Source organism: Paenibacillus athensensis (genome assembly GCF_004514475.2).
GTDB classification, from domain to species: Bacteria; Bacillota; Bacilli; order Paenibacillales; family NBRC-103111; genus Paenibacillus_AL; species Paenibacillus_AL athensensis.
In genome coordinates this window covers 57672-173014 of record NZ_MYFO02000011.1, presented here as the reverse complement: position 1 = coordinate 173014, position 115343 = coordinate 57672, and the positions used below count along the sequence as shown (strand labels likewise).

The 115343-nt window shown below is 52.7% G+C and carries 112 protein-coding genes, 2 tRNA genes and 2 riboswitches (2 of these 116 cut by a window edge); of the genes, 108 read left to right on the top strand and 6 right to left on the bottom strand.

Annotated elements, in window-relative coordinates:
- The 7 genes from serS to B5M42_RS19110 all read left to right on the top strand — a co-directional run.
- Nucleotides 1–767, top strand: the 3' portion of a protein-coding gene (serS, locus tag B5M42_RS19140; RefSeq protein WP_134751565.1) for a serine--tRNA ligase. Its footprint begins 514 nt before the window's first position; 767 of the gene's 1281 nt are visible here — the last part of the coding sequence; the start codon falls outside the window, past its left edge; it ends in the stop codon at nt 765–767.
- A gap of 81 nt (nt 768–848) precedes the next feature.
- Nucleotides 849–938 (top strand) — tRNA-Ser (locus B5M42_RS19135).
- Between the two features lie 122 nt (nt 939–1060).
- Entirely contained in the window at nt 1061–2557 is a 1497-nt protein-coding gene (locus B5M42_RS19130) for a WD40 repeat domain-containing protein (protein WP_134751567.1), read from the top strand.
- A 109-nt stretch (nt 2558–2666) separates the two neighbouring features.
- Nucleotides 2667–3461 (top strand): putative protein N(5)-glutamine methyltransferase, encoded by a 795-nt coding sequence (locus tag B5M42_RS19125; RefSeq protein WP_134751569.1) that lies wholly within the window; start codon nt 2667–2669, stop codon nt 3459–3461.
- 115 nt (nt 3462–3576) lie between these two features.
- On the top strand, nt 3577–3924 hold the full coding sequence (locus B5M42_RS19120; protein WP_134751571.1) for a hypothetical protein: 348 nt from the start codon (nt 3577–3579) through the stop codon (nt 3922–3924).
- A gap of 16 nt (nt 3925–3940) precedes the next feature.
- The gene (locus B5M42_RS19115; protein ID WP_167689762.1) at nt 3941–4090 is read left to right on the top strand and encodes a hypothetical protein; all 150 of its coding nucleotides are present in this window, start codon (nt 3941–3943) and stop codon (nt 4088–4090) included.
- Between the two features lie 12 nt (nt 4091–4102).
- Entirely contained in the window at nt 4103–4261 is a 159-nt protein-coding gene (locus B5M42_RS19110; protein ID WP_134751573.1) for a small acid-soluble spore protein P, read from the top strand.
- Nucleotides 4262–4544: 283 nt separating this feature from the next.
- Here B5M42_RS19110 and B5M42_RS19105 read toward each other — a convergent pair whose 3' ends face one another.
- The 5 genes from B5M42_RS19105 to B5M42_RS19085 all read right to left on the bottom strand — a co-directional run bounded on the left by B5M42_RS19105 (nt 4545) and on the right by B5M42_RS19085 (nt 8136).
- Nucleotides 4545–5648 (bottom strand): hypothetical protein, encoded by a 1104-nt coding sequence (locus B5M42_RS19105; RefSeq protein WP_134751575.1) that lies wholly within the window; start codon nt 5646–5648, stop codon nt 4545–4547.
- Complete coding sequence (locus B5M42_RS19100) at nt 5645–6094, bottom strand: anti-sigma factor family protein (RefSeq protein WP_167689764.1); 450 nt, start codon at nt 6092–6094, stop codon at nt 5645–5647. The genes B5M42_RS19105 and B5M42_RS19100 overlap by 4 nt, the downstream gene beginning before the upstream one ends.
- The gene (locus B5M42_RS19095; protein ID WP_230633020.1) at nt 6091–6540 is read right to left on the bottom strand and encodes a sigma-70 family RNA polymerase sigma factor; all 450 of its coding nucleotides are present in this window, start codon (nt 6538–6540) and stop codon (nt 6091–6093) included. Before B5M42_RS19095 ends, B5M42_RS19100 begins: the two co-directional genes overlap by 4 nt.
- Before the next feature lie 191 nt (nt 6541–6731).
- The gene (locus B5M42_RS19090; protein ID WP_134751581.1) at nt 6732–7946 is read right to left on the bottom strand and encodes an MFS transporter; all 1215 of its coding nucleotides are present in this window, start codon (nt 7944–7946) and stop codon (nt 6732–6734) included.
- 116 nt (nt 7947–8062) lie between these two features.
- Nucleotides 8063–8136: transfer RNA gene (locus B5M42_RS19085), tRNA-Arg, on the bottom strand.
- 160 nt (nt 8137–8296) lie between these two features.
- Between B5M42_RS19085 and B5M42_RS19080 the strand changes: the two genes are divergently transcribed.
- Entirely contained in the window at nt 8297–8500 is a 204-nt protein-coding gene (locus tag B5M42_RS19080; protein WP_134751583.1) for a hypothetical protein, read from the top strand.
- Between the two features lie 35 nt (nt 8501–8535).
- Here B5M42_RS19080 and tadA read toward each other — a convergent pair whose 3' ends face one another.
- Nucleotides 8536–8994, bottom strand: coding sequence for a tRNA adenosine(34) deaminase TadA (tadA, locus tag B5M42_RS19075; protein WP_407946132.1), 459 nt, complete (start codon nt 8992–8994; stop codon nt 8536–8538).
- A 300-nt stretch (nt 8995–9294) separates the two neighbouring features.
- Nucleotides 9295–9382: riboswitch (cyclic di-GMP riboswitch) on the top strand.
- A 113-nt stretch (nt 9383–9495) separates the two neighbouring features.
- On the opposite strand from tadA, the gene B5M42_RS19070 reads away from it, so the two are divergent.
- From B5M42_RS19070 to argF, 100 genes are all read left to right on the top strand, one after another.
- A complete protein-coding gene (locus B5M42_RS19070) occupies nt 9496–10230 on the top strand; it encodes a flagellar brake protein (protein WP_230633011.1) in 735 nt (244 codons plus the stop codon).
- A gap of 127 nt (nt 10231–10357) precedes the next feature.
- The gene (gene ychF / locus B5M42_RS19065; protein ID WP_134751588.1) at nt 10358–11458 is read left to right on the top strand and encodes a redox-regulated ATPase YchF; all 1101 of its coding nucleotides are present in this window, start codon (nt 10358–10360) and stop codon (nt 11456–11458) included.
- 162 nt (nt 11459–11620) lie between these two features.
- The gene (prfA, locus tag B5M42_RS19060) at nt 11621–12700 is read left to right on the top strand and encodes a peptide chain release factor 1 (protein WP_134751590.1); all 1080 of its coding nucleotides are present in this window, start codon (nt 11621–11623) and stop codon (nt 12698–12700) included.
- A complete protein-coding gene (gene prmC, locus B5M42_RS19055; protein WP_134751592.1) occupies nt 12697–13584 on the top strand; it encodes a peptide chain release factor N(5)-glutamine methyltransferase in 888 nt (295 codons plus the stop codon). Before prfA ends, prmC begins: the two co-directional genes overlap by 4 nt.
- Nucleotides 13585–14297: 713 nt before the next feature.
- Nucleotides 14298–15056 carry a stage II sporulation protein R gene (gene spoIIR, locus B5M42_RS19050; protein WP_134751594.1) on the top strand — a complete coding sequence of 253 codons (759 nt, stop codon included), beginning with the start codon at nt 14298–14300 and terminating at the stop codon, nt 15054–15056.
- Nucleotides 15057–15084: 28 nt separating this feature from the next.
- Complete coding sequence (locus B5M42_RS19045; protein WP_134751596.1) at nt 15085–16158, top strand: L-threonylcarbamoyladenylate synthase; 1074 nt, start codon at nt 15085–15087, stop codon at nt 16156–16158.
- Between the two features lie 467 nt (nt 16159–16625).
- Entirely contained in the window at nt 16626–17186 is a 561-nt protein-coding gene (locus B5M42_RS19040; RefSeq protein ID WP_134751598.1) for a manganese efflux pump MntP, read from the top strand.
- Nucleotides 17187–17252: 66 nt separating this feature from the next.
- Nucleotides 17253–17831 (top strand): low molecular weight protein arginine phosphatase, encoded by a 579-nt coding sequence (locus B5M42_RS19035; protein ID WP_134751600.1) that lies wholly within the window; start codon nt 17253–17255, stop codon nt 17829–17831.
- A gap of 176 nt (nt 17832–18007) precedes the next feature.
- Nucleotides 18008–18088, top strand: a riboswitch (ZMP/ZTP riboswitch).
- A 96-nt stretch (nt 18089–18184) separates the two neighbouring features.
- A complete protein-coding gene (rpiB, locus tag B5M42_RS19030; RefSeq protein ID WP_134751603.1) occupies nt 18185–18643 on the top strand; it encodes a ribose 5-phosphate isomerase B in 459 nt (152 codons plus the stop codon).
- 18 nt (nt 18644–18661) lie between these two features.
- Nucleotides 18662–19273, top strand: a complete 612-nt coding sequence (locus B5M42_RS19025) for a TIGR01440 family protein (RefSeq protein ID WP_134751605.1) — start codon at nt 18662–18664, stop codon at nt 19271–19273.
- Between the two features lie 52 nt (nt 19274–19325).
- On the top strand, nt 19326–20576 hold the full coding sequence (locus B5M42_RS19020) for a serine hydroxymethyltransferase (protein ID WP_134751608.1): 1251 nt from the start codon (nt 19326–19328) through the stop codon (nt 20574–20576).
- A 203-nt stretch (nt 20577–20779) separates the two neighbouring features.
- Complete coding sequence (upp, locus tag B5M42_RS19015; RefSeq protein WP_134751874.1) at nt 20780–21409, top strand: uracil phosphoribosyltransferase; 630 nt, start codon at nt 20780–20782, stop codon at nt 21407–21409.
- Between the two features lie 18 nt (nt 21410–21427).
- Nucleotides 21428–22570, top strand: coding sequence for a non-hydrolyzing UDP-N-acetylglucosamine 2-epimerase (gene wecB / locus B5M42_RS19010; RefSeq protein ID WP_134751610.1), 1143 nt, complete (start codon nt 21428–21430; stop codon nt 22568–22570).
- Between the two features lie 174 nt (nt 22571–22744).
- Nucleotides 22745–22966: an AtpZ/AtpI family protein gene (locus B5M42_RS19005; RefSeq protein ID WP_134751612.1), complete on the top strand. Its 222-nt coding sequence runs from the start codon at nt 22745–22747 to the stop codon at nt 22964–22966.
- Nucleotides 22966–23346 (top strand): ATP synthase subunit I, encoded by a 381-nt coding sequence (locus B5M42_RS19000; protein ID WP_134751615.1) that lies wholly within the window; start codon nt 22966–22968, stop codon nt 23344–23346. The genes B5M42_RS19005 and B5M42_RS19000 overlap by 1 nt, the downstream gene beginning before the upstream one ends.
- Before the next feature lie 33 nt (nt 23347–23379).
- On the top strand, nt 23380–24078 hold the full coding sequence (gene atpB, locus B5M42_RS18995; protein WP_134751617.1) for a F0F1 ATP synthase subunit A: 699 nt from the start codon (nt 23380–23382) through the stop codon (nt 24076–24078).
- A gap of 73 nt (nt 24079–24151) precedes the next feature.
- Nucleotides 24152–24376, top strand: coding sequence for a F0F1 ATP synthase subunit C (gene atpE, locus B5M42_RS18990; protein WP_134751620.1), 225 nt, complete (start codon nt 24152–24154; stop codon nt 24374–24376).
- A gap of 76 nt (nt 24377–24452) precedes the next feature.
- Nucleotides 24453–24938 carry a F0F1 ATP synthase subunit B gene (gene atpF, locus B5M42_RS18985; RefSeq protein WP_134751622.1) on the top strand — a complete coding sequence of 162 codons (486 nt, stop codon included), beginning with the start codon at nt 24453–24455 and terminating at the stop codon, nt 24936–24938.
- The gene (locus B5M42_RS18980; protein ID WP_134751625.1) at nt 24935–25483 is read left to right on the top strand and encodes a F0F1 ATP synthase subunit delta; all 549 of its coding nucleotides are present in this window, start codon (nt 24935–24937) and stop codon (nt 25481–25483) included. Before atpF ends, B5M42_RS18980 begins: the two co-directional genes overlap by 4 nt.
- 18 nt (nt 25484–25501) lie before the next feature.
- Nucleotides 25502–27016, top strand: a complete 1515-nt coding sequence (gene atpA, locus B5M42_RS18975; RefSeq protein WP_134751627.1) for a F0F1 ATP synthase subunit alpha — start codon at nt 25502–25504, stop codon at nt 27014–27016.
- A gap of 181 nt (nt 27017–27197) precedes the next feature.
- Nucleotides 27198–28058, top strand: coding sequence for an ATP synthase F1 subunit gamma (atpG, locus tag B5M42_RS18970; RefSeq protein ID WP_134751629.1), 861 nt, complete (start codon nt 27198–27200; stop codon nt 28056–28058).
- Between the two features lie 39 nt (nt 28059–28097).
- Entirely contained in the window at nt 28098–29504 is a 1407-nt protein-coding gene (gene atpD, locus B5M42_RS18965) for a F0F1 ATP synthase subunit beta (protein WP_134751632.1), read from the top strand.
- A 51-nt stretch (nt 29505–29555) separates the two neighbouring features.
- A complete protein-coding gene (locus B5M42_RS18960) occupies nt 29556–29960 on the top strand; it encodes a F0F1 ATP synthase subunit epsilon (protein ID WP_134751635.1) in 405 nt (134 codons plus the stop codon).
- Nucleotides 29961–30208: 248 nt separating this feature from the next.
- Nucleotides 30209–30574, top strand: coding sequence for an NADH-quinone oxidoreductase subunit A (locus B5M42_RS18955; protein WP_134751876.1), 366 nt, complete (start codon nt 30209–30211; stop codon nt 30572–30574).
- A complete protein-coding gene (locus tag B5M42_RS18950) occupies nt 30559–31077 on the top strand; it encodes a NuoB/complex I 20 kDa subunit family protein (protein ID WP_134751638.1) in 519 nt (172 codons plus the stop codon). The genes B5M42_RS18955 and B5M42_RS18950 overlap by 16 nt, the downstream gene beginning before the upstream one ends.
- A complete protein-coding gene (locus B5M42_RS18945) occupies nt 31074–32324 on the top strand; it encodes an NADH-quinone oxidoreductase subunit C (protein ID WP_230633009.1) in 1251 nt (416 codons plus the stop codon). Before B5M42_RS18950 ends, B5M42_RS18945 begins: the two co-directional genes overlap by 4 nt.
- Before the next feature lie 4 nt (nt 32325–32328).
- Entirely contained in the window at nt 32329–33426 is a 1098-nt protein-coding gene (locus tag B5M42_RS18940) for an NADH-quinone oxidoreductase subunit D (protein WP_134751643.1), read from the top strand.
- Nucleotides 33427–34434 carry an NADH-quinone oxidoreductase subunit NuoH gene (gene nuoH, locus B5M42_RS18935; RefSeq protein WP_134751645.1) on the top strand — a complete coding sequence of 336 codons (1008 nt, stop codon included), beginning with the start codon at nt 33427–33429 and terminating at the stop codon, nt 34432–34434.
- A gap of 21 nt (nt 34435–34455) precedes the next feature.
- Entirely contained in the window at nt 34456–34899 is a 444-nt protein-coding gene (gene nuoI / locus B5M42_RS18930) for an NADH-quinone oxidoreductase subunit NuoI (RefSeq protein ID WP_134751648.1), read from the top strand.
- A gap of 1 nt (nt 34900) precedes the next feature.
- Entirely contained in the window at nt 34901–35431 is a 531-nt protein-coding gene (locus B5M42_RS18925) for an NADH-quinone oxidoreductase subunit J (protein ID WP_134751651.1), read from the top strand.
- Nucleotides 35432–35433: 2 nt separating this feature from the next.
- Nucleotides 35434–35745, top strand: a complete 312-nt coding sequence (nuoK, locus tag B5M42_RS18920) for an NADH-quinone oxidoreductase subunit NuoK (protein ID WP_134751654.1) — start codon at nt 35434–35436, stop codon at nt 35743–35745.
- Nucleotides 35746–35759: 14 nt separating this feature from the next.
- Entirely contained in the window at nt 35760–37637 is a 1878-nt protein-coding gene (nuoL, locus tag B5M42_RS18915; RefSeq protein ID WP_134751657.1) for an NADH-quinone oxidoreductase subunit L, read from the top strand.
- Complete coding sequence (locus tag B5M42_RS18910; protein WP_134751659.1) at nt 37627–39255, top strand: complex I subunit 4 family protein; 1629 nt, start codon at nt 37627–37629, stop codon at nt 39253–39255. Before nuoL ends, B5M42_RS18910 begins: the two co-directional genes overlap by 11 nt.
- A gap of 4 nt (nt 39256–39259) precedes the next feature.
- Nucleotides 39260–40771, top strand: coding sequence for an NADH-quinone oxidoreductase subunit N (locus B5M42_RS18905; protein WP_134751662.1), 1512 nt, complete (start codon nt 39260–39262; stop codon nt 40769–40771).
- Between the two features lie 170 nt (nt 40772–40941).
- Nucleotides 40942–43458: a S8 family peptidase gene (locus B5M42_RS18900; protein WP_167689767.1), complete on the top strand. Its 2517-nt coding sequence runs from the start codon at nt 40942–40944 to the stop codon at nt 43456–43458.
- Nucleotides 43459–43480: 22 nt separating this feature from the next.
- Complete coding sequence (locus B5M42_RS18895) at nt 43481–43732, top strand: DUF1146 family protein (RefSeq protein ID WP_134751664.1); 252 nt, start codon at nt 43481–43483, stop codon at nt 43730–43732.
- 234 nt (nt 43733–43966) lie between these two features.
- Nucleotides 43967–45286 (top strand): UDP-N-acetylglucosamine 1-carboxyvinyltransferase, encoded by a 1320-nt coding sequence (gene murA / locus B5M42_RS18890; RefSeq protein WP_134751880.1) that lies wholly within the window; start codon nt 43967–43969, stop codon nt 45284–45286.
- Nucleotides 45287–45414: 128 nt separating this feature from the next.
- On the top strand, nt 45415–46464 hold the full coding sequence (gene spoIID, locus B5M42_RS18885) for a stage II sporulation protein D (protein ID WP_134751666.1): 1050 nt from the start codon (nt 45415–45417) through the stop codon (nt 46462–46464).
- 83 nt (nt 46465–46547) lie between these two features.
- Nucleotides 46548–47291, top strand: coding sequence for a M23 family metallopeptidase (locus B5M42_RS18880; protein ID WP_134751668.1), 744 nt, complete (start codon nt 46548–46550; stop codon nt 47289–47291).
- A 159-nt stretch (nt 47292–47450) separates the two neighbouring features.
- Nucleotides 47451–47741, top strand: a complete 291-nt coding sequence (gene spoIIID, locus B5M42_RS18875) for a sporulation transcriptional regulator SpoIIID (RefSeq protein ID WP_134751669.1) — start codon at nt 47451–47453, stop codon at nt 47739–47741.
- Between the two features lie 165 nt (nt 47742–47906).
- On the top strand, nt 47907–48908 hold the full coding sequence (gene mreB, locus B5M42_RS18870) for a rod shape-determining protein (protein WP_134751670.1): 1002 nt from the start codon (nt 47907–47909) through the stop codon (nt 48906–48908).
- Between the two features lie 13 nt (nt 48909–48921).
- The gene (locus B5M42_RS18865; RefSeq protein WP_134751671.1) at nt 48922–49821 is read left to right on the top strand and encodes a flagellar hook-basal body protein; all 900 of its coding nucleotides are present in this window, start codon (nt 48922–48924) and stop codon (nt 49819–49821) included.
- Nucleotides 49822–49832: 11 nt separating this feature from the next.
- Entirely contained in the window at nt 49833–50693 is an 861-nt protein-coding gene (locus tag B5M42_RS18860) for a flagellar hook-basal body protein (protein WP_134751672.1), read from the top strand.
- A gap of 27 nt (nt 50694–50720) precedes the next feature.
- The gene (locus tag B5M42_RS25765; RefSeq protein ID WP_134751674.1) at nt 50721–50963 is read left to right on the top strand and encodes a DNA-directed RNA polymerase subunit beta; all 243 of its coding nucleotides are present in this window, start codon (nt 50721–50723) and stop codon (nt 50961–50963) included.
- Nucleotides 50964–51063: 100 nt separating this feature from the next.
- A complete protein-coding gene (locus tag B5M42_RS18855) occupies nt 51064–51573 on the top strand; it encodes a CDP-alcohol phosphatidyltransferase family protein (RefSeq protein WP_230633008.1) in 510 nt (169 codons plus the stop codon).
- Nucleotides 51574–51747: 174 nt separating this feature from the next.
- Nucleotides 51748–52176 (top strand): 3-hydroxyacyl-ACP dehydratase FabZ, encoded by a 429-nt coding sequence (gene fabZ, locus B5M42_RS18850; RefSeq protein WP_134751676.1) that lies wholly within the window; start codon nt 51748–51750, stop codon nt 52174–52176.
- 29 nt (nt 52177–52205) lie between these two features.
- Complete coding sequence (locus B5M42_RS18845; protein WP_134751678.1) at nt 52206–53900, top strand: phospho-sugar mutase; 1695 nt, start codon at nt 52206–52208, stop codon at nt 53898–53900.
- A gap of 155 nt (nt 53901–54055) precedes the next feature.
- Nucleotides 54056–56107 carry a DUF5693 family protein gene (locus B5M42_RS18840; RefSeq protein WP_167689771.1) on the top strand — a complete coding sequence of 684 codons (2052 nt, stop codon included), beginning with the start codon at nt 54056–54058 and terminating at the stop codon, nt 56105–56107.
- The gene (locus B5M42_RS18835) at nt 56083–57414 is read left to right on the top strand and encodes a polysaccharide pyruvyl transferase family protein (RefSeq protein ID WP_134751680.1); all 1332 of its coding nucleotides are present in this window, start codon (nt 56083–56085) and stop codon (nt 57412–57414) included. Before B5M42_RS18840 ends, B5M42_RS18835 begins: the two co-directional genes overlap by 25 nt.
- A 49-nt stretch (nt 57415–57463) precedes the next feature.
- A complete protein-coding gene (locus tag B5M42_RS18830; RefSeq protein ID WP_134751681.1) occupies nt 57464–58216 on the top strand; it encodes a WecB/TagA/CpsF family glycosyltransferase in 753 nt (250 codons plus the stop codon).
- A gap of 146 nt (nt 58217–58362) precedes the next feature.
- Nucleotides 58363–59475 (top strand): glycosyltransferase family 4 protein, encoded by a 1113-nt coding sequence (locus B5M42_RS18825; RefSeq protein WP_134751683.1) that lies wholly within the window; start codon nt 58363–58365, stop codon nt 59473–59475.
- 161 nt (nt 59476–59636) lie between these two features.
- Nucleotides 59637–63566 carry an S-layer homology domain-containing protein gene (locus tag B5M42_RS18820; protein ID WP_167689773.1) on the top strand — a complete coding sequence of 1310 codons (3930 nt, stop codon included), beginning with the start codon at nt 59637–59639 and terminating at the stop codon, nt 63564–63566.
- Between the two features lie 463 nt (nt 63567–64029).
- A complete protein-coding gene (locus tag B5M42_RS18815) occupies nt 64030–67185 on the top strand; it encodes an S-layer homology domain-containing protein (RefSeq protein ID WP_134751687.1) in 3156 nt (1051 codons plus the stop codon).
- 139 nt (nt 67186–67324) lie between these two features.
- Nucleotides 67325–67876 (top strand): hypothetical protein, encoded by a 552-nt coding sequence (locus B5M42_RS18810; RefSeq protein ID WP_134751689.1) that lies wholly within the window; start codon nt 67325–67327, stop codon nt 67874–67876.
- A gap of 87 nt (nt 67877–67963) precedes the next feature.
- The gene (locus tag B5M42_RS18805) at nt 67964–68239 is read left to right on the top strand and encodes an alpha/beta-type small acid-soluble spore protein (protein WP_134751691.1); all 276 of its coding nucleotides are present in this window, start codon (nt 67964–67966) and stop codon (nt 68237–68239) included.
- A gap of 175 nt (nt 68240–68414) precedes the next feature.
- Nucleotides 68415–69620, top strand: a complete 1206-nt coding sequence (gene metK, locus B5M42_RS18800) for a methionine adenosyltransferase (protein WP_134751693.1) — start codon at nt 68415–68417, stop codon at nt 69618–69620.
- 195 nt (nt 69621–69815) lie between these two features.
- Nucleotides 69816–72431, top strand: a complete 2616-nt coding sequence (locus B5M42_RS18795) for a stalk domain-containing protein (protein WP_134751695.1) — start codon at nt 69816–69818, stop codon at nt 72429–72431.
- An 88-nt stretch (nt 72432–72519) separates the two neighbouring features.
- Entirely contained in the window at nt 72520–73680 is a 1161-nt protein-coding gene (locus B5M42_RS18790; RefSeq protein WP_134751697.1) for a sensor histidine kinase, read from the top strand.
- Nucleotides 73681–74406 carry a response regulator gene (locus B5M42_RS18785; protein ID WP_134751699.1) on the top strand — a complete coding sequence of 242 codons (726 nt, stop codon included), beginning with the start codon at nt 73681–73683 and terminating at the stop codon, nt 74404–74406.
- Between the two features lie 50 nt (nt 74407–74456).
- Nucleotides 74457–74858 (top strand): glycosyltransferase family protein, encoded by a 402-nt coding sequence (locus tag B5M42_RS18780; protein WP_134751701.1) that lies wholly within the window; start codon nt 74457–74459, stop codon nt 74856–74858.
- A 24-nt stretch (nt 74859–74882) separates the two neighbouring features.
- On the top strand, nt 74883–76757 hold the full coding sequence (locus tag B5M42_RS18775) for a DEAD/DEAH box helicase (protein WP_134751703.1): 1875 nt from the start codon (nt 74883–74885) through the stop codon (nt 76755–76757).
- A gap of 245 nt (nt 76758–77002) precedes the next feature.
- Nucleotides 77003–77524 (top strand): ComF family protein, encoded by a 522-nt coding sequence (locus B5M42_RS18770; RefSeq protein ID WP_167689775.1) that lies wholly within the window; start codon nt 77003–77005, stop codon nt 77522–77524.
- 117 nt (nt 77525–77641) lie between these two features.
- Nucleotides 77642–78058 (top strand): TIGR03826 family flagellar region protein, encoded by a 417-nt coding sequence (locus tag B5M42_RS18765; protein ID WP_134751886.1) that lies wholly within the window; start codon nt 77642–77644, stop codon nt 78056–78058.
- A 107-nt stretch (nt 78059–78165) separates the two neighbouring features.
- On the top strand, nt 78166–78438 hold the full coding sequence (gene flgM / locus B5M42_RS18760; RefSeq protein WP_134751708.1) for a flagellar biosynthesis anti-sigma factor FlgM: 273 nt from the start codon (nt 78166–78168) through the stop codon (nt 78436–78438).
- A gap of 39 nt (nt 78439–78477) precedes the next feature.
- Nucleotides 78478–78978, top strand: coding sequence for a flagellar protein FlgN (locus tag B5M42_RS18755; protein ID WP_134751710.1), 501 nt, complete (start codon nt 78478–78480; stop codon nt 78976–78978).
- Between the two features lie 46 nt (nt 78979–79024).
- Complete coding sequence (gene flgK / locus B5M42_RS18750; protein WP_134751712.1) at nt 79025–80473, top strand: flagellar hook-associated protein FlgK; 1449 nt, start codon at nt 79025–79027, stop codon at nt 80471–80473.
- Nucleotides 80474–80512: 39 nt separating this feature from the next.
- Complete coding sequence (flgL, locus tag B5M42_RS18745; RefSeq protein ID WP_134751714.1) at nt 80513–81412, top strand: flagellar hook-associated protein FlgL; 900 nt, start codon at nt 80513–80515, stop codon at nt 81410–81412.
- An 18-nt stretch (nt 81413–81430) separates the two neighbouring features.
- On the top strand, nt 81431–82003 hold the full coding sequence (locus B5M42_RS18740; RefSeq protein ID WP_134751716.1) for a DUF6470 family protein: 573 nt from the start codon (nt 81431–81433) through the stop codon (nt 82001–82003).
- Nucleotides 82004–82081: 78 nt separating this feature from the next.
- Nucleotides 82082–82540: a flagellar assembly protein FliW gene (fliW, locus tag B5M42_RS18735; protein ID WP_134751718.1), complete on the top strand. Its 459-nt coding sequence runs from the start codon at nt 82082–82084 to the stop codon at nt 82538–82540.
- Between the two features lie 4 nt (nt 82541–82544).
- The gene (csrA, locus tag B5M42_RS18730) at nt 82545–82772 is read left to right on the top strand and encodes a carbon storage regulator CsrA (protein ID WP_134751720.1); all 228 of its coding nucleotides are present in this window, start codon (nt 82545–82547) and stop codon (nt 82770–82772) included.
- A 188-nt stretch (nt 82773–82960) separates the two neighbouring features.
- Nucleotides 82961–84571, top strand: coding sequence for a flagellin N-terminal helical domain-containing protein (locus B5M42_RS25615; RefSeq protein WP_134751722.1), 1611 nt, complete (start codon nt 82961–82963; stop codon nt 84569–84571).
- A gap of 270 nt (nt 84572–84841) precedes the next feature.
- Complete coding sequence (locus B5M42_RS18715; RefSeq protein WP_134751724.1) at nt 84842–85450, top strand: hypothetical protein; 609 nt, start codon at nt 84842–84844, stop codon at nt 85448–85450.
- A complete protein-coding gene (locus B5M42_RS18710) occupies nt 85437–87350 on the top strand; it encodes a motility associated factor glycosyltransferase family protein (RefSeq protein WP_134751726.1) in 1914 nt (637 codons plus the stop codon). Before B5M42_RS18715 ends, B5M42_RS18710 begins: the two co-directional genes overlap by 14 nt.
- Nucleotides 87331–87966, top strand: a complete 636-nt coding sequence (locus B5M42_RS18705; RefSeq protein WP_134751729.1) for a pseudaminic acid biosynthesis-associated methylase — start codon at nt 87331–87333, stop codon at nt 87964–87966. The genes B5M42_RS18710 and B5M42_RS18705 overlap by 20 nt, the downstream gene beginning before the upstream one ends.
- A 32-nt stretch (nt 87967–87998) precedes the next feature.
- Nucleotides 87999–89003: a Gfo/Idh/MocA family protein gene (locus B5M42_RS18700; RefSeq protein ID WP_167689777.1), complete on the top strand. Its 1005-nt coding sequence runs from the start codon at nt 87999–88001 to the stop codon at nt 89001–89003.
- Nucleotides 89004–89026: 23 nt separating this feature from the next.
- Complete coding sequence (locus B5M42_RS18695) at nt 89027–89602, top strand: GNAT family N-acetyltransferase (RefSeq protein WP_134751733.1); 576 nt, start codon at nt 89027–89029, stop codon at nt 89600–89602.
- On the top strand, nt 89599–90897 hold the full coding sequence (locus B5M42_RS18690; protein ID WP_134751735.1) for a DegT/DnrJ/EryC1/StrS family aminotransferase: 1299 nt from the start codon (nt 89599–89601) through the stop codon (nt 90895–90897). The genes B5M42_RS18695 and B5M42_RS18690 overlap by 4 nt, the downstream gene beginning before the upstream one ends.
- Nucleotides 90863–91870 (top strand): hypothetical protein, encoded by a 1008-nt coding sequence (locus B5M42_RS18685; RefSeq protein WP_134751737.1) that lies wholly within the window; start codon nt 90863–90865, stop codon nt 91868–91870. Before B5M42_RS18690 ends, B5M42_RS18685 begins: the two co-directional genes overlap by 35 nt.
- Nucleotides 91867–92607 carry a cytidylyltransferase domain-containing protein gene (locus tag B5M42_RS18680; RefSeq protein WP_134751739.1) on the top strand — a complete coding sequence of 247 codons (741 nt, stop codon included), beginning with the start codon at nt 91867–91869 and terminating at the stop codon, nt 92605–92607. Before B5M42_RS18685 ends, B5M42_RS18680 begins: the two co-directional genes overlap by 4 nt.
- A 16-nt stretch (nt 92608–92623) precedes the next feature.
- Nucleotides 92624–93634 carry an SDR family NAD(P)-dependent oxidoreductase gene (locus B5M42_RS18675; RefSeq protein WP_134751741.1) on the top strand — a complete coding sequence of 337 codons (1011 nt, stop codon included), beginning with the start codon at nt 92624–92626 and terminating at the stop codon, nt 93632–93634.
- A 28-nt stretch (nt 93635–93662) separates the two neighbouring features.
- On the top strand, nt 93663–94400 hold the full coding sequence (locus B5M42_RS18670) for a cytidylyltransferase domain-containing protein (protein ID WP_134751743.1): 738 nt from the start codon (nt 93663–93665) through the stop codon (nt 94398–94400).
- A 9-nt stretch (nt 94401–94409) separates the two neighbouring features.
- Nucleotides 94410–95414 (top strand): UDP-2,4-diacetamido-2,4,6-trideoxy-beta-L-altropyranose hydrolase, encoded by a 1005-nt coding sequence (pseG, locus tag B5M42_RS18665; protein WP_134751745.1) that lies wholly within the window; start codon nt 94410–94412, stop codon nt 95412–95414.
- A gap of 6 nt (nt 95415–95420) precedes the next feature.
- Nucleotides 95421–96020 (top strand): formyltransferase family protein, encoded by a 600-nt coding sequence (locus B5M42_RS18660; protein WP_134751747.1) that lies wholly within the window; start codon nt 95421–95423, stop codon nt 96018–96020.
- Complete coding sequence (pseI, locus tag B5M42_RS18655; RefSeq protein ID WP_134751749.1) at nt 96017–97069, top strand: pseudaminic acid synthase; 1053 nt, start codon at nt 96017–96019, stop codon at nt 97067–97069. Before B5M42_RS18660 ends, pseI begins: the two co-directional genes overlap by 4 nt.
- 27 nt (nt 97070–97096) lie before the next feature.
- Nucleotides 97097–98047 carry a dTDP-glucose 4,6-dehydratase gene (locus B5M42_RS18650; protein WP_134751751.1) on the top strand — a complete coding sequence of 317 codons (951 nt, stop codon included), beginning with the start codon at nt 97097–97099 and terminating at the stop codon, nt 98045–98047.
- 31 nt (nt 98048–98078) lie between these two features.
- On the top strand, nt 98079–99290 hold the full coding sequence (gene pseC, locus B5M42_RS18645; RefSeq protein WP_134751753.1) for a UDP-4-amino-4,6-dideoxy-N-acetyl-beta-L-altrosamine transaminase: 1212 nt from the start codon (nt 98079–98081) through the stop codon (nt 99288–99290).
- 142 nt (nt 99291–99432) lie between these two features.
- The gene (locus B5M42_RS18640) at nt 99433–99846 is read left to right on the top strand and encodes a flagellar protein FlaG (RefSeq protein ID WP_230633006.1); all 414 of its coding nucleotides are present in this window, start codon (nt 99433–99435) and stop codon (nt 99844–99846) included.
- 36 nt (nt 99847–99882) lie between these two features.
- Nucleotides 99883–101814, top strand: coding sequence for a flagellar filament capping protein FliD (gene fliD, locus B5M42_RS18635; RefSeq protein ID WP_134751755.1), 1932 nt, complete (start codon nt 99883–99885; stop codon nt 101812–101814).
- 32 nt (nt 101815–101846) lie between these two features.
- On the top strand, nt 101847–102251 hold the full coding sequence (gene fliS, locus B5M42_RS18630) for a flagellar export chaperone FliS (protein ID WP_134751757.1): 405 nt from the start codon (nt 101847–101849) through the stop codon (nt 102249–102251).
- Nucleotides 102244–102579 (top strand): flagellar protein FliT, encoded by a 336-nt coding sequence (gene fliT / locus B5M42_RS18625; protein WP_134751759.1) that lies wholly within the window; start codon nt 102244–102246, stop codon nt 102577–102579. The genes fliS and fliT overlap by 8 nt, the downstream gene beginning before the upstream one ends.
- Before the next feature lie 331 nt (nt 102580–102910).
- Complete coding sequence (locus B5M42_RS18620) at nt 102911–103114, top strand: cold shock domain-containing protein (RefSeq protein WP_134751761.1); 204 nt, start codon at nt 102911–102913, stop codon at nt 103112–103114.
- A gap of 149 nt (nt 103115–103263) precedes the next feature.
- On the top strand, nt 103264–103818 hold the full coding sequence (gene hpf / locus B5M42_RS18615) for a ribosome hibernation-promoting factor, HPF/YfiA family (RefSeq protein WP_134751763.1): 555 nt from the start codon (nt 103264–103266) through the stop codon (nt 103816–103818).
- Between the two features lie 264 nt (nt 103819–104082).
- Nucleotides 104083–106593, top strand: a complete 2511-nt coding sequence (secA, locus tag B5M42_RS18610; RefSeq protein ID WP_134751765.1) for a preprotein translocase subunit SecA — start codon at nt 104083–104085, stop codon at nt 106591–106593.
- A 230-nt stretch (nt 106594–106823) separates the two neighbouring features.
- A protein-coding gene (gene prfB, locus B5M42_RS18605; RefSeq protein ID WP_134751767.1) for a peptide chain release factor 2 occupies nt 106824–107937 on the top strand; the annotation gives its coding sequence in 2 pieces (ribosomal slippage) (nt 106824–106895 and nt 106897–107937; 1113 coding nt in all).
- 397 nt (nt 107938–108334) lie between these two features.
- The gene (locus B5M42_RS18600; RefSeq protein ID WP_134751769.1) at nt 108335–109204 is read left to right on the top strand and encodes a YitT family protein; all 870 of its coding nucleotides are present in this window, start codon (nt 108335–108337) and stop codon (nt 109202–109204) included.
- Between the two features lie 437 nt (nt 109205–109641).
- The gene (gene argC / locus B5M42_RS18595) at nt 109642–110691 is read left to right on the top strand and encodes an N-acetyl-gamma-glutamyl-phosphate reductase (RefSeq protein ID WP_134751771.1); all 1050 of its coding nucleotides are present in this window, start codon (nt 109642–109644) and stop codon (nt 110689–110691) included.
- Between the two features lie 119 nt (nt 110692–110810).
- Entirely contained in the window at nt 110811–112037 is a 1227-nt protein-coding gene (gene argJ, locus B5M42_RS18590) for a bifunctional glutamate N-acetyltransferase/amino-acid acetyltransferase ArgJ (RefSeq protein ID WP_134751773.1), read from the top strand.
- Nucleotides 112038–112457: 420 nt separating this feature from the next.
- Nucleotides 112458–113228: an acetylglutamate kinase gene (gene argB, locus B5M42_RS18585; RefSeq protein WP_134751890.1), complete on the top strand. Its 771-nt coding sequence runs from the start codon at nt 112458–112460 to the stop codon at nt 113226–113228.
- Between the two features lie 55 nt (nt 113229–113283).
- Nucleotides 113284–114477 (top strand): acetylornithine transaminase, encoded by a 1194-nt coding sequence (locus B5M42_RS18580; protein WP_134751775.1) that lies wholly within the window; start codon nt 113284–113286, stop codon nt 114475–114477.
- Nucleotides 114478–114721: 244 nt separating this feature from the next.
- Nucleotides 114722–115343, top strand: the 5' portion of a protein-coding gene (argF, locus tag B5M42_RS18575) for an ornithine carbamoyltransferase (RefSeq protein ID WP_134751777.1). Its footprint extends 335 nt past the window's final position; 622 of the gene's 957 nt are visible here — the first part of the coding sequence; it begins with the start codon at nt 114722–114724; its stop codon lies off the right edge, out of view.

The following is a 115343-nucleotide window of genomic DNA, read 5'->3' as shown; positions in this document are numbered from 1 at the left end:
GTCTGGAGCGGGCTTTGATGAATTTCATGATGGATCTGCACAGCGAAGAGCATGGTTATCAGGAAATGCTGCCTCCTTACATTGTGAACCGGGATAGCTTGACCGGAACGGGCCAGCTGCCAAAGTTCGAAGAGGATGTCTTCAAGCTGGAGAATGCCGATTATTTCCTGATCCCGACAGCAGAGGTGCCGGTGACGAACTATCATCGGGAGGATATTCTGGCATTGGAGCAGCTGCCGGCTAATTTTGTGGCGTTCAGCGCATGCTTCCGTTCTGAAGCAGGTTCGGCGGGCCGGGATACGCGCGGCTTGATTCGCCAGCATCAGTTCAACAAGATCGAGCTGGTGAAGCTGGTGAAGCCCGAGGATTCGTATGACGAGCTGGAGAAGCTGACGTCGCATGCGGAGCGCGTGCTTCAGCTCTTGAAGCTTCCTTACCGCGTTCTGGCGCTCTGTACGGGAGATCTGGGCTTCACCTCGGCCAAGACGTATGATCTTGAAGTATGGCTGCCTAGCGGCGGTACATATCGCGAGATTTCGTCGTGCAGCAACTTCGAGGACTTCCAGGCGCGTCGGGCGAATATTCGCTTCCGCCGCGAGCCTAAGGCGAAGCCGGAATTTGTACATACGCTCAACGGCTCGGGTTTGGCTATCGGCCGAACGGTAGCGGCGATTCTGGAGAACTACCAGCAGCCTGACGGCTCCGTCGTTATTCCGGAAGTACTGGTTCCTTATATGAGAAACGTCAAGACGATCAGCAAAAATTAGCGCTTGCTTCGCTGGAGACAAGTATGCTACAATGCTTTCTGTCACTGCATAGGTCGTTTCCTGTCAAGGAACGACTAGCGTGGAGAGGTGGTCGAGTGGTTTAAGGCAGCGGTCTTGAAAACCGCCGTAGTCGTGAGGCTACCGTGGGTTCGAATCCCACCCTCTCTGCCATACATAAATAATTGCACCCTGGCGGGTGTTTATAGGTGAAAACGCACGAACTGTGAAAACGCGGTCCAGTGCGTTTTTTTGTTTTACGGTACAGTAGGCCGATGATCAGGAAGGTGTTTTTTATGAAAAAGCAAACGTCGCTACTCGTTATTCTCTTGAGCACGCTCCTGATAGCGGGCTGCGAAAGCGCTCAAACCGGAACGGATGCTCAGACTACGCCACAGCAGTCAGTCCAGCCTTCACCGTCCAGCGAAGTCAAGGCTTCTCCGGTTGTTACAGCGCCAATAACTACAGTCAAACCTGCTGTCACTGCTGCGGCAGGGAAGGTGGAGGCTTCGCCTGAGCTGGTGGAAGGAACAGCAAACAAGTACTCGCTGGATGAAATTGAGCGTATTTTGCATGAAGACAAGACGGTATTTGATATTGTGGAATCCCCGAATCGGCGAGCGATTGCTTATATGGTAAGTCCAACACGCTCGGAATACGATGAAATGACGCTCTATATCTGGAATGTTGGAGAAGAAAAGCCCCGATCATCGCAAGCAGGGCCAGATTCGACTGTAGGGGAAGTATTTTGGTCGCCGAATAGCGATTATGTGTTTGTTGACGTAGGCACGTTTGTGACTCGCGGCGGCGGTTTGTATTCGGCCAAGACGCTTGAGGTCGTACAAGCATTTGGATATCTGAACCGGGTTTATTTCTCACCGGACGGTAAGCACATCGTTTACTCCGGTAGCTCTGATCGTTCTATCGACACATTGAAGGGCAATTATCTCGATCCGGGTGAAGCCTTTGACCTGGTTGTCTACGATATAGACAAGCATCAAGAATCGATACTGCTCAAAGGAACGAAAACGGAGGATTTTATCGCCAACGGTTGGCTAGATTCCAACACGATTAGTTATCATACTACCACTTATCATGTTGTAGATGATCAAATTCACGATGTAGATACTAAGTATACGTATGAGCTGGATTCGCAGGCGTCCAAGGCTGATCCGACACAAAAGAGGCCGACTACGGATGCCGATTGGGACAGGGTGAGGTCGTTGCTAAAGAAATCATTCAGCGAAACTTGGTCACCGGATCGGCAGACGTTAGCCTTTGTTCAAGGCATTGAAAAAGAAAGCTACGGTAGCGTTTGGTTTTGGAGACTCAATGAGGATCAGCCGGTTCAGGTCTCGGAGGATCAAATGCTGGGTCAGATCGTATGGTCGAATAATAGTCGTTATTTCATGTTCAACAGCGGGATGTCCTCGGAGGACGAAGTACATGTGGTCGATATAGGGACGGGAAAAGCGATCTCTATAGGATGTTTTTGCATGAATAATCAAGGGCGGCATACAGAACTGCCCTATTTTTCGGCGGACTCTCGTTATGTGCTGTTCAGCGGAATTGAAGACATTCGTTCCACCTACAAAAGCAACACGGAAACAGGAAATTCCCACAATGTTTCTTTGCTCAATCTGACTACAGGGGAAGTAAAGGTTGTGTTCCCGGCGGACGAGAAGCGGGACTATATTCCGCTCGGCTGGTCAGGGGAGAAGAAAATGATATACAGAATAGTCGATTACGCGGCAAATACGCGTGAGTTGGCTGAATATGAGTTGAGTGAGTAGTTGAAGCGGGCGTAGGATATTTTGAATATAAATGTTCTTTATATATCCGTCGGCACTAAGGGCAGTTAAACTGAAATCGGACTTATTCCGAAGCAAGGCAGGATCATTAATGGAAAAATATCCAATCGGGAATCCCATGTGGACAAAGATCGTGCAGACGCTCCGCATGGCAGGCTGCGTGTTTGCCGAGGAGGAAGCGCAGGTGTTGATCGCATCTGCCGCAAATGTGGCGGAGCTGGAGCAGTGGGTGGCTCGGCGGGTGGAAGGGTATCCGCTTGAGCATATTGTGGGCTGGGTGGCGTTCGGCGGGCTGAAGATTGTGCTGGACCCTGGTGTGTTCGTGCCGCGGCAGCGCACGGAGTTTCTTGCGGAGCAAGCTGTGGCGCTCGTTCGAGCAGACGAGATGGTTGTTGACCTGTGCTGCGGTTCAGGAGCATTGGGAGCCGTAGTGCGCGCGAACAGGCCGGGCATTCGACTCTACGCTGTAGATATAGACCCGGCCGCGGTACAATGCGCGCGTCGTAATATTCGCCCTGACGAGGGCACCGTATTCGAAGGGGATCTTTTTGAAGCGTTACCGGCCGAGCTGCGGCACGAAGTGAACGTGATCATTGCCAATGCGCCATATGTTCCCAGCGATGCACTGGCTTTTATGCCCACGGAAGCACGGGTGCATGAAGCGTCATGTGCACTGGATGGAGGCGCGGACGGGCTGGATGTACACCGCAGGATTGTGAAGGAAGCTGCGTTATGGCTGGCCCCGGGAGGGGTGTTGATCGTAGAGACAAGCGAGAGGCAGGCGCCGCGTATGGCGGAATTAATGACGCTGCACGGTTTGCTGCCCCGAACGGCTCACGACGAGGAGCGGGACGCTCATGTCGTTATAGGCCAATATGTCGGTTAAGGCCAAGGAGAGGGAAGTCAGGCGATCCAAGCGATGGCGTGGCTTTTTTTGTTACCAGGGCCAGTCGTATAAAAGGTTGGGGGCTTTCGCATTTTAAACAGTGGAGGTGTTTCCATTGAGCAAAATCGATAAGCTAAATCTCGACCAAGCCCGATTGGTGGAGGCGTGGAAGACAGCTTTGCCACAAGCGCTGGAGCAGGGCGACGAAGGCCGGGTATGGGCCGATGCGGCTGACCCTGCGTCATTGCGCGTGCATATTATCACGCAGGGGCGGAGCGGGTACTCGTTTGATTTTAAGGTGACGTATGTGGATTCGCGGGAAATTCACGTCGAGCTGGCGGACGTCCAGCAGGGGACGCAGCATATCGACGAGCGTACAGACATCGTGCAAACGCTGATTGACGATTATATTCGTCATATTCACGAATGCGCGCAAATTTTGCAGCAGGTTACGCACGCGTAGCGGAGGGGGCACGACGATGACCAAGAGCAAAAATGGAGATAAAAACCTGCAAAATGTGGTCAAGGATCTGGAACAAACTGTGATTACCAGCCAACAGGCGCAGCAGGTTCAACAGCAAACCAATGACCGTCGGCATCAGGACGCGTTGAATCACGACGAAGAATAAGGAGGAATCCATATGTCCAAGCCTAGAAATATGCCGGTAGACGGCGGGGAAACGAACAACCCGACTTCGTCCAATACGCAAGACTCGCAGGGCGGGCCTGAGGCGCTGTCAGGCTCCAAGAAGGTGAAAAACCGCAGTCATACGCGGCAAAGCCAGGCTGAAGGCTCCTGAGGCGAGCGCTGCAAAATTTTTTTTCACAAGGGCTAATAATTATCGGAGAAGCGGACATACTATGATTGTCGGTGAACGAGAGGTGTGGTTCCGTTGGAGCAATCCGCGAAACAACTGACCCGAGGACTTTCATACCGGTTATAAGCAGGCTGGAGGGGATGTGCCAAAGACACTTATCGTGTTGTATACGCAGATTACCAAAGGTTTACCCAGTAACAGGGCTATTGAAAGACACTAACACCGACAAAAAAGAACCCTTCGGGGTTCTTTTTGCGTTAACGATTTATTGATCGGGATGATCAAAAGGCGCGGGAGCGGACCGGGCTTTATTTTTTTGCACACGCATCAGGTAAATGCCGCTGCCGATCAAGATGAAGGTGACGATGGCCGTCTGTACGTAATCGGTCAGCCAGAAGGCCAGCTTCCAATCGGGATAAAAGTAGGAAAGCTCGCGCATCCCCGTCCGGAACAGGTAATAGCCGCCCAACAGGATCATCATAAAGCCGATTCCTTTGTAATACGGCATCCAGGCGTCCAAGATCGGCTTGTCGACCAGCGTGCCGTTCTCGTAGCGGGAGATGCTTTGCAGAGCGTCAAACAGGCTGAAGAACCAGATAATCGGAATCAGGAAAAAGAACACCGATAGCCGCAGCAGGTCCAGCACATAGATGGAAAACAGGAAGAGCGCCATCAATTGAAGCCCACGCTTGGGTAACGCCAGATACAGATGCGCCGCGCCGGGGAAGACGGCAATGATGGTGGCTAACGTTTTGTTTTTGCGGCCGCCGCTTTGAAAATCCTCGAACAAGCTGTGATCGTATAGCTCCAGCCCGGCAAGCTTGCGTTCGGCCTGTTTGATGGCATCAAACATGGTATAGAACCAAATAATCGGCAGCACGAGCAGGAAGGTCAAGAAAGCTTCATTTCTTGAGATTACGGTCACGAAAATGATCAGGACGGCGGAGCCGAAAAACGCGATCATCGCGGTTAATCCCCGCTGCATCAAGCCCAGCCGGTAATGTCCGAGGCCGGGAACAACGGAAAGCAAAGCGGTCCGCAGCTTCTCTTGAGCGGCACGTTCAGCTGGGTACGGATAGGCGGCGTGCGGCTGGAACGGATCCGGGGGGTAAGGCACCGGATCGGGCTTGATCAAAGTGATGACCATATCGATCATGTTGATGAACCAGATAAAAGCGGCAAAGACCAGAAGCAGCAGCGCTTCTTCCCCGTGATACCCATTGATCATGACCATAAAAAACAGCAGGAGCGGGCCGAAAAAACCGCCGCCATACACCAAGGCCCGGAAAAAGCGGTGCAGGTACAAATGGCCCAAGCCCGGTATAAACGAAAGCAGGAACGCTGCAATCAGATTTCTGTTGGGTGTCATGGGAAGAAACCTCCGTTATCGTCTTCTTTTTTGATTTTATCGAGCCAGGATAAGGTATGGTTCATCAATTGATCACTGATCGACGTTTGGTCCGGCTGGCGGGGGGAGTTCAGCATCTTGGCATTAACCTCCTGCGTCAATCCCTGAAACACGCCGCTAACCACAAGAATGAGCGTAGCCGCGGCAGCAATACCGTAGTGCAGCAGCGACGAACGGAACAACGAACGGCGGGTACGCATCGTGCGCCGGATCAGTTGGTCGGCAAATTCCGCTTCGCCGGTTTCCATCATCGGCAGGTCATCCATCGACGCTTCCACTTGGCTCATGTAATGTTCCAGACACGCTTCGCAGTGCTGCAGATGCCACTCCATCTCATCCCGCTGCGCAGCCGATAGCTCCTCATTCCGCACATAGCGCTGCCAATGCTCCGAATCGAAATGCTTCATTTGAACTCCTCCTCCTTCCAATGCTTGCGAAGCCATTGCTTGGCCCGATACAGCTTGGACTCCACGGTTTTCAGCGTAACGCCTTGCTTGTCGGCAATATCCTGATAGGATTGCTGCTCTAAATAATAAGCCCGCAGCACATCCTGATAATTATCGGGCAGCTGTTGCAGCTTGGAGCGAACCAGCTCCACAGTTTCTTTATGAGTGACGGCATGCTCCAGATTGCCGCTTGCTCCCCAGTCGGGCTTGTCGGCGAGCTCGGCTGTGACCTCTTCTTTCTTACGGGCTGCCGAACGCTTGAAGTCGATGGCCCGATTGACGGCGATGCGGGATATCCAGGTTTTGAAGCCCTTCATCTGATACTGAGGGAGGGAGAAATAAATCCGGGTCCACACTTCCTGGGACAGATCCTCAGCATCGCCGGCATGGCGTACTACTGCATAGATAACTTGATAAATATAAGTCCGGTAAGCCGTTACCAGCTCGCGAAAAGCGGCTTCATCCCCGGCGAGAATGCGTTGTACGAGCGCTTCCTCCTGAATATCTCTCCCCTCCTCTCTCCAGTCTAATAGACGAAAGGCTGGCAGCTCTCCCCTGCAGGCGGCAAAAGAAAAAACGGACAGCAGGCTGTTCCGTTCTAGGCCCGGGAAGCGGGCGGTTGCGTCTTGTTAGCCGATCTCTTGCCCCGTGCGGCGGCAGGAATCACGAGCTGTGAGAGCAGCGCAGTGGCCCCGCCCAGCAGCCCGAGAATCACAAAGCCTTGGTTCAAATGGAACCAATCGCCGATCAAGCCCATAAATACAGGGCCGGCAAACATTCCCAATCCGTATATCGCTTGAAAAAAGCCCATCGCTGTCGCGCGCTTCTCCGCGGGCATATGCTTGATGCTCAGTCCCATCAGTACGGTGAACGAAAGTCCGCGGCCGAAGCCCGCGATTGCTTGCGTCAGCATCAACAGCCACAGCTGCTTGCAGGCCGGGATAAATAAGGTTGCGGCGCCCATCAGCACAAAACCCCAGACGACAACGCGTTTCTCTCCCCAACGATCGGCCCAGCGGCGCCCGCCCAGCAGCGAAGCAAAAGCCGCGGGCAAGTTCGAAAAGAAGGTCAGCATGGCCAGCTGCCATTTGCTTGCACCAAGCGCCGCCGCATATACCGGCGTGAAACCGAAGACGGTAGCAAACGTCAGCACCTGGGATAAGATCGCCAGCAGCGAGACGTATAGCAGGATGCGGTCGCTGGCTACGCCGGCGATGCCTCGCATCGTGATGGCCTGGGCATCGGGCTCGACATGCTCAACCAGAAACAGCGAGCCTAGCAAGCCGACGCCGCCGATGACAGCGCCGAGGAGAAAGGCAGCTCCCCAGCCGTACATGTCGGCAACCGAGCCGGCTGCCAGAATGCCGAGCATTTGTCCGAGCGAGTTGTAGAAGCTGATCGTCCCGATCGCTTTGGTCGACTCTTCATGTTTGTAATAGCTCGTGAACAGAACGGTAAAGTCAACCCAGGTTGCCGCTGCCGCACCCGCCAAGGCGCGAAGCAGCAAAATCCACGTGAAATCGTGCGTCACCCAGAGTCCGAGCCCGCTCAGAGCAGTAAACAGCAGTCCGAAGGTAATGAATAGCTTCCGTTTGTGATAACGGTCAGACATGACCCCCACCGGGATGCGCAGCAGCATTTGCGAAATGCCGTACATGCCGACTATCCATCCGGCCAACTGGTGCGAGCCGCCCAAATATTCCACATAAGCGGCCATAATCGGCACGCTCGTATACATCGACATCCAGAACAACAGCGTAACGGTGCAAAATAAAGGAATGCGATACGACGGACGCATCGTGGCAGCAGGCATGAAAGAAGTCCCCTCTCGTAAATCGCGCTTTATTTATTGTAATACGAGCGGATAAAAAAAACAGCCCTCCGGCATGAAGAAGCATGCGGAGGGTTGTAAGGACATGATAACAAAAGCGCGCCCGATACGATTCGAACGTACGACCTGCAGTTTAGGAAACTGTCGCTCTATCCTGCTGAGCTACGGGCGCATGGAAACAACAAAAAATATTATAACAAAACCGCTCCCCGATGAAAAGGGACGCCATCCTAGGTGTCAAATGTTACATATGTTTCCATTTCAGGAGGGGGATATCATTCGGCGACTGTTCTGCTGATCAGCATCTATGTGATCGAGAAGACGCAGGAGAAGTGAGGCTCCATGACCAGCTGCGCGTGATGTCGATCAAGTACAATAATGAAGCAAGCATGCTGCGCCATCTGATCGAAGCGACGCGGGTAACGGTCACGGCCGTGGACCGGAATAGGATCATCACAACAATGAACGACGCATCGCTGTATTTTGTACCGCCGGAATTAGAGGCTGAAATCATCTGGGCTCATTATTCGAACTGACGGACCTGTATCACGTTATCCTTTCGCAAAGAGAGCTAACCTTTGGTTCGCAGTTTTCGGAAAAAATCAGTCAGGAGCGCTGCGCACTCCGCTTGCAGTACACCGCTCACCACCTCGGTACGATGATTGAAGCGTTCTTCCTGCAGCAGATTCATCAGCGTGCCGGCGCATCCGGCTTTCGGATCGGTCGTTCCGTATATCACTTGCGGGATCCGCGACTGCACAATGGCGCCCGCGCACATCGGGCAGGGCTCCAGCGTTACGTACAAGCGGCAATCGAGCAGCCGCCAGGCCTGCAGCGCTTCGCTGGCCTCACGAATGGCAATCATCTCGGCGTGAGCGGTCGGATCAAGCGTGGTTTCCCGCAGATTGTAGCCGCGGCCGATAATACGTCCGTCGCGGACGATGACAGCGCCGATCGGCACCTCGCGGACCGCTTCGGCTTTGCGAGCTTCGGCTATTGCTGCTTGCATCCAAAAATGATGTTCATCCACAGGGGACACCTCGCAAGAATATTTTTATCCACATGTGCATAAAGATAGAACAAGCATTCGTTGTTAACAACCTGTGGATAAGCATGTTGATAACTCGGATTGTTGTGGATACTTTGTTCATTTTAGGGACTGGAACTGGGGAAAGCAATATTTTTAGGAAAAAAATTCTGCAAAAGAGTCAAAAATATACGAAAAGTGCGAAATAACTCATTGAAATCATGCTCATCTGTAGGTATACTAAGGAGTACAATAGGTCTTTTTTACCAGCGGTTGGCGATAAAACTCACAACTTCATACTAGGTTCGACAATGGCAAACTTGCTGAAAGGCAAGGACGCAAAGCTGAGGGTCTAACGTTCCGCTGGAACTATGACAGCCTGGTTACCGAAAATCTACTCGATGTGTAGGTAATGGGCTGCTCTCGTTATGAGGGGTGGTCTATTTTTTTTTCGTTAACGGTGTGTGAAGTCTTGTAACCATATGACAAAAGGAAGTGGGATTCATGTTAATCAGAAAAATGTACGAAAGTGAGCCCTCTCAATTTTATGGAAGCAAGGAAGGCAGCGATGCCGCTGTATTAATTGACAGCAAAACCGTTTTGGAGAAAAAGGATTTCGTAGCTACCGGTATTCTGACGTATGCCCTTGGCGATATTATTGAGGTCGAGCTGCCGCAATATAATGTGTTCCATCTGGGCGACAAAGTGAAGCTGACCGTCTATACGAAATCGGGTCTTTTTGTATTTGAGTCGACCATCGTCGCCAAAGATAACGGTGCGCTGATCGTGATCAATCCGCCAGAGAATCGCAAGAAATTCACCGAAAAGCGGGATTTCCCCCGCATCGATATTACCCAGGGCGGGGTGCTTCACACCTTGCACGATACCATTCGCAGCCGCCGCCAGCGGCTGGAGAAGCCAATGGGCATTTCGATCAAGAATATCAGCATGAGCGGGATCGGTTTTACACTGGACAGCAATCTGCTGATTGAAAATCAGACGCGATTGGAAGTCGAGTTGAATCTCGGATTCAGCATGCCGTGCATTGCCGAGGTGGTACGCAAAGAAACGCTCGATTCAGGCCTGTATTACGGCGCCAAATACATTGAGGTACCGCGGGAGAAAACGAACGCGCTGCGGGCGTTTATCTTGAAGTCGCAGGTTGAAACGTATTTTGTGAGAAAACGCGAAGAGAGCCATATGAAAGCCGTCAGCAAGAAACCTGTCGCTAGCGAGTAGCGGCAGGTTTTTTTGTGAAAATAAAAGCGGGGCCGCGCCGTTGGATAAGTGACAATGGGTGCTGACTAATATATAATGTTCTAAGTGAAATTTGACAAAATTCAGAATCAAGGAGTTGTAAACATAAATGGGTCTGTCTTGCGGGATCGTCGGTTTGCCGAACGTAGGGAAATCGACACTGTTTAATGCGATTACACAAGCGGGGGCCGAATCGGCGAACTACCCGTTTTGCACCATCGATCCGAACGTAGGCGTCGTGGAGGTACCGGACGAAAGAATGCAGCGGCTGGCGGAGATCGTGGTGCCGAACCGGATCGTACCGACGGCTTTCGAATTTGTTGATATTGCGGGTCTGGTGAAGGGCGCGAGCAAGGGCGAGGGCTTGGGCAATAAATTCCTGGCTCACATTCGCGAGGTTGACGCCATTGTGCACGTGGTGCGCTGCTTTGAGGACGAGAACATCACTCACGTATCCGGCAAGGTTGATCCGATCGGCGATATTGAAACGATCAATCTGGAGTTGATTCTCGCCGATATCGATTCGGTAGAGAAACGGATCGACCGCTCGCGCAAAAATATGAAGGGCGGCGACAAGAAGTACGCGGCCGAGGTAGAGTGCCTGGAGCGCATCAAAGAGGCGCTGTACAACGACCAGCCGGCGCGCAGCGTGGAGCTGAGCGAGGACGAGCGCGCGCTCATTCGCGAGCTGCATTTGCTGACCATCAAGCCGATCCTGTATGCAGCCAACGTCCGCGAGGATGAGGTAGCCTCTGCCGAGGATAATCCGAACGTTAAAAAAGTGCGGGAATACGCGGCCAAGGAGGGCGCCGAGGTCGTGCCGATCAGCGCCAAGGTCGAAGCGGAAATCGCCGAGCTGGATGAGGAAGAAAAAGTGCTGTTCCTGGAGGAGCTGGGCTTGCAGGAATCCGGCTTGAACCGTCTGATCAAAGCGGCTTACCGGCTGCTCGGCTTGTACACGTATTTCACGGCCGGGGTGCAGGAAGTGCGGGCCTGGACGATCCGCAAAGGAACGAAGGCGCCGCAAGCAGCGGGCGTCATTCACTCCGATTTCGAACGCGGCTTCATTCGCGCCGAGGTGGTTTCGTACGGTGATCTGAATCAGGCGGGTTCGATGAATGCGGCCAAGGAGAAAGGCCAGCTGCGGCTGGAGGGTAAGGAATATGTGGTGCAGGACGGAGACGTCATGCATTTCCGTTTCAACGTTTAGATAGAATCGGGCTACAACGCGGGAAGCAGGAGCCGCTACGGGGGGACGGGCAGTGAACCTCTTGGGCGCAGGCACTGCTTTTTGCCGCGGTTGGCGATGCTGTTTGTATATAAAGGTAGTCTGGTGTGGAACCACTATAAAAAAGCAAGGGAGTGATCCGAAATGTTAGATCGACTTCAAGCGCTGGCGGATCGCTATGAGAAATTGAGCGAGCTGCTGTGCGATCCGGATGTAACGAGCGATACGAAAAAGCTGCGGGAGTATTCCAAGGAGCAGTCGGACCTGCAGGAAGCCTACGACGCTTATACGGAATACAAAAGCGTGTCAGAGCAGCTGGAAGCGGCCAAGCTGATGCAAAACGAAAAGCTGGACGAGGAAATGCGCGAGCTGGTCAAAATGGAGATTGAGGAGCTTGGCGAACGCTCGACGGAGCTGGAAGAAAAGCTGAAGGTGCTGATGATGCCCAAGGACCCGAATGACGACAAAAACGTCATCGTGGAAATTCGCGGCGCGGCGGGCGGCGATGAAGCGGCTTTGTTTGCCGCCGATCTGTACCGTATGTACACGCGTTATGCGGATGTTCAAGGCTGGAAAACGGAAGTGCTGGACGCCAACCTGAACGATCTGGGCGGCTTCAAGGAGATTATTTTCATGATTTCCGGCAAGGGCGCATTCAGCAAGCTGAAATTCGAGAGCGGCGCGCACCGCGTGCAGCGTATCCCGGTTACAGAGTCCGGCGGCCGTATTCATACGTCGACGTCGACGGTTGTCGTGATGCCGGAAGCAGAGGACATTGAAATTGAAATCAATGACGCCGATATTCGCGTAGATACGTTCTGTTCCAGCGGCGCGGGCGGCCAGTCGGTCAACACGACGAAATCGGCGGTGCGGGTGACGCACATTCCGACGGGGATTGTGGCGACGTGTCAGGACGGCAAATCGCAGAACTCGAACAAAGAGAAGGCGCTGCAGGTGCTGCGCGCGCGGATTTTTGACAAGATGCGCGAGGAAGAGGAAGCGAAGTACGCCGGCGAACGGAAAAGCAAGGTCGGCACGGGCGACCGCAGCGAGCGGATTCGTACGTACAACTTCCCGCAGAGCCGCATCACCGATCATCGGATCGGGCTGACGCTGCATCGGCTCGATACGGTGCTCAACGGCGACATGGACGAAATCGTGTCGGCGCTGACGCTGGCTGCGCAATCGGAGCTGCTGGAAAAAGGGGAGCAAGCGATCGGATGACGCAGGCCGGTTCGATTAGAGAAGCCTATGTGGAGGCTTCTTCTTTTTTGGCGGCGCGGGGCGTGGCGGATAGCGCGTCCTGCGCCGAGCTGCTGCTCCAGCATCTGCTGGGCTGGAGCCGGACGGAGCTCCTGTTGCGCTGGCAGGAGCCGCTAGACCCGGCGCTGGCGGACGCCTGGCGCCGCATGGTGGAACGAAAGGCCGCAGGCGAGCCGGTGCAATATATCATCGGCGAGCAGGAGTTTTACGGCCTTTCGTTCCAGGTGAACGGCGCGGTGCTGATTCCGCGCCCGGAGACCGAGCTCCTCGTGGAAGCGATGCTTCACGAGGGCTCGCGGCTGTTCCCGCAAGGCGCGCCGCTGCTTGCGGATATCGGCACCGGGAGCGGTGCGATCCCGGTGACGGCGGCGCACGCGCGCCCAAGCTGGCGCGTGTGCGCAAGCGACATCTCCGCCGCCGCGCTGGAGATGGCGAAGCTGAACGCGCAGCGCCACGGCGTGGCTGCGCGGATCGATTGGCTGGAGGGGGACCTGCTCCAGCCGTACCTGCAGCGCCGTCTCGCTCCGGATATACTGGTGTCGAATCCACCGTATATCCCGGAGAGCGACGTTCCGGCGCTGCAGCCCGAGGTGCGGCTGTATGAGCCGCACACAGCCTTGGCCGGCGGCCCGGACGGACTCGTCCTCTACCGCCGGCTGATCGCCGCGCTGCCGCTGCTGCCGAAGCTCCCGACACTGGTCGGGCTGGAGGTCGGCATCGGGCAAGCGGAAGCGGTGGCGGCGATGCTGCGCACCGCCGCCGAGTGGAGCGAGATCCGCTTCGTGCGGGATCTCGCCGGCATTGACCGGCACGTGATCGCTGTGCGCGAGCCGGAGTTGCGCTGACGGAGTCGCAGGAGCGCATCAAAGAGGCGCTGTACAACGACCAGCCGGCGCGCAGCGTGGCAGCCGCTAGCGCGGCAAGCGCTGTTCGGCGGCGAGTGGGACATGCGGTCCGTGCCGGGCGGCAGGCGGCCGGACAGTCTGCGGAGGACCCGTTGCGCCGTGGGATTGCAGGGGTATTCGTGCGCTGAGGTAGTGTAAGGCTCTCAACGGCGTTGGTAATTGGATTTCGCGTCGCGTCCGATTCGTCGGTGCAAGGTTGTAGCCGTTGCATTGTGGAGTTGCAGGGTATTCGCGCGCTGAGGCAGTGTAAGGCTCCAACTGCGCTGGTAATTGGATTGCGCGTCGCACCCGGTGCGTCGGTGCAAGGCTATCTGGCAAGCAGCTTCACCTGTGAGGGAGGCACAAAGGTTTGTTTGCCGTGGAAGTCCGCGCGTGGTCCTTCAGGCTGCTGGCGTCAGGCTCCACACAGCGCGGCTGGTCGCAGAGCCAAGCGGTCGGCTGCGGTGCGCATATCAGCGCCGGCACGGAGTGCGACTCCCGGAGCGCGGTGACGTCTGTACGGCGGCTGTCAGACCCGTGCGGTTTTTTTTGCCGCAACGACCTGGCGTACCCGGCCTATTCTATTTTTTTGAAATATTCATAGATTGCTAGGTTTATCCTCATCTCTTTCTGGTCATACTGATAGATACCAGAGTACGAGAGGGGCTATTCCAATGGTCAAACGTGAGCGTCGTCCATCTTTCCGTCATTTCTTTTTTGTAGCTTTTGCACTTATGGTGATGATGGCGTGTTGGGATGCCAACCGAACGAATGCGGCGGTCGTGACGCCGACGATTCCCAAAGAGTCGATCCGGCTGCGGATTCTCGCCAATTCGGACGCTCCGCAGGATCAGGCGCTCAAACGCGAAATTCGCGATGCGATTGTGGCGCGCATGCAGGATTGGGTGACCGGCCCGCATACGATAGAAGAGGCGCGGGCTGTGGTGCAGGCGCATTTGCCGGAGTTTGACGAGCTGGTGGGCCGCATGATCGCGGAGCGCGGCTACCGCTATTCGCATACGGTGGAGCTGGGCGTAGTTCCGTTCCCGACCAAAATGTACGGCGACGAGGTGTATCCGGCCGGCGACTACGAGGCGCTGCGGGTGATCATTGGTGAGGGCCAGGGTCAAAATTGGTGGTGCGTGCTGTTCCCGCCGCTGTGCTTCGTGGATTCGGTGTCCGGCGAAGCGGTTGCGGCCGAGCCGGCGGCTTCGAAGGCAGAGGGCCAAGGCAAAAGCCAAAGCGCTTCGGCAAAAGCTTCCGGCACGGACAAGGCAGCCCACGCTGACGGGGGCAAAGCCGGTGCTGCAGGCAAAGCGAAAGCCGATCAGGCCGATGCTTCGGGCGACGGCGCTGCGAGCGGAAACGACAAGCCGGAAGTACGATTTTTCTTATGGGATATGCTGCAAAAAGTAATCGGCTGGTTCAGCTAAAAGGTTCGAACCGTCCGATCGGATGAGGATGGATCGCAACGTGACAATCTATTGGGATATGACTACTGCCGTCTCGGATCAGGAGCTGACCGAGGCGGCTTCGCTGCTCCAAAGCGGCGAGACGGTTGCTTTTCCGACCGAAACGGTATACGGGCTGGGCGCGGATGCGGGCAGCGATCAGGCGGTGCGGGGGATTTTTGCCGCCAAAGGGCGGCCCTCGGACAATCCGCTGATTGTCCATATTGCCGATCTCGCGCAGCTGGAGGCGCTGGTTGCGCCGGGCGCGATGAGCGAGGGGCATCGGCAGCTGATGGCCGCGTTCTGGCCGGGGCCGTTGACGCTGGTGCTGCCGGTGCGTGAGGGCAGCGTGTCGCCGCTCGTGACGGCCGGCCTTCCGACGGTGGGCGTGCGCATGCCCGATCACCCGCTGGCGCTGCGGCTGCTGCGTGCGGCCGGTTGCCCGGTTGCTGCGCCTAGCGCCAACCGCTCGGGGCGGCCGAGTCCGACGACGGCCGCGCATGTGCGTGCCGATCTCGACGGCCGCATCGGGGGGCTGCTCGACGGCGGCGCGACCGGCGTCGGCGTGGAATCCACGGTGGTGGAGCGGGTCGGGGACGACTGGTTCGTCCTCCGCCCCGGCGGGGTCACCGTGGATGCGCTGCGCCGCGCGTTGCCGGGCGCGGCGGTGCATGAGCCGGCGCGCGGCAGCGACGCCGAGCCGGTCGAGGCGCCGCGCGCGCCCGGCATGAAGTACGCGCACTATGCGCCGCAAGGCCGCATGCGACTCGTTCAGGGCGATGTCCCTGAACAGGTAGCGGCCTGGATCCAGCGCGAGCTGGATGTCGCCGCCGCTCGCGGCGAAACGGTCGGCGTGCTCACCTATGCGGAGCACGCCGACCTGTACCGCGCAGACTGCGTGCAAGTCTGCGGCAGCCTTGCTGAGCCCGCGAGCATTGCGCGCGGGCTGTATGTGGCGCTGCGCCGCTTTGATGAAGCGGGCATCGCCCAAATCTGGGCCGAGGCCTGCCCGGAAACGGGCCTCGGCCTCGCCATCATGAACCGCCTGCGCAAAGCGGCGGCTCATGATGTCGTCCGGTTGTAGGCAGCACGGCCAACCGGACAACCGCCGCACGCTGCGCCTTGCCGCACATGCGCCATCCCTGGCTGCCAGAGATACGGCCGCTCAATCTATAGCACACATGTGTCATTCTCTGGCTGTGTGGGGACATCCACCATCGCTGCGCCTTGCCGCACATGCGCCATCCCTGGCCGCCAGAGCAGGCCGCGCAATACCCATATGCTGTCACTCTCCGGCTGTCTGGGCCAACCGCCGCCGCTGCGCCCCGGACACTGGCCTGTCGCCAAGTGGTCCCGGCGCATGTCCCTCTCGTTTACAGACGGTTTTTTTTGCTCGCTGCCATTCGCTTTTTTTGCAGGATCGACTTTGCCTCGCCCCCACCGCCGAACCCGTCGTCTTGTCGAGCCTTTGTCCCACCCGCTAGCATGTTTGTCCGGTTGTCCGCATATCTTGGGTACAAGAAAACGTGGACAAAGGGGCTGACGGCGGAAATGTGGCATTCGTCTTTGGAGTGGGGGCAGCTGTTGACCATTCTGATTATGGCGGTGGCGTTGGGCTTGGACGCTTTCTCGCTGGGCATCGGCATGGGCATGAAGGGCATCCGTCTGCTTGATATTCTCAAGATCAGCGTCGTCATTGCGCTTTTTCATATCGTGATGCCCTTGATCGGCATGTTTACGGGCCATTATGTCGGCTCCTTGCTGGGCAATGTCGCTTCGGGGGCGGGCGGTTGCCTGTTGATTTTGCTCGGCGCGCATATGGTCTACAGCTCGTTAAAAGGGGAGGAAGCCGCTTCCTTCGATCACCGCACCATCTGGGGGCTGCTGGTGTTTGCGCTGAGCGTCAGCGTAGATTCGTTTTCGGTTGGCGTATCGCTGGGCATGTTCGCTTCGGATATCGCCCTGACCGTGCTGGCGTTCGGCGCCGTGGGCGGGCTGATGTCGGTAGCCGGATTGCTGGTCGGCCGGCGTGTCGGCAGTTGGGTCGGCGAATACGGCGAAGCGTTCGGCGGGTTGATTTTGCTGGCGTTTGGGATAAAATTTCTGCTGTGATACAATAAGACGGAAGAATATAACCAAGTTTCATGGCTGGCGTAACGCCGGACAAGGAGGGATTTCATGCTGCGCATTCTTTTTGTCTGCACGGGCAACACGTGCCGCAGTCCTTTGGCGGAAGGTCTTTTGCGCATTAAGCTGCAACAAGAGGGGCTGGCGGCTGAGGTTCGCTCGGCCGGAGTATCCGCCGCCCACGGCGGACCGATTTCGCGGAACAGCGAGACGCTGCTGCGCGAGGCCGGATTCTCGGAGAGACTGACTTCCAGAGGTATTGGCGAGGAAGATGTGCGTTGGGCGGACGTGATTCTGACGATGACGTTCGGACACAAGCGGGCGCTGGTGCAGCGGTTCCCGGGGGCAGTTGAAAAAAGCTATACGTTAAAAGAGTACGTAGAGGACGATCCGCAGGTGCTCGAAGCCATCGCCGAGCGCGAGCGGCTGACCAGTGAGCTGCATGTGAAGCGGGCGCTCGCCCAGTCGGTGACGGCTGAGGAGCAAAGCCGTATTTTGCTGCTGGAAGGGCGTATTCCCGACTACGACATTTCCGATCCGTTCGGCGGTTCCCTGGAGACGTACCGGGAGACGAAGGCCGAGATCGAACAAAGTCTCGACAAGCTGGTTCGCAAGCTGCGCATGCTGTAAGAGGGTGAGGAAGAGGCCGGCAAGCGTTTGCGGTAGGCGGTTGCTATCTGGCACCGGCGTTATGTCTGGCGCAAGAATGCGCTCGCGCAGGCGGAACGCCGGAGCCTTCCTCTCTTTTCATCTGCGGAAGTCTCTTTACAGTCTGCAGGGAATGCGATAAAATAGAGCTAATGAACAAGACTCGGTGTAACTGGCGACGAGTGGGCGCAACCACAATGGAGCATCGGGGCATACGGCCGGTCGCCTGGGCAAAAGAGCAACGCGCTGCGAGCGCGATCTGCTCTTTTTTTCGTTGCTCGGTGGCTTTGGGGTATACTAGGGTCGATAACCAACTGGTAAAGGAGCGTTGCACGATGAAAATTGCTATGGGCGCAGATCACGCCGGCTACCGCTTGAAGGATGTCATTATTCCATTTATTGAGTCGTTGGGCCATCAGGTCGAGGATTTGGGCTGCCATTGCGGGGATTCGGTCGATTATCCCGACTATGCGCTGGCGGTTTGCGAGAAGGTGACGGCTGGCGAAGCGGACAAGGGGATTTTGATTTGCGGCACGGGCATCGGCATGACGATTGCCGCCAACAAGGTTCCGGGTATCCGCTGCGCCTTGGTGCACGACCTGTTCTCTGCCAAAGCCACCCGCGAGCACAATGACTCGAACGTACTGGCGATGGGCGAACGTGTGATCGGTCCCGGCGTTGCGCAGGAGATCGTGAGCATTTGGCTGGGGACGGAATTCAGCGAAGGCCCGCGCCACCAGAACCGGGTCGGCAAAATCAAGGAACTCGAAGACCGCTTCACGCTTCATCCGTAACGAGCGGAGGCGCCGGCTATGAGCAAAGCGCTGGAACAGACGGTAGAGGAGATTGGCGAAGCGGTAGAAATCAACTTGCGCGAGCTGGTGCGGGCCGGTAATTTGCGGTCGGGCCAGCTGTTGGTGATCGGAACGAGCACAAGCGAGATCATCGGGGAGCGGATCGGTACGTCCGGCACGCTGGATGCGGCAGCGCCGATCTTCGCGGCAGCGCGGAAGGTCGCCGGTGAGCACGGGCTGCATCTGGCGTTCCAATGCTGCGAGCATTTGAACCGCGCGCTGGTTGTGGAGGAAGAGACGCTGCAGCTGTTCGGGCTGGAGCCGGTATCGGTCATCCCGGTACCCAAAGCGGGCGGCGCGATGGCGGCTTATGCGTATCGGCATTTTGCGCAGCCGGCGGTAGTCGAAGCCGTGCAAGCGCAGGCGGGAATGGATATCGGCAGCACGCTGATCGGCATGCATCTGAAGCGGGTAGCCGTCCCTGTACGCCCGCCGGTGCGGGACATCGGCCATGCGCGTGTCACGATGGCGTTTGCCCGGCCCAAGCTGGTCGGCGGCGCGAGAGCGGTGTATACAGAGGAAGAGGCGGCCCGAAAGTACGGAACGGCTTCGGAGAACGCCGATTGTTGAATCAAAGACCTTGCAGCATAACTATAATGGATCAATTGGGGAGGAACCAACGATGACACAGTTTTTGAGCAAGCAGGACCCGAAAATTGTAGAAGCCATGAACCTGGAGCTCGGCCGTCAACGCGACAAAATCGAGCTGATCGCTTCCGAGAACATTGTCAGCCAAGCCGTGCTGGAAGCTATGGGTACTGTGCTGACCAACAAATATGCAGAAGGCTATCCGGGCAAAAGATATTACGGCGGCTGCGAATATGTCGATATCGTGGAAGATATCGCTCGCGACCGCGCGAAGGAGCTATTCGGCGCTGAGCACGCCAACGTGCAGCCGCATTCCGGCGCGCAAGCGAACATGGCCGTCTATCTGGCGGCGTTGAATCCTGGCGATACGGTGCTGGGCATGAACCTGGCGCACGGCGGTCACTTGACGCACGGCAGCCCGGTGAACGCTTCCGGCCTTCTTTACAACTTCGTTGCTTACGGCGTAAGCGAAAAAGATTTCCGCATCGATTACGAAGAAGTGCGCAAGCTCGCTTTTAAACATAAGCCTCGTATGCTCGTCGCCGGTGCCAGTGCGTACCCGCGCACGATCGATTTTGAAGCTCTCGCTTCCATTGCTAACGATGTAGGCGCGCTGTTCATGGTTGATATGGCGCATATCGCCGGTCTGGTGGCTGCCGGTCTGCATCCGAATCCGGTTCCGCATGCTCATTTCGTGACGACGACGACGCACAAAACGCTTCGCGGTCCGCGCGGCGGCATGATTTTGACTCGCAAAGCTTGGGCGGCAGCGATTGATAAAGCCGTATTCCCTGGCTCCCAAGGCGGTCCTTTGATGCACACGATCGCGGCTAAAGCCGTTTCCTTCGGCGAAGCGCTGCAGCCTGAATTCAAGTCCTACGCGCAAAACGTGGTAAACAACGCGCAAGTTCTGGCGTCCGCTCTGCAAGCCGAAGGCATCAACCTGGTGTCCGGCGGTACGGACAATCACCTGATGCTGGTGGATCTGCGCAGCCTGAACATCACCGGCAAGGATGCCGAGCACGTGTTGGACGAAGTGGGCATTACCGCGAACAAAAACGCGATTCCTTTCGACCCGACCAGTCCTTTTATCACGAGCGGTGTTCGTCTGGGTACGCCTGCGGTGACTTCCCGCGGCATGGGTGAAGAAGCGATGAAGACGATTGCGCAAGTGATCGCACTGACGCTCAAAAATCCGAAGGACGAAGCGGCGCTGGAGCGCGCTCGCGGCATGGTGAAGGATCTGACGGCGCAATACCCGCTGTATCCGGGCCTGTCTTACTAGGTGTAAGTGATCGGCTGATTTGACATAGCTCTTTATACAAGCAAGGGATTGATCAGGACTTCTGTTCAATCCCTTTTTTGCGAGGTTTATCGACTTTTTCTTCGTTTTACAGGGAAGTCAACTTGGATAACATATGATATAATGGACAAGGCTTGTTTCGGTAAGGCAGGTTGATTTTGCCAAGTCCATGAGGGGGAATCATGATGGGGAAAGTATTTATCTGCGATCATCCGTTAATCCAGCATAAGTTGACTTACATCCGGGATGAGCATACGAAAACGAAGGATTTCCGGGAGCTTGTCGATGAAGTGGCGACGCTTATGGCGTATGAGATTACCCGGGATATTCCTCTTACGCATACAACGGTGAAGACGCCGGTCACAACTGCCGATTGCCGCATTATTTCCGGCCGGATGCTCGGCTTGATTCCGATTCTGCGTGCCGGTCTGGGCATGGTTGACGGTGTGTTGAAGCTGATTCCTGCGGCTAAGGTCGGCCATATCGGGCTGTATCGCGACCCGGAGACGCTGCAGCCGGTGGAATATTATGTGAAGCTGCCGACGGATGTGCAGGAGCGGGAGCTGATTGTGATTGATCCGATGCTGGCTACTGGCGGCTCGGCCAATGCCGCGATTGATGTGCTCAAGCGCCGGGGCTGTCAGCAAATCAAGCTGATGTGTCTGATCGCTGCGCCCGAGGGCATCAAGGCGGTGCAGGAAGCGCATCCGAATGTCGATATTTATGTGGCGGCTGTTGACGATTATTTGAATGATCACGGCTATATTGTGCCTGGGCTCGGCGATGCCGGCGACCGGCTGTTCGGTACGAAATAAAGAGAGGGCAGGAACTCCATGAAACGCTTGAAGGTAATTACGATTTTTGGCACAAGACCCGAAGCTATTAAGATGGCTCCGCTGATTCTGGAGCTGCAGAAGCATCCCGAGCAGATTGAATCGCTCGTATGCGTAACGGCGCAGCACCGGCAGATGCTGGACCAGGTGCTCGATATTTTTCAAATCAAACCCGACTTTGATCTGAATGTCATGAAGGACCGTCAGACGTTAAATGAAATTACGATCCGCGTGCTGCAGGGTCTGGAGCCGGTGTTCCGCGAAGCCCAGCCCGATTTGATTCTGGTGCATGGCGATACGCTGACTACGTTTGTCGCCAGCTATGCGGCATTCCTGCAGCAGATTCAGGTCGGCCATGTCGAAGCGGGCCTGCGCACCTGGAACAAGCTGTCGCCCTATCCGGAGGAAATGAACCGTCAGCTCACGGGCGTGTTGTCCGATCTGCATTTTGCGCCGACGGACTGGTCGGCTGCCAATCTGCGCAAGGAGAACAAGTCGGAGCCGCAGATTTACGTTACGGGCAATACAGTAACGGACGTGTTTCAATATACGATTCGCGAGGATTTCAATCATCCGCTGCTCGATTGGGCGGCAGGACGCCGCCTGATTCTGATGACGGCGCACCGACGCGAGGCGCAGGGCGAGCCGCATCGTCAGATTTTCCGCGCTGTGCGCCGCATCGCCGACGAATTCGAAGACATCGCGATTGTGTATCCGGTGCATTTGAGTCCGGCGGTTCGCGAGCCGGCTTATGAAATTCTCGGCGATCACCCGCGCATCAAGCTGGTCGATCCACTGGACGTATTCGAGCTGCACAACTTCTATCCGCATGCGCACATGATTCTGACCGACTCCGGCGGTTTGCAGGAGGAAGCGCCTTCGTTTGGCGTGCCGGTGCTCGTGCTGCGCGACACGACGGAGCGGCCTGAAGGCATCGAAGCGGGAACACTGGAGCTGGTCGGCACGGACGAGGAAGCGGTGTATACAAGAACGCGCGCGCTGCTGTCGGACGAGCAGTTGTATGCCCGGATGAGCCAATCGGCGAACCCTTACGGCGACGGTCAAGCCTCGCAACGGATCGTGCAGGCGATTCTCCATCACTTTGGTCGCTCCCCGGAACGCCCGGTGCCGTTTCATCCGTGACAAAATCATGACAAACGCTACAGCGTACAGTTCTACTGTTCGGTTTGCGAATCGGGAAACCCTTGAGCCGTAAGGGTTTAAGGCGTTCCCGGCGAGCGAACGTTTCATGCGACTTCAATTGACAAACCTTGCATCGCTTCGATACAATAAATGAGGATTCTTAGGAGGGTACCGATGAAAGAGCCAAATCCCAAGGATAATCCGTGGCGTGCCGCAGCTTTGACCAGTGCGATCGGCGTCGATCTTGTTGTGTGCTTGCTGGCTGGCTATTATTTTGGCGACTGGCTGAGTCACACGCTGGGCGGGACGTTTTGGGTGCTGGGCGGGTTCCTGCTCGGGCTTGCAGCCTCGATCGTCAGTATCTACTTCATGATTAAGCAGTACGGAGGGCTATAATGGATGATTTTTCAGCCCATCTGAAAACGGTTCAAAATGTGTTTCTCTTCTTCTTGTCTTTTTGTTTGGTAGCGTGGGCTTTGCTGGTTGATTACAGACCTTACTCGGCCGGATTGATGTTGGGTTCCATCGTCAGCATGATCAATGCAAGGTTTCTGGCCTGGAAAGTGACCCGGTTTGCCGATGCCGTCATCGAAAAGACTCCCCGTAAAGGCAGTTTGGGCTTTCTCACCAGAGCGGCAATCGCGGCCCTGGCAGCCATCGTTGCGGTCCGGTATCCGCAGCATATTGCGCTTTCCACCACAATTGCCGGATACTTTTTCGCTCAATTGGCAACAATCGTATTGGGTATTCTTTCTATTAGAAAGTCCAAGAAGTAATTCCATCTGTTGAAAGGGGTGAAAATGGAAAACATGGAACATCATGCACCAGGGTATGAATTGTTCGGGATTCATCTGGACCTGGCTGCGCTGCTGATGATCGGCATTACCAGCATCATCGTGCTGATTCTTGCGATTTCGGGAGCCAGAAAGATTTCAGTTGCAACTCCGTCCAAGCTGCAGAACTTCATGGAATGGACTGTTGAGTTCGTTGAAGGCATTATCGGCAGCACAATCGGCTCCAAGCACGGCAAAGGATTCATCGCATTGGGCCTTACGCTCATCATGTACATTTTTGTCGGCAATATGCTTGGGCTTCCTTTCTCCGTTGTGACGGAAGACCACGTGGCTTGGTGGAAATCGCCAACGGCCGATATCGCTGTAACCGGAGCGCTGACGGTCATCGTCATTTTCCTCAGCCATTACTTGGGGATTACGCGCAACACGAAGCATTATTTCGCACATTACTTTGAGTATAAAGGCGCAATGCTGATCCTTCATTTGATTGAAGTGGTCTCGAAGCCGCTGACACTCGCTTTCCGTCTATACGGTAACATTTACGCCGGTGAAATTATGATTTCTGTCATTTTGGGAGCAGGCTGGTATGGATTTGCGCCACTCGCTGTTTGGCAGGGCTTCAGTGTGTTCGTAGGCGCGATTCAGGCCTTCGTCTTCACGATGCTGACAATGGTTTATATCTCGCAAACCCTCGTTCACGAGGAAGAGCACTAAGCAGCAAGACTTACCTCGGGTAGTCTCGAGTCAATTCCAATAAAACTCATTTAATTTAAGGAGGATTTTCTCAATGGGAGTAATGGCATTAGTAGCAGCAGCAATCGTATTTGGTCTAGGGGCACTTGGTGCAGGTATCGGTAACGGTCTGATCGTAGGCCGCGCTCTCGAAGGTATTTCCCGTCAGCCTGAGCTGCGCGGTACGCTGCAAACAACAATGTTTATCGGTGTTGGTCTCGTAGAAGCAATGCCAGTCGTTGCACTGGTACTCGCGTTCATTTTCTACGGCCAGGCTTAATAAATCGTCCGGCGCGGAGGACTTATAGCCTCCACGCCTTCGTTTTGCCTACGTTAACAGAAGGGAGTGACGTTACTTGCATATCGAATGGTCCACGTTTTTTATACAGATCGTATCGTTTTTGATTCTGTACGCATTGCTGCAAAAGTTTGCGTTCGGCCCGCTGTTCGGCATTATGGAAAAACGCAGACAGCTGGTGAAGGATCAAATCAACAATGCGGAAGCAAGCCGCAAGCAAGCCGAACAACTGTTAGAGGAGCAGAAGCAAGCTCTTCAACAAGCTCGTAAGGAAGCTTACGACATTATCGAGCAAGCGAAACAAACGAGCTCCAAACAGGCGGAAGAAATCATTCAGGCTGCTCGTGCAGAAGCCGGCCGTCAAAAAGAAGAAGCGCTCAAAGATATCGAGAGCGAGAAAAACAAAGCTGTCGCTGCGCTGCGCAGCCAGGTTGGCGCGATGTCCGTCCTGATTGCTTCGAAAATTATCGAGAAACAAATCGATGAGAAGTCGCAGGAAGAGCTCGTTCAGCACTACCTCAAAGAGGTAGGAGGCAACGTATGAGTGACATCGTCGTAGCGAAGCGTTATGCCCGCGCTCTTTTTGAAGTGGCCCAGGAGCGGAACATCGTTTCCCAGGTCGAAGAAGAGCTGAAATCTGTCGTAAGTGCGATTAGGGACAATGCGGATTTGCAGAAGTTCCTGAATCATCCGAGCATCGGCGCATCCGTCAAAACGGATCTGCTGAAGCAGATTTTTGAAGGCAAAGTAGCCGAGCCGGTGTGGAACACGCTGCGGATTCTGATCGATAGAGGACGGGAAGCCATCATTCAAGCGTTGGTTACCGATTACGAAAAAATTGCGAACGAAGCTTTGGGCCAAGCCACAGCTACGGTGTACACACCAACTGCGCTGTCGGACGCCCAACTAGCGGATATCGCCGCGCATTTCAGCAAAATTACCGGAAAGACGATTCGCACGAGTGTTGTCATTGAGCCGAGCCTTTTGGGCGGCATTCAAGTGCGCATCGGCGACCGTTTGTACGACGGAAGCTTGGCAGGCCGTTTGAACCGTCTCGCCAAATCGTTAAATCAAGCTCAAGCATTGTAAGAATAGGGGTGAGGTTCGTTGAGTATCAGACCTGAAGAAATCAGCACGCTGATTAAACAGCAAATTGAGAACTATAAATCCGATATGCAAGTCGTGGACGTAGGTACGGTTATCCAGGTTGGTGACGGTATCGCACGCGCGCACGGTTTGGAGAACGTTATGTCCGGCGAGCTGTTGGAATTCTCCAACGGCGTTGTAGGCATGGCGCTTAACCTCGAAGAAAACAACGTCGGTATCGTTATTTTGGGACCTTACACGGACATCGTGGAAGGCGACCAAGTGAAACGTACGGGCCGCATCATGGAAGTGCCTGTAGGCGAAGAGCTGCTCGGCCGCGTCGTGAACTCGCTCGGTCAGCCGCTTGACGGCAAGGGTCCAATCAACACAACGAAGTTCCGTCCTGTGGAATCTCCAGCTCCGGGCGTTATGGCCCGTAAATCCGTTCATGAGCCGATGCAAACAGGCATCAAAGCGATTGACGCGATGATTCCGGTTGGCCGCGGACAACGGGAATTGATCATTGGCGACCGTCAAACCGGTAAAACGGCCATTGCGATCGACACGATCATCAACCAAAAAGGCAATGGCGTGAAATGTATCTACGTCGCTATCGGCCAAAAACAATCCACCGTTGCACTCGTAACGGAAACGCTCCGCCGCAACGGCGCGCTGGACTACACGATCATCGTGACGGCCAGTGCTTCTGAGCCGGCTCCGCTCCTGTTCCTGGCTCCATACGCAGGCTGCGCAATGGGCGAATACTTCATGTACAAAGGCGAGCATGTGCTCGTGATCTATGATGACCTTTCCAAACAAGCGGCTGCATACCGCGAGCTGTCGCTCTTGCTCCGCCGTCCTCCAGGTCGGGAAGCTTATCCGGGCGACGTCTTCTACCTGCATTCCCGTTTGCTGGAACGCGCAGCGAAACTGAACGATTCGCTGGGCGGCGGCTCCCTGACGGCTCTGCCTTTCATCGAGACGCAAGCGAGCGACGTGTCGGCTTACATTCCGACGAACGTTATCTCCATTACCGACGGACAGATCTTCCTGGAGTCCGACTTGTTCAACTCCGGTCAACGTCCTGCCGTTAACGTCGGTATCTCCGTATCCCGCGTAGGCGGTGCGGCGCAAATTAAAGCGATGAAAAAGGTTGCCGGTACGCTCCGTCTGGATCTGGCCCAATACCGTGAGCTCGCAGCGTTTGCCCAGTTCGGCTCCGATCTGGACAAATCGACGCAAGCCCGTCTGAACCGCGGTCGTCGTACCCTGGAAATCCTGAAGCAAGGCGTAAACGAGCCACTGCCTGTTGAAAAACAAGTCGTGAGCATTTACACCGCTGTTAAAGGTCACCTGGACGACGTTGCTGTGGAAGACATCACGCGCTTTGAGAAAGAATTCCTGAGCTTCGTGGACACGAACAGCCCGGAAATCTACGCAAGCATCCGTGATACAAAGGACCTGACAGCCGACAACGAAAAAGCACTGACTGAAGCCGTCAACAAGTTTAAAAAAGGCTTTGCCGCATCGGTGTAACCTTGACTGATTTCCGCATATGCGGCGGCGGGAGCTTCGAGCTGGTCTTGCGCTCCTGCCGTTGCGGCGGATTTTTCATAAGAAACGTGTATGCTTTCTAAGAAAGCTTTTCTCACGAAAAGCTCGGCTTATGCTTACGAAGAAAGCTTTGCTAACGCAAAGCTCTGAGGTGGTGAAACAGTTGGCCAAAGGAATGCGCGAAATTAAGCGCCAAATCAAGAGTACGCAAAACACGAAGCAGATCACGAAAGCGTTCGAGATGATCGCCGCGTCGAATCTGCGGAAGGCACAGGAGAAAGCGGAAGCTTCCCGTCCCTACGCAGACAAGATGAAAGAAGTGATTGCCAGCATCGCGGCAGGCAGCAAGAACATCAAACACCCGATGCTGCAATCCCGCGAGATCAAAAGAACGGCGTACCTCGTGATCACGTCCGACCGCGGTCTGGCCGGGGGCTACAACTCCAACCTGCTGCGGAAGGTGCTCGGTACGATCAATGCGAAGCATAAATCGACCGCCGAGTACGGAATTTTCGTCATCGGCCGTAAAGGCAGAGATTTCTTCCGCAAACGGAATCTTCCGATTGTCGAGGAAGTGACGAATATCGGCGACGCTCCAAGTTTTGCAGATATCAAAAGTATCGCTGCGTCGGCCGTCAAAAACTTTGAGAACGGCACGTACGACGAGCTGTATCTGGTATACAACCAGTTCAACAACGCCATTTCGCAAACGCCGGTGGAAAAACGCCTGCTTCCGCTCGAAGAGGTAACAGCCACGGCGCAAACGACCAGCTATGAATATGAGCCGTCGGCGGAAGGGGTGCTTGAGGTTCTGCTTCCTAAGTACGCGGAGACGCTGATTTACAGCGCCTTGCTTGAAGGCAAGGCCAGCGAGTTCGGCGCCCGTATGACCGCAATGGGCAGCGCAACGAAAAATGCCACGAAGATGATCAATGCTTATACCTTGGCATACAACCGCGCGCGTCAAGCATCCATTACGCAAGAAATTTCCGAGATCGTTGCCGGCGCGAACGCACAAGGCTAAACGACTGGCGCAGCAAGCTTTTTAATAGGAGGGACAAACATGAGCAAAGGACGCGTTGTGTCCGTTACAGGACCGGTTGTCGACATCGAGTTCGACCGTGGACAACTGCCTGATATTTTGAATGCGATCAAAATTGAAAAGAAAGCCGAGTCCCCAACCGAACGCGACATCAACCTGACGGTTGAAGCTGCCGTTCACTTGGGTGACAACCTCGTGCGCTGCGTAGCAATGTCGACGACGGACGGTCTGGTTCGCGGCGTTGAAGCCGTTGATACCGGAGCTCCGATCAGCGTACCTGTAGGCGCGCCTACACTGGGCCGCGTATTTAACGTATTGGGCGAGCCCATCGACGGCGACAGCAATGTGGACCGCACGGTACTCAACCCGATTCACCGCACGGCACCTACCTTCGACGAGTTGACGACGCAAGCCGAGATTCTGGAAACCGGCATCAAGGTTATCGACCTGCTGGCTCCTTACGCCAAAGGCGGTAAAATCGGTCTGTTCGGCGGCGCGGGCGTAGGTAAAACCGTTACCATTCAAGAGCTGATCAACAACATCGCGCAAGAGCACGGCGGTATCTCCGTATTCGCGGGTGTAGGCGAGAGAACGCGTGAAGGTAACGACTTGTACCACGAGATGAAAGACTCCGGCGTTATCAACAAAACGGCGATGGTATTCGGACAAATGAACGAGCCGCCAGGCGCGCGTCTTCGCGTAGCTTTGACAGGTCTGACAATGGCCGAGTATTTCCGTGACGAAGAAGGCAGAGACGTTCTGCTGTTCATCGACAACATCTTCCGCTTTACCCAAGCCGGTTCCGAAGTATCCGCCCTCCTCGGCCGGATGCCTTCCGCGGTAGGTTACCAGCCGACGCTGGCCACCGAAATGGGTCAATTGCAAGAACGGATTACATCGACGAAAAAAGGCTCCGTTACGTCCATTCAGGCGATCTACGTGCCTGCGGATGACTACACGGACCCGGCGCCGGCAACAGCGTTTGCCCACTTGGACGCAACAACCAACTTGGAGCGTAAAATCGCCGAAAAAGGGATTTTCCCTGCGGTGGACCCGCTGGCTTCCAGCTCGCGGATTCTGACGCCTGCGGTTGTCGGCCAAGAGCATTACGACGTAGCTCAAGGCGTAAAAAGAATTCTTCAGCGCTATAAAGAGCTTCAAGATATCATTGCGATTCTCGGTATGGATGAGCTGTCCGATGACGACAAACTGACGGTACAACGCGCGAGAAAGATTGAGGTTTTCTTGTCCCAGCCTTTCCACGTTGCCGAGCAGTTTACGAGCATCAAAGGCAAATACGTGCCGATCAAAGAAACCGTGCGCAGCTTCAAGGAAATTCTGGAAGGCAAGCATGATAACCTGCCGGAGTCCGCGTTCCGTTATGTTGGAGCGATCGAAGAAGCGGTCGAGCAAGCGAAAAACCTGTAAGACGATCGGCAAGCCAAGCTTGTCTGAGCGAACGCATAGGGGGAATGGAACGTGAGCACTTTCCTTTTGGAAATTGTAACTCCGGAACGCAAAGTGTACGCCCAGAACGTTCGTATGATTATCGCTAAGGGTACTGAAGGGGAACTGGGTATTCTCCCCAATCACATCCCGCTCGTAACGCCTTTGCGGATTGCGCCTCTGACGATCAAGCTGGAGAACGGCCAAACGGAAGTTGTGGCTGTCAACGGCGGATTCATGGAAGTGCGCAAGGACAAAGTGGTTATTTTGGCGGAAAGTGCCGAATTACCCGGAGATATCGATATTGAGCGGGCCCGGTCTGCGAAGGAACGCGCTGAAAAGCGTTTGTCCGCGAGCGGTCTGGATCTGGATCAACTTCGCGCTGAACACGCCCTGCAAAGAGCGCTCAGCCGGATTGAAGTATACGGTAGAAAATAGCAGCAGTGGAGAAGAACCGCCCAAGGGGATGCCTTTGGCCGGTTCTTTTTGCTTAAAGGCGCATAAATGCCGGGAAATATGGAAAAAGTACACGTCAGGAACATGCGTGATACAGGCGACTGGAGGGGGCCAGAATTAGTCATCGACGCCAAAACCCCTTTTTGCTATAATTGTATAGGTGATTATTACCAAATTTGAAGAATCGCAAATGAAAACTAGGAGAGCATGGAGGCGGTTACATTCAGATGATGTACACGAACAATTATGTTATCGTTGCGATTTTCCTGGGGTTGGGCATTTTTCTGCCCATTGCGGCGCTTACGATCGGTAAGTTTCTGCGTCCCAGCAAGCCGGTCGAAGAGAAATACACGACGTACGAGAGCGGCAATGAACCCGTCGGGGAAGGACAAATTCGTTTCAACATCCGGTATTACCTCTTTGCGCTGATGTTTGTCATTTTCGATGTAGAGACCGTCTTTTTGTACCCGTGGGCGGTTGCGTACAAACAGCTGGGCCTGTTTGCGCTTGTGGAAATGTGTATTTTTGTAGCCTTGCTTGCCATAGGATTACTATACGCTTGGAAAAAGAAGGTGCTGCAATGGACTTCAATCTAAATTCAATTTCACCCGAAGAACGAGAAGAGCTGAACCGCAATGTGTTTATGACAACGCTGGAGCAGATCAAAGCCTGGGCGCGAAGCAATTCGCTTTGGCCGTTGACCTTTGGTTTGGCCTGCTGTGCCATCGAGATGATGGGCACGGGCGGTTCTCACTATGATCTTGACCGTTTTGGAGTCATCTTCCGGACGTCGCCGCGGCAATCGGATGTCATGATTGTAGCCGGAACCGTTACGAAAAAGATGGCTCCTTTGCTGCGCCGTCTGTACGAGCAAATGCCGGAGCCCAAATGGGTAATTGCAATGGGCTCGTGCGCTACGGCCGGTGGCCCGTACGTCAAATCGTATTCCGTTGTGAAGGGCGTCGATCAGGTTGTGCCTGTGGACGTCTATATTCCCGGCTGCCCGCCGAATCCGGCGGCGCTAATCTACGGCATCAACAAGCTTCAGGAGAAGATTCGCTATGAGGCGAAGACCGGGAAGCGGGTGACGAACGTATGAGCGACGAGCAAAAGAAGGACGGCCAGCCGGATGACGTGAAGGCGGACGTAGGGGCGACGAAGCCGCTGGAGGAAGCGGCAGCGGAGGTTGGCCATGTGACGCCGGAGGCGCAGGTGAGCGAGACGCCGCTGAGCGAGAAGACGCAGGCGGCGGTCGATCAGGCCGCAGCGAATCAAGCGGCGAGCCCGGACGCGCAGACGACGAGCGAGCCGAGCGACGCCCCGGCGGCGGAGATCGCCGATGGCGCAGCGGCGCAAGGCGGCGAGAGCGCGCCGGAAGCGGCAGCGCCGGCATCGAGCGGCGACGCGGACGAGGCGGCGAAAGCGCGCGCCGAGGCCCGCGCAGCGAGAGCGGCGGCCCGCGCGGCGGCGCAAGGCGGCGGCGAGAGCGCGCCGGAGGCGGCAACGCCGGCAGCGAGCGGCGACGCGGACGAGGCGGCGAAGGCGCGCGCCGAGGCCCGCGCAGCGAGAGCGGCGGCCCGCGCGGCGGCGCAAGGCGGCGGCGAGAGCGCGCCGGAGGCGGCAACGCCGGCAGCGAGCGGCGACGCGGACGAGGCGGCGAAAGCGCGCGCCGAGGCCCGCGCAGCGAGAGCGGCAGCCCGCGCGGCGGCGCAAGGCGGCGGCGAGAGCGCGCCGGAGGCGGCAACGCCGGCAGCGAGCGGCGACGCGGACGAGGCGGCGAAGGCGCGCGCCGAGGCCCGCGCAGCGAGAGCGGCAGCCCGCGCAGGCGCGAAGGCGGCCGACGAGGACGCAGCGCCGAAGGAGCCGTCGCCGAACCAGCCGCTGCTGGACCGGCTGGTGGCGCTCGTCAAAGAGAGCGCCGGCGAAGCGGCCATCACGGAAGCCTATATCAACGAGCGCGACGGGCATTTGCCGTATATCGTCGTGCATTCCGACTATTGGCTCCAGACCGCGGAATTGCTGCGGGATCACGAGGAGCTGCAATGTACATATTTGCGCAACCTGTCCGGCGTCGACCAAGAGACGCATCTGGAGGTTGCTTACCACTTGCTGTCCATGACGCACAACCGCAATTACTGCGTGAAGGTCAAGACCGACCGCGAGCAGCCGTCCATCCCATCGGTGACGCCGATCTGGGACACGGCCAACTGGAATGAGCGCGAGGTGTATGACCTGCTTGGCATTGATTTTCCGGGCCATCCGGATTTACGAAGAATTATGATGCCTGACGATTGGGTTGGTCATCCGCTGCGCAAAGACTACGAACCGCTTGACCCGGAGGTGTAGCTAGTTGTTACGGACCGAAGAATTGCTGTTGAACGTTGGGCCCCAGCATCCGAGTACGCACGGCGTGTTCCGTGTCATCGTCAAGCTGGACGGCGAAGTCATTAGAGAAGCGATCCCGGTGATGGGCTACCTGCATCGGGGGACAGAAAAGCTGGCGGAAGACCTCAGCTACACGCAAATCATCCCCTATACCGATCGACTTGATTATGTATCGGCGATGACGAACAATTACGTGCTGGTGAACGCCGTCGAGAAGCTGATGCAGCTGGAAATCCCCGAGCGCGCCGAGTTTCTGCGCCTGATCGTGATGGAATTGCAACGCATCGCCAGCCACATGGTCTGGTGGGGCACTTATTTGCTCGATATCGGGGCTATGAGCCCATTCCTGTATGCGTTCCGCGACCGTGAAATCATTATCAACCTGTTTAATGAGCTTTGCGGAGCCCGGCTGACCTACAACTACATGCGCGTAGGCGGCGTGAAATGGGACGCGCCGGAGGGCTGGATCGACAAGGTGCGGGAATTCGTACCTTATATGAGAGGCAAGCTCAAGGAGTATGACGATCTTGTCAGCGGTAATGAAATTTTCCTAGCCCGGATCAAGGGCGTTGGCAAATACGATGCAGCTACAGCGATGTCATACGGTCTGAGCGGCGCTAACCTGCGCTGTACAGGCGTGAAATGGGATTTGCGCAAAAACGAGCCGTACAGCATCTACAATCGTTTCGACTTTGACGTACCGACCCGCGAGGGTGGCGACTGCTATGACCGCTATTTGCTGCGTCTGGAGGAAATCACTCAATCGCTGCGCATTCTGGAGCAGGCGGTGGAGCAATTCCCGGCCGGCGACATTATGGGCAAAGTACCGCGCGTCATTCGGCCGCCGGAAGGCGAGGTTTATGCAGCGATCGAATCGCCGCGCGGCGAAATTGGCTGCCATATCATCTCCCGCGGCAAGCAGGAGCCGTATCGGTTGAAATTCCGTCGACCTTCCTTTGTTAATCTGCAAATTTTGCCCAAGCTGCTTGTCGGGGAAACGATGACCAACCTCATCACCATCCTGGGCGGTATCGATATTGTTGTCGGGGAGGTTGATGCTTAAATGATGCATTTACTCGAAGAGAGCCTGACCTGGACGAATTTCTTCATTTTCCTGTTCTGGGGCGTCGTGATGCTGCTGCTCATTCTGGGCTTCGTTACCTATGCGATTTATTTCGAGCGTAAGGTCATCGGCTGGATGCAGCTGCGGATCGGTCCGAACCGCGTAGGTCCGCTTGGCCTCTTGCAAAGCGTCGCCGACGTGACCAAGCTGCTGATCAAGGAGGATACGATTCCGCGCAAAGCGGAGCGCGAGCTGTTTATTTTGGCTCCCGTCATCACGTTTATTCCTTCATTTGCGATCATTGCCACCATCCCGTTTTCGGATAAGCTGTTCAACGCCAACCTGAATGTAGGGCTGCTCTATTACGTGGCGCTGTCCGGTATTTCCACCATCGGCATCATTCTCGGCGGCTGGGCGTCGAACAACAAATATGCCTTGCTCGGCGGCATGCGTTCCGCGGCGCAGATGATCAGCTACGAGGTACCGCTGGTTGTATCCGTCATCGGCGTCATCATGCTGACCGGCAGCCTCAACCTGCATACGATCGTTGACCAGCAAGCCGGCGGCTTCTGGCATTGGTACTTCCTGCCGCAAATTATCGGCTTCATCATCTTCGTCATCGCCGGCGTCTCCGAGCTGAACCGGACCCCGTTCGACTTGCCGGAGGCGGAATCTGAGCTTGTAGCCGGTTATCACGTCGAGTACAGCGGCTTTCGCTTCGCTTTTTTCATGCTCGCCGAGTACGTTTATGTATTCGCCGTAGCTTCTCTGATTACACTGCTCTTCTTGGGCGGCTGGCATGCGCCGTTCGGCTTCCTGGATTTCATCCCGGGCCTCGTCTGGTTCTTGCTGAAGTTTTCGTTTATCGTGTTCTTCCTGTTCTGGCTGCGGGCCACCATGCCGCGGGTACGCGTCGACCAGCTGATGGGCTTTGGCTGGAAGGTGCTGCTGCCGCTTGCGCTGCTGAATATTTTCGTCACGGCGATCTATATGAGCATCATATCCTAACACGCGATGGGGTGAAGTAAAGTGAAGGGCTTAATCAAAGGCTTGGGGGTAACCCTCAAAAGCATGACTCAGAAAAAAGTGACCTATGCCTACCCAGACGTGCCGATCGAGATGCCGGATCGCTTTCGTGGCATTCAACATTTTGACCCGGAGAAATGCATCGTCTGCAACCAGTGCGCGCGGATCTGCCCGACCGAATGCATCACGCTGACCGGCAAGGCCAATCCGGACCCGGAGAAAAAAGGCAAGGTCATCGACACCTACGACATCAACTTCGAGATTTGCATCTTGTGCGATTTGTGCACGGAGGTTTGTCCGACGGAAGCGATTGTCATGACGAACAATTTTGAGCTCAGCGCTTACAGCCGGGACGATTTGTTCAAAAACCTGCAATGGCTGAACGACAATAATCAGCATATCCGCAAGGAAAACAACTCCGCCATGCCGAAAGGGGGAGCCAAGTAACATGTTCAGCGGAATCGGCAATTTTTTGTCCAGCGGCACGAATTGGGCGTTTTTCGTCTTCGCCCTGCTCGCCATCGGCGGAGCGATCTTTATGATCAGCTTCACGAAGGTCATTCATATGGTCGTGTCCGTAGCGCTGACGTTTATCAGCCTCGCCGGCCTGTATGTCATTCTGAACGCCGAGTTCGTCGCTTTCGTGCAGGTGCTGATCTATGCCGGAGCCATCTCGATTCTGATGATTTTCGGCATTATGATGACCAAGCATCGCCAAGGCGAGGAAGCGGAGCCCAAGCGCCCCTGGCATAACGGGCTGGCGATTGTCGGCGCGCTTGGCCTGTTCGGCGTGTTATTTTACGCGATTCAACAAAGCACGTTCACGGCAACCGGCACGCTGGATACGAGCAAGGACAATACGATGGAAATCGGCAAGCTGCTCTACAACGAGCACGTCATTCCTTTTGAAATCATGTCCGTGCTGTTGACTGTGGCGTTTATCGGCGCAATTGTGATCGCCAAGAGAGAGGAGGAGTAGCGGTGGGAACAGTTATCACTCCTTATTTGACACTGGCGGCGATTTTGTTTTGCATCGGCCTGTACGGTGCATTGACCAAGAAAAACGGGGTTATCGTGCTGCTCTCGATCGAGCTGATGCTCAATGCCGTTAACCTCAATCTGATTGCTTTCTCCAAGCTGGGCGACCATCCGGCGCTGACCGGACAGATTTTCTCGCTCTTCAATATTACGGTGGCTGCGGCCGAAGCGGCTGTAGGCATTGCGATTCTCATCACGCTGTACCGCAACAAAGGCACGACCGACGTCAATGATATGGATTCCATGAAGCGCTAGGAGGTTGAGAAGCAATGGTATCGGATTACTCGCAATACGCATGGCTCATTCCGCTGTTTCCGCTGCTCGCTTTTCTGGCGCTTACGGCAATGGGACGTCAATTAAAGGACCTGGGCATCTACATCAGTATCGTCGCTATGCTGGCTTCGTTTGTCGTGGCGCTGCTGATTTTTGTAGAACGGCTCGGGGGCGGTGTAGAGGATTACACCTGGGATAAGCTCGACTGGCTGAAAATCGGCGATTGGACGCTCAACATGGGCTTCGAGGTTAACAACCTTAACGCGCTCATGCTGGTCATCGTCACGCTGGTCAGCTTGCTCGTCAATATTTACTCCAAAGGCTACATGAAGGACGATGAGCGCATTCACGTATTTTTCAGCTACATCGCGTTGTTCTCGTTCTCCATGCTCGGTCTGGTCATTTCGGAAAACATGCTGGAGCTGTACATCTTCTGGGAGCTCGTCGGCGTCTGCTCGTTCCTGCTCGTCGGCTTTTGGTACTTCAAACCCGAGGCGAGAGCGGCAGCGAAAAAAGCGTTCATCGTCACCCGGATCGGCGACGTCGGCCTGTTCCTCGGCATTCTGCTGCTGTTCTGGTACATGCCCGGCCATTCACTGGATTTCAGCTCGATTCACAACGCGTTTACCTCGGGCCAAATCGATCCGACTATCGTGACCTGGATCGCGATCCTGATCTTCATCGGCGCGATGGGCAAATCCGGCCAGTTCCCGCTGCATACGTGGCTGCCTGACGCAATGGAAGGCCCGACGCCAATCAGCGCCCTGATTCACGCGGCGACAATGGTGGCGGCCGGCGTGTACCTCGTCGCGCGCACCTTTGATATTTTCCAAGCTTCGTCGGACGCGTTGCTCGTCGTTGCTTACGTCGGGGGCTTTACCGCCATCTTCGCCGCCACCATCGGCGTGGCGCAGAACGACATCAAACGGATTCTCGCGTATTCGACCGTCAGTCAGCTCGGCTACATGATGATGGCGCTGGGCCTCGGCGTATCGTATGCGTCGGGCATGTTCCATCTGTTCACGCATGCGTTCTTCAAAGCGCTGCTCTTCCTGGGCGCCGGTAGCGTGATCCATGCCGTACATACACAAGATATCAACGAAATGGGCGGTCTGGCCCGTAAAATGAAAATCACCACCTGGACCTTTGCCATCGGCGCGCTGGCCCTGTCCGGCATTCCGCCGTTCTCCGGCTTCTGGTCCAAGGATCTGATTCTCGCCGAGGCGTACGACAAGCAGCCGTTCCTGTTCTGGATCGGCGTCATCGCGGCGTTTTTCACCGCTTTTTACATGTCGCGCCTGTTCTTCCTTACGTTCCTCGGTCAAAAACGTTCCAAACACGAGCCGCACGAATCCCCGGCTTCCATGACCGTGCCGCTGATCATTCTTGCTGTGTTTGCTGTCGGTGCCGGCTTCCTGAACACGCCGATGAACGCCTGGTTCGGACATTGGCTGACCGGCGAGCAGCATGAAGAGAGCGTGAACTGGGCCGTTATGGGCTTGTCCACGCTGGTTGGCGTATTGGGCATCGGTCTGGGCTATCTGATGTACGTTAAGCAATCGATCGCACGCGATTTCATTTCTGGCAAAGCGCCGTGGCTCTACACGCTGCTCAACCGCAAATATTGGGTCGACGAGATTTACAACGGTATCCTCGTCAAGCCGCTGAAGGGACTGGGGCTGCTGCTGGAGCTGTTCGACATTTATGTCGTGGACGGCCTGGTTCGTCTTTTCACGTATGCCGTAGTCGGTTTGGGCCGCATCGGCTCCCGTCTGCAAAACGGTCAGCTGCAATCCTACGGATTGGTCACGCTGCTCGGCTTGCTGATTCTGGCTCTGGCCATCGCGGGAAGGAGGTTCATCCATGTTGGATAATTTGCCGATTCTAAGCTTGATCGCCTTCTCCCCGCTTCTGGGCGTGCTGGCGCTGCTGTTCGTCCGCAAGGACAAAGGCAGCTTGATCAAAACCATCGCCATCGTCACCACGCTGATTCCGCTGCTGCTTGCCGGCTGGCTGTATGCCAGCTATCAGTATCAGGCGGACCCGCTGCAATTCAAGGAGCAGCTCAGCTGGATTAAAGTGCCGTTGAACAAAGAAAGCGTCCAACAGCTAACGTCCTACTTTTTTGAATTCAAGTATTCGCTGGCCGTAGACGGCTTGTCGCTGCCGCTCGTTTTCCTGACGGCGCTGATCTGCACGATGGCCGCACTCGCTTCCGTGTATATCAAAAAACGCTGGAAAACCTTCTACATCCTGTTCCTGCTGCTCGAAACCGGCATCTTCGGTGTATTCATGGCGCAGGACCTGTTCCTGTTCTTCGTATTCTTCGAGATGACGCTCGTTCCGATGTTCTTCCTGATCGGCATCTGGGGTTATCTGAATCGCGAAAAAGCGGCCAACCGCTTCCTGATCTACAACGGTCTCGGTTCGGCGATCATGCTGATCGCTTTCCTGATTCTCGTCAGCACGGCGGGCTTTAATCAGGTGCCGTCGCAGACGGAGTTTACGATCTACTACAGCGGCGACATTCAGACGATTGCGCACAATCTCCTGCAGGACCCGCAATCCTACGCGAATCAAGCCAATCCGCAAAATCCGTTCTACCTGACCAGCACGCTGAAATGGTCGGTATTCATCATGCTGCTCGTGGCGTTCGGCATCAAGCTGCCGATCTTCCCGTTCCATACGTGGATGCTCAAGGTGCATACGGAAGCGCCGCCTTCCGTAGTCATGATTCACTCCGGCATTTTGCTGAAAATGGGCGCTTACGGCCTGATCCGCTTCGGCATCCTGTTCTTCCCGGCGGAGGCCAAGGAATGGGCGTGGGTGTTGGCTCTGCTGGGCGTCATTAACATTTTGTACGGAGCCATACTCGCTTTTGTGCAAAAAGATTTCAAACTGGTGCTGGCCTACTCCAGTATCAGTCATATGGGCATCGTCTTGCTGGGCCTCGCTGCCTTTAATGTCACCGGCATGGAAGGCGCCGTGTTCCAACTTGTCTCGCACGGTCTGATTTCCGCGCTGATGTTCCTGCTCGTCGGCAGCTTCTACGAGCGAACCGAAACGACCGAGCTCAGCAGGCTGGGCGGTCTGGCCTCCTCGCTGCCGTTCATGAGCGGCATTCTGCTGATTGCCGGCATGGCCTCGCTCGGCTTGCCGGGCCTATCGGGCTTCATCAGCGAATTCATGGCCTTCCTCGGCCTGTTCGAAACGCACCGCATCTACACCGCGGTCGGCACGCTCGGCATCATCTTGACCGCCGTGTACGTGCTGCGCGGGGTGATGGGCATCACCTTCGGTCCGATGCCGGAGCGCTTGCAGGGGCAGCCGCTGCGCGATGCCCGGCTCGTTGAAGCCGTGCCGATGATCGCGCTCGTCGCGTTTATTCTGCTGCTGGGCGTATTCCCGAGCGTGCTCAGCCAACCGTTGCAGCAAACCATAGGCGGCTTTGATCAGCTGATTCAAAGCGTCGCCGGGAAGATAGGGGGTTAGTCTGGTGGAACAGCTTCGACTTCATGTTGCCGATTTATCGCATCTGCTTCCTGAGCTTACGCTCGTTGCCGCCGCCATCATCCTGTCGCTCCTGGATTTGAGTTTGCCCAAGTCCGTCAGTCGCAAAGTGATCGGCTGGCTGGCGCTGGTCGGCGTCATCGTTTCCGGCGTGTTCGTCGTGCTGCAGTTGAACCCGGCCGAGCCGATTCAGTTGATGAATCAGAGCTACCGGGTGGACGATTTCGGCAATATCCTGAAACTGATTTTGCTGACAGGAACGGGCTTCGTCATTTTCATGAGCTTGGGCTCCGTGAAAGAAGACGATATCCCGCATATCGGTGAATACTACTATTTCCTGCTTCCGGCCGTGCTGGGCGGCATGGTCATGGCGTCTTCGGGCGACCTGATTACGCTGTTCGTCGGCTTGGAGCTGCTGAGCATCACTTCTTACCTGCTGGTAGCCATGAAAAAGCATCATCATCAGTCCAACGAAGGCGCGTTCAAATACATCGTGATGGGCGGTATTTCCTCAGCCCTCATCTTGTACGGCATGTCGTTCCTGTACGGCATCTCCGGCTCGACGAACCTGATGCAAATTGCCGGTTCGTTGTCCGGCACGATCGGCTCGTATCAGCCGCTGGTGTACATGGCGTTCTTCCTGTTGATCGCCGGCTTTGGCTTCAAGATTGCCGCGGCGCCGTTCCACAGCTGGGCCCCTGACGTGTATCAGGGAGCGCCGACGCCGGTCTCCGCATTTCTGGCCGTTGTATCCAAGGCAGCGGGCTTTGCGATCCTGTTCCGCGTCTTCTATGTGCTGTTTGCTTTCAGCGCCTTTGAGAACAGCTCGATCCAGAAGGACGTGTTCCTGACGCTTGAGGTCATGGCGGCCATTGCCATGATCGCCGGTAATGCCATTGCGTTGAAGCAGACGAACATGAAGCGGCTGTTGGCCTACTCGGGTATCGCCAACGCCGGTTACCTGATCGTGCCGCTTTCGACGTATTTCGGCCTCGTGCATACGAGCAACTTTTCCGAATTCATCTTTTACCTGATTGCCTATCTGTTCATGAATATCGGGGCGTTCGCGGTATTGATGATCATCGAGCGCTCCGCGGGCCATACCGAGCTGAACGGCTATGCAGGCTTATACTACCGCGCGCCGTTTACGGCGGTAGCGATGGTGCTGATCGTCCTGTCGCTGGCGGGGATTCCCGTATCGGGCGGCTTCTTCGGTAAGCTGTATATTCTCCTCGGCACGATGGAGACTCACAAATACTGGCTGGGTGCGGTCATGATCATCTCCAGCGTCGTATCGTTCTACTACTATTTCGGCGTCATTCGGCAAATGTTCATGCGCAGCGACTACGAGTCGGCTCAGGTCAAAGTGTCGATTCCGCTGGGCATCACGGCTTGGCTGTGTGCGTTGATCGGGCTGGCGCTGGGCTTTATGCCGCAGCTTGTCCTCAAAGGAATCGAGCATATTTTCTCGCTGGCCGGCGATTTGCTGGTGCGCTAAGGTACGCCTAAAGACTCTTATAGAGAAGCCTCTCCCCGCATAAAGGTGGGGGAGAGGTTTTTTTTCGCCTCCAGGTTTCGGCTTTTTTCGAAGGCCGGCAGGAAACGGGGCATGCGTACAGAATGTTTAAAGAGCGAATAACACGTAAGTACACAGAAGGACCTGGTTTTATGAAAATCATTAAAGGCATACTAGTCACAGCGGCGTTGACGCTGAGTCTGGAGGCATTGGGCATCGCTCCCCATGCGGCAGCGGCTTTCCCGGTGTCTACCGACCCGATGCGCGTCAAGCAAAGCTATTTGGATATGATACACCTGCCTGAAGCATGGGCAGCGGCAGGCGATACGTCGCAGCCGTTAATTGTCGCCGTTGTCGATACCGGCGTAGACCTGACTCATCCCGACCTGGCCGCTAATCTAGTAGAAGGCGTCAACCTGCTGGAGCCCGGGGCGAAGCCTCTCGATGACAACGGGCACGGTACGAACGTGGCGGGCATTATCGCAGCCGTAGTGAATAACGATAAAGGCATTGCCGGCATGGCACCGAATGCCAGAATTATGCCCATCAAAGCGCTGGAGGCCGACGGCACTGGCGGTGAGGCGAAGCTGGGCGAAGGGATTCGTTACGCGGTTGATCATGGGGCGCGAATTGTCGTGCTTTCTTTGGGGCTGAACAAAAACACCAGCGCGCTGGCCCAGACGGTGCAGTACGCCGAGGATCACGGCGTACTGCTCGTAGCCGCCGTCGGTAACGAAGGCAGCAGCGTCAAATATCCGGCGGCTTATCCGACGGTGCTTGGCGTTGGCGGCGTCTCGGACGACAAGACGCCGGACTACCGCTCCAACTTCGGCCCGGAGCTGGATTTGGTGGCCCCGTGGGAGGTATTCACCACCGCGCTGGGCGGCGGTTACGAATACAAGGACGGCAGCTCGATGTCGGCGCCGCAGGTTGCGGCCGCGGCCGCGCTCGTCTGGGGCAAATATCCCGGCCTGACGCCTTATCAGGTGCGGGATATGCTGCTGCAGACGGCCGAGGACCTCGGCACGCCGGGCTGGGACGCGCACACCGGAGCCGGCTTGCTGCGCGTGGATCGTGCCCTGACGACGGCGCTGAGCGAGGACCGCTTTGAGCCGAATAATTCGCAGAATCAAGCAGCCAAGCTGTCGGTCAGCACGTCCGTTCACGCGTCGCTTAGCTCGGCGCAGGATCAGGATTGGTTTGCCATCGACGCTCCTTACGAGGGAACGCTCGTGCTGCACTTGACGCCTCAGCAGGGAGCTTCCGTGACGGTACGCAACGATGCAGGCGTCTTTTACCGCACCGACGGCAAATCGCCGATTTCGTTCCGTGTGCGCAAGGGGCGCAACTATATTCAGTTGACCACAACCGACCGCACGCGCGCAGCGAGGCTCGATTATGCGCTGCGCACGTCGTTCGAAATCTACCGCGACCCGTTCGAGGATAACGATAAGCAATATCAGGCCTTTGTCCTGCCCGACCGCTCGCAAACCGTGCGCGGCACGTTTGACAAGCCGAACGACCAGGACTGGTTTATGCTCCCGCTTGCCCAGTCAGGTACGCTGCGCATCAAATGTACGGTGGATACGGGACGCATCGACCCTGTTTTATTGATTCAAAAGAAGGGCGAGAAGTCCATCACCATTGATCAGGGCGGCGACGGCGCATTGGAGATCAGCTCGCTCATGGAAGTGCTGCCGGGCGATTATTATATCCGTGTCAGCAATATTAAGGATTACATTGAGCCTGTAACGGGTGAATATATATTAAGCATTGAATATACGCCCAAATTGGTCGATCCGAATGAACCAAATGACAAGTCCTATCAGTCTACATTTATGGGCCTTTCGTCTGCTTACGAAGGATTGTTCCACACCAACGACGATACGGACTGGTTCCAGTTCCGTCTGGGGCGCGACAGTCTGGCGCAAATCAGTCTGACGAACATTCCGGTAGCCCGCACGCTGACTGCGACGCTGTACGACAGCAGCTTGAAGGAGCAGGGCGTCTTCAAGAACGGCTCCGGCCAGACCTCGCTTTATGTGGAAAAGCCCCTGCCGTCCGGCACCTATTTCATCAAGCTACAGACGGATAAATGGTTCCTGAATCAGATGTACCGGCTGCAGACTGACGCACCTTCGCTGGTTGGAGGCTTCATCGATATCGACGGCCATTGGGCGGAAGCCTCGATTGTCGATCTGACCAGCCGCGGCGTCTTGAGCGGCTACGGCAATTACCGCTTTGCGCCGGAGCGGCCGATTACGCGGGCCGAGGCCATTACGGCGCTTGTGCGCGGGCTCCAGCTCACCAAAGAAAAGGCGATCAGCTATTCCGATCTGCCGGCAAGCCACTGGGCTTATGCCTATATTGCCAAAGCCCAGCAAGCCGGTCTTGTCAGCGGCTACCCGGACGGGCGTTTCCAGCCGGATCGTCCGCTGACGCGGATGGAAATGACGCAGCTGCTGGCCAAGAGCATGAACATGTCCGGCAAAAAACGCGGCAACTCGCCCTTCACCGACATCGGCGACGGCTACTGGGGCATAGGCATCGTCAAGCAAATGTTTGCCGACGGCTGGATTAGCGGTTACCCGGACGGCACCTTCCGGCCGGACGCACAGGCCAGCCGGGCCGAATTCGTCACGCTGCTGACCAAGGTGCTGCATCGATAATCAAGAGGAGTAGAAGACTCGTATGACCGATTTGAACCTGCTGGGCCCATCGGCCTCGCTGATGGCCATCGCCAATATCGCCATCTATCTGCTTTGTATCGCCTTAGCTTGGTGGTCGCTGCAGGAATTTCGCTTCGACGTGCTGCTCAAGCGGCCGAAAAGCGCGCCCGCCAAAATGCTGCAAATTTTGCTGTCCATTGCTCTAGGGCATCTGGTAGCCAGCTTTTTCATCCAGTATCTCGGCTTTTCACTGGGGCTCCACCAGATGTTTTAGCCAACTTTTTCGAATAATGCGTCCTTTTCTTGTCAACAATGGATAGTACAACGGTTCAAAAAAGCAAAACGGCTGCGAATCCTATAGATGGCTGTGTAAAAGTGTAAATCTGCCAAAAGAACACAGTTGTCCAATATAGGGTGTAATGATAAACTTAGGAAATGTGAAATTGTGCTGGCTCATGACAACAATCCAAACGGTATTATCCAAAATAAAGTTCGCGGAGGGACCATGATGAGCAAAATTATCGTCCGCGGTGGCCGAAAATTAGCAGGCAAGGTGAAAATAAACGGTGCGAAAAATGCGGTGCTGCCCATTATCGCCGCTTCCCTGCTGGCGTCCGAAGGAGAGAGCGTCATTCACGACGCGCCGCCTCTGGACGACGTGCTGGTAATCAATAAAGTGCTCGAGAGCCTGGGCGTCGCTGTCGAGTACCGCAATCAGGTGATCCGGGTTCGCGCGCAGGAGATTGCTACTTGCGAGGCTTCCTACGAATTGGTACGCAAAATGAGGGCGTCTTTCCTCGTCATGGGTCCGCTGCTCGCCCGCTTGGGTCAGGCGCGGATTTCGCTGCCGGGGGGCTGCGCAATCGGTACCCGCCCCATTGATCAGCATTTGAAGGGCTTTGAAGCGATGGGAGCGGAAATCGAGCTCGGCCAAGGCTATATCGAAGCCAAATCCAGCGGGCGTCTGAAAGGCGCCAAAATCTACCTCGATGTCGCCAGCGTAGGCGCGACCGAGAATATCATGATGGCTGCGGCGCTGGCCGAAGGCACCACCACCATCGAGAATGCCGCCAAGGAGCCGGAAATCGTCGACTTGGCCAATTATTTGAACGCGATGGGCGCTGTCGTCCGCGGAGCGGGAACGGGCGTCATTCGCATCGAAGGCGTAGAGAAGCTGCGCGGTGTTGTACATACGGTAATTCCAGACCGGGTTGAAGCAGGTACATATATGATTGCAGCGGCCATTACCGGCAGCGAATTGTACGTAGAGGGAGCGATCGGCGATCACTTGCGGCCTGTCATTTCCAAAATGCAGGAAATGGGCGTCGTGATAGAAGAGGACGAGAACGGCATTCGCGTGCTGGCGGATAAGCCGTTGCGTGCGGTAGATGTCAAAACCCTGCCTTACCCGGGCTTCCCGACCGATATGCAGTCGCAGATGATGGCGCTTCTGCTGGTAGCCGACGGCACGAGTCTTGTGACCGAGACGGTGTTCGAGAATCGGTTCATGCACGTCGAAGAATTTTCCAACATGAACGCGCAAATTAAAGTCGAGGGCCGCACAGCCATCGTCAGCGGCAATGCCAAGCTGAGCGGTGCCAAGGTGACCGCCACAGATCTGCGTGCCGGAGCAGCGCTTATTCTGGCCGCATTGGCCGCCGAGGGCGAGACGGAAATTTCCGGCGTCCATCACATCGACCGGGGCTACGTGGAAATTGCCGAAGTGTTGCGCGGATTGGGAGCGGATATTCGCCGCGCCGTCCCGCAAAGCGTGGAGGAAGAAGAACCGCAGCTTGGATTTTTTACCGTACAACCGACTCTGGCTTGAGTGCCTGAGCTTTCAGCCGATTCCATCAGGGATCGGCTTTCTTCGTGTTCTAATCTAGCATTGCCTCTCATAAGATGAAGTGTAAACGGACCATCTGCTAGGAGACATACTTATGGAGGCACTAGACTATGCGCAAAAAGAAATGGGCTCGCCCCGCACGTGTACTGCTCTGGCTGGCCGTGTGCCTGGCCTCGATGCTGACGGTGACGCTTGGCGTGCCGGCGCTGCTCGTCAAACGGGATGCCCCGGCTCCCGCGGCGGGGGACGCTTCCCGGTTAGGTGCCGCCGTTTTATCGCAGAGCGGACAAGGCCCGCTCGTCCCGGTTTTTTTGTCCAAGCTGCAGACGACGGAGCAAATTCCGCTGGAAGCTTATGTCGAAGGCGTCGTGGCCGCCGAGATGCCGATCGAATTTGAGCCCGAGGCGCTGAAGGCGCAAGCGCTGGCATCGCGAACCTATATCGTGAGGCGGATTCTGGAGGGCGATGCCAGTAATGTGCCGGTCAACGGCGCGCTGGTGACCGATACGGTGGCGCATCAGGCGTTTGCGACGGATGCCGACCTGCGGGAGCGCTGGGGCGCAGCCGCCTACACGGTCAATATGGCCAAGCTGCGGAAGGCGGTTGCAGAGACGAAGGATCAGATTTTGCTATACGACGGCAAACCGATTAATGCGACTTTTTTTTCGACCAGCAATGGATATACGGAAAATTCGGAGGACTACTGGCCGGATCAGATTCCCTACTTACGCAGCGTACCCAGTCCGTGGGATGCCAAGCTGTCGCCCCGCTTCAAGGAAACGACGACGATCGGCTACAAGACAGCGCTGCAGAAGCTTGGCGTTAGCGCCATTGCGCCCTCAGCCGCCAAGGCGACCGGCATCAAGGTTCTGGAGTGGTCGGCCGGGCATCGGATCAAGAGTATCCGGATCGGCGGCAAAACGTTCACCGGCCGGGATGTTCGCGAGAAGCTCGGGCTACCCTCCTCGCAGTTTACATGGGCATGGAAGAGTGCAACGGAGCTTGAATTCACAACCTACGGTTACGGGCATGGCGTCGGGCTCAGCCAGTGGGGAGCGAACGGGATGGCCAAAGAGGGCCGCAAGGCCGAGGACATCGTGAAGTATTATTACACGGGGATTCAGATCGGGAAAGCTGCTGATTTTGTAAGCCCAAAATGACTCTTCCGGGGGTCTATTAAAAATATGTCGGCCTAAGTATAAAACCTTGAAATGTGTCAAGAATGGTTGTTGAGGTGATAACCATGAATGATCAAAAACAAGGTTTTTCGAAAGAAGAGGCTCCTAAAACTGCACAAGGAGCGCAAAACGTCCCATCGGCATGGAAGAGGTTGCTTGCTAAAAAGTGGGTATTTCCAGCAACGTATATGGCAGCAGCGGCAATTATCTTAACCTTAATGTGGGTCTATCAGGACGCCGGCAGCAAAAAGGTCAGCGAGCAAGACCTGGGCCTCAAGGTTACGAACAATGCCGTCGCCACCGATACGACCACGAAGGCTCCCGACAACGCGCTTGCTGTAACTGCTCCTGCCGAGACGATGCAATGGCCGGTTAAGGACAAGAATGCCGTCAGCGTTTCCCTGCCGTTCTACGACAGCAACGCTTCCGCTGAAGCTCGCCAAGCGGCGATGATTGAATACGGCGACACGCTGTCCCCGCACGTAGGTATGGACCTGAAGGCCAAAGACGGCCAGACGTTTGACGTTGTTGCTTCTTTGAGCGGTAAAGTGACCGCTGTCGAGCAGAATCCGGTCGTCGGCTATTTGGTTGAAGTGACGCATAGCAACGGTCTGGTGTCGGTGTATCAAAGCTTGTCCGACGTTCAGGTGACCAAGGGCGCCGATGTGAAACAGGGCGACGTGCTGGCCAAAGCCGGCCGCAACGAGCTGGAGCGGGAAGAAGGCGTACACCTGCACTTCGAGGTTCGTCAAGGCGCCGACGGCGCTGCGGTCAACCCGGAAACGCTGCTGAACGATAACAAGCAGTAAAACGAAGAAAACGCGAAAGCAGAGGGGCAAACCCGCTGCTTTTTTGCTGTTTTTGAAAATAAATGTACGAATTCGGGGCGCCGAGCTTGGCTACGTAGAATATCTAGTCTTACCCCTCATATAATGTACCAAACTATCTCGAGTAGGGAGGCGAGGGGAGTGCACGATTACATCAAAGAGCGAACCATTAAGATTGGAACTTGCATCGTTGAGACCAAGAACACGGTTCGCACGATTGCGAAGGAATTCGGCGTTTCCAAAAGCACGGTGCACAAGGATTTGACGGAAAGACTGCCGGAAATCAACCCGGACCTGGCCAACCAGGTCAAGCACATTCTGGAGTACCACAAATCCATTCGTCATCTTCGCGGAGGAGAAGCAACAAAAATCAAGTACCGGAAAACAAGACATTCGAAGCCTTCCGGAGAGCTGGTTCCCATCAAGTCCTGATGCCTCCCGCCGTCTGCCGGCTGGCTATAACTGGTCATGTCGAATTTTCAATTAAAAAAAAGGAATTCATGCATTTACAGCGAATTTAGCTTATAATTAGAACTATATATATGAGCGCCAGTTCTTCACGGGATGGACGGTTGGTTTAGGGAGGATTACAATCACATGTTTAGCAAGGACATTGGAATCGATCTGGGCACGGCGAATGTGCTGATTCACGTTAAAGGGCGCGGGGTCGTGCTCGATGAGCCCTCTGTGGTGGCGATTGAAAGCGATACAAAGCGCGTGCTCAAAGTGGGCGAGGAAGCTCGCCGGATGGTAGGGCGCACCCCCGGCAATATTATCGCCACCCGCCCGTTGAAGGACGGCGTTATCGCTGATTTCGAGATAACGGAAATGATGCTGAAGCATTTTATTGCCAAGGTAGGAGGCAAACAGTGGTATTCGCATCCGCGCATTCTCATTTGCGCTCCTACCAACATTACCTCGGTCGAGCAAAAGGCGATTCGTGAAGCGGCCGAGCGCAGCGGAGCCCGGGAAGTATTTCTGGAAGAGGAGCCTAAGGCTGCGGCCATTGGCGCCGGCATGGATATTTTCCAGCCTAGCGGGAACATGGTGATCGATATCGGCGGCGGTACGACGGATGTGGCGGTGTTGTCCATGGGCGACATCGTCACCTCCTCTTCTATTAAAATCGCAGGGGACAAGTTCGATATCGCGATTACGAAGTACATCAAGAACAAGTACAAGCTGCTGATCGGCGAACGGACAAGCGAGGATATCAAGATCAAGATCGGAACGGTGTATCCTCACGGACGGAACGAAGAGATGGATATTCGCGGCAGAGATATGGTATCGGGACTGCCGCTCACGATTACGATTCATTCCAGCGAGATTCAGGAAGCGCTGTGGGACCCGGTGGCGTCGATCGTCACCTCGGCCAAAAGTGTGCTGGAGCGCACGCCGCCGGAGCTGTCGGCGGACATTATCGACAGAGGCGTGATTCTGACAGGCGGCGGGGCGCTGCTGCACGGTCTGGATCAGTTGCTGGCCGATGAGCTGAAAGTGCCGGTTTTGATTGCCGAAGATCCGATGCATTGCGTAGTGAAAGGTACGGGTATTATGTTGGACAACCTGGACAAGGTAACCAAACGCAAGTTCGTATAGGAGTGATGAGGACATGTTAAGAGGACTCTATACCGCAGCCTCCGGGATGATTGCCGAGCAGCGCAGACACGATACAATTACGAACAATATCGCCAACATCAATTCGCCGGGCTTCAAGCAGGGCAATTCCTTGTCCCGCTCCTTCCCGGAAATGCTGATTGAGCGTATCCGCGCCGGTGAGAACAGCGCTCCGGTGACGCCGATCGGCAGGCTGACGACCGGGGTGTTCGCGGAAGAGAATATCGCTCTGCACGCGCAGGGGGATCTCCAGGAAACGCAGAACCCTTACGACTTCGCGCTTGTATCCAATATTCAGGTGGCAGGCATTACCTTTGACGAGACGGGCAAATACGTCAATGCGGACGGCGAGCGCACCTTCCAGCCGCAGGCGTTGTTCACTGTTCAGAATGCGGCAGGCGAGCAGCGGTATTCCCTGAACGGCAAGTTTACGGTCGATCCCAGCGGCCAGCTGGTTAATGCCGACGGCAATCTGGTGCTCGGACGCGACGGACAGCCCATCGTGCTGGTCGATCCGAATTCCGGACTGCCGATTCGTTCTTTCCAGGTTACTAACTCGGGAGATTTCATCAATGGAGATGGCAGGCCCATGCTGAATGCAGCTGGTCAGCCAATCGGTCTCCTGCTGTCGCGCGTAGACGATCCGAACCTGCTGCTGCGCGAGGGCAACGGCTTGTACCGGATCAACCCGGGCGATGAAGGCCGCGTGACGGCTGTGCAGCCAGGCGATCAGGTTGAAGTGCGCCAAGGCTTCATCGAGCGCTCCAACGTCGATCCGGCGCAATCGATGGTCGACATGATGTCGGCGCTGCGCGCGTATGAAGCCAATCAGAAGGTCATTCAATTTTACGATAAAAGCATGGACAAAGCCGTGAACGATGTAGGCCGCATCTAAAGGAGGTTCCCATGAACAATTCCATGATTAACTCGTCGGTCTCGATGCAGAGCTTACAGCAGAAGCTCGATATTCTGGCGAACAATATCGCCAACGCCAACACCACCGGCTTCAAGAAGAAGGAAGCTTCTTTTGAAGACGTGCTGACGAACGTGAAGGGTCAGCCGGAGGGCTTCCGCCAGCAGGGCCGGATGTCGCCGCTGGGCTTTAACCAGGGCTGGGGAGCGAAGCTGGTGCAAATCCAGACGAATATGGCCCAAGGCCCGGTTCAGGCCACAGGCAACCAGACCGACTTGGCGATTCAGGGCGACGGGTTGTTTGAAGTGACGGTCAACACGGTTGACGCCAACGGAAACCCCGTTCAGCAACCGGCGTGGACGCGCAATGGAGCCTTTCATCTGAGTCCGGATACCACCGGCAATATGGTCATGACGACGGAGGACGGCCACTTTCTCGCAGGTACGGACGGTAATCCGATTCGTCTGCCGAAGAACTATCGCCCGGCGATTGATCCGGACGGCCGGATTTTAGCTTACAATGAAATTGATCATAACCAGCCGCCGATTAACGTCGGCCAAATCAAGCTCGTTCGCGTCGTTCGCCCGCAATTGCTGCGGGAGGTTGGCGACAATCTGTATTCGCTGCCAGCCGGTGTCACGAACATCGACGGAATTCTCCAGAACGTCAACGGTACCGCAGCCAATGCAGCGGACCGGGTCGAAGTGATGCAGGGTTATCTGGAGCAGTCGAACGTACAGCTTGCCGATGAAATGACGGAGTTGGTCATGGTGCAAAAAGCGTTTCAATTAAACTCCCGGGCAATCACCTCTTCGGACACCATGATGAACTTGGCCAATAACTTGCGTGGCTAACGGTTAGGAAAGAGAGGGACAGGCCCGATGTCGGAAACACCAGCCAGATCGCAACAACCCAAAGCCAAGAAACCGCCCAAACGGCAGAAACCCCGCTGGGCTCGCATTGTGATAGCGATTATAAGATGGATTCGCGTTCCCGTTCTGAGCGTGCTCGCCGTCTTCATCGGTTTATGGATCGGATACAGCAAGCTGGGCCACCAGCCTTCGTCCGAAATTTTCCGGTGGAGCACCTGGAAGCACCTGTACGATCTGGTTTTTGCGAATTGAGGACTCCCGCGAGGGAGTTTTATTTTTGAAAAAGGAAAGGTATAATGGACGGAGGATAAACTTAGAAAATCGGCATGCTTGTAAGGGGGAAGGGCAGCGCTTGAATATACCGAACATGCTAACAATCAGCAGGTTTATCCTGATTCCGGTTTATTCGGTTGTTTTCTTTTACGGCTATATCAAGGTTGCTTTCCTGGTGCTTTTGCTTGCCGGATTGACGGATATTCTCGACGGTTACATCGCCCGTAGGCGAGGGCAAGTGACTGTAGTTGGCTCCATGCTCGATCCGTTGGCTGATAAGGCGATGATGATTGTCGTGATCCTGTCGCTGCTGCTGTCGCACATGATTCCGTGGCAGGCGGCTGCGGCGATTTTTGCCCGGGATGCGGGGATGATTGCCGGCTCCGCTTTTTTTCATTTTCGCGGTAAGCTGACAGTGCCGGCCAATATGCTCGGCAAGCTGACGACGGTGCTTTTTTACATAGCGATTCTATTGATTGTGTTCAAGGCGCCGTTGGCGCTGCCCTACTTATGGGGCGTTATCGGCATTTCGATGATCGCAACCCTGATTTATATTGTTCAATTCGCCATCCTCAACAAGAGAGATTGAACGCCGCGACGAACCGGGTATTCAGGAGAAAGAGCCTACAGACGGTCTGCATGCGGCAGGCTCGTCCATAAGCTCCTCTTATATCAACCTTCACTGCTGCAGCCGTGAAGGGGATAATCATATTGTAAGTTGTTGCCTTGTGTTTTATGCAAGCATCGAAAGGAGACGAGCAGGTTGCTGGATATTAATCAGATTCAGGAAATTATTCCGCATCGTCCGCCGTTTTTGCTGGTGGACCGCATTTTGGAGGTGGAGCCGGGGGTTCGCGCCGTCGGAATCAAAAACGTCACGATGAACGAGCCATTTTTTCCCGGTCATTTTCCCGGATATCCGGTAATGCCCGGCGTGCTGATCGTGGAAGCGCTGGCTCAGGTAGGCGCAGTTGCCGTCCTGACGTTGGATGACTATAAAGGAAAAATCGGCTTGTTCGCCGGCATTGACGGCGTTCGTTTCCGCGGCCAGGTTGTTCCTGGAGATACATTGACGCTGGAAATGACCATTACGCGCCTGAAAGGGACGATTGTGAAAGGTCAAGCTGTAGCGAAGGTAGGAGAACGGGTAGTTGTCGAAGGCGAGCTTATGTTCGCTATTGCCAATAAATAAGACGAGATGAAGGAGTGGAACTTACGGATATGACGCGAGTGCAAACCCAATATCAATTATGGCTGGACGACCCTGCCGTCGACAGCGCGACGAAAGACGAGCTTCGCTCCATCAGCCATGACGCCAAGGAGATTGAAGATCGCTTTTACAAGGATTTGGAATTCGGAACCGGCGGCTTGCGCGGAGTGATCGGCGCAGGCACCAACCGCATTAACGTCTACACCGTAGGTCGGGCAAGCCAAGGCTTGGCGGACTTTGTACGGCAGACGGGAACCGTGAATCCGTCAATCGTCATTGCCTATGACTCGCGCAACATGTCGCCGGAGTTTGCATTGGAAGCGGCGCTTGTTTTTGCCGGCAACGGCATCAAGGCATATGTATTCGAGGCTTTGCGCCCAACGCCAGAGCTGTCGTATGCCGTAAGAGATTTGAAGGCGACGGCCGGCGTGGTCGTAACCGCGAGCCACAACCCTCCTGAATATAACGGTTATAAAGTATACGGCGCAGACGGCGGCCAGCTTGTTCCTGAATTCGCTGAGAGGGTCATTGAGCTGGTACAGCAGGCCGATTCGTTTGATAAAGTGAAGCGTTTGACCCGCGAGGACGCGGAGGCGCAGGGGCTGCTGGCGTGGCTGGGCGAGGACATCGACGCCCGTTACATTGCCGCGGTAGCCGCCGTCAGCCAGAATCCGGACGTCATTCGCCAGATTCGCGACGATTTCCGCATCGTCTTCACGCCGCTACACGGTTCCGGTAACATGCCGGTGCGCCGTGTTCTGGAGACGGTTGGCTTCACGCAGGTTCGCGTGGTAGCTGAGCAGGAGCAGCCGGACTCGCAATTCTCGACCGTGAAATCGCCGAATCCGGAGGAGCGGGAAGCGTTCACGTTGGCCATCGCTCAAGCGAAAGCTTGGGACGCCGATATCATTGTCGGTACGGATCCCGACGCCGATCGGATGGGAGCTGTGGTCAAGGACCCTTCAGGGGATTATTTTGTTCTGACGGGCAACCAGTCGGGTGCCATCATCGTCAATTACTTGCTCTCCAGCATGAAGGAGCGCGGCGCGCTGCCGGATAATGGCGTGATCATCAAGACGATTGTAACCAGCGAAATGGGCGCTGTCATTGCCCGTCATTACGGCGTAGATACGCTGGATACGCTGACAGGCTTCAAATACATAGGCGAGAAAATGACGGCTTTCGAAAAAACCGGCGAGCGTACCTTCTTATTCGGTTACGAAGAAAGCTATGGTTATCTGGCTGGCAGCTACGCGCGCGACAAAGACGCCGTCATCGCAGCGATGCTCATTTGCGAAGCGGCCGCGTACTACAAGCAGCAGGGTAAAACCTTATACGATGTTCTGCAGGAGCTGTATGCATCGTTTGGTTATTTTCTGGAAAAGCTGGAATCGCGGACGCTCAAAGGCAAAGATGGCGTCGAGCAGATCGGTCGTATGATGGAAGCGTGGCGTACCCATCCACCGGAAGCGATCCACGGCATCAACGTGCAGGGCGTGGAAGACTATGCCGCCGGCATCAACGGCTTGCCGAAGGAGAATGTGCTCAAGTTCAAGCTGGAGGACGGCTCCTGGTTCTGCCTGCGTCCATCGGGCACCGAGCCCAAAATCAAATTTTATTTTGCTGTCCAGGGAACATCCGGCGCGCAAGCGTCCGAGCGGCTGAACGGGATTGTACAGGATGTCATGAGCCGCATCGACGGATGATCGCATAGAAAGCAGAGAACCTCTTTAGAACAAAGTGGCCGACAGTGCGTCTAATGGAGGGAGCCGTTTGCGGTTTCCTTCGGCGTGCGGCTTGGCCGCGGTGTGATCTGAAGAGGTTTTCGAATGTATGAGGATGAGAACAGGAGTGAAACAAATTGGTCCAATGGTATGGAAAAGGGAATCATCTGTTGCGCAAGGTGCTGTGGTGGCTGGTCGTAGCGGGCCTGTTGAGCTCGCTGCCGCTGGTGTACGCGAGACATGAGACCGAAACGTCGGCCAATCAAGTCGAGTTCGTTTTTGATTATCGTGATCTGGTCGACATGTCCGATCTTCAAGCGGATCCGCAAGGATTTATCGCCAATCAATTAAAGGCGCTGAAGGCGGCCGGCGTGCAATCGCTGGCGGTTTATGAAGCGACGCTGAACGAATTGAAGACGAGCCGCAGAATCGACGTGTATAACTCGCGTGATGCCGCCATGTTCGCGCAGAAGCTGCCGCAGCCTGGAGAGAACTACACCTACGTGCTTTTTGCCGATACGGAGACGCAAAAGCAGCTGCAGCCGTTAATAGAAAAAACATTTGCCGACCTGAAGGTAGAGACGGCAACGTGGAGCTTGAAGGATCGGCCCGGGCTGCAGATCCGTATGAGTCCGGACGAGGCCGCGATCAAGCCGATGGACCCCGATCCGATCACCTTGAATCAGCTGCATGATCAAGGGTTCCATATTATCGCGCGTTTAACTAACCGCAGACCTTACTCCAGCACGACGATGGACCAACTGCTAAGCAAGCTGCACGCTGTCGGCGTGGAGCGGATCGTGGCCGACGGCGATGCCATGCCGGGCTTTACTGACGAAACACCGGAAGTGAATTTGAAAAAGATGGCCAAGCTGCTGAATAAATACGGCATCGGGCTTGCAACCATCGAGCTTTCGAAAGAGCCGCAAAAAGGTCTGAGTACGCTGGCGAAGGAAACCAACTATAATATAGTACGTTTGCATTCGTTTACCGAAAAGGACGGAGAAAAGCTGACCGAGCCCGTTTCCAAAGAGGAGCTGGAGTCCCGTGTGCAGGGCGTGGCCGATCGCTTTGTGCTGGCTGTGAAGGACCGCAATATTCGTATCATCTTCCTGAACGGGAAGCTGGCCCGAAGTGTGGATAAGGGTACGCTTGTCGATCCAATTCGGCCGCTGCTCGACAGCTTGAACGGCAAGGACGGTGCGATCCCGCGCATCGAGAAGGTCGGGTTCACGACCGGACAGGCGCAAGCTTTTGCGTTCGACGATTCCGGGTGGCAAAAAGTAGCCCGCGTGTTCGTGCTGCTCGGGGGTGTGGCCCTGATCGTGCTGACCGTCGCCGCCTTCTTCCCGGGTACGGCGCTTGCTTTGTTCGTCATCGGTCTCGTCGGAGCTATCGGCTTGCATGCGCTCAGCGCCAATTTGTATGCGCAAGGACTGGCGCTGGCTACGGCCATCTGCGCGCCAAGTCTGGCCGTAATGCTGGCTGTGCGCACGGTGCGTACAGGACGAGCTGCGGCGGCCAAATCGCGGATCGGCTTCAGCCTGTGGCTGCTGATTCGCACCTCGGCGATTTCGGCGATCGGCATTGTGTATGTCGTCGGGCTGCTCAATCATATCAGCTACATGCTGGTGCTGCAGCAGTTCCGCGGCGTCAGCCTGCTGCATCTGGCGCCGATTGCAATCGTCGCTCTTTACTTGCTGCTGTTCAGCGAAAACTTGACGCATCGGGAGAAGCTGGAGCGGATCAGGCGTCTTCTCAGCGCGCACATTCGCGTATTTTGGCTGGTGGTTGCTGCTGTTGCGGCGGGAGCGCTGTTCTACTATTTGACGCGAACCGGCAATGAAGGGCAGGCCTCCACCTTTGAGAAGCTGTTCCGTTCCTTCCTGGAAAATACGCTGGGCGTGCGGCCGCGGACCAAGGAATTTTTGCTGGCGCATCCGCTGTTCCTGCTTGCCGGATACTTGTGCGTACGGTATAGAAATGCTGTGTACCTGCTGATTGTTGGCGTCATCGGGCAGCTTTCGCTTGTCGATACCTTTGCCCATCTGCATACGCCGCTGCACATTTCGGCTATTCGGATCAGCTATGGCTTGATCTTCGGTATTCTGATCGGTCTTGTGCTGATCGCCGTTTGGGAAATTCTCGTAAGGAGCTGGAAAAAATGGACGCCCCGGTTCGACGCCTAGTACTATCCGGTTATTACGGTTTTGACAACAGCGGCGACGAGGCTGTGCTGCAATCAATCCTGCTGGCGCTGCGCCAGCAGGGCGAGGAGCAGGGCATGCGGATCGAGCCAATTGTGCTCTCCGGCAATCCGCAGCGTACTGCCGCGATGTACGGCGTCGAGGCGTGCCACCGGATGAGGCCCGCAGAGGTGCTGCGTGCGCTGCGCAGCAGCGACGGGCTGATCAGCGGCGGCGGCAGCTTGCTGCAGGACGCGACAAGCGCCAAGACGATCCCGTACTACTTGGCGGTGCTGAAGCTGGCGCAATGGCTGGGCAAGCCGACCTTCGTGTATTCGCAAGGGATCGGCCCGGTGAATCGCCGTTTCTTTGACGGCTGGATTCGCGCCGTGTTCCGGCGCTGCCGGTACCTCTCGGTCCGCGATACGGAGTCCGCGGACCTGCTGGCCTCGATGCGCCTGCCGCGCGAGCGCATCGACGTTGTGCCCGACCCGGTCATGGGCCTGCCGCTGCGCGCGGCAGACTCGGGCGGGGTCGGGCCAGCCGCCGGCGCGTCTGCATCCGCGTCCGGCGCAGCAAACGCCGCGCACGGGGGGCGCGGCGGCGCATCGGACGGCGACGCAGCGTCGGCGCCGCTGGCTGACGCCGGCGCGGCTGACGCTGCGACGCCGGCGTATACCGCCGCCGACGCAAAGCGTGTCGGCGGCCCGGCCTGGCGGACGGTCGGCGTGTCCGTCCGCTTCTGGAACCGCGATCGCTCGGAGCTCGACGCGCTCGCGCAGGCTCTGGAAGCGCTGCTGGACGCACGTTCCGACGTGCGGCTGCGCTTCCTGCCGTTCCACCTCCCGTCGGACGAGGAGGCGTCGCAGTATGTGATCGCCCGGCTCACCGGCGCGTCCGCATCCGCGTCCGGCGCCGCCCCTGGCGGCGATCGCGCAGCGCGGGTGGAGCTGACGCCAGGCGTCGTCCACCCGCAGGACATGCTCGAGCAGGTGGCCGCGTGCGACCTGCTTATCGGCATGAGGCTGCATGCGCTCATTTATGCAGCCTCGCAATACGTGCCTATGGTGGGTATCTCGTACGATCCGAAGATCGACCAGTTCCTCCATAGGCTCGGGATGCAAGCGGCGGCATCGACCGCCCGGTTCGATGCCGCCGCTTGCGCGGCCGAGGCCGTCCGCTTGCTGGACGGCCGGGAGGCGTGGGCGGCGGAGAAGCGCGCCGCCATCGAGGCGCTGAAGGCCGAGGCCCAGCGCCCCGCGCAGCGCATTGCTGCTTTTTTTCGAGAAAATCAGACAAATCGGCGCTGAATGGCGCAACCAATCACTACCATTCAACGTCTAAAAGGATGAAGACGATATGCAAAAACAAGATGTGCCGACTGTGCCGATTTTCGGCGTGCCGGTCTCGCGGATGGACATGCGCCATACTCTCGATTACTTGGCGGAAGCGATCCGCCGCAAGCAGCCGCATCAGGTCATTACAGCCAACCCGATCATGATCATGGCAGCCTTGGACGATCCGGCTTATCTGACGATGATGAAGCAGGCTGAACTGGTCGTTCCGGACGGAGCGGGGGTCGTGTGGGCGGCGGGCTACGTCGGACAGCCCGTGGCGGAGCGCGTGGCAGGCTACGACCTGCTGCACGAGCTGATGAAGCTGGGGCAGACCGCGGGCTGGCGGGTGTATCTCCTCGGCGCGGCTCCGGACGTGATTCAGGCCGCTGCGCAGCGGTTAAAGACGCTGTATCCGTCGCTGGAGCTCGTTGGCGTACGGGATGGGTATTTCTCCGAAGCCGAGGATGCCGAAGTGATTCGCGACATTACGGACAAGGCACCGGACATCCTGCTGATCGGCCGGTCGGCAGCGAGTCAGGAGCCTTGGATCGCCAAGTACAAGAATCAGCTCCGGGTGCCGATCATGATGGGCGTAGGCGGAAGCTTCGACGTTTTGTCAGGCAAGCTCAAGCGCGCGCCGGTTTTGTTCCAAAAGCTGCGTCTCGAGTGGTTCTATCGGCTGCTGCAGGAGCCGTGGCGCTACAAAAGAATGCTTGTGCTGCCGAAATTCGCAGTGAAAGTGATTCGCGAGAAAGAGAATGTTGTAAAACCATGAAAATCTTTATGAAAATCCCCTGAAAACAGCCTGAAAACGGCGATTTTCAAAGAAAAACGGTTTGAAGTTTGTCGGCGATTGGGAGTATAATTTTGTTCGGCGGGTTACCTGCCACCCCAAGAACAAGAGGAGCTGTGAAGAAGAAGATGTATGGATTATACGCGCTCGGGTTTATCGCTTCATGTGTAATGGCATTGCTGTTAACGCCCTTGGTCAAAAAGTTTGCTTTCTGGGTAGGAGCCGTCGACGCGCCAAACCATCGCAAAGTACATACGAGAATTATGCCGCGGCTCGGAGGAATTGCGATTTTTCTCGCCTTTGTCGGAGCGTACTTCATCATCTCTCCTGCACTCAAAGCGTTCAATTCGGACGCTGCCTTCGGCTTGCTGCTTGGCGGACTGGTGATCGTCATTACGGGCGCGCTGGACGACCGCTTTCAGCTCTCCCCCAAATGGAAGCTGCTCGGTCAAATTATCGCAGCGAGCATCGTCGTTTCCTTTGGTCTCAAGATCGATCTGGTCAACATTCCGTTCGGGGAATCCAATTTATCCATCGGCGGCTGGTTGAGCGTTCCGATCACGATTTTGTGGATCGTCGGCGTATCCAATGCGATTAACCTGATCGACGGACTTGACGGCTTGTCGGCGGGGGTATCGGGGATTGCGACCGCTACGATTCTGGTTCTGGCGTTGATGATGCCGAACGTTACCGTGGTGCTGCTCAGCGTTATTTTGCTAGGCAGTATCGTAGGATTTATGTTTTATAACTTCCATCCGGCCAAAATTTTTATGGGCGACTCGGGATCGCTGTTCCTCGGCTTTGCTCTGGCGACCCTGTCCATTCTGGGCTTCAAGCAGGCCGCCGTCGTGTCGCTGCTCATCCCTGTCATGATTTTGGGCGTGCCTTTATCCGATACGTTCTTCGCTATTATGCGGCGCTACGTCAACAAGCTGCCGATTTCCGCTCCGGACAAGAGCCATTTGCACCACTGCCTGCTGCAGCTCGGCTTCAGCCATCGGACCAGCGTGCTGATCATTTATGGCATCGCGCTCGTTTTCGGCGGAAGTGCCGTCATCTGCTCGATGCTGATGTCGCAAAACATCCTGTGGGGCTGGGTGCTGATCATTGTAGCGTTGTTTTTGGTCATGGTGCTCGGTGCGGAAGCCATCGGAATCATTAGCAAAAGCCGTAAGCCTGTTCTCAATTTCTTGAACAAGCTTGTCGGTAAATCCGTTCAGACGGACCGCGTGGGCAAATAATGAGGCGTGAATTTGATAACGGCCGTCTTCCTGTTGGAAGGCGGTTTTGTTTTTATTGAAATATTCCCAAGGGAATGTTCTAAAGAAAGAGGAAGCTTCTGCCGATATATAAGACACAATGACTACATATGTACAGCATATGGAAAAGGAGAGGTAAGGAAATGCGCAAAAATCGATTTATCGCATGGACGATGATCGCGGCTCTGTTATTCAGTCTCATACCTGTGGCCTGGAGCGGAACCGTTCAAGCCGCTGCGACATTTTTTATCCCGGATGACACCAACCTGTCGAAGACGTCTTCGACTGTCGTGGATCTCAACAACGATTTGAAAAGAAGCAACGTCTTTGTAACGACGAGCCAAAAGCTCGACATTAACGGTACGTTCCAATATGTCTCGAAGGATACGATGACGGTCAAGGTTGAGCAATTGACCTATTCACAGGAGCTTGGTCGGTGGGTGACCGATACGAACCGCACGACGACGAAGGGCGTAAGCTCGACATCCTCCAACCGTTTCTCGGCTACTGCGTTGCCGTTGTACGCCGGTTATAACCGGATCAGCTTTACCGGCATCCAGGGCGGTTTGGACAAAACGGACACGTTCTACGTCTTGTACGACGAGGTGCCGTATCTGAGCTATTTGAAAGTGACGTCGGGAGCCAATACGCCGACGAACTTGAATCAGGGCGTCAGCATTGTTGTGGATACGCAGCAAGTTCTTCTGGAAGGTCAAGCCTTGAATGCAACCAAGGTTTCTGTCAACGGCTATCAAGCGTCGTTGCTGGAAGACGGAACGTTTTTTGCACCGGCCATTAATTTGAAAGCGGGTCTGAACACGCTGAATCTGGTTATTCAGAATGACGCGAACGTTTTGAATATTTCCCGAACGATTTATTATTTTGATAAAAATCAGCCGTTCAACAAGATCGATCTCGCGCATACGGGAGATACGACGGTTTCGGTTTTGAACAACATCCCGACATTAACGGCTGACAACGGTGTGGCAGAACAGGGTGTTTTGAACATTCAAATGCTTGTTCCGTACAGTGTGGTTCCGTTTACTGTGGGCAACACAACGCTTCAAATCAATAACACACCAGTCGGCATCGACACGGTTTCTTCCTCGATCGATGTACCGGGCAGCGACGGCGTTACGCCGGCGTTCAAAATCGTGGATTTTACAACGAATCCCTTTGATTTTGTTCCAGGCGCAGCTCCCGGCACTTACGCACAAGGTCAATCCGTAACGCTCGACGTGTATTACGACGGCTTTAGAGGCGTTATCGTGCCGAAGTTTAAGTACCTGCCGAACGATACTGTAATTAATAGCATTTCTTTGATTGATGACACAGCGGCAATCAATGATATTCCTTCTACCGGCATCTTTGATATTGACTCCAGTATTTCTACCAAGCCGTTGGACGGCAGTGAAATTTTAAAGCCTGACTTCTACATCCTCGTGGATGCCAATCGAAATATCGAAGGCTCCAACACGCCTGTCGATGCAACGCCTGATTTAACAGGTAAGCTGCTTCCATTGGGTACTACCATGATCAGCCTGTCATACGTAGGGGATTACTATGACGATGCTGGACATACCATAGTGAATACGAAGAAAAAAGTCTATAAAGTCACCGGACTTCCAAGCGGTTCGCAAAAGATCGGGTTCCAGTTCACCGGCTCTGTTTCCGATTTTCAGGCCAGTGTGACTTACGTATCGAAGAATTTCATCTCGATTGAGAACCTGGTGGACGGCCAAACGATTGAAATTGATTCCCGTTTGATTCCTAGTGGAAGTTCAGGGGTGGATTTGAAAATCAGCGGCGGCTATGTCGGCTTCGACAATCTGATCGGTCACGAGCTGTTTCTGAACGGCTTACCGATTACTGTTTTTAATCTCGACGCCAACAACAATTTTAACGCCCTGCAGCTGCAAATCGGTGATAGGCGGAGTTCTTTGCCGCAGCCGACGCTTACAGTAGGGGAAAACAGGCTCTTGTTTACAGGCAAGTATCAGAACGGTTCCAGTGTAAGTACGATTTCGAAAGAAATTCGAATTTATGTGGTCGACAAAAACGTACCGGTCATCGAGCGCTTCCAGCCGATTATGCTGCCGGTAGGCGGCCGTACGGCGCTGGGCGCCATGCCGATGTCGGACACAGTGCTGAATCAAGTATTCCTGGTTACGCCTGATATTCAATACACAACCGACAAATATGTAACCAGCTTAAAAACCTATGATCTTGCTTTTAAAGCGGGTGGTGTTAACAGTCTCGTCCTGCGCCGCGGTACAGACGTAGTGCTGAGTCTCGATCCGTCAAGCATACCGCTGATTCCTACTATTATTAATAAATCGGCTCTTGGTTCTACACCAGCGTATGACTTTAGCGGCAGCAAAGATAATTTTGTTCTTCGGATTAACAATTTAACGTTTGATGCTCCAGGCAGTCATGTCTATACGCTGGAGGTTACCAATGCAACTGGAGCCAAGGTCAGCCAGCGTTTGGAGATCGAGCGCGTACTGGAACCTTTCCGCATTCTGTCGCCGCAGGCGACTGTAGGCAATAAAATTCTCGTTAATAAAAACTTCGTCCGTTTTGACGTTGAAGCCGAAGGAGCCACAAGCGTAACCATTAATGGCGCAAACGCGACCAAACGGGCTGACTTTAATGACCGCTTCATCTACGATTTCATTGGCTTGAAGGCAGGGAAAGACACGGCAATCAAAGTAGTGATTACCCGTCCTGGCGGAACGCTGACGCAAACCGTCAATGTTACTTATGCCAACGTCATTCAGACCGACGCTCAGTATATGGAGCCCATCTCGAATAAACACAGCATTTTCGATAAGAATTTAGAATTAACCTTCCCTAAAGGCACAATTCTCAAGTCGGTAAATGCTTCAAGCGGTGTTACTCAATATTATGATAAGACGAATTTATTGTTCGGCATCGCGGATCCTACAGACGGGGTCGTCGAGCGCCGCAACGATTACGGCAACATCATCAACCGGGACATCGATGCGCGTACAGATGCCACTGCGCCACTTGGTCAATCCGTAATCCGGATTCCTGATGTGCTCGTTCAACGCTTCAATAGTGAAGTGAATCGCAGAAACTTTGGCCGGGTTTCGCCTGTATACTGGATTTCTGGCGGTGAAGGCGAAGAAGGCGTGAAGGGATCGGCTACTTATAAGCCGGCAACCAATGGTTTGGCTCCTTATTCGGTTGAAGGAACGTTCACATTGTTCCCTGCATCCCGTAAGGTCGTTCCGACCAATCGCGGCAAGCTGACCTTGAAATATGACGACAGCGTCGTTGAAGCCGCGGGCACCGTAGTGACGGTATTCTACTTTAATGATCAAGGTGAATGGACAAATCTTGGCGGTGAAGTCGACGCTAAGAAAAATACGATCACTGTTCCGTTTGATGATTTCGGTTACTACATGGTCACCAAATTAAGATACGGCTTCACAGATATCACAGCCCATCCGTGGGCGCGCAACGTTCTTGAAGCGCTGTTTGCCAAAGGCATCATGCCTAATCTGCGCTTTGATACGTTCGGCACAGATGACTTGACGACACGCGGCGAATTTGCCACTTTGCTGGTGAAAGCATTGAACATTCCGTTGAATTACGATAACAACCCGACTTTCTTTGAAATCGGGCCGGGTGCAAGATCGTTGACTTGGGATTACGCCCACATCGAAACTGCAGCCAGAACGGGTATCGTCACGGGCCTGGACAATCGCTTCTTTGGAGCCGATATGAAGGTCACGCGGGAGCAGGCAGCAACGATGATTGCGCGTGCGCTGGAAATCAAGCTATCTACGAATGACGACAAGCTGGGAGCGAATCTGGCTAAGTCCTTTACAGACGCCTCGACGTTCTCCTATTATGCCCGACCGGCCATTGAAGCTGTAAATAAGGCCGGCATCATGGTCGGCAAGCCGAATGAGCTGCAAGCTGGCCAGAAGAAAGCTACAGTGCGTTTCGATGCGACTGCAAACCTGACGCGCGCAGAAGCAGGTCAGATTGCTGTACGATTGCTGCAAAAGTATACGAAGGTATTCCCGACGAATTTGAACTAATCGCTGAATACAGTACTCAACAGAGAGCCGATTCGATGAGCTAAACGCCGCGGATCGGCTCTTTTCTGAATGGAAAATACTAAGTGATGACGAAGGTGATAGATCATAGTATACTAAGTTTCGTAGCCGAGATGATACACGAAAGGCTACACGGAAGAAGCAAGCGAGCAGCGATTCAAAAGAAAAAAAAGTTTTTTGCTTCGGAACGCAACTTTTTCAAGAGTGCTGCGTTTAATACTTTGAAAACAAAGAAAGAATAAAGAGTTAGCGAATTGGCAGGCATTTGGCAGGCTGTTCAGAAAATAACTCTTTACGACGGTATTCGACCCATGTATAATGTTAAATGGTGCGAGTGTCTATCTTTCTGACCGAAGTTTACTAGTTTCTAATGCAGCCTTTCAGAGCTGCAAGCGAACTTAGTTTATAATTTACGCTCAACTCTGGAAAGGGGGTGAACCGGACAATGAGTAACTCGAGCTCAAATATGTTTACAACAAACTCAAATAAAACGAAAGATATTCGAGGAGGAGAAAAAAAGGTTATGAAGAAAAGTTTAAAAGTTATCGCAACTGCAGCTATGGCGTTTTCGATGTTTTCCTCGGTAGCTCTTGCTGACGAAGCTGCTACAACAACTAGCACTTCCGCAACTACAGCTGCTGCTGCTAAAACATCCGCAGACTTTAAAGATCTTGCTGGTATCGACGCAGCTCTGAAAGCTAAAATCGACGCTTTGCTGTCGAAAGGCGTGTTTGAAGGTGTTTCCGACGATTCCTTCGGTATCGACGAGAACATGACTCGCGCTCAATTCGCAAAAGTTCTGACGCTGATCTACGGCGTTAAAGTTGACGACAGCGTAACAGCTTCCAGCTTTGCTGACGTTAAAGCTGACGACGCAGCTAACGGCTGGGCAATCAAATTCATCGAAGCTGCTAAAAAAGCAGGCCTGATCGATGGTAAATCCGACACATCGTTTGACCCAGGCGCTAACGTAACACTGGGCGAGTTCGCAACTGCACTGGTTAAAGGCCTTGGCGTGAAACCAGACATGAGCGGCACTCCTTGGTACGCTGACGCTGTGAAACAAGCTGTTAACAAAAAAGTTCTGCCAGAAGGCACTGACGGTTCCAAACTGGCAACTCGCGCTGACCTGGTAGTAGGTGCTTACGGCGGTCAACAAGCTTACTCCGAAATCAACGCTCCTGAGAAAGTTTCCGTTGCAGAAGCAAAAGCAACTGGCGTATACCAAGTAACTGTAACGCTGGACAAAGCTGTTGACACTGCAAAGGCGAAACTGGCTCTGACCAAAGGTTCGCTGGCAGTTGGTTCCACAACGAAATGGAGCGACGATAAAAAATCCGCTACATTGAGCTTGGATACTCGCCTTGGCGCTGGTGACTACACAGTAACACTTAGCGGTCTGGATGCAGCGGCAGTTGACAAAACAACTGCAACATTTACAGCTCAAGACGAGCAAGTTTCCAAAATCGACTTCGTATCTGCTAATGATACGCTGCCATACAGCAACTCGGTATCTCTGGAAGTTAAAGCAGCTAACCAATATGGTGAAGCAGTTTCCCTGGGCGCTTCCAACTTTACAGCACTTGTTTCCGGTACTAACGTAGCTATGAAAAAGAACGATGCAGGTAACTTTGTGATCAACGCTGATGTTAAAGGTACTCCAGGCGTGACACAAGGTAACGGCATTATCCCTGTCACTGTTTATTATAACAACAGTGCGGTAACAGCTTCCAAAAACTTCAAAGTAGGTACAGTACCTCTCTTGACGAAAATTGAAGCTGGTAAAGTAACTTATTCGAACGGCGGTACTAAGCTTTCCGCTGCTGATGAAACTGCCGATATTCCATTGACAATGTACGACCAGTACGGAAACAAGCTGGTTAAAGCACAATTCACTGGCGGTACTCCAGAAATTCAAGCTAGCAACATCAACCCAGTTATTACTCCTTATGAAGCTAACCTGACAGTAGTTAAAGCTGGCGCATCTCTGGCAGTTGGTGACCTGTTTGACGATAGCGACAATGCTCGCATTCAAGTTAAGCTTGCCGCTAAAGTCGACAAAAACAATGACTATACTGTTAACATTTTCGGTGGTGCTTCTTCCGCAAGTGCAACTGTAAGTGTTGGTGCCTCCAACTTGGCTACGAAAGTAGAATTTGATGTTTCGGGAATCACTCTCTCGGCTGACGATTCTTCGGTTCTGGTGCCTGTGACTGCTTATGACGCTAACGGCAACAAGTTGTCCGCTCAAGACGTAGCTGACAATGCTGCAGCTAACCGCTTTAACTTCACTGCAAGCAACGCTGCTACTACAGGAATCGTTGCAACTGGTGTTGACAAAGGCAAACTGAAAATTACGTTTAATGCTCCGGTAGCACCTTCTACTGTCTACAACAGCGTAAACAGCAAGGTCTATATCTCTGGTCAAATCAATCAGTCGCAAACAAATAGCTTTGTTCAAGCTAGCATCCCAGTTACAGATGTAAGAGTGCCTGAGCGCATTGCTGTTGCTACTGAGAATGCTCCTAAAGCAATTTTGGGCGCTGGTGATGACTTGGTATTCCAATTGAAAGACCAATACGGTAGCGACAGAGGCAACGTAGCTGCTTCGATCGTGAGCGCTAACGGTCAATCTTCGAACTACCAAGTAGTAGTTGACGTTACTACTTCCGGTACTGGTGTAAATGCAGCTCTGAAAACAGCTACTGTTATTTCGAGCACAACAAGCGGTAGCACAAAAACTTACACGTTTACTGCTGCTCAGCTTGACGATTTCAACAAAGGCTTCACGTTGACTTCGACTGGTGCTGAAGGTAAAGTAACTGTGAAAGCAACGATTCAAAAACAAACAAATGGCGGCGGTTGGTCCGATTACTCCTCGGCAGTATCGCGCACGTTTGAATCGATCAAATCCGATACAGCTCTGACATATTCCTTGGATACAGTTGGAACGCTGTTTGCGGCTCAAGATCAAATCTCGACAGCTCTGATTGCTGGTGAGAACGTTGCTGCTGGCGATAGCCAATTTGACAAAACTCTGACTGTAATTGCTAAGGACTCCGCTGGTAACAAAGTGAAACTGCCTTACAATTACGTTCGTGGTATTTCGTCTTCTAACCCTAATGTTCTGGCAGTAGCTAATCCAACTCCAGACCGTGACGGCTTCGTATTGGGTAACAAAGCTGGTACAGCAACAGTTACAGCCATCGTTTACAAAAACAATGGTGAGACTGTTAGCCTGAGCCAAGACATCACAGTTAAAGCTGATTCGATTACTGTCGATAAGCTCACAGCTGGCAAAACTGATAACAACTTCTCTGCAAATGGTTTTGCTTACGACTTCTTCACTGACGGTGACAACAAACTGAAAGTAACTGACCAATATGGCATTGAGTACACGAATGCTGATATTGCAAAATACGATGCAGTTCTGGGTCTGCGTTACACAGTGAAAGTAGTTACTGGTTCCGGTATGGTAACTATTAACTCGGTAACAGGTGAAATCACTAACGTACCATCCTCTGTTAAAGAGTTTACGGTTACTGCAATTGCTCCAAACGGCAAATCGGTATCCATCCTGCTGGTTAACACTCAACCTTAATCACTTGGAATCCTAACTTTTCCGAAAGAAGACCCTTAGGGGTCTTCTTTTTTTAACTCAATTTATTCAAGCTTATTGAATTTACACGATGGATTTAGTTAGAAATTCATTTAGAATAACGAGCCTACGGAGGTCTATAATGAAAAAACGGATCGTTTGGCTGCTAGCGGCTTTTTTACTTATCAATGCGTATGCTCCCACATCGGAGGCTGAAGCTCCGACACCTGGATCTTCGGATGATCCGGTCATTACGAAAAGTTACTTTGATAAAAACACGATAAGCGAAGATAAGGTCAAGCAGCTCATTGCAGAGGCCATAGCCAAGAATACAAGCTCAAATCCTCAGGCCACACCAACTCCTTCACCGGGTAATGGATCAACAAACGGCGCCGGCAGCATCACGGTTATTCAACTGAAGGCCGGTCAGACGCTGTATGCTGGTGAAGGCTGTGAATTTATTGTGCGTACCGGACGAACGATTGCTGTAAGCAACGACGAGAACGGCATTCCAGATGTTACGGGTGGGAAGGATATCGCAGCCGGCTCCGAAATCTCAACGAATCATTTGCTAATCTTCCCGCGTGAAGGACGAGGCATTAAACCGGCGGCTAAAAATACAGCTGACATTTATGTGATGGTCCGCGGCAGTTATTTACTGTTGAATGCGGATGGCAGCACAGTCACACCATAATTTTACCCTCGCTGACAACATCTTATGCGGGTTGAGCTTCGCCCTCACGGTCATACTAAAGCCATACTACATGAGGAGGCGATGTACATGGCGAGAAGCAATAACGTCAAGGTGGTTCCTGAATCGAAGCAAGCGCTGGATATTATGAAGTACGAAATTGCTGCAGAGCTTGGTCTGCCGGTCGGTAAGCAGCTGCTGGCTCATGCCGATACGGAATTTGCGACGGAATTAGGAGCTATTCCGAGCGCTTCAATTAAAGAAGATTACTGGGGCCATATTGCTTCAAGGGATGCAGGAGCTGTTGGCGGCAGCATCACCAAACGTTTGATTCAGAAGGCGGAAGAGGTTTTATTTACCCTGTAATCATAAAAATTCTTTATATTTTGTTGAATTGACAGTAGGGAACAATTAAAGTAACATATAAAATTGAAGGTCATGCCTCGCAACCTTTTCCCAGCGGAAAAGGTTCATTTTTTGTGTATTACGTATGCACATTACATCATACATACTCAATATTGTTTAGGAGGTTAGAAGTAGAATGTCGAATGAACGCGGTAAACGTTTATTTACATCGGAGTCCGTAACTGAGGGACATCCTGATAAAATTTGCGACCAAATCTCGGACGCAGTGCTGGATGCTTTTTTATCCAATGATCCTAATGCACGCGTAGCCTGTGAAGTATCGGTTGCTACAGGTTTGGTGTTGGTGATTGGAGAAATCACATCCAGCTCGGAATATGTGGATATTCAAGCCATCGCCAGAAAAACCATCAAGGAAATTGGCTATACGAGAGCCAAATTCGGCTTTGACTCGCAAACCTGTGCTGTATTGGTCTCGCTGAATGAGCAGTCCCCTGACATTGCGCAAGGCGTCAATAAGGCGCTTGAAGCCAGAGAAGGGCAAATGTCGGATGCAGAAATCGAAGCGATCGGTGCAGGCGATCAAGGGTTGATGTTCGGATTCGCGGTTAACGAAACACCGGAGCTGATGCCGCTGCCGATCTCGATTTCTCACCAATTGGCGAGAAGATTGACCGAGGTTCGCAAAAACGGCACATTGCCTTATCTTCGTCCGGATGGCAAAACGCAAGTAACGGTCGAATATGATGGAGACAAGCCTGTGCGTGTCGATACCATTGTGGTTTCCACTCAGCACAGTGAAGACGTCACTTTGGAACAAATCCAAGCTGACATTAAAGAGCATGTGATCCGTCCAATCGTTCCAGAGCAATTCCTGGATGCAGATACGAAATATTTTATCAATCCGACAGGTCGTTTCGTTATCGGCGGACCTCAAGGGGACGCTGGTCTGACGGGCCGCAAAATTATCGTAGATACTTACGGGGGCTATGCACGTCACGGCGGCGGTGCGTTCTCCGGTAAAGATCCTACGAAAGTGGACCGTTCCGGCGCCTACGCGGCGCGTTATGTTGCGAAGAATATCGTTGCTGCCGGTCTCGCTGACAAGTGTGAGGTTCAGCTGGCTTATGCGATTGGTGTTGCAAGACCTGTATCGATTGCTGTAGATACCTTTGGTACAGGCAAAATTTCGGAGGACAAGCTGGTGGAGCTGATTCGCAAGCATTTTGACCTTCGTCCGGCGGGAATTATTAAAGAACTGGATTTGCGTCGTCCGATTTATCGTCAAACGGCAGCATACGGCCATTTTGGCCGCAACGATCTGAACGTACCTTGGGAACGTACGGATAAAGCTGATCTGTTAAAAGCAGACGCGCTCGTTTAATAGCATAGCACTCCCCAAGCGGCTCAAGCAGGGTTGCTCGATTCTTCGGATCGGGCAGCCTTTTTTTGCGTTTTATGTCCATTGTATTTCAATATTTTACAATCTGGTATTATCGTAACTTTTTCCATAGTTTCAGAGTCTAATGTATAGGGTTAATAATTTAACTAGGCTGATAGAGGAGCGTGGAAAAGCAACATGAGTTTATACAAGCAATGGGGCAAAGGTGCGCTGGCTTGCGCACTGGCGTTGCAATTATGGGTATCCTTTCCGATAACGGGCAAAGCTGCCGACTCAACCTTGACGTTAGGCTCGCAGGAAATCATCACGTCGGGAGCTGTGCTGAAACGATATGTGTGGAATACGACCAGAAGCGGTAAAGCGGTAACCGTCAATGCCAATATTGTAGAGGTGGATTTAACGAACCCGAACGTTACGCTGGATGCAATGGCAGGGACAAAAAATCAATTCACCAAAAAGCAAAATGTACTTGGGATGACGAAAGATACAGGGGCGGTAGCCGGTATCAATGCGGATTTCTACAATACGCAGGCTGAAGGCGTGCCTGAAGGGCCGCAGATTACCAGTGGTGAGGTCATGGCCACTCCGCCCAAGATTCCCGGCTTGTATTCTTTTGCGCTAACGAAGGATAATAAACCGATCATCGATACTTTTGATTTTCATGGAACGATAACGGCGAAGGACGGAGCTTCCTTTGAGCTCGGAGGTATCAATAAAACTTATTATTGGTATGACGACGGGACCCCGAGCCATGCAGACGGGTTGTTCATGTATACCGATGCATGGGGCCAAACTTATCGCGCCATTGACGGCGTTAATGTGCCTACTGAAGTCTTGGTGCAAAACGGGATCATCAAGAAAATCGCGATCAACGGCATTATCGACATGATTGCTCCTGCGGACGGCTACATCCTCCGCGGCTCAGGCAAAGCGATGGAGTTTATCGCGGCACATCTAAAAGAAGGCGATCCGATCACAGCCAACTACGATATGCAGGCACACGATCCTTGGAACAGCTATGACTGGACTCAGTTCAAAATGATGATTGGCGGTAACTCCTTGCTGGTGTTTGAAGGACAGCCGAGCAATTTTTCACGAAATATTACTGGTTTTGACGGGTACCGTTATCGTTCGCGAACGGCGATCGGCTACTCTAAAGATGAAAAAAAGGCCTATCTGGTTACTGCGGACAACAGCGGAACAAGCAAGGGGCTGACGATTCCCGAGCTGCAGCAGGTGATGATTCAGGCTGGCGTATGGAAGGGCATGGTGCTGGACGGTGGGGGTTCCACGCAGCTGGTTACGCGGCCGCTTGGGGAATTCGACACCAAGCTGGCGGACAAGCCGGAGAACGGAACGATGCGCAATGTCGTCAACGGTGTCGGGGTATTTTCAACGGCACCTAAAGGAACGGGTGTGAAGGGACTTATCGTCAAAGGGCCTACTATTCTTTTTATCAATGAATCCGGCACTTATCAAGTTAAAGCCTATGACGAATATTACAATCCGCTTGTGACGGATGGCTTGCCTGTGCAATGGACGACGGCTTCCGGGCTGGGCTCAATGAAGGACAATGTATTTACTGCAACGAAACCGGGTAAAGCCCAACTGAACGCAGCATCGGGTCAAGGGACCGCTTCTGCGGAGGTCGAGATTATTGGCCGGAATCAGCTGGCATCTCTAAAAATTAATGCAGGCAACTCGGCAATCACGGCTGGCGGCACTTATAAGCTGTCGATTACGGCGACTACCACAAGCGGTGTGAAACGTGACATTCCGCCGAATCTGGTTCAATGGAGCGTATCTGGTGTACAAGGCGCGGTGAAAGATGGCGTTTTACAGGTTACGGGAGTTTCCGGTACGGATTCCGCCCGGATCACAGCCACCTACGATGGTTATAGCACGATGCAGACGATACCTGTAGGTCAGGAAAAGGTTTGGTATGATCTGGACACAACAGGCTATATGACGACAGCCGATCAGTATCCGGCCGAGGTAGTGGCCAACGTTTCGATTGTCGGGGCAAATAGCGGCAATAAAAGCTTGCAGCTTACTTATGATTTTACGAGGGGAACCGGAACAAAAGCAGCTTATGCCAAGTTCAATGGAGCAAGCGGCGTGCAGATTGAAGGCGAACCGCAATTCATGATGGTCAAGGTGCTTGGTGACGGTAGCATGAACTGGTTCCGGGCCGAATTGCTCGACGGAGACGGTAAAATCCAGCGTGTGGATTTCACGCAAAATATGAATTGGACAGGCTGGCAGAAGCTAAGCGCCGACCTGAGCGGTCTGAAATTCCCGATTACGCTGAAAAGCTTGTATATCACCAATCCTGAGCAGGGGCAGGATGAAAGAGCGCTGAAGGGTCAAATCAGTTTTGACGATGTATCTTTCGTGTATAAAGGTCAACTCGCAGCACTTCCAATGAATAAGGTGAAGCTGACTGTCAATAAGCGTGCCGTGTCTCTGAACAATACGTCGTTGACGCTGGAGCAGGCGCCGGTCATTATTAATGATAATACAATGATTCCGATCCGTTTTGTTACGGAAGCATTGGGCGGAACTGTGAAGTGGGAGGACGCAACGCGGAAGGTAACGATTACTCGCGGGGACAAGATGATCGAGCTATGGATTGACGATCCTGATCTGAATGTGAATGGGGATCGGGTTACGGCTGAGGTGGCGCCGCGGATTATGAACAACTTGTCGATGGTGCCGCTGCGTTTGATTTCCGAAAAGCTCGGATGGAAGGTAGGCTGGGAGCCCAAGGGTCAAATTATCACGCTCGAATAAATAGGGCTATAAGTACAAAACAATTTTGTTGAATTATGTTACAATATAGGGCAGACCAATTTCATTTTCTAAAAGGAGCTTGTGCCACTTGCAGCCGGACGCTCTCGATCGAGTTATTAAAAACGCCATCAACGTCATGGAAAGCAGTAAGTACCAGATTTTCGAGATTGCGGAAACCTCGCGGATCGAAAGGGAATCGTTAACGCGCGAATTGGAAGAAGTGAAAGCCGAAACGAGTGTAACGATCGATCTGGTGGACAAGCTGGAAAAGGACTACAAGCGCTCGCGTATTCGTCTGACAGAGGTCAGCCGGGATTTTAACCGCTACCGGGAAGAGGATATCAAAACGGCCTATGAAGCGGCCATTGCGATGCAGATGCAGCTAACGGTCGCCCGGGAAAAGGAAAACCATTTGAAAGCTCGGCGCAACGATCTGCAGCAACGGATTAAAAACGTCGAGAAGCAGGTAGAGCGCGCTGAAACCATCGTCTCGCAAATGAATGTCGTCTTGGAGTATTTATCAGGAGATTTGAATCAAGTTACACGGATTTTGGAATCCGCAAAGAATAGACAGCTGCTGGGGTTAAAAATCATCTTGGCGCAGGAAGAGGAACGCAAGCGCATCGCCAGGGAAATTCACGACGGGATGGCCCAAACGCTGGCCAATGTCGTGCTTCGCACGGAAATTGCCGAGCGGATGATCGTGAAGGAACAGTTCGGTTCTGTCCGGGAGGAGCTTATTGATCTGAAGGGGCAGGTGCGTAGCGGCTTGGAAGAGGTGCGGAAAATTATTTTCAACCTCCGTCCGATGGCGATTGACGATTTGGGAATCGTTCCGACTCTGCGCAAGTATGTGCAGGATTTCGAGGAGAAACATAAAATTCGCACGCAATTTACCCTTGTTGGCAGAGAGACGCGTTTCCCGTCGGGTCTTGAGATCGCCATGTTCCGTTTGGTGCAGGAGGCGTTCTCCAATGTGCTGAAGCACTCCAAAGCTACTTATGTTTCCGTAGAGTTCACCATAGACCGTGAACAGGTCAAGATTCATTTGGTTGATAACGGGGTCGGTTTTGATGTGGAGCAGACGGAGCAACGTATTACGAAAGGAAACAACTTCGGCCTGCTAGGCATGAGAGAACGCTTGGAGCTGTTGGAAGGCAAGATGGACATTGATTCAGAGAAGGGCTCCGGCACCAAAATTACGATGCATATCCCGATAAGCGGCGCAGAGAACAAGGAGGAAAATTAGATGGATAACGCGGCTACTCTTAAACGCAACGTCCGGATTATTATCGCGGACGATCACCAGCTCTTTCGCGAAGGTGTCAAACGAATCATCAACATGGAAGAGGATATGGAAGTGATCGGGGAATGCGGGGACGGTATCCAGGTCATCGAGCTCTGCAACCAGATTACCCCGGATATTGTGCTGATGGATATCAATATGCCATTGGAGAACGGCGTGGTAGCGACCGAACGCCTGAAACTAATTTTCCCGGATGTGAAAGTCATTATTCTTTCCATTCACGACGATGAGAGCTACGTGTTTGAAACGCTGCGCAAGGGTGCATCGGGTTATTTGCTGAAGGACATGGAAGCAGAATCGCTCATTAATGCGATTCGCTCCGTTGTTGCCGGGCACGCGTACATTCACCCCAAGGTTACCGGCAAGCTGATTAATCAGCTGCGCCGTATGACGTATCTGGACGATGCAGGTGTTGTGGGACCAGGCCAGGGCGTGAAGGACGCGGGCCTCAAGTATATACATAACGCCAACAGTCCGCTGACGAAACGTGAGGCTGAGGTGTTGCGCCTGATGGCTGAAGGCAAAAGCAATAAGCTGATTGGCGAATTCCTTTACATTAGTGAAAAAACAGTCAAAAACCATGTGAGCAGCATCCTGCAAAAGATGGAAGTCGACGACCGCACGCAGGCGGTAATTATCGCGATCAAAAACGGCTGGGTAACGCTCTAGGAACCACTCCCTCCTTTCTTGCATACAATAGGGGCAAGGAGGGAGCCGCGATGTGGATAGGACTGCTATGGATTGTCGGTTGTTACGGCGTTAGCATCGCCCTGCTGCACATCTTGTTCGGCATCCGCAGGAATGTCGCCAAGAAGAGCACGCGAGTCGTGCTGATTACGAAAAACAATCAAAATCACATTGAATGGTATATTCGCTCTTTATTTTTTTTCTCCAATATGCGCGGAAAACCGATTGCCGCTACTGTGCTGGACGAAGGTTCATCCGACGATACGATCAGTATTGTGAGGCGCTTGGCACAAACCCATGAGGTGCGCTTGGAGACTCTAAGCTCGCAAGCAACGTTAGAGAACTGGCTGGAAAAGCACGATAAGGATCCCGTGATTGTCATGCATTTAGGCAATCGCGACGACTTGCAAAAGATCCCCTTGTATCAAGGGTAAACGTTTACAAGAAAAGGTGAGCGATTGATCGTACAATTATATGCGGAAAAGCTGCAATCCGGCTGGTCATGGGACTATTCGCTGGATGTGCAAGTCGACCTTTCATACAGGTTCGAACACAAGGACGCCGACGCCGGCCTCTACGTGCTCGAGCCTTTTGTTTCTTTTGGACAAGCGGAGCGGCTGCTGAAGCGTTTAAATGCCGTGCCGGACTGGGAACAGCGGATCATGCGCACGCAGGAGGCGCAGGAAACGATCAGGCAAGCAGCTTTGGTCTGCGGGATTCCCCAATCAAGGGCCGATGATTTTCGGTTGAAGCAGCGTTGTGCTCTCCCTCAAGCGGAGCTGGGTCTGGATATGAGCACCTATGAGCAGATCTTGCAGGCCTGCCAGGGCCGTTCCTTGCTGGCGGAAGAGCTGTGCTTACTGCTGGAGCACCTGCAGCTCAATTTGAGCGAGGCGCAGCGCCGACGGTATCTGCAGTTAGGGCTGCTCAGGAAGCAGCTGAAGCTGGAGACTGGTTTGCGGACAATGTACACAAGAATTTTTCCTTCGATTTGGCGGAAGGAGGAGAAGCGGATTTGCCGACGCTGCGGCTCCTCGGAGCTGTATATGGCAAATTGTATCGAGTGCGGACAACTGTGTCCTTATTGCGAAGCATGCTTGACGATGGGGCGGGTACGCAGTTGTTCGTTCTTGCTAAGCGGCTATAGCCCCCCGCATGCTGACTTGAATGTAGCGACAGCGGTCAAGCCACCTTCGCCGGAGGCGTGTCTGGACGGCTGGGGACTTAGCCCCGCCCAGTATGCCGCTTCGTCAAGCGGCTTGCATTTTATGGCCACTTTACAAAAACCGATGAATTCCGACAAAGAGCTGGCGGCGAATATGCGGCGCTTCCTCATCTGGGCGGTAACGGGAGCCGGCAAGACGGAGATGATTTTTCCTTTTATCCAGTATGCTATTGCAAGCGGGCAACGAGTACTTGTCGCTACACCGCGCAAGGATGTTGTGCTTGAGCTTCAGCCGCGGCTTGGCAGAGCTTTTGCAGCATATAAAGTGGTGACGCTATACGGGGGCAGTGCAGAACGATGGGAGCGGGGAGATATCACACTGGCTACCACTCATCAGCTGCTGCGGCTGGATGCGGCTTTTGATCTGGTGATTATCGATGAAATCGATGCGTTTCCTTTTCACAACAATCCGATGCTTGAATACGCTGCGGAGCGTGTCTGTAAACCGCAAGCTTGTACCGTTCTGCTTTCGGCTACGCCGCCACGGTCAGTCCGCAGAGCTGCCTGGCTCGGACGCATGGCCCATGCCAAGGTGCCGGTCCGTTATCACCGCAAGCCGCTTCCCGTACCCGGTTTTGTACCCTTCGGCGGGCTGCAGAAAGCGATTGATTCAGGTGGTCTGCCTGCTGTATTGCTGCGAAAATTGCAAGCCTCCTTGCAACGAGGCGCTCAGGTATTTGTTTTTGTGCCGGCGATTCGACTGGTTGATCCGCTGCTCGCTCTCTTGCGGAACTGTAGAGAATTGAGCGATTGGTCGGAAGGGATGGAAGGTACGTCATCCAAGGATGGAGAGCGCGGCGAAAAGGTGATCCGATTTCGCGAGAAGCAGGCGCGACTGCTTGTTACTACGACGATTTTGGAGCGGGGGGTCACGGTGCCGAAGTCGGATGTCTTTATTTTGGATGCAGATTCCGGTCTGTTTGATGAAGCTTCATTGATTCAGATGGCGGGAAGAGCCGGTCGTTCCAAGGATGACCCGGCTGGTATCGTATGCTTTGCAGCAAGGGAGACGACGCGTTCACAGCGGGAAGCGGTCAGACAGATCAAGCAGATGAACCGGATAGCCCGCAGGCACGGATACTTGGAGACGGGGGATGGGGGAGCGTGAAGATGGGCTGGAAAAGCTGGGCAAGCTCAATGCTGGGGAAGCTGTTGCATGTGACCAACCAGGTATGTCTGTTGTGCCGACAGCCATCCGATACACTCGAGTTGGATGGATTATGTACGGCTTGCTATGGGAGGATTCCCTGGATCATGCAAGTGCGATGTGAGGTATGCGGCCGTGCAGAGGCTTGCCCGGATTGTCAGAGGCGCAGGCAGGGCAAGCTGCATTTCGTCTGCAGCCGAAGCGCGGTGAGCTATGATGAGAATATGAAAGCCTTATTGGCCAGATACAAGTATCGGGGAGATGAGCGGCTGGCCGGAGTCATAGGGCAGATGCTTTGTCACGCTTATCGGCTCCATCAGACGGGGAAGGGGAGCAAGGGGGAACATCAGAAAACAATCAAGCTGATCTCCTTTGTGCCCGTCAGTGAGTTGAGATTGGCGGAACGCGGTTTTAACCAAGCCGAGCAGATGGCCGTTGTGTTGGGGAATCGCGAGGGATTGCCTGTTGTGCCATTGCTGCGGCGGGTGAAGCATACGGATAAACAAAGCTTTAAAGGTCGGCACGCACGGATTGGAGATTTGCGGGATGTATTCGAATTGAATGAGCAAGCCGCGGTGAGGCTGATGAGCGATTGCAGTGATCCTGGTGTTTTGACTATTTATTTGGTGGATGATGTATATACAACCGGCAGTACGATGAATCAATGCGCAGGCGTGCTTCAAACGCGATTAAATGCTGTCGTATACGGATTGACGTGGGCCCGATAGGAAGAAAAATCCGCTTTATTTAATAAAAATTTTGTTATGCAAACGCTATCTGATTGCGGTAAACTGGAATTAAGCATAAACGAGAGGGAATACTGACAGGAGGGGTCGCACATGAGTATGAACGTGGCTAACTGTCCGCGTTGCGGACGGATCTTCGTTAAGGGTTTTAATGAGGTTTGTCCGAATTGTATTAAGGAAGTCGACATGCAGTATGAAAAATGCTTAAAATTTCTGCGTGATAATAGAGGGGCAACGATCAATGAATTAAGTGAGGCCACCGAGGTAACGGTACGGCAGATTACGAAGTTTATTCGGGAAGGCCGCATTTCGATCGTTAATGCGCCCAATATGTCGTACCCTTGCGAAGTGTGCGGCGTATCCATTCGCGAGAATACCATTTGTGATTCTTGCCGCAGTAAGCTGGCCAAAGATGTCAGCAACCAGCGCGAAGACGATCAGCGCAAGCAGGAGCAGCAGGCCAAGGATAACAAAATGAGCTTTAATATTCAGGACCGTTTGAAAAATCGACATTAACAAATGGTTCCCAAGAGATATAAAGTTTCATAAGCAAACTGCCGATAATAGTTCTAAAGATTATCGGCTTTTTGTTTTTTATGTAGGAGCCATAGGGGTGATAAAGTATGAAGATCAATGACAGCCAACGAATCGGCGCTGTGAATCCTTATAAAAAGACGACGGACGCTCGCTCGGCGAACGCAGCGGGGCGTAAGGATAAGCCTAAGGATCAGGTTGAGATTTCGCCGGAGGCGAAGGAGCTGCTGGGCGCGCAAGGCGGTGTACGCACGGAGGAGCAGCAGGCTCGTATTCAGGTATTAAAGGAATCGGTCAGCTCGGGAACGTACGTTGTGGATGCAGGTAAAATTGCCGAGAAGCTGCTCCCGTATCTGAAGTAGGACGACAGGTCCCAGAACGATAGGAACAGGTGAGAATACATGTCGACGATACAGGCTCTTCTGGAAACGATGAATCGGCTGCAAACAGCTTATGAAGCTTTGCTGGAGCTGTCTCTGGAGAAGACACAGGTGCTTGTTCGCAATGATGTCGATCAGCTTAATTTCATTGTCAATAAAGAGAATAAGCTGATGCGCGGCATCGTTGAAGCCGATCAGCTGCGCGTTCAGGTCATTAACGAGTATTTGATCGCCAGGGGCTATAACCCGAATCCAAAGATTACAGTTAGCGATTTGGTAAAAATCATATTTAAGGCGGAAGAAAAGCAGTCGCTGGCCGAAGCGCAGCGCAGCTTGCTTGAGATCGTGGCCAGGCTGAAGGAGAGAAATGCGGTCAATCAACAGCTGGTTGAACAGTCGCTTTACTTTATCAATTATTCGCTGGATCTGGTGATCGGGGCGCCGGAGGATGACGTGGTGTATCAGAACCCGCATCAGGCCAAGGGCGGCAACCGGATGGGCATGTTTGATACGAAGGCGTAGCTGAAAGATGTAAGTTCATTAAACACAGAATGGGAGAGGGAAAACCATGAGATCATCTTTTGGCGGGCTTGAGATAGCCAAACGGGGGATTTTTACACAGCAAGCTGCTTTGACAACGGCAGGGCATAACGTGGCGAATGCCAATACGCGAGGATACTCCCGCCAATCGGTCACTATGGTCGCTGCTCGCCCTATCGAGGCTTTGGGACTGCAGCGCTCGACCGTTCCTGGACAGATGGGACAGGGCGTTGAATTTACGGAAGTAAAGCGAATTCGTGAGAGCTTCCTGGACAAACAATTTGCCAACGAGAACAAGAGCTTGGGCGAATGGACCGTCCGTCAGGATACGCTTGAGAAGCTTGAGGCGATTATTAACGAGCCCTCCGATACGGGGATGCGTCAAGTTCTCGATAACTTCTGGAATTCTTGGCAGGAGCTCAGCAAGCAACCGGATAATTTGGAGACGCGAGCTGTCGTCAAAGAAAGCGCGTTGGCGGTAACTGATGCGTTTAACCATGCAGCCAAGCAGTTAAATGATCTGGCATCGGACTTGAATGACAGCATCGACGTAAAGGTGTCGGAGGTCAACTCGACTCTGAAGCAAATCGCCAGTTTGAATAATGAAATTTTCCGTGTTGAGGGCCTTGGCAACAATGCTAACGATTTGCGCGACCAGCGCGATGTGCTGATTGATGATCTTTCCAAGGTGATTAATCTCACCGTCCAGGAAGAGCCTAACGGCTATCATGTGCGTATGGGTGGAATGGATCTCGTTGTCGGTGCGACGGCAACAAGCTTTACAGAGGATGTAGCTAGAGGAGCTTATCCAACCGATTTGAACAGTGGTGAACTGAGCGGGCTTATTCTTTCCAATGATAAGTATGTAACTGAATATAAAAACCAGTTGAACTCGATGGTGTCAACGCTCGTTGGTGCTGTAAACGATATGCACAAGCAAGGTTACACCTTGCAGTCACCGCCTACGAACGGTGGAGATTTCTTTGTGCCGATTACCGATTTCAGCAAAGCGGCTGAAACGATGGCTGTGAGCACGAATATTACCAATAACGTGGAGAACATTGCTGCTTCCATGAAAACCTATACGGACCCCACTGATGGAGTCGTGAAGGTTGTGAAAGGTAATAATGAGCTGGCGCTCAAAATTGCGGATATCAAGAATCAGAAATATAGTTTCGACGGTTCGGGTGTCGAAAAAGTGATTCTGAATGGAGGGACCTTCGACGAATTCCTGCGCGCCGTTGTTTCCGAAATCGGAGTGCAGACGCAGGAAGCGACTCGGCAAACGCAAAATCAGCAAATTCTCGTGGATCAGGTAGATGCCCGTCGTCAATCGACAAGCGGCGTTTCTTTGGACGAAGAAATGGCGGATATGATCAAATATCAGCATGCTTACAACGCCGCGGCGCGAGCGTTGACTACTTTTGACGAAATGCTTGACAAGGTCATTAATTCGATGGGTACGGTAGGCCGCTAGTAGTCGATTGTTAAAAATGAAGTCTATGGGGTGAATGAAATGTCAAATCGTGTTACGCAGGGTATGCTGAATACGCAGTTGCTGCGGAATTTGAATGCGAATCTGACACGAATGAATACGAATCAGGATCAGCTTTCTACGGGACGCCGCATTAACAAGCCTTCCGACGATCCGGTCGGCATCAGCTTTGCGATGCGTTATCGCAGCGAACTAGCGGCGAACGATCAGTATCAACGCAACGTCGATGCGACGGTTTCTTTTTTGGATTACACCGACACTATGCTCGACCAAATGGGTCAAGTCATGCAGCGTGCACGGGAGCTGGCAGTTGAAGGCGCGAACGGTACAAATTCGGAGGAATCGCTTAATGCGATGAAGACCGAAATTGATCAATTGTACAATCAGTTGACTAATATTGGCAACAGTAAATTCAACGGCAAGTACGTATTTAACGGCCAAGTAACGGATCAGGCTCCTTTTCCAAATCCGGATGATGCGGCGAACGCTGTGACGGACAATGGAGAGATCAAGTTTGAAATCGGCGCAGGCGTGCAGATTGCGATGAATAAGACAGCAACCGATATTTTTGGCGCTTCCGGCAATCAGGACAATGCCTTTCAAATTTTAAAGGATCTGTCGGCTTCTCTTGGTTCGGGTAATCAGACGGGCATTCAGAAGTCGATCGAACTGATGGATAAACGTTTGTTTAACCTGCTAGCAGCTCGTTCCGATGTTGGAGCCAAGACGAACCGAATTCAGCTTGCGGAGGATCGCCTGAAGGATATCAGCATCAACCTGCAAAGCTTGCAATCGAAGACGGAAGATGCCGATATGTCTTTGGTTATTACGAATTTGAAGATGGACGAAAACGTCTATCAGGCGTCGTTATCGGCCGGATCGAAGCTGATTCAGCCAAGTCTGGTGGATTTTTTACGATAAGATTAGGAGGCGGTTGACTTGCCAAGTATTCCTCAAATTCAAATACGACAGCAACCCGCCCTTCTTGGTATTGACGCCGATCTCGGTACGCAGGATATCAAGCAGCCAAGACCTACTTATGAGATGGAAAACCCAGCTGCTAGGCTGGAGATTCGCCAACCGCGCGGCGATTTGGAGATTGACCAAAGCCGGGCGTGGGATGCCTTGGGTCAGGGACCGATCCTGCAGGCGATGAATCGAATTTATTCGCAGGCCCATAACGTCGCGATGCAGGGGATTGCCCGTATTGTAGAAAACGGCAATCGTTTGGCGGCTATTAATATTAAGGGTGCGAACCCAATCGCCGATATTGCGGAACAACTGCAATTTGAGCATCCGGAGTTTGACTACTATGGGGAAGCCTCGTACGATAATGTGGATATAACGTATACGCCGCATAAGCCAGAAATTGACGTAACCCCTAATAAAGTGAATGTTAACGCCAGAGTCAATCCTCCGGAAGTCAATTACAACCGAGGTAAGCTGGATATTTATATGCAGCAGTATCCGAAGGTAGAAATAAGTGTTCCGCAAATTGATTTAAAACTGTAAAGCGGTATAATCGAGCTATAGATGATTCTATAGCTTTTTATTATTTTACCATTTGAACCTGTAAGGAGAAGCGGGCTAATGAAGATAAACACGCTGTTTTTTGGTGAGTTGGAAGTGGAGGAGCAGGACATCTTTACCTTTTCGCAGGGGGTTCCGGGCTTTGAGGGATTAACTCGCTATGTATTGGTCCATCCAGAAGAGAGTGCGCCTTTTTCGTACATTCAGTCTCTAGACGAAGCGGGACTATCTTTCCTGATAGGCAACCCATTCTCCTTCTTTGATGAATATGATTTTACATTGTCTGAAGCTGTTCAGTTGGAGTTGCAAATCGAAAGTCCCGATGATGTAGCCGTCTGGTCCGTCATGACCGTCAATGAAGATTGTACGGCGATGACGGTCAACCTGCTGGCGCCGATTATTTTAAATACCAAAGCGCGGATGGGTAAACAGATCATTCTGCACGACTCGACGTACAGAACGAAACATGAACTCGTTTTATCCCCGGCGGACGAAGCGACGAGCGAAGTGGAGGGGTGAGAGGATGCTGGTTCTGGCGCGCAAAAAAGGCGAAGCAATTATGATCGGCGACCATATTGAATTGGTCGTGCTGGGCACGGAAGGGGATACGGTGCGGATTGGCATCAATGCACCCAAGCATATCGAAGTATACCGCAAGGAAATTTACCAGAACATTCAGGAATCAAACAAAGAAGCCTCTAGCCATACAGTCAGTCCGATTAATGTCGGGAAGCTTTTTCATAAAAAATAATAGGTGTGATGGGGTGCATTGTCGGCTGAGAAGCTGACATTTTTTTTTGCATTCGCTATAAACTTTTCCTCCGGGGAATTCGATATATATAACAACGGCGCTTTTGGCAGGGCGGCCGACCTGCCGAATAGCCTACTAAACACCCGCATGGACGCGGGTGAAACGTACCTTCAAGGAGGAAGAAAACAATGAGAATTAATCACAACATTGCAGCAGCAAACACGCACCGTCAATTGACAGGTAACACTGCAGCAGCAAGCAAATCCCTGGAAAAATTGTCTTCCGGTCTTCGCATCAACCGCGCTGGCGACGACGCTGCCGGCCTCGCGATTTCCGAGAAAATGAGAGCGCAGATCCGCGGTCTCGACATGGCTGCGAAAAACGCCCAGGACGGTATCTCCCTGATTCAAACGGCTGAGGGTGCGTTGAACGAAACTCACTCCATCCTTCAACGTATGCGCGAACTGGCTGACCAATCCGCAAACGGAACGAACACAGCCGATGACCGTGCAGCTCTGCAAGAAGAAGTTAAACAGCTGAAAGACGAGATCGACCGCATCGGTAACACAACTGAGTTCAACACTCAGAAGTTGCTGAATGGTAACTTGAAATCGGCTGGTGGCGTTAACGTTGCTGTTGATACAACAACTGGCGCTACTGTTGCGAAGTTGACCGGCGGTACTATTACTGGTTCCGGTACGATGGCTTCTGGCGTTCCTTCCGGCGGCGATTTCGTAAAAGAAACCATTAAAATTGATGGTGCCGATATCGACGTCAATTGGCAGAATCTCACAACAGAACAGAAAAACACTTTAAAAGGTATCTCGACTGATACTACAACACAAAATAAAGCGAAGGACTTGATCGTTGATACTATCAATGCGGCCATCGACGCTTCCGGCAAAAACGTTGCTCATATCACTGGTTACGTAGATTCGAGTGGCAAGCTTGTGTTGGAAAGTGGTACTAAGGGTACTGATTCTAAAATCTCTGTTGGTACAGGCGTGCTGGGCGGCAAAATTATGGGCGCAGCTGGTGGTACTGCAGCGAATGGAACTACGAACTACAATGGTACTACTGTAGCAGCGGCTACGAAAGCCGATATGAAAGTCAATGGCATTTTGATGGAGGTTACTCTTTCGGGTATTGCCAATGGCGCAACTATGGCAAGTGGCGCAACGATGTTGCAAAATGCTATTAATGCTGCGATCACTGCATACAACGGAACTACAGGCAAAACTTCCGGTCAAGCAGGTTATGTAACACAAGCTCAGGTTAATGTTAGCGCTGACGGAAGATTTGTTATTACGAACGAAAACGGCCCAATTGAGCTTAGCGATCGGGTTGGCCAAACAGCCATTCAAGACCTTGGTCTTTCTAAAGCTCAAACTGAAGCAACAAGTGGTGGTGGCGTAACGTTCCAAATCGGTGCGAACCGTGGTCAAACGATCAGCTTTGGTATTGGCGACATGAGAACGGCTGCTCTGGGTTTGTCTGCTGTTGACGTATCTTCGGCAAGCAGTGCTTCCCAAGCTCTGACTTCCCTTGACTCCGCGATCAAAAACGTTTCTGCACAACGTTCTAAAATGGGTGCTGTGCAAAACCGTTTGGAGCACACAATCAACAACTTGCAAACAGCTTCCGAGAACCTGACGTCTGCTGAATCCCGTATTCGTGACGTAGACATGGCGAAAGAAATGATGGACTTCACGAAGAACAACATTCTTTCCCAAGCTGCTCAAGCGATGCTGGCTCAAGCGAACCAACAACCTCAAGGCGTTCTTCAGCTTTTGAGATAATAATTGCCTTACAAATGAATATTTGCGTTTTAAGCAAAAGACTGCCGAGTATATGCGGCAGTCTTTTGCTTTATGAAAACCATAATAATTCTATTCTTGACTTGGTTTCATGACTGAATTTGTAATGATTGGGAATGCTAAATATGGTTTAATATTCGAGTTTGCCTTACGCGGATTTATAAAACAATTTAGGATTTAATAAAGATTTTTCATGAATCAACCGATATAAAGATATAAGGATGTTCCAGAGAAATGGGGTCGCTAAATATCATGAAAATTTATATGCTTGATGAAGTTTTGCAGTTTGCTAACGAATTGAATGAAATTGAGACTATTATTCATAAAATCAATGAGTTGGCTAAGCGATCTAATGTTATTATTCAACACATTACGGTGAATGGAGAACCACTTGAAGAGGATTTCTATGGATATTTGACAGAACATATGGCTCAAATAGAGGAAATTCGAGTAGAAACAATTGCCGAACGCGAGCATATTGATCAATTGATCGTTAGATCGACTGAATATCTAGGCAGAGCGCTGCCCGAACTCGATGCTTTCACGAATCGCATATACCAAGGATTTAGTGATGAAGTATGGAGTACATTTCATTCTTTTATAGAAGGTTTGGAGTATATCATTATAACGTTGGAGAGCATACGTTCTGCTCGAAGCCCATATATGAGCTTTAGCTCTTCAGAAGTATACCTTCAGCAAATACATGCCAGTTTACAGCAGCTAATGGAAGCTTCTACAGATAAGGACAATTCACTTATTGCAGACCTTATTCATTACGAATTTAAACCGCTACTAGCTGATCTGCACCACGAGCTTGGAGAAACTCTTGATTGTGAGGTTAAGCGTGATGATCTTCAATGAGAACATGCAGCTATGTAAGGAGAAGTACAAGAATGTTTGGACTTACATGGATAGTAACGCTGCTTCACTCGCGAAGGAATCTGTCGAAGTTAAGCTGGCAAAAAATTCGCTACCCAATATTTCATTAGAATTAAACGATAAAACGGTATATTTGCATAGTCAGTACGATCCGCAGAATGAAGCGCAGAAATGGATAGAGCCTTACTTGGAATCCGTCAAATCAACTAAGCATGTATTTTTTTTCGGCGCAGGGATGGGCTACCATATTCAACTGCTGATGAGCAAATATCCGGCTGTGAATTATACCATCTATGAACCATTGCCGGCCGTACTTTTCCAATTATTGAAGACAAAGCATATTAGCGTTTTTCCGTTAAAGCGATTGATGAACATCTTTGTAGGGGGTTCTGTCGATTTTTATATTCGCCACGTCCTTGATAACTTCTCTACTGATGTTCTGGTGATCGTTAACCCGGCTTACGAACGGATTTTTCCGGATATGACTAGGGAGTTTATGGCTTTGTTCAAGAAATATGTCAAACATAAGTTAATGAACTTACAAACCAACGTAGGCTACCAACAAATCTGGACCTACAATGTAGAGTGTAATTTTTTAAAAATTCTAAAATCCCAAAATATGATTAGCAGCAAAAAACAGATATTTAAAGACAAGCCCTTTGTCATCGTCGCAGCGGGTCCATCACTTGAGGATGAGTATGTACATTTGAAAAAAATTAAAGACGACGGGCTTGCCTATATATTTGCTGTTGGTTCGGCTAATAAAGCGCTTTTGGCAAATGACATCATGCCCGATGCTGTAGTATCGTATGACCCGAACTATGGCAATTTCGAAGTTTTCAAGGAAGTATTTGAGCAAAAAATTCCGCTGCCTATTGTTTTTGGATCAACCGTCGGGCTTAAAACTTTGGAAGACTATCCTGGTCCGATGCTTCATATGTTCATGAATCAGGATCATCTTTCTCCATATTTTTTAGAGGGCGATAATTTTAACAAAGAGGACGTAATTACCGACGCTGCTTCCGTAGCTGTAGTGGCTTTACAATTGGTCAGCAAGCTTGGTGCAGAATTGATCGTCTTGGTTGGGCAGAACTTTTCTTATAGAAACCATCAGTATTACGCCAACGGTGTGAAGTACAATCAACGCCCTACTTATCTAAAGGATGCAGAACTAAGTACGCTTATTGAGGTGGAGGATGTAGACGGTGGCGTGGTGTTTACTCAGGAGGCCCATAATGTAAGCAGAAGACAAATGGAGCAGATCATCGCTACTATACCGCAAACAACCATCTTGAACACAACTCGTGGCGGAGCGCGAATTGCTGGAGCCCCTTTTGAAACTTTGGCGAATATTATTCGGAACAGACTGACCCGAAAGGATATTGTGAATCGAACCTGGTACGAAGGCGAACCTACGGAATACGATTATAAAAGCCTTAGTGCAAAGATGGAAGAGATGAAGAAGCACCACGACGCACTGGATGACTTGATTTTACAAATTGCCAAGACGTTGAAGAAGCTGGAGGCTGCGGCCGTTGGGAAGCAGGCAAAGAAAACATCTACTTTACTTGATCAGATCGGTAAACTCAATAGGAGTCTCTATGCTAATTTGTATTATTTGATATTCTTAGAGCCTATGGTCAAAGTCCAATACGATTTTTTCCAAAAGGCGATTTTGGAAATAAACTCAATTCCGAATATTATTGAAAAAGCGCGTGCCGTTATTAAACCATTTGGAGCATTTGTATTGGACTGTCAGAAGGTGATGCAGGAAAACGAGCCCTTCTATCAGCTGATCATGAATAATATCCAGACGTTCACAGCAGGCAAGCTTAATGACCATACGGAGGGAGGCATCCAGTATGAACACGCAGCAGATTGATTTTTGGAAGGGCAAGTTCGGAGCCGACTATACGGATCGAAATACGTTCTCCGTCGAGGAGTTGGATCGGATTTATGCAGACCAGTACGGTATTACCAGAACGGACATGAATACTGCGTTTATTAAAGAGTTTACGACAAGCCGGGTACTGGAAGTGGGTTGCAATGTAGGGAATATTTTGCTAAATCTGCAGTCTATAGGCTTCGATAAATTGTATGGGGTTGAGTTGCAACATTATGCAGTAAAACGGGCCAAAACACGTACCACTGGGATCAATATTATCCAGGGATCGGCGTTTGATCTGCCGTTTAAGGATGGCTACTTCGATATGGTCTATACGAGCGGCGTGTTGATTCACATTGCCCCCAAGGATATTGGCAAAGTAATGGACGAGATGTATCGAGTTAGTAGTCGCTATATTTGGGGATTTGAATACTATGCGGATCAATATACGGAGATTGATTATCACGGTAACGGAGACAAGCTATGGAAAGCCAATTTTGCGGGTATGTTATTAGAGCGTTTTAGCGATCTGCGTCTTGTGAAGGAAATGAAGCATCGGTATTTGAAAAACGTAAATAATGTGGATCAAATGTACCTGTTAGAGAAAAAGTAGCTCGCAATGTAATGATACGGGGAGCGTTAAGAATGCTACACTCACTGATTATCGGTCTTGGACAAATTGGGCTGTTGTATGATCTGGACCCATTAAGACACAAGCCTTCTAGCCATACGACTGCCTACCTAGACAGTGAGCGGTTCCGTCTGGTGGCCGCCGCGGACATACACCAAGGAAGAGAATCCCTACTTCGGGGCTTTGACGATTCCGTGAGGTTTTACACTCAAGTGACAGCTATGCTTCAAGATCATGCTGCCGAAGTGATCAGCATTTGCACACCACCGGACAATCATCTTGCGTTGATCCGCGAGATAATATCTACGACGTCAACCAAGCTGATTTTTTGTGAAAAGCCGGTAGTTGCGAATCTGGACGAAGCCCGCAGTTTACACGAACTGATGCAGACAACGGGGTGCATGCTTATACCCAACTTGTCGCGTCGCTGGAATAAGGGTATGCAGCGAATATACGAGGCGTTGCGGCAAGGCGCTTACGGAGAATTGCAGCGAATTCATCTGAGGTATACAAGAGGTATTTATAATACAGGCTCCCATATTTTTGATTTGGTCAGTTGGTTTGCAGGTCGTTTGCAAAGTGTCTTGGTGATCGACCAAGTGCCGACTTCGGCAGATCATGAGGGGGACTCATCGTTCACGTTGCATTTTACCACGGAACGTCAAGTTAGCGGGTACGCAGAGGCTTTTGACGACCGATATTACTACATGTTTGAAATGGATTTATATTTGACCAGAGGCAAGATTACAATCTTGGAAAGCGGCAATAAAGTTCGTTATGAGAGGGTCGGTGAGCACCAATTGTTTTCGGGTTTTCAAAGCTTGCATCTGGATAAGTTTGATGACAATCTGCTGCACGATTCAACGTTGAAGCATGCTATGGAACATATCGCCGATGTGGTCGATGGCAAACAGCAGCCGGTCTGTACGTTAAAGGACGGGCTGCATCCGATCTTTATTGCTGAAGCGGTTCAGCGATCCTATTTATCTCGGCAATGGGAACCTGTGAAACCTTTATAATATCAGAGTAAGGAGGGGTTAGGGTGAGCCGTGAAGCTTTTTTGCGTGGCGAGCGTGTGTACCTGAGGATGTTGAATGAAAGCGATGCTGCGGACAATTATTTGCAGTGGTTCAATGATTCAGAGGTTTGTCGGTTTAATAACCATCACCGCTACCCTTATTCTTACCAAGGGGCTTTAGCTTACATCGAATTTGCTCGAACGACAAAGGATGCTTTGATTTTAGCGATTGTCGCCTATGAGTCGGACGAGCACATCGGCAATATTGCGCTGCAAAATATCGACCATTTGCACAGGAGTGCGGAATATGCGATTGTGTTAGGACAAAGCGCGTATTGGGGTAAGGGTTATGCGAAGGAGGCTTCACAATTAATCATTGATCATGGTTTCGGTGAGCTAAATTTGAATCGGATCGGCTGCGGAACCTATGCAACGAATATTGGCATGCAGAAGCTGGCTCAAGCTCTTGGGTTTGTACAGGAGGGTGTCAAGCGGTCGGCTGTTTTTAAAAGCCATGCATATGTGGATGTGTATGTATACGGGTTACTTCGTGAAGAATGGAATCGGCATCGAACTAAGGAGCGGGGGAATAAACAATGAGTCAACTGGCAATTTTGGGCGGCATGCCTGTCAGAGAGTCAGCTATTCCTTGGATAACGACCATAGGTAATGAGGAAAAGGAAGCTGTTGCACGTGTTATGGATAATGGCAACATCTCCGCGTTCATCGGGAGAGCAGGGGAAGGTTTTTTAGGGGGCGAGAAGGTTCGCGAATTCGAGAATGATTTCAAACGGAAGTTTGGGAGCAGATTTGCGATTACGGTCAATTCGGCTACCACAGCCCTGCATACAGCAATTGCCGCTTGTGAGGTTGGTCCTGGTGATGAGGTGCTGGTAACTCCCTACACGATGGTGGCGACGGCAAGCGCCGTGCTTATGAACAATGCGGTGCCCGTTTTTGTTGACATTGATCCGGATACGTATAACTTGAATCCTGCTGAAATTGAAAAGTGGATTACATCTCGAACAAAAGCAATTGTTGTAGCCAATATTTTCGGGCTTCCTGCAAATTTACCCGAGATTCTCCGAATTGCCCGGAAGCACCGCTTGTTTGTGATTGAAGATAATGCCCAGAGTCCAGGGGCGAGCATTGATGGCAAATCGACCGGCACTTTTGGAGATTTGGGTGTTTTTAGTTTGAATTATCATAAAGTCATTCATAGCGGTGAGGGTGGCGTCATATTGACTGATCGCGATGATTTGGCGCAAAGATGTCAACTGATTCGTAATCACGGAGAGATGGTTGTCGACGACTTGGGTGACCATGAGACTGTTGTACTGGGAAATAATTATCGACTATCTGAATTACACGCAGCAATCGGTATTGAACAGCTCAAGAAATTGGATGTTTTCCTTGAGCAAAGGCGTGCTCTAGCAGCTTATATTTCGGAGGGTTTGCAGCGTTTTCAAGGACTGACAGGGGTGAAAGTGCCTCAAGGCTATACGCATTCCTACTATGTGTATCCTATCCAGTATGATGCACGGATATGGGAAATATCCCGAACTACATTTGCTGCGGCGATGAAGGCTGAAGGATTTCCATTAGGACAGGGTTACCAAAAACCTATCTACCGGTTACCGATGTATCAACACAAAAAGGTATATAATCAAACTACATTCCCGTTTTCTTTAATCGATAACCCTGTGCAGAATTACGCAAAGGGGCTTTGCGTCGTCGCAGAAGATTGTTATGAAAGGACCTTACTGGTCGCAGACCTCTGCAGACTTCCCTTTACAAATACGGAGATCGAACAGTTCTTTACCGCATTGGACAAGGTTTGGAGCCAAAGAGGGAGCTTGTATGGCTATGAAAATGGCGTTCTTTCTCGCCCATGATCCTGGTGGTGCAGATGTGGTGCTTCCTGCTGCGGATTGGTTTAAACAACATGGTCTTCCTGCCGTCGTGTATTGTGTAGGTCCTGCGGCACTACTTCATAAGCAGTTTGCTGCGAAGGAAGCTGAGGTTATACGCAGTTTGGAAGCTACTGTACTTGCCGGCGAGTCTTCCTTAATAGTCACGGGAACGAGCTGGAACAGCGATTTTGAAATTCAATGTCTGAATTATTGCAACCAACACGGCGTTCCTACGGCAACAATTCTCGACTATTGGACAAACTATAAGCTAAGATGCACTGATACTGGTGGGAGCGAAGTTTTTCCGCAGTATTATATTGTAATGGATGAGCTTGCGTCTCAAGAGGCCATAAGCGACGGAGTGCCCGGGAATATCATCAGAATTTTGGGCCATCCGGGGCTTGATCGATTTGTAAAGGCCAAGCCTGTTAATCGGCAAAGGCGAGGGAGCGAGTCAAAAAAAGCCCTGTTTTTATCGCAGCCTCTATCTCAACTTTATGGAACTTCACTTGGTTACAATGAAGAATCGGTGATTCCGGATTTATTGAAACTGTTTCAACTCTACCTGGGTTGGGATTTATTTATAAAGTTCCATCCCAAGGATAAACCTCAACTGAGATCGGATTATCGACGTTATGCAGTTAACGGTGATCTCACTGAATGGCTGTCGGAGGTTGATCTTGTTATCGGCATGAATTCAATAGGGCTTTTGCACGCATACTTACTAAATAAACCTGTTATCAGCTATCAGCCTAATCTGCAAAAGGAAGATTTTTGTATTACGAACAAGTTGAAGCTAACTAGGTCGATCAATTCGTATAATGAACTGGCAGCGAGCTTTGAAACCTTGGCTAAAGGGATTCGCAATGAAATCGGGCACATCCAGCAGCCGATTTGGATGGATGGGCGTTCAACGGCAAGAATAGGGATGTTTCTTAAGGAGATAAGGCTATGAAAATCAATGCCGTTGTTGCTACACGGATGACCTCGAAGAGGCTTCCAGGAAAAGTTTTAATGCCTATGGCGGGCCAACCGAATCTTGTTCTTTTAATTGAAAGGTTGCGTCGTTCCCGATATATTCATAATGTCGTTATAGCAACAACCACCAACACCGAAGATGATGTGGTTGTAGAGATAGCCCAAAAGGAAAAAGTCCTCTACTATCGAGGGAGTGAAGAAGATGTGCTTTTGCGCACAGTTGAGGCCGCCGAAGCTTTCGAAACCGATTACATCGTTCAAGTAACGAGCGATTGCCCTCTGATTGATTCGGAGACGGTTGACGCCGTTATTGAACGGATGTTAACTCATCCTTTTCTTGATTATGTTGGCAATCATTTAGTGCGGACATACCCACTAGGATTTAGTGCAGAGATTTTTCGAACGGAAGCGCTGCGGAAAGTCGAGCTCATAAGCAAAGAGGATTTGCATGTGCGTGAACATGTATCTTTATATTTCTACGAGAATCCAGAGTTGTATCGACTGTCTAACATAGAAGCATCTCCGTTTTTAAGACATCCGGAGTATAGACTTACACTGGATACAAGGGAAGATTATGAGCTAATAAAAACGATCTTCGAAGCCCTATATCCTAAGAATCCTGCCTTTACTTTGTTCGATATTGTCCTATATTTGCAAAACCAACCGGAGTTGCTGAGCTTGAACCAGCATATTGCTCAAAAAAAAGCAAGATGAGGCGGGTTAATCGTTTATGAGCTTCTTTCAAGATAAAAAAATTCTGATTATTGGCGGAACCGGTACTATCGGCGTGAGTGTCTTAAAAACTATTTTGAAGGACCGTCCTGCTGTAGTTCGTATACTCAGTCGAGACGAGCACAAGCAATTCCATCTCCAACAGGAATTACAGTCGTTTGGGAATATTCGCTACCTTATAGGAGATGTTCGTGATCAGGCTCGTGTTGAGAGAGCTATGCAAGATATTGATTATGTGTTTCATTTTGCGGCCATGAAGCACGTACCTTCGTGTGAGTACAACCCGTTTGAAGCCGTCCAAACCAATATTACCGGAACTCAGAATGTCATTCAGGCCTCGTTGCACGCTGGCGTAAAAAAAACGATATTCACAAGTACAGATAAGGCCATTGCCCCGACTAATACGTATGGCGCTTCCAAGTTGATGGCAGAGAGGCTGATTATAGCGGCGCAAAATCAGACAGGACCAAAGGAGACGCTGTTTGCTGCGGTTCGATTCGGCAATGTAATGGGCTCTCGCGGCTCGGTAATTCCTTTGTTCCAGTGGCAAATTGAGAACAAACGGGAGATTACGGTTACCGATCTGGCAATGAGCCGCTTTATGATGTCTTTGCAGCAGGCAACCTCTCTTACGATCGGAGCTATGAAGAGGGCGCAAGGGGGAGAAATTTTTGTTTTAAAAATGCCAGTCATCGTACTTCGCGATTTAGCCGAAGTGGTCGTACAGGAGACGACGAAGAAGTTAAATATTAACCCTAAAGATATTTCCTTCAGGGAGATTGGACTGCGCCCCGGGGAAAAGATGTATGAGGAATTAATGACAGACGAGGAGGCTAAGTACGCATTAGAGTTTTCCGACATGTTTGTCGTAACAAACCAATTTTTGAATAACGATCACCAATATCCCGATTCTTGGCGGGCTCCCCATATGAGTTATAGTTCCCAGAATGTCTTACCAATTAGTAGGAGTGATCTGTTGGGCTTGCTTCACTCGCAGGGTTTATTATAAAGGTAAATATGGAGGAGATTTGTACTAGATGAATATAATTGCCATTATTCAAGCCAGAATGGGATCAAGCCGATTACCTGGCAAGGTGCTGAAGAGGCTTGGTGATCGTACGGTTCTTGCTCATGTCGTGCAAAGATTGCAGCGTGTGCCGCAGTTAAGTCAAATTGTTATTGCGACTACAGATTTAACGCAGGATGACGCTATTGCAGAAGAGAGCATTGTGCTGAATACATGCGTCTTTCGCGGCAGTGAGTGGGACGTTCTGTCCAGATATTATGAAGCAGCGCTTTTGTATAAGGCGGATGCGGTGGTAAGAATCACCTCGGATTGTCCCTTTATAGACCCTGAAATTGTGAATGAGATGATAAGCATTTTCCATCAGAGCAAGGTGGATTATATCAACAATTTTACGAAACGAACGTTTCCGCGAGGCTTGGATGCGGAGTTATTTACAATGAATGCGCTGCAGTCAGCTCACGATGAGGCTACTCATGTCGAGCATCGGGAACATGTTACTCCTTATATCTATCAGAATCCCCATCGCTTCTCACTGGCCTGCTTTACATCCGAGAACAATTATTCCGAGCAACGCTGGACGCTGGATACCCCAGAGGATTGGGACTTTATCCATGAGGTGTACAGTAAATTGAAGGTTCCAGGAGTACTGAGCGGCTGGAAAGATATCCTGCGAATCGTGGAGAAGAACCCTGAGTTGTTAAAGATTAACGCCCATATTGAACAAAAGAAGTTGGAGACTAATTCCTGAGAGGTCGCAATGAACGTTTTGTTTCGAGTGGATTCCTCCATTATGATTGGAACCGGACACGTGATGCGTTGTTTAGTCTTGGCTGACGAATTGAAAAAGCACGGAGCACATATCTTCTTTATGTGCTGTGATGAATTAGGAAATGTGAATGATTTGATCACCGCTAAAGGCTATCCGGTGCTCATCGCGCGCACGCTGCTTGATTGCCCTGTGAAGGGGCGATACGACTGGGTGATTGTGGATCATTACAAGCTGGATGCATATTGGCAGACGGAGGCCAAGAAATTCGCAGATCGGATAATGGTGATCGATGATTTGGCGGACAGACAGCATGACTGTAATTTACTATTGGATCAAAACTTCTACCGGGATATGGACAGCAGATACAGTAGGTGGGTTCAACCTAGCTGTCACCAATTATTAGGCCCTTCTTATGCACTACTACGTCCTGAGTTCTCCCAGCATAGAGTTGGCTTGGGCTCAAGATTGGCTGAGGTCAAACAAGCGCTTGTTTGTTTTGGCGGAACCGATCCGACCAATGAAACGGAATTTGTTCTTCAAGCGCTTCGAGGTTCTACTGATCAGGTGAAGTTGAAAATCATAACGGGAAAAAATAATCCCCATTTACATAAGATTAGTGCAATTTGTGAACAAAACGAACAATACGAGCTACTGGTGCAAACTTCACATGTAGCATCAGTCATGAGAGAATGTGATATCGCTATTTGTTCGGGGGGAACCCTTACTTGGGAGAGATATTGCATGGGGCTGCCCGCTCTTATTATAACCAACGCAGAAAATCAGAGAGACATTGCACGAAGTTCGGACCGCCTTGGCGTTGACGTGTATTTAGGGCACAGTGGGATGGTCACCGAGAGTGAGTTGCAAGAAGCGTGGGAGCTCGCAATTTGCAACCCATTCTGGATCTCACGGGCAAGCAGATATGCTGCTGAGATGGTTGATGGTCTAGGGGTTGAGCGAGTATGCAATTACTTACTATTTCCGAAGGGATGAGAGTATATGCATGTATTAGTACTTGGCCCCTTCAGGGAACACTTGAATCGTTACTTTAGTGACCAAGGGGATACGGTTTTTTTTACAGAACGACAGGTTTATGAGAAAGACCCCATTGTGCAGCAGGCAGATTGGATTATCAGTTACGGGTACAGGTATATCATTGGTGAACGATTATTGCAACAAAAGTCAAACAAAGTGATCAATCTGCACATTTCATACTTGCCGTGGAATCGAGGGGCAGACCCTAATTTGTGGAGCTTCTTGGAGAATACGCCAAAGGGGGTTTCCATTCATTATATAGACAAAGGTATCGACACTGGTAAAATAATCGCACAAGAATTGGCGGATTTTACGGATGGGGAGACATTGCGAACAAGCTACATTAAATTAACAGAGCAGATTGAACGTTTATTTACTCGTCTTTGGCCAGAAATCAAAGCGAACCGAATCGATCCTGTTTTGCAGCAAGGGACAGGCTCGTTTCATTTCGTTAAAGATAAAGAGCGTTTCACAAATTTACTGTCATTAGGGTGGGACACTCCGGTTTCAATTTTAGTAGGGAAGGCCTTACAAAGCGATGATGGAGGGTTGGAGCAGGAATGAGAACTTTTTATGTAAATGGCAGAGCAATAGGGGACGATAGCCGTCCCTTTATCATTGCTGAAATGTCAGGTAACCATAATCAATCTTTGGAACGAGCTTTACAAATTGTCGATGCCGCTGCAGCGACAGGGGTTGATGCATTAAAGCTGCAAACCTACACTCCAGATACGATGACACTCGATTTACAAGAGGGAAGCTTCTACATTGAAGACGAAACCAGTCTATGGAAAGGAAATTCTTTGTACGAGCTCTACAAACAAGCCTATACGCCCTGGGAATGGCACTTGCCCATTATGGAAAGATGTAGGCAACACGGCTTATTATGCTTCAGCACGCCGTTTGACGAAACAGCAGTCGATTTTCTAGAAACACTGGACGTTCCTCTGTATAAAATTGCTTCTTTTGAAAACAGTGATTTGCCGCTGATTCAAAAAGTAGCTGCTACCGGTAAGCCCATTATTCTTTCCACAGGAATGGCAACGGTAGCTGAGCTCGACGAGGCGGTGAGAACGGCAAGGGCGGCTGGTTGCCCAGATATCGTGTTGTTAAAATGTACAAGCACCTATCCGGCTTCTCCTGAGAATTCAAATATCGTCACGATTCCTCATATGAGGAAGCTATTTGGATGCCAAGTTGGCTTGTCCGATCACACGCTAGGATTGGGAGTGGCCGTAGCCAGTGTTACTTTAGGGGCCACCGTTATTGAGAAGCACTTCACGCTTTCCCGAGCCGAGGGAGGTGTTGATTCCGTTTTCTCCATGGAGGCAGAGGAGATGCGTCTGCTGGTTACAGAAACGGAGCGGGCGTGGCAAGCTTTGGGGCAAGTACAGTATGGTCCCCAGCAGGCGGAGTTGAAATCGATGAAGTTCAGACGCTCCTTGTACATCACCAGAGATTTGGAAGCGGGAGAAGCGCTGAGTTCCGATAGTATGAGAGCCATTCGGCCCGGATACGGGCTTTCACCTAAATATTATTCGATATTGCTTGGAAAACGAATTTCTAAACATGCTCCTAAGGGGACGCCGCTTTCGTGGGAGCTTTTCGAATAACGAAAATCATGTTCAAAGGAGAAGCGAATGAATATTATATTGACTGGCGGTGCCGGATTTATCGGTCGATGGGTTGCTAAGCAATTGCTGGATGATGGACATGATGTCTGGATACTTGATGATTTGTCTAACGGACGTGCAGAAAATCTAGCGGCTTTTGAGAAGCATGCTGGCCTCAAGCAGTTTATTATCGGTGACATCAAGGATGAGGAGCTTTTAGATCAGCTTTTTTCAGAGCATGCTTTTGATATTTGCTATCACCTAGGGGCATCGATTAACGTTCAGGATTCTATCGACGATCCTCGTACTACGTTCAACAACGATACTGTAGGCACTTTTTTTATCATGGAACAATGCCGCAAGCATCAGGTCAAGGTAGTATTTATGAGTACTTGTATGGTTTATGACCGTTGTCTTGACGAAAAAGGGATTACGGAGCTGCATCCGATCAAGCCTGCATCGCCTTATGCCGGCGCCAAGATCGCCGCAGAAAACATGGTTCTCTCCTACTATTACGCCTACGGCCTGCCGGTTGTCGTGATCCGGCCCTTCAATACGTATGGGCCTTTCCAAAGGACTGGGGGAGAAGGCGGAGTCGTCGCGATTTTTATAAAAAATAAGTTGGCGGGTAAGGACGTTCACATATACGGCGAGGGGACACAAACTCGCGACTTGCTTTATGTTGAAGATTGTGCCCGTTTTGTCGTAAAAGCCGGTTATTCCGAGCGAGTTAATGGAAACATTGTCAATGCGGGGTTAGGACGCGATATATCTATTAATGATCTTGCATCTCTTATTGTCCAAGACTCCACCAGAATCAAACATGTGCCGCATATTCACCCTCAAAGCGAAATTCAGAAGCTTCTCTGCAATTATGCAAAAGCGGAAGAATTACTAGGCTGGAAGCCGCAAGTCGATTTGGAAGAAGGAATTATGCGAACAATGGAATGGATGAAGACTAGCGATCTGATATCATAGAGTCAGCACCACAAAGAGAGGTGAGTAACCGATGAGCAAATTAGCTATTCAGGGTGGTTCGCCGATTCGAGATACGATGCTGCCATATGGGCAGCAGTGGGTTGACGGTAGCGATATCAGCGCTGTAATTGCAGCTCTCGAGAGTAATTTTATTACGCAAGGACCACAGATTGAAGAGTTTGAAAAGGCTGTGGCCTCGTATACAGGTGCTTCCTACGCAATAGCTTTCTGTAATGGCACCGCGGCATTGCATGGTGCCTGCTTCGCAGCCGGCATTGGTCAAGAGGATGAAGTCATTACCACCCCGATCACTTTCTTAGCGAGCAGCAATGCTGTAATTTATCAGGGTGGTGTGCCGGTATTCGCCGATATTCTGTTGGACACCTATAACATAGACCCGGCGGACATTCGCCAAAAAATATCGCCCAAAACGAAAGCGATTATAGCTGTGGATTTTACAGGGCAGCCAGCGGATATGGATGCCATACGGGAGATAGCCGAAGAGTACGGTCTTGTACTTATTGAAGACGCAGCGCATTCGTTGGGGGCAGAATATAAAGGACAGAAAGTAGGAAAGTTGGCGGACATGACGATGTTCAGCTTTCATCCCGTCAAGCATGTGACAACTGGAGAGGGGGGCGTTATTACAACCAACTCTCGATTGTATTACGAAAAGCTTTTGCTTTTCAGAAATCATGGCATGACCAAGGATCCTTCCCTGATGTTGAAAAATGATGGCGCTTGGTATTATGAGATGATTGATTTAGGCTATAATTACCGAATGACTGATTTGCAAGCCGCGTTGGGTTGCTCGCAAATGCAAAAGCTAGAACAGTTTGTTGAGCGCAGAAGGGAAATTGCCGCTACTTATACGGAAGCCTTTTCTAAACTGGAGGGTGTGATAACACCGTATCAGCATGAAAAATCATGTTCCAGCTGGCATTTATATATGCTTCGATTTGATTTGGCGAGATTCCCAGTAGGTCGAAAAGTACTTTTTGATTCCTTACGGGCAGAAAACATCGGGGTACATGTCCACTACATTCCTGTTTACTCTCAGCCATATTACAAAAAGCTGGGGTATACCCCTCATCAGTGCCCTGTTGCAGAAATGTATTACGAAAGTGCAATTACCCTCCCCATTTTTCCGAAAATGACCGAGCAAGACGTGCAAGACGTCATTGATTCGGTTGCAAAGGTATCTGGGTACTATTTGGATCGGTTTTGTGAGAAGTCGTTATAGTTGCTACAGCAGGATTGTAATTACAATGTGTAACAGGTCATGAAGCATGGGCGAGTTATAAAAAATCATGCAAGCCTCTAATATCTGCCGGATATTTAGCCGATATAAATGATATATCTATACTCGGATGGAGGTTCTTGCTATGAGCTTTAATATGTCAGTAGGTGGATTAGGCAACCAGCCTGGAGCGGATCGACCAGCGCCTGTGGAACCGGCGATCAAAACGAAAGCCGAAGGCGCGAATTTGGATGCAGTGCTTTTGATCCCGTCTACAATTAACAACACTCAGGAACTCAGACAAGCGGAGTTGAGCGGTGAGAATGTTACCATTAGCGACGCCCAGCTCGTTAAAGCCATCGAACATGCGATTAAAGCCGTGCAAGGCAAGACGACATCATTAGAATTCTCCATCCATCAAAAGACCAAATTGATTTCCGTGAAGGTGTTGGATAAAGATACAGGCGAAGTGATCCGTGAGATCCCACCTGAAAAAAGTTTGGATTTTGTTGCCAAACTCTGGGAAATGGCCGGTATTCTCGTTGATGAACGCAGATAGCTGTGTAACAATGAATAAAGGGATGGTGATGGACCAATGGTCATGCGCTTAAACGGTTTTTCCAACTCAGGTATTGATATCGATGATACCGTCAGTAAGCTGATGAAAGCGGCACGGATGCCTCAAGACAAGCTGAAGCAGCAGAAGCAAACCTTGGAATGGCAACGCGATGAATATCGCACAATGAACGCAAAGATTATGGATTTCCGGAATGCGGCTTTCAATATGAAACTGCAGGCCACTTATCAAACCAAGAAATCTTCGTCAGCCGATGAAAGCGTGGTGTCGGTCTCGGCCAGCTCGAGCGCTACCGAAGGCATTTATTCGATTAAGGTCAATAAGCTGGCTAAAGCAGCGTCGGTGACTTCGGCCTCCTTGGGAGCGTCTGACGGTAAAGCAACGCTGGCTTCCCTGGGACTTAGCGGCGACACTACGCTGACTGTAGGCGGAGAGAAAGGCACAGCAACCGTTACAGTCAAATCCACCGATACGATTGAATCCTTGGTGGCCACGGTGAATGGCAAATCTAATATTACCGGCGTCAGCTTGAACTACGATGCTGCGATCGATAAGTTGTTTTTTGTATCGTCTTCGACGGGAAGCAATTCTAAAATTAATCTTAAAATGCAAAGTATCGGCGACAATGATACGCAAAATTTGCTGGCAACTGTGTTAAAGCTGCCGGTAGCCCCTGCAAACCCTGCATCAGCGCCTGTACCTGACGCCGGACAAACGGTGACTGGAGGTGTGGCTTTTGGCGGAGGAAGCGCTACGCTGATTGACGAGAACATGACTCCGGCACAGAAGTTGCGCATCTCTGTAGGCTCGAAGACAGTCGATTTTGATGTAAGCAAGACAACGACGGTGGGCAAGCTGATTGACGCCATCAATAGCTCCGATATTGGAAAAACGGGTGTATCCGCCTATTTGGACGCGAATAACAAAATTGCATTCTTTAATCCGGACGATACGCAGTCGATCACATTTAGTGACCAGACCTCCGATTCGGTAAACGTGCTCTCCAAGTTGGGATTGGATGCGGCGGATTCGAATCCGGCTCTGCAGCCGACAGTAACCAATGATCTGGATTATTCTTCGTTTTCCGTGACCGGTACCAAAGCGGAGATCGAATTTAACGGTGCGGTTGCACAATACGATACCAACACGTTTTCAATTAATGGAATGACGTTTACGGCGAAGAAGGAGCAGGCTCCTTCCGATGCTGCTGTGAATGTAACCAACACACGTGATGTGGATACGATCTATAACGCGATTAAAGGTTTTATCGATAAATATAATGATTTGATCAGCACCATTAACTCCGAAGTCACGCAAAAGCAGTATCGCGATTTTCAGCCGCTCACGGATGACCAGCGTTCTGAAATGAAAGATGACCAAATCAAGTCTTGGGAAGAGAAGGCCAAAAGCGGCTTATTGCGCAGTGATTCTATTCTAACTCGCGGCTTAACGAATTTCCGTACATCCTTTTCCAATATTGTTCAGGGGCTGCCGACCGGCAATGCCAAGAGCCTTTCAGAGATTGGTATTTCAACGAGTCTGGTTGTAGGCACCTCGATTTCCGGAAGTTATTTGGAAAACGGCAAAATTTATATGGACGATGACAAGCTGAAAAAGGCGATTGCCGAAAAGCCGGATGAAGTGATGGCGCTGTTTAACGCCAATGACGGGCTCAAGGATTCGGATAGCGGCGACGGGTTGGCAACACGTCTTTATGACAAAGCTGATGCGCTGATCAAGCAGATTACGGCTAAAGCCGGCGCAACGACAAGCGTGGATTCCAGCTATTTGATGGGTAAAACAATCTCGCAAATGAACAAGCGAATTGATGACTATACGACGAAGCTTGACGCGTTGCAGACGCGTTATTATAACCAATTTACAGCTATGGAAAAGTATCTTTCCCAAATGGAAACGCAAAGCGCTCAATTGACCCAGCAGTTCGGCTAAGATGGTCGTATTTAAAACTAGGAGGGACATCCATGCTACAGCCGCAACGCAATAAATATTTGGAGTCTACCGTTCAGACCGCTACGCCAGCGCAGCTATTGATTATGCTTTGCGACGGTGGTATCCGTTTTTGCCGTCTGGCCATTGAAGCGTTGAAGAACAACAATTTCCAAGAAGCTAATACGAATCTGGTTAAAGTGCAGGATATTGTCAGCGAATTTTCGATTACATTGGATCGATCCTCTCCGGTGGCCAGCGGACTGCTTTCGCTGTACGATTATTTCAATCGCAGGCTAATGGAAGCGAACATTCAGAAGGCTGTTGAGCCGGCTGAAGAGGTGCTTGGTTATTTGGTCGAACTCAAGGAGACGTGGGTTCAAGCCGCCAAGCAGGTTAATGCGGCGGCGCCGTCCAAGGCCGGTGTAGTACATGGATAGCCTGATCCAAAGGTTGGAGGAGTTGACGAGGCAAGGGCTCGAGCAGCTGCCCAACATGGATTACGAGCAATTGGGCGAGTTTATGGAGAGCCGCGCAGCGATTATCAATTCCATTGCTTCTGTTTCCCTGACCACGGCTCAGCAGGCGTTGTATCGCGGCAGAATTCAAGAGGTGCTTCGCCAGGATCCGATCTTTAAGGCTAAAATGGAGGCGCTCCGCAGCGAGGCCAGAGAGCAATTGCAAAAATTCGAAACCAGCCGAACACAGCGGAACGCTTACGATCATGCTTATGACGGCGAAAGCTTCTTTTTTGACAAGAAAAAATAATTCGATGTTTTCGAGAACCTTCCGGTACCAGCGGAAGGTTTTTTGTTTTGTGGCAAATGCCGGGCCGGTTTGTGCATAACTCGGTGGATAAGGGGGAAAAAGTTGTGAATAAAAGAAAAAATGAACTGTGGATAATGTGGACATCTTTGTGAATAACTAATGAAAACAAGCTTTCAGGGAGGTTTGTGAATGTTAAGGAAATGTGAATACGCGAATTTTCTAAATATTTGGCCTCTTTTGGGCCCGATAAATTGACAGGTCAAGCGGAACGGTGATATATTCGAAAGGTAAGGGCTTACATTTTATTTGAAGATGAAGGGAATGTGTTGCAATGCTGGGTCGAGTAAAATGGTTTAACGCAGAAAAAGGATATGGCTTTATTGAGCCTGAAACTGAGCAGGGCGACGTTTTTGTGCATTTCTCTGCCATTAACGCTCCTGGCTACAAAACGCTGGAAGAAGGCCAGCAGGTGGAATTTGATATTGTAGAGGGCGCGCGCGGTCCGCAGGCTGCCAATGTAACCAAAGTCGAATAGTTCACGCGGGAAGCCGCATGCATAGAACGAACGGACACCTCGAGAAGTCGGGGTGTTTTTATTTTCGGGAAAAAGTAGGTCAAATATAAAGGAATTTTGAAGGGAGCGTTGAATGTAGTATACTTGTAAGAGAAGGGAGGAGTTGTACTATGAATTTTAGCATTCGTGGAGAACACCTGGAAGTGACAGAAGCCCTCAGGGATTACGTTGAGAAAAAATTGAGCAGGCTAGAGAGGTATTTTGAAGCTCCCCTTACTTCTGAAGTGCATGTGACCTTGAGCGTAGTGAAAGGGCTGCAAACAATTGAGGTGACGATTCCGCTATCCGGTGTAATGCTCCGAGCGGAGGAGCGAAATAATGACATGTACGCTTCGGTGGATTTGGTGATCGACAAGCTGGAACGCCAAATTCGCAAGCATAAAACCAAAGCGAACCGCAAAATTCGTCAGGAAGGCGGCAAACGGGACTTGTTCCGTATGGAGGCTATGGGAGCTTCAACGGCCGTGGTAGACGAAGAAGATGAATTTGAACTTGTGCGCACCAAGCGCTTTAATCTGAAGCCTATGGATGTGGAGGAAGCGATCCTTCAGATGAATATGATTGGCCATTCGTTTTTCGTTTTTGCGAACATGGACACGGATCAAGTGAACGTGGTGTACAAGCGTGACGATGGCAAGTACGGTTTGATTGAGCCGGCGCAATAAATTGATGGACCGCTTGAATAAACAAACGCAATCCTGAATCGGATTGCGGGATGGAGGGGGCGCTGAGCGCCTCCTTTTTCGTGCATGCAAATTTCGTTGCCTTTTCATACTATTAGTGACGGATGAAGGGCTGAAAACGGCTTCTGCAGGCCGAACCTTCAGGGAAAATGGAAAAAGCAGGCGCCGGTACGCGCGCTTTGTTGCGGCGTGTCCGCCAAACTGATACAATTTAAGGATACGAATGCAAGGGAAAGGGGTTCACCGATGCTAGGACTGGTTAAAAAGATTTTTGGTGATTCCAACGAACGTGAAATCAAGCGGATGCTGAAAGTGGTCGACCACATTAATAGCCTTGAGCCGACGGTTACCGGCTTGTCCGACGAAGAACTGAAAGGCAAAACGGCGGAGTTCCGCAGCAGACTGGAAAAAGGCGAGGACCTGGACGATTTGTTGCCGGAAGCGTTTGCGGTTGTCCGCGAAGCGTCCAAACGGGTGCTCGGTAAACGGCATTACGACGTACAGTTGGTCGGCGGCATGGTGCTGCACGAAGGGCGCATTGCCGAGATGAGAACGGGTGAAGGTAAAACGCTCGTCGGCACGCTGCCGGTATATCTGAACTCGCTGCTTGGACAAGGGGTCCACGTAGTGACGGTCAACGACTACTTGGCGCAGCGCGATAGCGCGGAAATGGGTCGTATTTACGAGTTCCTCGGTCTGACGGTCGGGGTGAACCTGCATGACCTTTCGCATGATGAGAAACGGGCGGCTTACGCTTGCGATATTACTTATGGAACGAACAATGAATACGGCTTCGATTATTTGCGCGATAACATGGTGCTGTACAAGGAACAAATGGTGCAGCGGCCGCTTTATTTTGCCGTAATTGACGAAGTGGATTCGATTCTGGTGGACGAGGCGCGGACGCCGCTGATTATTTCGGGACAAGCTGCCAAATCGACGGATTTGTACTATGCGGCGGACCGTTTTGTCGCCAGATTAAATGAAGAAGAAGATTACACGGTTGACATCAAGGTGAAATCGGTTGCGCTGACGGAAGCCGGTGTGGCTAAAGCCGAGAAAGCGTTCGGCATCGAGAACCTTTTTGACCATCAGAATGTGACGTTGAACCATCATATTACCCAAGCGCTCAAGGCTCGCGTGATCATGAGGCTGGATGTGGACTATGTCGTTCAGGACGGCGAGGTCCTGATCGTTGACGAGTTTACGGGCCGGATTATGACCGGACGCCGTTATAGCGACGGCTTGCATCAGGCGATTGAAGCCAAGGAGCAGCTGGAGGTCCAGAATGAAAGCATGACGCTGGCGACAATTACGTTCCAGAACTATTTCCGGATGTATCGCAAGCTCGCGGGTATGACCGGCACGGCCAAGACGGAAGAAGAGGAGTTCAAAAAGATCTACGGCCTCGAAGTCGTCGTTGTGCCAACGAACCGTCCGATGATTCGTAAGGATATGCCGGATATTGTCTACAAATCGGAGAACGGCAAGTTCCTGGCTGTCGTTGAAGAAATTATCGAGCGTCATAAAAAGAACCAGCCGGTGCTGGTCGGCACCGTGTCGATTGAAAATTCCGAGCGCCTGTCGGAAATGCTCAAGCGCAAGGGCATTGCGCACAAGGTGCTGAATGCGAAATATCACGCCGAAGAGGCGGAGATTGTGTCGCGTGCGGGCCAGCCGGCCGCCGTGACAATTGCCACGAACATGGCCGGCCGCGGTACGGATATTATGCTGGGCGAAGGCGTGGCGGATGTTGGCGGGTTGCATATTATAGGTACGGAGCGGCATGAAAGCCGCCGGATCGATAACCAGCTGCGCGGTCGTGCCGGACGTCAGGGCGACCCGGGCTCCTCACAGTTCTACCTCTCGTTGGGCGACGAGCTGATGAAGCGTTTTGGCGCCGAGAATATTATGGCGATGATGGACCGTCTGGGGATGGAAGAAGATCAGCCGATTGAAAGCAAGCTGATTACCCGGGCGATCGAGTCTGCGCAAAGACGCGTTGAAGGGAATAACTTTGACGTGCGGAAGGTCGTTTTGCAATACGACGACGTGATGAATCAGCAGCGGGAAATCATTTACAAGCAGCGCCGCGAGGTGCTGGAATCAGAAAATATTCGCGAAATTGCCGAAAGCATGATCAAATCGGTCATCGAGCGCGTCGTGAAGGCGCATTGTCCGGAGGATCAAATTCCCGAGGAGTGGGAGCTGGAGGAAGTCGCGACGTTCATCAACAACTCATTCCTGCAGGAAGGCCAGATTACGGAGAAGGACATCTGGGGCAAAGAGCAGGATGAAATTATCGAGTACGTGCAAGAGATCGTGAGCAAGCGTTACGATGAGCGCGAGCAGCAGATCGGTCCGGAATTCATGCGTGAATTCGAAAAGGTTGTTGTACTGCGCGCGGTAGACAGCAAATGGATGGACCACATCGATGCGATGGATCAGCTGCGTCAAGGGATTCATCTTCGCGCTTACGGCGGCACCGATCCGCTGCGCGAGTATCAGTTCGAGGGCTTCGAGATGTTCCACGAGATGATCGGGAATATTCAAGAGGAAGTCGCGACTTATATCATGAAGGCGCATGTGGAAAGCAATCTGGAGCGCCAGGCGGTAGCCGAAGGGCAAGCGGTCGATCCGAAAAACGAAGCCGGCGGCAGCAAGCCGCTCGTGCGCGATGATCGCATCGGGCGCAACGATCCGTGCCATTGCGGCAGCGGCAAGAAGTATAAGCAGTGCCACGGCATGAATAAATAAAACAGAGAGTTTTTGAAAAGCGCGCCGTGCGGTGTGGTTCCGATTCATCGGGGCTGCGCGGCACGGTGTGCCGCTTTGAAGCCTGCAGTGGGCAGTCGACAGCTCGTTCGTGGGGAGTGCAGTGTCAGCCTTACGGCGGTTGCCGGAGGGGTTGCGGACTGGTGGGTTTGTCGTGAGACGTTGTCCGCTGCGGGCCATTTGGCCGAATACAAGTAAAGAGGTGTTGTTACATGTTGGAACCGGAAGTAAAACAGGATTTAAGAGAGACGGCAAAGCGATTAACGGAATTAAGGGGGTCTCTTTGACTTAGATCATAAGCTCGAAGCGATCGGAGATTTTGAGGAAAAAATGTCGGCGCCCGATTTTTGGGACGACAACGAAAAAGCCCAGCGGACCATTGGCGAGCTTAACGCGATCAAAGGCGTCGTCGACCAGTTTCAGGCGATGTCCGGCGAGTTCGACGACTTGCAGGTCATGGTCGAGCTGGTTGAAGAAGAAGGCGACGCCAGCATGGCCGCCGAGATCGGCAGCGGAATCGCCGGCTTGATCAAGCGGCTGGAGGCGTTCGAGCTGCAGCTGCTGTTAAGCCAGCCGTACGACCGGCTGAATGCGATTCTGGAGCTGCATCCGGGCGCGGGCGGCACGGAGTCGCAGGATTGGGCGGAGCTGCTGCTGCGGATGTATCGGCGCTGGGCAGAGAAACGCGGCTTCAAGGTTGAGGTGCTGGACTATTTGCCCGGCGATGAAGCAGGCGTGAAGAGTGTAACGCTGCTCATTCAGGGCTTTAATGCTTACGGCTATCTGAAGGCGGAAAAAGGCGTGCATCGACTGGTGCGCATTTCCCCTTTCGATGCGTCGGGCCGGCGGCACACGTCGTTCGTCTCGTGCGATGTGATGCCGGAGATTGACGATGACGTGGAGATTGAGATCCGCACCGAAGATCTCAAGGTCGACACGTATCGTTCCAGCGGCGCTGGCGGCCAGCACATCAACACGACGGATTCGGCGGTGCGGATTACGCACATGCCGACGGGCGTGGTGGTGAGCTGCCAAACCGAGCGCTCGCAGATCAAAAACCGCGAACGGGCGATGAAGATGCTGCGCTCCAAGCTCTACGAGAAGAAAATCGAGGAGCAGGAGAAGCATCTGGCGGAAATTCGCGGCGAGGTGTCGGACATTGCCTGGGGCAGCCAGATTCGTTCCTACGTGTTTCACCCGTACAGCATGGTGAAGGATCACAGAACGAACGAAGAGACGGGCAATGTCGGGGCTGTGATGGACGGCGATCTCGATGCGTTCATCGATGCGTACCTGCGGCTGCAGATTCGCCGCACGGAGGAGTAGACGGGACCGACGGGCGCTGAACGGAGGGCACCGCGCTTCGGGGTCTGCGCGCGTTGCGGAGGAGAGACGGGATCGGCAGCCGCTGAACGGCGAGCACCGCGCTCCGGGGTCTGCACGCGTTGCGGAGGAGAGTCGCGACCGCGGGCGCTGAACGGAGGGCACCGCGCTTGGGGAGTCGCGCGCGATGCGGAGGGGAGTCGGGATCGGCAGCCGCTGAACGGAGGGCACCGCACTTCGGGAGCCGCGCGTGATGCGGCAGCATGCAGGAACCGACGCAGCGATCCCACGCCTCGGGCGCGCGAATCGCCGACAAGGCGCATACTGGCGCAAGCAGACGAACATCCTACACCTTAGAGCGGTGTAGGATTTTTTTTATGCGTGAAGGAAGGAGCTACCCATGGGCAGAAAACGAACGGGAACCGGCGTTAACGGCAAGCTGCAGACGGTCGGCGAATATGTGCTGCTGCTGGCGGGTTCGCTGATTATGGCGTTTAGCTTCAATGCGTTTTTAAATCCGAATCAGATTGCCTCGGGCGGGGTAGCGGGCATTTCGACCATTGTGCAGCATCTGATCGGCATCCGCCCGGCGCTGACGCAGTGGGCGTTGAATATTCCGCTTTTTGGCTTGGGGCTGTGGCTCCTGGGCGGGCAGTTCGGGGTGAAGGCAGCGGTGGGCTCGGTGATTTTTCCGCTGTGCGTACTGTTGACGGCACATGTGGCCACGCCTACGCACAATACGCTGCTGGCAAGTATTTACGGCGGTATTGGCACCGGGCTCGGTCTGGGCATCGTCTTCAAGGGCCGGGGCTCGACGGGCGGGCTGGGGCTGGCGGCGCAGATTTTGCATAAATATACAGGGATGAGCTTGGGCTATTCGATTGCGGTGTTGGACGGGCTGGTGATTGTGACGGCCGGGCTGGTGTTTACCCCGGAAAATGCGCTGTATGCGCTGATCGGTTTGTTTATTACGACGAAAACGATTGATGTGGTGCAGCTAGGCTTTAATTACTCCAAAATGGCGTTCATTATTTCCGAGCGCACGGAGGAGCTGCGTCAGGCGATTTTGTACGATTTGGATCGCGGGCTGACGGAGCTGAACGGAGCGGGCGGGTTTACCGGAGCGGCGCGCGTCGTGCTGATGGTCGTGGTCAATCAAAATGAAGTGAGCCGGCTGAAGTCATTGGTCCATGCGGTGGATCCGCAGGCGTTTGTGATTCTCAGCGAGGCGCACGAGGTGCTGGGCGAAGGATTTGGCCGACCCCGCTGAAGGGGCGAAAGATTGGCAGGGGCAGGCCCGGAGCACGGGGTTGCAGCCCGAGCTTTTGTGAAAGCGATACCAGAAAGGACGGCTCCGGCGTTCGCCGAACTGTCAAAGTTGGATTTGCCCAAAGGGCGCTTCATCTGGGATAATAGAGGGGGTGCGTCTGCTGTTCAGCAAAGGCGGGCTTCTTAAAGCAAGTGGATAAATATGCAGAATTCTTTGCATAAAGTGTATATTGGCCTTGGGGAAATGCAAGAGGAGCGGGGGATGCACAGACGGTAGACCGATGGACGGAATGCCGAAAAAGCCGTGAAGCTTCGCTGAATCCGCGCTGATTTCTTTGGGCTGTGCGCGCGAGAAATCGCGGAAAATAGGCATTGAATTATTATGTATGAAACTGTATAATAATACATATCTTTTTGGGAACGTTTGGGGGAATTCATGTGAGTCAGGAATTGAGAGCGGCTATCGTGGGAGCGACGGGTTACGGAGGCGCGGAGCTGATCCGGCTTTTGCAGGCGCATCCGCATGTGAAAATTACGTCGGTGATTTCTACATCGAACGCAGGAGCGCCGATTGCGGATGGTTTTCCACATTTGAATCAAATTATGGTGGATTTGCTGGATGAGCTGAATGTCGAGCTGATTGCCGGCAAGGCGGATCTGGTGTTCCTGGCTACGCCGGCTGGCGTCAGTGCGGACCTGTCGCCCAAGCTGCTGGCAGCGGGGCTCAAGGTGATCGACGTGTCGGGTGATTTTCGCTTGAAATCGGGGGCGCTTTACGAGATGTGGTATAAGCATAAGCCGGCTTCCGACGAGGATCTGGCCAAGGCTGTCTACGGTTTGTGCGAGGTGTTCGGCGAAGAGGTGAAGGGCGTGGATTTCGTCTCGAATCCGGGCTGCTATCCGACGGCTTCGCTGCTCGGGCTGATTCCGGCGCTGAAGGCGGGCTGGATCGATCCGGCTACGATCATTATCGATGCCAAATCCGGCGTGTCCGGAGCGGGCCGCGGCGTAGGTCTTGGCGTGCACTATTCCGAGGTGAACGAAAACTTCAGCACGTACAAGGTCAACCGCCACCAGCATATTCCTGAAATCGAGCAGGCGCTGGGCCGGATTGCCGGCGCGCCGGTCGTGACGACGTTTACGACGCATCTGGTGCCGATGACGCGGGGAATTATGGCGACGATGTACGCCACGGTAAACGGTGCGCATACGGAAGAGGATTTTATTGCGCTCTACCGCGATTTCTACCAGGGACGCCGTTTTGTGCGGGTGCGGGATAAAGGCAAGCTGCCGGCGACGAAGGAAGTGTTCGGTTCGAATTACTGCGATATCGGCTTTGCCGTCGATGCGCGCACGGGCCGGGTGACGATTGTTTCCGTCATTGACAATGTGGTCAAAGGCGCGGCTGGTCAGGCGATTCAGAACCTGAATCTGATGATGGGCTGGGAAGAATCGACCGGATTGTTGTTCTCGCCGGTGTATCCGTAGGAGCGGGTGCGGTTTTGCGGCTGTGGCAGGTGAAGGGGATATTTGGGCAAGCAGGCTTGGCGCAGCCGGCCTGGCCGCGATTTTATATTATGGATGAAATGGACAGGTGAACAAGAAACATGACGGCTTCAGCAAAATTTACCGTAGTTCCCGATGGTTCGGTAACGTCGCCGAAGGGCTTTCGCGCAGGCGGCTTGCATTGTGGATTGAAAAAGACGGAGCGCCACGATCTGGGCGTCATCGTCTGCGACGTTCCGGCGGCGGCGGCGGGCGTGTACACGCTTAACGCGTTCCAAGCGGCGCCGCTGCGCGTCACGCAGATGAGCATTGCCGCTGAGGGCAAGCTGCAAGCGATGCTCGTCAACAGCGGCAACGCGAATGCGTGCACGGGCCAGCAGGGCGAAGACGACGCGTTCGCGATGCGCGCCGCCGCCGCCCGTGCGCTGGGTCTCGCCGAACATCATGTCGGCGTGACCAGCACTGGCGTCATCGGCGAGCTGCTGCCGATGACGAAGGTGCTTGGCGGCATTGAGCAGCTGCCGCAACGGGTCAAGGCGGACGGTGGCGACGACTTCTGTCAGGCGATCCTGACGACGGATCTCGTGCAGAAGATGACTTGCGTCCGCCTCACGGTGAACGGCAAAGCTGTGCACATTGCCGGAGCGGCCAAGGGCTCGGGTATGATCCATCCGAACATGGCGACCATGCTCGGCTTCATGACCACCGATGCCCTGATCGACAGCAGCTACCTGCAGCAGCTGCTGAGCCGCACGACCGACAACACGTTTAATATGATTACGGTTGACGGCGATACCAGCACCAACGACATGGTCGTGGTGATGGCGAGCGGCCTCGCGGAGAACGAGGCGTTACATCCGCAGCACCCGGACTGGGAAGCGTTCGCGGCCGGCTTCCAATACGTCGGCGAATATCTCGCCAAGGCGATTGCCCGTGACGGCGAAGGCGCGACGAAGCTGATCGAGGTGAATGTCGCAGGCGCGGCATCCGACGATGCGGCGCGCGCGATTGCCAAGACCGTGATCGGCTCCAGCCTGGTGAAGTCCGCGTGCTTTGGCGCCGACGCCAACTGGGGGCGGATCATCGCCGCAGTCGGCCGGGCCGGCCAGCCGGTGAATACGGAGACGGTGGATATCCGGCTCGGCGATATCATGGTGCTGGAGCAATCCCGTCCGGTGAAATTCGACGAGGAGCGGGCAGCGGAATATTTGAAGGGCGATTTTGTGCAAATTCAGGTTGATTTACATATGGCTGACGGCAAGGCAACGGGCTGGGGCTGCGATTTGACTTATGATTATGTAAGGATCAATGCGGCATACCGGACCTGATCGGGTGGCGGGCGGCTGACGGCGACCAGGGGCGGTAACGGCTGTACGGCGGCTAGCAGAACAGCCAGAACGGTGCGAGCTTAGGGCCGCATCGATCAGGTCCGCCGGTATAGCGGCACAGGCGGCGGCGCGAGCGGTACAGCCGCTGCACGGGTCTAACAGCTGCTGGACGGCCGGTACCGCGCTCCGGGAGTCGTGCGCGTGCGGAAGACCTACGCGGGGAGCGGTCGGGAAACGCCGCTGCTGTGCGGCGCGCAATGCCAGCCCCGCCGCAGCAATCTGTCCGCCGCTATACAGTCGGCGTCATGACGGGAACCGCACAGTGCGGGGGCAAGCACGCCGCTCTCGGCAGGGCTGCGCACTTCCGGCCAAAGCGACAAGTAAAGGGGAACGAAAGCTGTGAAGAACAATTGCTTTGTAATGAAATGCGGCGGGAGCACGCTGGCGGCGTTGCCGGAGAGCTTTTTTGCCGATATGCGCGGTTTGCAGGAGGAAGGTATCGTGACGGTGATCGTGCACGGCGGCGGTCCGGCGATTTCGGAAACGCTGACGAAGCTTGGCATCGAGACGGAATTCGTGAACGGTCTGCGCAAGACGAACGAAGCGGTGCTGGACGTCGTGGAAATGGTGCTGTCCGGGCAAATCAACAAGGAGATCGTCCGACGAATTCAGCTGGCCGGCGCCAAAGCGCTTGGCTTGTCCGGCGTAGACGGACACCTGATTGAAGCGCAGCCGGTCAGCAACAGCCACGAGGTTGGACTCGTGGGGGACGTGACCCGCGTCAATGCGGAGCTGATTCAGGGCGTCGTCGGAATGGGCTACATTCCGGTGATTGCGCCTGTGGGACTCGGAGCGGACGGCGGACAGCGTTACAATATCAATGCCGATACGGCGGCAGGAGCGGTAGCTTCGCATCTAGGCGTGGAGCAAATGGTCGTCGTCACCGATGTGCCGGGCATTTTGAAAACCGTAGATGGCGAGAAGCAGGTGCTGCCTGTGGCCACCATTGCCGAAATCGAAGCGATGATCGCAAGCGGCGAAATCTACGGCGGCATGATCCCCAAGGTGCGCGCTGCGATGCAGTGCATTCAGGGCGATGTGCAGGAAGTGGTTATTGTGAACGGCGCGGAGCCGAACGTGCTGAGCAAGGTGCTCAAGGGCGGCGGGATCGGCACGCGGATCGTGCGTTAATTTTTGCGGGATGGACCCCGCTTGGGATTCATGCTGCGTCAAAGGAGTGAAAGCGATGGGTAACGATCAACAAAGCGCGTTGTTCCCGACCTATGCCAGATACCCGATTACGATGATCAAGGGCGAGGGCAGCCGGCTGTGGGACGATACGGGCAAAGCTTATATCGATCTGATGAGCGGTATTGCCGTGACCAATCTCGGCCATGCGCCGCAAGCGGTCAAGGAACGGCTGGTCGCGCAGCTCGACGAGCTGTGGCATGTCAGCAACCTGTTTCATATCCCGAATCAGGAGAAGCTGGCCCAGCTGCTGACCGAGCATAGCTGTACCGATGCGGTGTTCTTCTGCTCGACCGGGGCGGAAGCGAACGAAGCGGCGATCAAGCTGGCGCGCCGGTATGCCTCCAAGGTGCAAGGCAGCGGGCGTTACGAAATTATCACGTTCGAAAAATCGTTTCACGGCCGGACGCTGGCCACGCTGACAGCCACCGGGCAGGATAAGGTCAAGGAAGGCTTTCATCCGCTGCCGGACGGCTTTGTGTATGCGCCTTATAATGATTTTGCCGCTGTGCAGCAGTTGGTCAGTGACAAGACGTGTGCGATTATGCTGGAAATGGTGCAGGGCGAAGGCGGCGTTACGCCGGCCGATCCGGCGTTTATCCAGCAACTGGCACAGCTGTGCCGGGAGCAGGATTTGCTGCTGATCGTCGATGAAATTCAGACGGGCGTCGGCCGGACCGGCAAGCTGTTTGCGTATGAGCATTACGGCATTGAGCCGGACATCATCACGCTGGCCAAGGGACTGGGCAGCGGCTTCCCGATTGGCGCCATGCTGGGCAAAGCGAAGCTGACCGAGGCATTTTCCGCAGGCAGCCACGGCTCGACCTTTGGCGGAACGCCGATTGCGACGGCAGCAGCGATTGCGACCATCGAGACGATTCTGAATGAAGGGCTTGTCAAGCGCGCCGAGGAAATCGGCCTGTACGCGATAGATACGTTGAAGCAGCGGCTTGCGGACAACCCGATCGTCAAGGAAGTGCGCGGCAAGGGGCTGCTGATCGGCATCGAATGCACGCAGCCGGCGGGAGAGCTGATCAGCGCGCTGCAAGAAGCAGGCGTTCTCGTCATTCCGGCCGGGCCGAATGTGATCCGGTTGGCGCCGAGCCTGACCATTCCGCAAGCCGATCTGGATGCGGGCCTTGACGCCGTTTGTCAGGTGCTGGCGCAAAAGGCTGCCGCTGCTGTGCAGTAAGCCGGGATTATTTTCGCGAAATAGAGGGTGTAAGCCGTTTAGAGGTCTGGTGCCAATGGCCGGAGAGTCGGCATGGAACGGAAACAACGCCAACGGTAGCCTTTGTAGACGGATTTTTATCCCAAACAGGGTCATTTCATCGGAAAATCCGGCTACAACAGCGAGTGGAAACCGCTATTGACTGGAGGACACTGGTTTTTCACCGGAGTTTTAGATTTGAATACAGAAAGGTGTGGGTGAATCCGTGATCGGAACTGCGCAGGAGGAACTGGCCGCTCAATTGCAAGGCCGCGATTTTCTGGCTTTGGTGGACTATACGCCGGAGGAAATCCAATATTTGATTCAGCTGGCGATCGAACTGAAGCGTAAGCAAAAAGCCCGTGAACCGCACGAACTGCTGAAAGGCAAGACGCTGGGCATGATTTTCGAAAAGTCGTCGACGCGGACGCGGGTCAGCTTTGAGGTCGGCATGTACCAGCTCGGCGGCCAGGCTTTATTTTTGAGCAAAAACGATTTGCAGCTCGGACGCGGCGAAAGCGTCTGGGATACGGCGCAGACGATGTCCCGTTATTTGGACGGCATCATGATCCGTACGTACGAGCACCGCAAGGTGATCGATCTGGCGCGTGGCGCAACCATTCCCGTAATAAACGGCTTGACGGACCTGTCGCATCCGTGTCAGGCGCTGGCTGACTATCAGACGGTTCTGGAGCATAAAGGCAAGCTGCAGGGCCTCAAGGTGGCTTATATCGGCGACGGCAACAATATGGTGCATTCGCTGATGATGGGCGCGGCCAAGCTGGGCATTCATTTTGCCGTGGCGACGCCGGAGGGCTACGAGCCGGACGACGAGATCATTCAGCTGT

Excerpts from the sequence above, each read along its gene's own strand:
- B5M42_RS19040 (WP_134751598.1), top strand. The coding sequence starts at position 16,626 with ATGTGGCATTCGTCTTTGGAGTGGGGGCAGCTGTTGACCATTCTGATT.
- B5M42_RS18900 (WP_167689767.1), top strand. The coding sequence starts at position 40,942 with ATGAAAATCATTAAAGGCATACTAGTCACAGCGGCGTTGACGCTGAGT.
- B5M42_RS19070 (WP_230633011.1), top strand. The coding sequence starts at position 9,496 with ATGTTAATCAGAAAAATGTACGAAAGTGAGCCCTCTCAATTTTATGGA.
- prfA (WP_134751590.1), top strand. The coding sequence starts at position 11,621 with ATGTTAGATCGACTTCAAGCGCTGGCGGATCGCTATGAGAAATTGAGC.
- csrA (WP_134751720.1), top strand. The coding sequence starts at position 82,545 with ATGCTGGTTCTGGCGCGCAAAAAAGGCGAAGCAATTATGATCGGCGAC.
- upp (WP_134751874.1), top strand. The coding sequence starts at position 20,780 with ATGGGGAAAGTATTTATCTGCGATCATCCGTTAATCCAGCATAAGTTG.
- B5M42_RS18825 (WP_134751683.1), top strand. The coding sequence starts at position 58,363 with ATGTATGGATTATACGCGCTCGGGTTTATCGCTTCATGTGTAATGGCA.
- B5M42_RS18580 (WP_134751775.1), top strand. The coding sequence starts at position 113,284 with ATGGGTAACGATCAACAAAGCGCGTTGTTCCCGACCTATGCCAGATAC.
- B5M42_RS19045 (WP_134751596.1), top strand. The coding sequence starts at position 15,085 with ATGGATCGCAACGTGACAATCTATTGGGATATGACTACTGCCGTCTCG.
- B5M42_RS18865 (WP_134751671.1), top strand. The coding sequence starts at position 48,922 with ATGTTAAGAGGACTCTATACCGCAGCCTCCGGGATGATTGCCGAGCAG.
- B5M42_RS19020 (WP_134751608.1), top strand. The coding sequence starts at position 19,326 with ATGACACAGTTTTTGAGCAAGCAGGACCCGAAAATTGTAGAAGCCATG.
- atpB (WP_134751617.1), top strand. The coding sequence starts at position 23,380 with ATGGAACATCATGCACCAGGGTATGAATTGTTCGGGATTCATCTGGAC.
- fliS (WP_134751757.1), top strand. The coding sequence starts at position 101,847 with ATGCTACAGCCGCAACGCAATAAATATTTGGAGTCTACCGTTCAGACC.
- flgK (WP_134751712.1), top strand. The coding sequence starts at position 79,025 with ATGAGATCATCTTTTGGCGGGCTTGAGATAGCCAAACGGGGGATTTTT.
- B5M42_RS18835 (WP_134751680.1), top strand. The coding sequence starts at position 56,083 with ATGGACGCCCCGGTTCGACGCCTAGTACTATCCGGTTATTACGGTTTT.
- B5M42_RS18710 (WP_134751726.1), top strand. The coding sequence starts at position 85,437 with ATGATCTTCAATGAGAACATGCAGCTATGTAAGGAGAAGTACAAGAAT.
- B5M42_RS18690 (WP_134751735.1), top strand. The coding sequence starts at position 89,599 with ATGAGTCAACTGGCAATTTTGGGCGGCATGCCTGTCAGAGAGTCAGCT.
- murA (WP_134751880.1), top strand. The coding sequence starts at position 43,967 with ATGAGCAAAATTATCGTCCGCGGTGGCCGAAAATTAGCAGGCAAGGTG.
- B5M42_RS18660 (WP_134751747.1), top strand. The coding sequence starts at position 95,421 with ATGCATGTATTAGTACTTGGCCCCTTCAGGGAACACTTGAATCGTTAC.
- B5M42_RS18680 (WP_134751739.1), top strand. The coding sequence starts at position 91,867 with ATGAAAATCAATGCCGTTGTTGCTACACGGATGACCTCGAAGAGGCTT.
- B5M42_RS18955 (WP_134751876.1), top strand. The coding sequence starts at position 30,209 with ATGTACACGAACAATTATGTTATCGTTGCGATTTTCCTGGGGTTGGGC.
- B5M42_RS18860 (WP_134751672.1), top strand. The coding sequence starts at position 49,833 with ATGAACAATTCCATGATTAACTCGTCGGTCTCGATGCAGAGCTTACAG.
- rpiB (WP_134751603.1), top strand. The coding sequence starts at position 18,185 with ATGAAAATTGCTATGGGCGCAGATCACGCCGGCTACCGCTTGAAGGAT.
- B5M42_RS18780 (WP_134751701.1), top strand. The coding sequence starts at position 74,457 with ATGTGGATAGGACTGCTATGGATTGTCGGTTGTTACGGCGTTAGCATC.
- pseG (WP_134751745.1), top strand. The coding sequence starts at position 94,410 with ATGAACGTTTTGTTTCGAGTGGATTCCTCCATTATGATTGGAACCGGA.
- B5M42_RS19115 (WP_167689762.1), top strand. The coding sequence starts at position 3,941 with ATGACCAAGAGCAAAAATGGAGATAAAAACCTGCAAAATGTGGTCAAG.
- B5M42_RS18805 (WP_134751691.1), top strand. The coding sequence starts at position 67,964 with ATGGCGAGAAGCAATAACGTCAAGGTGGTTCCTGAATCGAAGCAAGCG.
- spoIID (WP_134751666.1), top strand. The coding sequence starts at position 45,415 with ATGCGCAAAAAGAAATGGGCTCGCCCCGCACGTGTACTGCTCTGGCTG.
- B5M42_RS18675 (WP_134751741.1), top strand. The coding sequence starts at position 92,624 with ATGAGCTTCTTTCAAGATAAAAAAATTCTGATTATTGGCGGAACCGGT.
- B5M42_RS19110 (WP_134751573.1), top strand. The coding sequence starts at position 4,103 with ATGTCCAAGCCTAGAAATATGCCGGTAGACGGCGGGGAAACGAACAAC.
- B5M42_RS19100 (WP_167689764.1), bottom strand. The coding sequence starts at position 6,094 with ATGAAGCATTTCGATTCGGAGCATTGGCAGCGCTATGTGCGGAATGAG.
- B5M42_RS18810 (WP_134751689.1), top strand. The coding sequence starts at position 67,325 with ATGAAAAAACGGATCGTTTGGCTGCTAGCGGCTTTTTTACTTATCAAT.
- nuoL (WP_134751657.1), top strand. The coding sequence starts at position 35,760 with ATGGTATCGGATTACTCGCAATACGCATGGCTCATTCCGCTGTTTCCG.
- B5M42_RS18765 (WP_134751886.1), top strand. The coding sequence starts at position 77,642 with ATGAACGTGGCTAACTGTCCGCGTTGCGGACGGATCTTCGTTAAGGGT.
- B5M42_RS18945 (WP_230633009.1), top strand. The coding sequence starts at position 31,074 with ATGAGCGACGAGCAAAAGAAGGACGGCCAGCCGGATGACGTGAAGGCG.
- hpf (WP_134751763.1), top strand. The coding sequence starts at position 103,264 with ATGAATTTTAGCATTCGTGGAGAACACCTGGAAGTGACAGAAGCCCTC.
- B5M42_RS18950 (WP_134751638.1), top strand. The coding sequence starts at position 30,559 with ATGGACTTCAATCTAAATTCAATTTCACCCGAAGAACGAGAAGAGCTG.
- B5M42_RS18910 (WP_134751659.1), top strand. The coding sequence starts at position 37,627 with ATGTTGGATAATTTGCCGATTCTAAGCTTGATCGCCTTCTCCCCGCTT.
- fliT (WP_134751759.1), top strand. The coding sequence starts at position 102,244 with ATGGATAGCCTGATCCAAAGGTTGGAGGAGTTGACGAGGCAAGGGCTC.
- B5M42_RS18820 (WP_167689773.1), top strand. The coding sequence starts at position 59,637 with ATGCGCAAAAATCGATTTATCGCATGGACGATGATCGCGGCTCTGTTA.
- B5M42_RS18880 (WP_134751668.1), top strand. The coding sequence starts at position 46,548 with ATGAATGATCAAAAACAAGGTTTTTCGAAAGAAGAGGCTCCTAAAACT.
- B5M42_RS18670 (WP_134751743.1), top strand. The coding sequence starts at position 93,663 with ATGAATATAATTGCCATTATTCAAGCCAGAATGGGATCAAGCCGATTA.
- pseI (WP_134751749.1), top strand. The coding sequence starts at position 96,017 with ATGAGAACTTTTTATGTAAATGGCAGAGCAATAGGGGACGATAGCCGT.
- nuoH (WP_134751645.1), top strand. The coding sequence starts at position 33,427 with ATGATGCATTTACTCGAAGAGAGCCTGACCTGGACGAATTTCTTCATT.
- B5M42_RS18795 (WP_134751695.1), top strand. The coding sequence starts at position 69,816 with ATGAGTTTATACAAGCAATGGGGCAAAGGTGCGCTGGCTTGCGCACTG.
- B5M42_RS19125 (WP_134751569.1), top strand. The coding sequence starts at position 2,667 with ATGGAAAAATATCCAATCGGGAATCCCATGTGGACAAAGATCGTGCAG.
- B5M42_RS18755 (WP_134751710.1), top strand. The coding sequence starts at position 78,478 with ATGTCGACGATACAGGCTCTTCTGGAAACGATGAATCGGCTGCAAACA.
- B5M42_RS25615 (WP_134751722.1), top strand. The coding sequence starts at position 82,961 with ATGAGAATTAATCACAACATTGCAGCAGCAAACACGCACCGTCAATTG.
- B5M42_RS18895 (WP_134751664.1), top strand. The coding sequence starts at position 43,481 with ATGACCGATTTGAACCTGCTGGGCCCATCGGCCTCGCTGATGGCCATC.
- argJ (WP_134751773.1), top strand. The coding sequence starts at position 110,811 with ATGACGGCTTCAGCAAAATTTACCGTAGTTCCCGATGGTTCGGTAACG.
- B5M42_RS19025 (WP_134751605.1), top strand. The coding sequence starts at position 18,662 with ATGAGCAAAGCGCTGGAACAGACGGTAGAGGAGATTGGCGAAGCGGTA.
- mreB (WP_134751670.1), top strand. The coding sequence starts at position 47,907 with ATGTTTAGCAAGGACATTGGAATCGATCTGGGCACGGCGAATGTGCTG.
- argB (WP_134751890.1), top strand. The coding sequence starts at position 112,458 with ATGAAATGCGGCGGGAGCACGCTGGCGGCGTTGCCGGAGAGCTTTTTT.
- B5M42_RS18785 (WP_134751699.1), top strand. The coding sequence starts at position 73,681 with ATGGATAACGCGGCTACTCTTAAACGCAACGTCCGGATTATTATCGCG.
- secA (WP_134751765.1), top strand. The coding sequence starts at position 104,083 with ATGCTAGGACTGGTTAAAAAGATTTTTGGTGATTCCAACGAACGTGAA.
- prmC (WP_134751592.1), top strand. The coding sequence starts at position 12,697 with ATGACGCAGGCCGGTTCGATTAGAGAAGCCTATGTGGAGGCTTCTTCT.
- B5M42_RS18685 (WP_134751737.1), top strand. The coding sequence starts at position 90,863 with ATGGCTATGAAAATGGCGTTCTTTCTCGCCCATGATCCTGGTGGTGCA.
- B5M42_RS18640 (WP_230633006.1), top strand. The coding sequence starts at position 99,433 with ATGAGCTTTAATATGTCAGTAGGTGGATTAGGCAACCAGCCTGGAGCG.
- flgM (WP_134751708.1), top strand. The coding sequence starts at position 78,166 with ATGAAGATCAATGACAGCCAACGAATCGGCGCTGTGAATCCTTATAAA.
- atpD (WP_134751632.1), top strand. The coding sequence starts at position 28,098 with ATGAGCAAAGGACGCGTTGTGTCCGTTACAGGACCGGTTGTCGACATC.
- B5M42_RS18980 (WP_134751625.1), top strand. The coding sequence starts at position 24,935 with ATGAGTGACATCGTCGTAGCGAAGCGTTATGCCCGCGCTCTTTTTGAA.
- pseC (WP_134751753.1), top strand. The coding sequence starts at position 98,079 with ATGAGCAAATTAGCTATTCAGGGTGGTTCGCCGATTCGAGATACGATG.
- B5M42_RS19130 (WP_134751567.1), top strand. The coding sequence starts at position 1,061 with ATGAAAAAGCAAACGTCGCTACTCGTTATTCTCTTGAGCACGCTCCTG.
- fliW (WP_134751718.1), top strand. The coding sequence starts at position 82,082 with ATGAAGATAAACACGCTGTTTTTTGGTGAGTTGGAAGTGGAGGAGCAG.
- B5M42_RS19105 (WP_134751575.1), bottom strand. The coding sequence starts at position 5,648 with ATGACACCCAACAGAAATCTGATTGCAGCGTTCCTGCTTTCGTTTATA.
- wecB (WP_134751610.1), top strand. The coding sequence starts at position 21,428 with ATGAAACGCTTGAAGGTAATTACGATTTTTGGCACAAGACCCGAAGCT.
- B5M42_RS19005 (WP_134751612.1), top strand. The coding sequence starts at position 22,745 with ATGAAAGAGCCAAATCCCAAGGATAATCCGTGGCGTGCCGCAGCTTTG.
- atpE (WP_134751620.1), top strand. The coding sequence starts at position 24,152 with ATGGGAGTAATGGCATTAGTAGCAGCAGCAATCGTATTTGGTCTAGGG.
- B5M42_RS18845 (WP_134751678.1), top strand. The coding sequence starts at position 52,206 with ATGACGCGAGTGCAAACCCAATATCAATTATGGCTGGACGACCCTGCC.
- B5M42_RS18600 (WP_134751769.1), top strand. The coding sequence starts at position 108,335 with ATGGGCAGAAAACGAACGGGAACCGGCGTTAACGGCAAGCTGCAGACG.
- spoIIR (WP_134751594.1), top strand. The coding sequence starts at position 14,298 with ATGGTCAAACGTGAGCGTCGTCCATCTTTCCGTCATTTCTTTTTTGTA.
- B5M42_RS18705 (WP_134751729.1), top strand. The coding sequence starts at position 87,331 with ATGAACACGCAGCAGATTGATTTTTGGAAGGGCAAGTTCGGAGCCGAC.
- B5M42_RS18620 (WP_134751761.1), top strand. The coding sequence starts at position 102,911 with ATGCTGGGTCGAGTAAAATGGTTTAACGCAGAAAAAGGATATGGCTTT.
- B5M42_RS18715 (WP_134751724.1), top strand. The coding sequence starts at position 84,842 with ATGAAAATTTATATGCTTGATGAAGTTTTGCAGTTTGCTAACGAATTG.
- B5M42_RS25765 (WP_134751674.1), top strand. The coding sequence starts at position 50,721 with ATGTCGGAAACACCAGCCAGATCGCAACAACCCAAAGCCAAGAAACCG.
- B5M42_RS18815 (WP_134751687.1), top strand. The coding sequence starts at position 64,030 with ATGAGTAACTCGAGCTCAAATATGTTTACAACAAACTCAAATAAAACG.
- B5M42_RS19090 (WP_134751581.1), bottom strand. The coding sequence starts at position 7,946 with ATGCCTGCTGCCACGATGCGTCCGTCGTATCGCATTCCTTTATTTTGC.
- ychF (WP_134751588.1), top strand. The coding sequence starts at position 10,358 with ATGGGTCTGTCTTGCGGGATCGTCGGTTTGCCGAACGTAGGGAAATCG.
- B5M42_RS18650 (WP_134751751.1), top strand. The coding sequence starts at position 97,097 with ATGAATATTATATTGACTGGCGGTGCCGGATTTATCGGTCGATGGGTT.
- B5M42_RS18700 (WP_167689777.1), top strand. The coding sequence starts at position 87,999 with ATGCTACACTCACTGATTATCGGTCTTGGACAAATTGGGCTGTTGTAT.
- B5M42_RS18830 (WP_134751681.1), top strand. The coding sequence starts at position 57,464 with ATGCAAAAACAAGATGTGCCGACTGTGCCGATTTTCGGCGTGCCGGTC.
- B5M42_RS19035 (WP_134751600.1), top strand. The coding sequence starts at position 17,253 with ATGCTGCGCATTCTTTTTGTCTGCACGGGCAACACGTGCCGCAGTCCT.
- metK (WP_134751693.1), top strand. The coding sequence starts at position 68,415 with ATGTCGAATGAACGCGGTAAACGTTTATTTACATCGGAGTCCGTAACT.
- B5M42_RS19000 (WP_134751615.1), top strand. The coding sequence starts at position 22,966 with ATGGATGATTTTTCAGCCCATCTGAAAACGGTTCAAAATGTGTTTCTC.
- flgL (WP_134751714.1), top strand. The coding sequence starts at position 80,513 with ATGTCAAATCGTGTTACGCAGGGTATGCTGAATACGCAGTTGCTGCGG.
- B5M42_RS18925 (WP_134751651.1), top strand. The coding sequence starts at position 34,901 with ATGTTCAGCGGAATCGGCAATTTTTTGTCCAGCGGCACGAATTGGGCG.
- fliD (WP_134751755.1), top strand. The coding sequence starts at position 99,883 with ATGGTCATGCGCTTAAACGGTTTTTCCAACTCAGGTATTGATATCGAT.